Raw genomic sequence first — 112067 nt, 5'->3', positions numbered from 1 at the left:
TCACTTCGGCGTCACTGTGGATGCCACCAGGCTGTCTGCCCAGGTACTTTTCCGCATCCGCCCCGAACCGCTTCACCAGGCCATCCGCCAGCGCCTTGTCGGCCGATACTCTGCTGACCTCGCTCTCTACCGCTTGGCGCAACAGTGCGACCTCGCTCATTACTTGATGCAACTGGTCGGTGATTTCGCGCCGCAGTTCCGGGCTTGCGTCGAGCACCAGTTGACTCGCGGCACCGCCGGTGGTGCCCCACTGCTGCAGCGCGATCCCGCCGATGCTCCGTTCGAGCAGGCGGCCAGCCTGGATACGGGACTCCTCGACCTGGCTGCCGGCACGAATGCCGGCCAAGGCGGTGCTCAGCGAACGCAGCGCCCCATCTCCGCTGGCCAGGCGGGAGTGCTCCCGGGCCAGTCCTTCCGGTGTCAGGGTCGCCAGCTCGCTCGCCTTGTCGAGTCCCTTCAAGGTCATGGGCAATGCCTGCTGCAGCACCATCTGCTTGAACACGACGGCCGAGGACATGACCGCAGGCTGCGCGTCCTGACTGGGCTGCGGCCCGGTGCGGGCGTGGGAGCCCAACAGTTTGCCCAGCCAGTCCATGATCGCCACGAAGGGACGCACGAGCGCCGCGCCCAGGCGAGCGAGCAGCCCCTCACCCTTCGGCGCCTCCTGGCGCTGGGCCAACTGCTGCGCTTCACTGGGGGTGGCGACCTGGCGGGCCTCAATCTGTCCCAAACGCCCACTGGCGGCCTGGTGCAATTCGACGGCGAAAGACGGACTCTGCTGAAGCGATTGAATATGCATGATGGTTGCCTTCTCCTGATGTTTCTCCGCCAGTCTAGGAACGGGAAACCCCATCGCCTATCAGGATTGGCCGCCGTTTTTTCACTGGAATCGGCAGCGGCAAAACCTAAAAAAAGAGAACCACGATTAACAGTCTCTCCGGGCTGGCACTGCTCTAATAGCCGCCTCCAGTGACTCGGAACACGCCATGAATCCACTCTACCGCGCCGCCATCCACCAGCTTTTTCTCGCTCTCGATCTCCCGACGCCCAATGACGAGGAGAGCGTACTCAGCCTGCAGGTGGGCCCGCATCTCTGCCATCTGGCAGAACATCCGACCGATCACCTGTTGATGTTCACCCGCCTGGAAGGACAAGGAGACGCTACGGCCAGCGAGCAGAACCTGTTCAGCCAGGACCCTTGCAAGCCGATCCTAGGCCGCGACCCCGAAAGCGGCGAACGGCTGCTCTGGAACCGCCAGCCCTTGCAGTTGCTGGATAGGGCCCAGATCCACCATCAACTCGAACAACTGGTCGCCGCCGCCGAAGAGCTGCGCTGAGCCCAGTCGGGCGAAAGGAGCCGATGCAGCAGGTTCTGCTTTTCTCGAAGAACCCGGGGCTGAACTCCAGTGACCATGCCGAGCCAGCCGGAGCACCTGCCCTCGAGGCAGCCGGCTGCCACTGCCCGGGGGCAGTTCCAACTGCGTCAGCCCATGCAGCGCGTGCGAACAGAGGGGAGCCGAGGGATCGGGTGGCAGGAGCGAGATGCGACTTCGCGCTATCGACGGGCGTCCGGCTCGCTCCACTGTCGCCGTCCTCGCGTCCTGCTCCTCGTACCGGCAGTCCCCATCAGTTCCAGCGGACGTTGAGCACGAAGAAGTTTGCCAGCACCCAGACCACCAGCAGCAGGTGGGTCAGTTGCAATCCCTCCTGGCGGATCCAGTAGCCGAACCAGAGCCCGCCCAGCAGCATGCCGAAGAGCAAGCCGAGGGCCGCGCTCAGGACCAGGCTGAGCCAGGGCCGGGCCGCCTCCAGGCCGGCGCCGAACAGCAGTTCGCAACAACCGGTCCGGGCCGTGACGACGGCAGCGACCTACAGCGAACCGAGGCCGGGCGCAGGCGGAATCGAGCCGTTCGAGGGGCGCCAGCCTGGCGCCTCGCGGGCTCAGACCGGCGGCGTATCGAGGAACACCGGCAACCCCTCCGCATAATCCGAATAGCTTGCCAGTTCCGGGTATTCGCTGGCGGCGACCCGCTCCGCGACCACCAGTTGGCTGAAGCGCCAGGCCACCGCGACGGTCACCCCGACCAGCTCGATGCCACCGTCGCGTGCCAGCGGCTCCTGGCGCAGCGCTGCCTCCAGCCAGTCGTAGGCCGCCAGCAACTGCCCCTCCACCCGCTCCAGCCAGGGGCCGTGGCGGCGTTCCTCGGGACGCAGGTTCAGTTCGTAGTAGATCTGCACGGATTTCTCGCAGGCCACCAGCGCCGCGCCGATCAGACTCAACGCCCGTGCACGGGCCTGCGGCCGTTGCGGCAGCAGACTGCGTTCGCGGCCGGCCAGGCACTCCAGGTAATCGAGGATCAGGCTGGAGTCCATCAGCACGGTGCCATCGTCCAGCACCAGCGTGGGCGCCTTGACCATCGGGTTGAACAGGCTGAACGCCTGGAAATTGCGGAACACCGACAGCGGCCGGTGCTCGTAGGGCAGGTCCAGCAGGCGCAGGGCGATGGCGACCCGGCGCACAAAAGGCGAATCCAGCATACCGATCAGTTGCATCGCGGCATCCTTTGTCGATGATTAAGCGCCGCTAAGAGGGCGACGCCTGGGAAAATCACTCTAGTCGTTGCACAACGCGAAAAATATCGAGATAAATTCAGCGAATCCTTTAGAAAAACTTACATGAGCGACCTCCCTCCCCTCACCGCCCTGCGCAGCTTCGAAGCGGTCGCCCGGCTCGGCAGCATCAGCCAGGCCGCCAGCGAGCTGCACGTCACCCACTCAGCGATCAGCCAGCAGATCAAGCTGCTGGAAAACCTCCTCGGCCTGGCCCTGTTCGTCCGCGAGGGGCGCGGCCTGCGCCTGAGCGAGAACGGCCGGTTCTACGCCCTGCAGGTACGCGCCTCTCTGGGCGAGATCGCCGACGCCACGCGGGTGGTGCGGGCGCGTCCACGGGAGGGTGAGCTGGTGGTCACGGTGATGCCGTCCTTCGGCCTGAACTGGCTGCTGCCGCGCCTGCCGCGCTTTCGCGAGCGCCATCCGCACTGTCGCGTGCGGCTGGTCGCCAGTCTTGACGTGCAGAACCTGCGCCAGGGCCTGGCCGACCTCGGCGTACGCATCGGCAAGGGCGACTGGGAAGGGGTCGGTCGGGAACGCCTGTTCGACGACGAGTTGCTGATGGTCGCCGCGCCCGACTTCAACGGCGGCCGCCTGCCGCGCACGCCGAGCGAGATCGTCGCCTGCCCTACACTGCGCTCCACCGAATCCTGGGCGCTCTGGTGCCAGCGCGCCGGCGTGGCGGAACCGCAGCACGGACTGCTGATCAATGACTCGAACCTGCTGCTGGAAGCCGTGCGCCTGGGCCAGGGCATCGCCCTGGAGCGTCGCAGCCTGGTCGCCGGCGCCCTCGCCGAGGGCCGCCTGGTGCAACTGGGCGACATCCGCGTGCCCTACCCCTATCCCTACTGGCTGGTCTGGCCGCAGCGCGAGCCGCCGAGCGACCGCCACCAGGCCTTCGCCGACTGGCTGCGCGAGGAGGCCCGGCGCTACCAGGCCGAGCAACCGCCGCTCAGCGAATGAAGTTGCGGCTGATCTCGCGGAAGCGGTCGCTGCCGGCGCGTCCCATCCATTCGAAGGCGACCATCTCCCGCGACACGATCATCGCCCCGGCCTGGCGCATCCGCTCCACGGCCAGCGCCTTGTCGCTCGGCCGCCGCGAGCCGATCGCCTCCTCCACGACGAACACTTCGCGACCACGGCCAAGCAGGTCGAGCACGGTCTGCAGCACGCAGACGTGCGCCTCGCTGCCGCAAACCACGAACTGCCGGCGGTCGCCGCCGGGCGCGCGCAGCAGGGCGCCGTCGGCGGCGGCCGAGAAGTCCAGCTTCTCGAGGATCTGCGTGGGCTCCAGCTCATCGCGCAGGGCCGCCACCGTCGGCCCCAGGCCCTTGCTGTACTGCTCGCTGGCCAGCACCGGCACGTCCAGTGCGCGGGCCACGCGCAACAACCACTGGCTGTACTCGACCAGCGCCGGACCGTCGTCGATGGCCGGCAGCAGGCGTTCCTGGATATCGACCACCAGCAGGGTCGAGGTTGCGGCGCGGATCAGCATGGCGTCCTCCTTCGGTTCGACGTCTCGGTTCGTCTGGCTTAGGCTTGCACGGCACGGGCGCCATGGACAGCGCGTCCTCCCACAACCCTAGCAGGAGCCTGCGATGAATATCAGCCTGCATTTCGAATCGCGCCTGCAGGCCAGCCCCGAACAGCTCTGGCGGTGGATCACCTCGGTGGACGGGATACTCCGCGAGATACGCCCGTTGCTGAGCATGAGCGTACCGCCCGGTATCCGCAGCCTCGAAGACCTGGAGGTAGTGCCCCGGCGCCCGCTGTTCCGCAGCCACATGCGCCTGTTCGGCTTGCTGCCGCTGGGCACTTCGCAACTGACCCTGCTGGAGCTGACGCCCGGCCACGGCTTCATCGAACAGTCGCCGATGACCGGCATGCGCCTCTGGCGCCACGAGCGACGCATCCTGCCGACACCGGGCGAGGCCGGGGAATGCCTGCTGGTCGACCAGTTGACCGTGCGCCCGCTATTCGCCGCCGGACTGGTACGCTGGTTCCTCACCCGCATCTTCCGCCATCGCCACCGGGTGCTCTGCCGGCAGTTCCGCACGGACCGCCGGTGACCCTCGGCTACGCTGAGGAGTGCGCCCGCCCGCATCCGTCATACCCTTCTGGAGAGCAGCACAAGGACCGCTCATGAATCGCATCAAGCACCTGCTCAAGGACCTCGCCATCCTGATCCGCGCCAACCTCTGGCTGATCCCGGTGATCGCCGCCCTGGTCGCCGCGGTGTTCTATTTCGTCGCCCCGCCGCCGCCGATGAGCGCGACCATGGCCACCGGCGCCGAGGGCGGCGGCTACGCCGTGTTCGCCGGCAAGCTCCGGGAAAAGCTCAAGGAGCAGGGCTTCGAACTGAAGCTGGTGCCCAGCGCCGGCTCGCGCGACAACCTGGAGCGCCTGCTCGGCACCGGCGAGGTCGACATCGCCCTGGTCCAGAGCGGCCAGGAGCGCCAGCTCGAAGCCGGGCAGGCGCGCCAGTTGCAGACCCTCGGCGCGGTCTACCAGGAGCCGCTCTGGCTGTTCCACCGCAGCAACGTGCACATCGACCAGCTCAGCGACCTGCTGCACCTGCGCCTGGCCATCGGCAGCGACGGCAGCGGCACCCGCGCCGCCACCGAGGCGATCCTGCAGGCCAACGACATCGCCCCGGGACACTATCCGATCACCTGGGAAGCCCGCGGCGGCAACGCGGTGGTCGACGACCTGCTGGCCGGCAAGCTGGACGCGGCGTTCATCGTCGGCCCGGCGGAGAACCCGGCGATCCAGAAATTGGCCGACAACGACCAGCTTCGCCTGGTCAACTTCCGCCGCAGCGCCGCCTACGAGGCGCGCCTGCCGTTCCTCAAGCGGGTCGAGGTCGGCGAGGGCCTGCTCAACCTGCCGCGCAACGTGCCGGAACGAAACATCAGCACCCTGTCGCCGGTGGCCACCCTGGTGATCAACGAACGCTTCCACCCGGCGCTGATCCCGCTGGTGCTGGAAGCCGCGCGCGAGGTGATGAAGGACGGCAGCCTGCTCGACAAGCCCGGCGCCTTCCCCAGCGCCGAGCCGCGCACCCTGCGCCTGCACGAGGACGCCGAGCGCTACTACAAGAGCGGCCTGCCGCTGCTGCAGCGCTACCTGCCGTTCCGCATCGCCTCCCTGGCGGACCGCTACATCATCCTGCTGATCCCGTTCATCGCCATCCTCATCCCGCTGATGAAGTCCATCGGCCCGCTGTATCGCTGGCGCATCCGCGCGCGCATCTACCGCTGGTACCGCTACATCCGCGACATCGACCGCAAGCTCGACAGCGGTACCGACGCCGAGCAACTGAGAAGCGAGATCGAGCGGCTGGAGAAACTGGAGAGCGAGCTGAACACCGTGGAGGTGCCGCTCTCCTACTACCACGAGCTGTACGAGCTGCACCTGCACCTGAACTTCGTGATCAAGCGCCTGCACGGTCTGCAGGAACGCCAGGCGACGCAGGCAGAAGCCGGCAACCTCGGGTAAACTGGCCGATCCGCGGGCGCGCCAGCGGCGTGTCCCGCAGCGTCGCGGAAACCTGCGCGGCGCCGCCGATTACCTGAAAGGTCGAACCTGACATGCCGATCCATCACGCCATCGTCCACCTGATCGAGAAGAAGCCCGACGGCACCCCGGCCGTGCTCCACGCGCGCGACGCCGAGCTGGGCGACTCCCAGGCCATCGAGAACCTGCTGGCCGACCTCAACGAAAGCTACAACGCCAAGAACAAGGCCTGGGGCTTCTTCCAGGGCGAGTCCGGGGCCTACCCGTTCAGCGGCTGGCTCGGTGAGTACCTGGAGGGCGATCGCGACTTCGTCGGCTTCAGCCGCGAAGCGGTCGAGCACCTGCAGAAGCTGATGGAGGAGTCCAATCTCTCCACCGGCGGCCACATCCTGTTCGCCCACTACCAGCAAGGCATGACCGACTACCTGGCGATCGCCCTGCTGCACCACAGCGAAGGCGTGGCGGTGAACGAGTCGCTGGAGGTCACCCCGTCGCGCCACCTGGACCTCGGCCAGTTGCACCTGGCCGCGCGGATCAATATCTCCGAATGGCGCAACAACAAGCAGTCGAAGCAGTACATCTCGTTCATCAAGGGCAAGGGCGGGAAGAAGGTCTCCGACTATTTCCGCGACTTCATCGGCTGCCAGGAAGGGGTGGATTCGCCGAGCGAGACGCGCACCCTGCTGAAAGCCTTCAGCGATTTCGTGGAAAGCGAGGACATGGCCGAGGAACAGGCCCGCGAGAAGACCGAGACGCTGGTCGACTACGCCACCTCCCAGGCGCGCATCGGCGAGCCGATGACCCTCGACGCGCTTTCGGAACTGATGGACGACCAGCAACCGCGGGCGTTCTACGACTACATCCGTAACAAGGACTACGGCCTGTCGCCGGAAATCCCGGCGGACAAGCGCACCCTCAACCAGTTCCGCCGCTTCACCGGCCGCGCCGAAGGCCTGTCGATCAGCTTCGAGGCGCACCTGCTGGGCTCCAAGGTGGAATACGACGAAGAGCGCGACATGCTTATCATCCGCCAGTTGCCGACCCAGTTGAAGGACCAGCTCAAGCGGCGCAAGGACTGACCCGCGCCGCCCCGGAGCGCCGCCGGCGCTCCCTTTCCCTCCTCAGCCGCAGGCCCAGTCGAAGCGCATGTCGCGGAAATCGAGCTGGGCGTTGCCGCCGCCGAAGTTGTAGCCGCCCAGGTATTCCTCGAACTCTACGTAGAAGGGACTCATCTCCGGTACGCCCTGCACCGGACGCATGGTGCCGCCGATATGGTTCGGCAGGTGCCCTTCCACCCAGGGATGCTCGCGGTAGTTGTCGCGCTCGATCTTGCCGTCCAGCCAGTAGTGCGGCAGCTGGTAGCCGCCGTCGCCGTATTCGCTGGGCACCACCCCGGCGTTGGGGTCTTGCGCCCGCGCCGTCCAGCGCAGGGGGTAGCGCTGCTGGTGGCCGGCCGCCGGGCGGCCACCGAGGGCGCGCAGCAGGTAGTAGTCGTCCTCCGCCCAGTCCGGCACGAAGCTGGCCGCCGAACCAGCCTCCAGCCACTGCGGCGGCTCGGTCTGCGCCAACAGCGGGTTGCCCGCCGGCAGCGCCGGCGGCTGGCAGGGCGCGCCGCTGAATTCAGCGGCGTCGAGCAGGATCAACGCATAGGCGCCGCCGAGGATGTCCTCCATCCGATGCAGACGCGGATGGCTATTGCGCCCGGCCTCCCAGAACGGCCGCAGTTCCGCTTCGGCCGGCGGTTGCGCGGGCGGATCGATGAGCATCTCGCGAATGCCGTCGACGCTGGTCGGTCCACCGTCGTTCTGGTCCGGGGCGAGGGAGAAGAAGCTCAGCGCGACGATCTCCGGGCCATGCACCCGGTAGTCCTCCGGCAGCAGCAGGGTGAAGCCGTGCATCAGCGGATAGCCGGTGTCCGGATCCAGCGGCCACTGCTCCGGACGGATGCCCGGCGGCAGGCCGAAGCACCAGCCGTGGTTGGCTTCGCCGGCGTGCGCGGCGTCGTTGACGATTTCGATGTCGTAGGCGTTCATGGCCACTCCCTGGTCGGTTTTTCCTGTTCCCGGCCACGCCGGCCGGGTGTCGCAGTGTAAAACGGAGTCCCCCGCAGGCGAAGGACTTTCAGCCCAGGCCCACGCCGAGCGCGGTGCCCAACCCATAGGTGAAGGCCGCGGCAAGGGTACCGACCAGCACCTGGCGCAACGCCGAGAACGCCAGCGGCCGCCCGGTGAAACGGGCGGTGACCGCGCCGCTGAACAGCAGCGCAAGCAGGCTGGACAGCAGGCTTGCGACCAGCGCCGCGGCACCGTCGAGGAACAGGAACGGCGCCACCGGCACCAGAGCGCCAAGGGAAAACAGCAGGAACGACGTGCCCGCCGCGTTCCACGGGTTGCCGCCCAACTCCGTCGGATCGATGCCGAGGGCCTCGCGGGACAAGGTGTCCAGCGCGCCACGACCGTCGTTCATCAGTTGCAGGGCCACGCGCCGGGCGGACACCTCGCTCAGCCCCTTGGCGGTGAAGATATCGATCAGTTCCTGGGTCTCGGTGTTCGGGCAGAGCCTGAGCAGGCGTTCTTCCTCGGCGATGCGCTTGCTCGCCATCTCGCGGGCGTTGGTCACCGACAGCCACTCGCCGAGGGCCATCGAACAGGCCCCGGACACCAGTCCGGCCATCCCGGTGAGGACGATGGACGAATGCGCCATGCTCGCACCCGCCACGCCCATCACCAGGCACAGGTTCGACACCAGGCCATCGTTGGCACCGAGCACCGCGGCGCGCAGCTTGGTGCCGGCGTCGCGGTCCGGCCTCGCCTCGGGCAACGCGCACTGCGGCGGATCGGCGTCCGGCCGCAGCGGCGGGGTCTCCGCCGGCATGCCTCAACGCGCCTCGATGCGAAAGCCCAGGCGCGGGAAATGCACATGCACGGTACCCGCCCGCGGGTCTTCGCGGCGCAGGATGAGTTCCTCGCTGCCGGCGAAGAGCAGTTCGCCCTGTACCGCGTCGACACCGTAGTCGGTGGCGGCGATGGCGACCGCCTGGCCGGGCAGGAAACCGTTGGGGTCGCTGAAGGATTCGTCCGGCAATGCCGCGGGCTGGCTGCCGCGAGCCACCTCCAGGGCTTCCTCCACACTCATCTCGGCTGGCGCGCCATGGCCGAAGCCGAGCACCCGTCCCAACCAGGCCTGCACCTGCGGGTAATCGTCGACCAGCGGCGCGGTGACCGGCGTGCCCTTGAGGAACCACAGGCAGTGCGCCACGGCGAAGTCGGCGACGGACGCTTCGCCGAACAGGAAATCGCCGTCCTCGCGCGACAACTGGCGCTCCAGTCGCGCCATGAATGCCGGCCACTGGTGGCGCGCCTGTTCCAGCGGCAGGCGGCCGGCGCTGCCGCCGCTGAATAGCTGGCTGCGATCGGCCATGAAGGCCTTGAGGAATTCCGGCGGCAGCTTGCCGAAACGCACGGCGATGGACTCCGGGGCGAACGCCAGGCTTACCGAGTGCTGGAACAGCACCGCGTCGGCCCACTGGGCGAAGCTCGCGGCGACCATCTCCTGGCCTTCGGGAAACAGCGCCGGAACCGCCTTTTCCTGCTCCAGGCGACGGGCGATCAACGCGGTATCGCAATACACATCGGCGCCGACCTGCAACACCGGGGTCTTCCGATAGCCGCCGGTCAGCGCCACCAGGTCCGGCTTGGGCATCACCGGCGGAATCATCACCGAACGCCAGGACAGTTGCTTGAAACCGAGCAGCAGGCGCGCCTTCTCGGCGAAGGGCGAAGTGGGATAGTGATGCAGGATCAGCTCTGACATGGGCGCCTCCGGGCGGATGTGAGGCACCAGCTTAGCGCGGCTGGGAAAACACGCCTATGACAATCCGGGACATGAAGGGCGCCCCATCGCCTGGCCCGATGGGCCTGGCGATGGGCGCGCTCAATCCAGCCGGCACCCCTGGCGGGTGATGGTCATCCGCCGGTACGCCGCACGCGGCGCCTCGCGCGCCTCCAGGGCGGCGAGGAACTCCCGGGGTCGGTCCAGCGGCAGGCCGGTGAGGAAGGCGCTATCCAGCTCCCACCAGCGTGAGGCGAGCAGGCCCTCGATGATCTCCGGCGGATGCCGGTAGCGGATCACCTGCGCCGGAGTCCCGGCGACGATGGCATAGGGCGGCACGTCGCGAGTGACCACGGCGCGCGTGGCGATGATCGCCCCAGTCCCGACCTTGACACCTTCCATCACCATCGCGCTGTGCCCGATCCAGACGTCGTGGCCGATTTCCGCGTAGCTCAGCGCCGGCTCGTAGCGCAGCGCGGTGCCGGTGTGCTGGAAGGGGTGGCTGCTCACCCAGTCGCTGGGATGGGTGTGCTTTTCCTGGCCGATGAAGCAGTCCGAGCCGATCGAGCAGAAACGCCCGATGGACGCCACCAGGGACAGGTCGGTGCCGCTGCGCACATAGCTGTAGGCGCCGATCTCCAGCCTCGGCGGGACGATGCGCAGGTGGCCGAGTTCGACCCGCTCCTCGAGCACCAGCGTGGTGCGCTTGCCGACACTGGCCGGGCCGCCGGCCAGCTTGCAGCCGCGGCGGCGGATCCAGCGTTTCCACCAATGATTCTTCAGGTAACCCACGAATACCCCATGACCGCAGATGAACGTCCTAGATTGCCGGCTCGCCGACCTCGCGCAACACCGGTACGCCGACCAACAGGCGCTCCTTGGCGCGCTTGCTCAGGGCCTTGATCGCCCGCTCGCGGCGCAGGGCGTCGCCCTTGCTGGCGCAGGCCTCGACGTAGACCAGCGCGCGGGCGGGGCTGGAATGGAAGAACCGCGCGCCCTTGCCGCTGCAATGAGTGTCGAAGCGGCGCAGCGGATCGTCGCTGATGCCGCAGTACAACGCGCCGTTTTCCGCCCTCACCAGGTAGACCGACCAACACTTCCCGATCGCCGCCGTGGCGGCCGTCGCCTCACTCACTCCAGACCCGCTCCCGCATCCGCTCGCAATACGCCACCAGGCGCGGATAGCCTCGCGCCACATGGCTGAGTGGGGTATCCAGGGTCGCCTCGATGAGGTTGGCGAGGATACCGTAAGCGGCGGCATCGGCGCTGCACGGATGTTCGCCGCCGTAGTACGGGACCTGGCCAAGCAGGCCGTCGAGGGCATCGAGGTCGTCGCGGGCGAAGGCCAGCAGTTCGTCCCTGCCGTGGACCCCGAGTCCCTGCGCCCTGAGGGTAGCGCGGACCTTGCGGCGCATGGCCCAGGCCACCGCGTCGCGCACGCCGAATGGCAGCGAGCCGAAGAACACCGGCTTGAGCACGCGCCAGCTGTCCTCGTCGAACCAGCGGAAATACAGCATCAGGTAGTACAGGTGTTCGTCGCACAGGCGCGTGATCGCCCGTGCCCAGCCCTTGCCCCGGGCATCCAGGCCGGCGTCGAGAGTGACCCCGTAGCGCTCGCCGAGGGTACGGATGACGATCTCGCTGTCACCGATCGCCTCGCCCTCGATACGCACGTAGGGCAGCTTGCCCTTGGGCGCCTTGCGCGGGTCGCTGACGACCTTCACCTGATACTCCAGGCCGGCCAGGCGCAACCAGGTTTCCAGTTTCAGGCAGTAGGGACTGGCATTGGGTACGTTGAATGCGGCGGGAAACTGGAAGAGCGTGATCATCGCGGCGTCCTGCGGGTTGTCCGCGGCGAGCTTAGGAGATTATCCGCGCTTCGGCCACCGACAGCCTCAGCCGGCCGCCGGATGGGCAGCCTGGTAGGCGGCCAGGCCCTTGCGCGCCTGCCCGCGGATCGCCCGCTGCACCGGCGGCGCCCAGCCCAGCAGCAGGCCCTTGGCGCCAAGCGCCTGGCGGCTCCAGCGCCACAGGTCGAACTGGTCGCGATGCTCGACGATCAAACCGCCGGCGAAGCGGAAACGGGCCTCGATGCGATTCTCCACCCTGCGCCCGGTCTGGGTGAACAGGTAGTGGGCCACCCATTGCGCACGCCCCTCGTTCTCGTCGGCGCGGACGTTCGCGTAGTCCAGGCGGAAGTCCCGCGCCCGGCTGGTCAGCAGGCGCCACATGTCGCCCACCTCGCGCCCGCGCAGTTCGCCGAAGGCCGGGTCGTGGAAGGTCGCCTGGGGAGCGTAGCAGGCCGCCATGGCCTCGCCGTCGAGGCGCTGGAAGGCCTGGTAGAAGCGCTCGATCAGTTCGGCGTTGGGGTGGGCCATGCGGGGTTCCTTGCGATGATAGGGACTTGCCAGGCGTCCCCAGGCGGGAACGCCGTCGTGCCGGGTCGTTTCAGCCGAACCACTCGCGGGCGCTGCGCCAGAGGCAGATACCGACGAAATAGGCCGAGGCGGCGAACCACAGGCCGAGCAGGATCGGCAGGTCGGCCGGCTGCTGAACGATCAGCAGACCGCTGCTGATCAGCCAGACGAAAGTCACGGCGATGTTCAGCGGCATGAACTGGCGCACGCGGAACGGGTGGAGGAACTTCATCCGGGTCAGGGTCAGGGCAGCCAGCACCAGCACCGTGGCGAGGTTGACCCAGGGGTGCAGGTCGAGCACGTAGAAGTACACCGCCACCACGTTCCAGGCGGCCGGGAAGCCGACGAAGTAGTTATCGGTGCTCTTCATGTTGACGTTGCAGAAGCAGAACAGCGATGAAACCAGGATCACGCCCACCGCCAGCAGCTCGAAATGCTCCGGCAGGGGGATGTAGCGGTAGATGAAGATGGCCGGGATGAACACGTAGGTCAGGTAGTCGATCACCAGGTCGAGCACCGAGCCGTCGAAATGCGGCAGCATTTCCTTGACTTCGTACTTGCGCGCCAGGGTGCCGTCGAGGCCGTCCACCAGCAGGGCCAGGCCGAGCCAGAGCAGGCAGGCCTGGGGTTTGTTGTCGACCAGCGCGAGCAGGGCCAGCAAGGCCAGGATCACGCCACTGGCGGTGACGGCGTGGACGCCCCAGGCCTTGGCTTTGTTGATGGGAGTCATCGATAGGTTCACGGGCATTTCTCTTGTTCGGTGTTCGGCATGACGCGTCGCTCTATAGTGCACCGGCACCGGTGCGTCTGTCTGTTATCGGATTGTCGGTGCTGGCGAGAGTTCAGCCAGCCCCGCCGGTCAGCGAATCGGCGGCGCATAGTGCAGGCCGCCGAGATTCCATTGCGCGTTGAGGCCGCGCGGCATCTTCAGCGGGCTGCCGTCGCCGACGTTGCGGGCGAAGATCTCGCCATAGTTGCCGACCTGGCGCACCATCTGCACCACCCAGTCGCGCGGCAGTTGCAAGTCCTTGCCGGCGTCGCCCTCGCTGCCGAGCAGGCGGGCGACGTCCGGGTTGCGGCTGTCCCTGGCCTGGCGCTCGACGTTGCTCGAGGTGACCCCCAGCTCCTCCGCGTTGAGCAGGCCGTACAGGGTCCAGCGAACGATGTTGAACCAGGCTTCGTCGCCCTGCCGCACGGCCGGGCCGAGCGGCTCCTTGGAGATCACTTCCGGCAGCACCACGTACTGCTCCGGCTTGGCCAGCTTCAGGCGCTGGGCGTAGAGCTGCGACTGGTCGGAGCTGAGCACGTCGCACTGCCCCGCCTCCAGGGCACGGGCGCTCTTCTCGTAGCTGTCGTCGAGCACCGCCTTGTAACGGATGCCGTGGGCCCGGAAGTAGTCCGCCACGTTCAGCTCGTTGGTGGTGCCGGACTGGATGCACACCGTCGCGTCCTTCAGTTCGCGGGCGCTGGACACGCCGAGCTTGCGATTGACCAGGAAGCCCTGGCCGTCGAAATAGGTGACGCCGGTGAAGTGGATGCCCAGCGCGGTATCCCGCGAGCTGGTCCATGAGGTGTTGCGCGACAGCAGGTCGACCGTGCCGGACTGCAACGCCGAAAACCGCTCGGTGGCGGACAGCGGGGTGAAGCGCACCTTCTCGGCATCGCCGAACAGCGCGGCGGCCAGCGCCCGGCAGATGTCGACGTCGAGCCCCTTGAAACGGCCCTTGGCGTCGGCGTAGGAGAACCCCGGCAGGCCGTCGCTGACGCCGCACTGCACGTAGCCCTTGCGCTTCACCGCATCCAGCGTCGCACCGGCCTCGGCCGTGGCGCTGGCGCCGAGGCAGACAGCGGCCAGCAGCAGCCAGGTACCTTTCATTATTGTCATCTGTTCGCCACTCCCTTCGCCGCCCCTGGGTGAACCGCCGGCCCCGCGCCGGTCGCTTCCCGGGCCGGTCGCCGCACTGTAACCGCAAGCGCCGCGGCACCGGCAGAGGTAGCCGGCGGCGCGACGGCGGCGGGCGACGAACGGCGTACCCGGCGCACTTCCCTTAGCAAAGCGCATCCGCGGGAAATTGGCGAATGCATGATCTGCGACAATCTGGCCGACTTGCGAGCGGGAAAGCGCCTGTTGTCGAATGGTCCTCCCATTCCGAACGCATATGCCCCCTGCCTGGAGCCGTCATGAGCGAACCCCTGATCCTCGATGCCCCGAATGCCGACGCCTGTATCATCTGGCTGCACGGCCTGGGCGCCGACCGTACCGACTTCAAACCGGTGGCCGAAGCCCTGCAGATGGTCCTGCCGAGCACCCGCTTCATCCTCCCCCAGGCGCCGAGCCAGGCGGTGACGGTCAATGGCGGCTGGGTCATGCCGAGCTGGTACGACATCCTTGCCTTCAGTCCGGCGCGGGCCATCGACGAAGACCAGTTGAACGCCTCCGCCGACCAGGTCATCGCTCTCATCGATGAACAGCGCGCCAAGGGCATCGCCGCCGAGCGGATCATCCTCGCCGGTTTCTCGCAGGGCGGCGCGGTGGTCCTGCATACCGCCTTCCGCCGCTACGCCCAGCCGCTCGGCGGGGTGCTGGCGCTATCCACCTACGCGCCGACCTTCGACGACCTGGCGCTGGACGAGCGCCACAAGCGGATTCCGGTCCTGCACCTGCACGGCAGCCAGGACGACGTGGTCGACCCGGCGCTTGGCCGCGCGGCCCATGACGCCTTGCAGGCGCAGGGCGTGGAGGTGGGCTGGCACGACTACCCGATGGGCCACGAGGTGTCCCTGGAGGAAATCCACGACATCGGCGCCTGGCTGCGCAAGCGCCTCTGACGCCCGGAGCTTCTCTCAGACGGCGTGCAGCCGGTAGTTCAGCGCGTAGCCGCCGAGCAGCTCTTCCAGCGCCGCCTGGCGTCTTTCGTCAAGCGCGGGAACGTGCAGGTGGGCGAGCTGGCCGTGGCGCTCGTCGGCGACCACCTCCACGCGGATATCCTCGGCGATCCTCCGGCTTTCCTCCTCCAGCACCCGGCGGATCGCGTCCAGGCGCAGCGCCGGCTTGAAGGTCTTGCCCACCGCGGTGACCGGCATGCTCTCGATCAGCCAGATATCCTTGGGCACCGCCGCGCGCTCCGGTACGTGGCGGCTGGCGTGCTCCAGCAGCTCTTCCTCGCTGGCGCTGGCGCCGGGCTTGAGCTGGATATACGCCACCGGCAGCTCGCCGGCCTTGGCGTCCGGCTTGCCCACCGCCGCCGCCAGGGCCACGGCCGGATGCCGGTGCAGCGCTTCTTCGATCATCTGTGGGTCGATGTTGTGGCCACCGCGAATGATCAGGTCCTTGCTGCGCCCGGTGAGCCAGATGTAGCCGTCCTCGTCGATACGACCGAGGTCGCCGGTATTGAACCAGCCATCGCCGATCCAGATATCGCGGTTCCGGTCCTGTTGCAGGTAGCCCTTGAACACCGTCGGGCCCTTCAGGCAGAGGTTGCCCACCTCGTTCGGCGCGGCATCGCGCAGGTAATTGCCCTCGCCGTCGAGCACCGCGACCTTCACCTGGCAGTACGGCAGGCGCAGGCCGATCGAACCCGGCCGGCGCTCGCCGCCACGCGGGTTGCAACTGGTGCCGCAGGTACCTTCGGTGAGGCCGTAGCCCTCGATCACCTTGAGCCCGGTACGCGCCTCGAACTGGCGGATCAGCTCCACCGGCATCGGCGCCGCGCCGCACAGGGCGAAACGCAGGCTGGACAGGTCGCGGCCATCGCTGGGGACCTGCAGCAACGCCGCGTAGATGGTCGGCACTCCACTGAAGCTGGTGACCCGGTAGCGTTCCACCAGCTTCCAGAAGTCCTGGATCAGGGTCGGATTGCGGTAGCCCTGGGGCCCGGCCAGGAGCACCTGGGCGCCGCGATGGAAGGGCGCCAGGCCGGTAACCATCACGCCGTTGACGTGGAACAGCGGCAGGCCGCAGAGCAGCACGTCGTCCACCCCGTAGTCGGCGTTCAGGCCCATGATCTCGGCCATCGCCACCTCGTTGAAGTGGCTGTGCGGCGCCAGCTTCGGCGTGCCGGTGGTGCCGCCGGTGTGGAAATAGGAAGCGACGTCGTCCGGATGGATCGCCCGTCCGCTCTCCAGGCGGTCTGCCGGGCAGTCGGCGATCAGCGTATCGAAGTCCAGCACGCCCTCCGGCAGCGGCCCGCGCTGGGCCTTGAGCGCCTCGCGCTGCGGCGCCGGTAACAGGTTGGCCGGATCGACCACGACGATCGCGTACAGATCCGGCAACTGCGCGCGCAGGCCGGCGACCTTCTGCCACAGGTCGGTGCCGGGGAACGGCGCCAGGGTCACCAGCACCCGGGTGTTGGAGGCGCGGATCAGCTCGGCGATGTGCTCCGGCTCCAGCAGCGGGTTGATCGCATTGACGATCCCGGCAGCCTCGCCGCCCCAGATCACGTAGTGGGTCTGCGGCAGGTTGGGCAGCAGGAAGGACACCGCCTGGTGGCTTTCCAGGCCCAGCCGGTGCAAGGCGTTCGCGGTCTGGGTGACGCGGGCGAACAGCTCGGCATAGCTGATCCGCAACGGTTCTTCGGCGGCGCTGCCATGCAGCAGGCAGCTCAGGGCGATACGCTGGCCGTGGCGCTGGGCCGAGCGTTGCAACAGTTCGTAGGTGCTGGACGGCAGGTCGCGCTGTTCCAGCGGCACGCGTTCCAGGGCTTCGATATCGCTCAGCCCGACGATCGATGGGGACGGATTCATGGTTTTCTTGTTCTTCCGTTGGTGAGTGGGCGGACACTCGCCGGATCGCTCCGGCACCGTCCCGAAGATGCCACCCCCGTCGTCGCCCTACCGTTGTCTTTTTGTAGCGCGCCGCCGGTCGCGCGCACGAGTCCTCCCGAAGGCTGCCCCGGGCGCTTCGCGCAGCCCCCTCCAGGCCCCGTCCGGCCAGGGCTGGAGGGCGCCGGCCAAGCATGGATTTCTCCCCGCTGGCAACATGCTTTACACTGGCGCCCGTTCATTCCTTAACCACTACGAGATCGCCGTGCTCAAAGCACTCAAGAAAATCTTCGGCAAGGCCGACGGAACCCAGCCGCAGAGCGGTTCCTCCCCGGTCCCGCAAGGCCCTGCCGGCGCTACCGCGAAAGGTACCGCCCCCACCGGCGAAAAGCCGACCGAGAAACGCCCACGCAAACCGCGCCCCCCGCGCGCCGACAACGAGTCCGGCGCCCCGCGCGCCGCTGAAAAGGCCGAGAAAGGCGAAAAGCCCGCCAAACCCGCCGCCAAAGAAGGCCGGGACGCCAAGCCGCGCAGCGACAAGCCGCGCCGCGAACGCAAACCGAAGCCGGTGGACAACTGGAAGCTGGAAGACTTCGTGGTCGAACCGCAGGAAGGCAAGACCCGCTTCCACGACTTCAACCTCGCCCCGAGCCTGATGCACGCCATCCATGACCTCGGCTTCCCCTACTGCACCCCGATCCAGGCGCAGGTACTGGGCTTCACCCTGCGCGGCCAGGACGCTATCGGCCGCGCCCAGACCGGCACCGGCAAGACCGCCGCGTTCCTCATCTCGATCATCACCCAGTTGCTGCAGACCCCGCCGCCGAAAGAGCGCTACATGGGCGAGCCGCGCGCGCTGATCATCGCCCCGACCCGCGAACTGGTGGTACAGATCGCCAAGGACGCCGCGGCGCTGACCAAGTACACCGGGCTGAACGTGATGACCTTCGTCGGCGGCATGGACTTCGACAAGCAACTCAAGCAGCTGGAAGCGCGCTTCTGCGACATCCTGGTAGCCACCCCAGGCCGTCTGCTGGACTTCAACCAGCGCGGCGAGGTGCACCTGGACATGGTCGAGGTGATGGTCCTCGACGAAGCCGACCGCATGCTCGACATGGGCTTCATCCCGCAGGTCCGGCAGATCATCCGGCAGACCCCGCACAAGGGCGAACGCCAGACCCTGCTGTTCTCGGCGACCTTCACCGACGACGTGATGAACCTCGCCAAGCAGTGGACCGTCGATCCGGCGATCGTCGAGATCGAGCCGGAGAACGTCGCCAGCGACACCGTCGAGCAGCATGTCTACGCCGTGGCCGGCAGCGACAAGTACAAGCTGCTGTACAACCTGGTGGCACAGAACAACTGGGAACGGGTGATGGTCTTCGCCAACCGCAAGGACGAAGTCCGCCGCATCGAGGAACGCCTGACCAAGGACGGCATCAGCGCCGCCCAGATGTCCGGCGACGTGCCGCAGCACAAGCGCATCCGCACCCTGGAAGGCTTCCGCGAAGGCAAGATCCGCGTCCTGGTGGCAACCGACGTGGCCGGCCGCGGCATCCACATCGACGGCATCAGCCATGTGATCAACTTCACCCTGCCGGAAGACCCGGACGACTACGTGCACCGTATCGGTCGTACCGGCCGCGCCGGCGCCTCGGGCACCTCGATCAGCTTCGCCGGCGAGGACGATGCCTTCGCCCTGCCGCCGATCGAAGAACTGCTGGGCCGCAAGATCACCTGCGAGATGCCGCCGGCCGAACTGCTCAAGCCGGTACCGCGCAAGCACTGAACGCAGGCGTGGAGAAAAAAAGGCGAAGCCATCCGGCTTCGCCTTTTTCGTTTCTGCGACACGCAGGTGCCGCCGTCGGTCATCGAGGCGGGTCGGCGCTTGCCCGACAATACCTTAAAGTCCAGAATGGACAAATTGTTTACATCCATTCCGGAGATCGCATGAGCGCCGCCACTCCCCTGATCGTCCAGCAGGCCGAAGCCGAGCAACTACTCGCCCGTATCGACGTCCTCCAGGCCATGCGCCAGCTGTTCCTCGACCTGGCCGCCGGCCAGGCGCTCCAGCCGGCCCAGCAACTGGTGGAGTTCCCCGCCGGTCGCGGCGACTTCATCAACTACCTCGGCGTGCTCGCCCAGGAACAGGTCTACGGGGTCAAGACTTCGCCCTACATCGTCCGCGAACAGGGCCCGTTGGTCACCGCCTGGACCCTGCTGATGTCGATGCAGACCGGCCAGCCCTTGCTGCTCTGCGATGCCGCCCGGCTGACCACCGCGCGCACCGCCGCCACCACCGCGGTGGCGGTGGATGCCCTGGCTCCGACCGAGGCCGGCCGCCTGGCGCTGATCGGCAGCGGACCGGTGGCCCATGCCCACCTGCAATACGTGAAGGGCCTGCGTGACTGGCAGGGCGTGCGAGTCCATTCGCCGAGCCTGGACGAGCGCCGCCTGCAAAGCCTGCGCGCCATCGACGCGCGCGCCGAAGCCGCCGGCAGCCTGGAGGAAGCGCTGGACGAAGCCGATGTGATCCTGCTCTGCACCTCCTCGGCCCGAGCAGTGATCGACCCGCGCCAACTCAAGCGCCCGGCGTTGGTCACCTCGATCAGCACCAACGCGCCCCGCGCCCATGAGGTACCGGCGGAAAGCCTGGCGGCCATGGACGTCTATTGCGACTACCGGCACACCACCCCAGGCTCCGCCGGCGAGATGCTGATCGCCGCCGAACAGCATGGCTGGAGCCCCGAGGCGATCCGCGGCGACCTCGCCGAACTGCTCAGCGGCCAGGCGCCACGTCCGGAATACCGGCGCCCGGCGTTCTTCCGCTCGATCGGCCTGGGCCTGGAAGACGTAGCCCTGGCCAACGCCCTCTACCGCCTGCGCCAGGCAGGCTGATCGCGCGATGCAGGAGAGCAGCATGATCGAAGCGGATTACCTCGTCATCGGTGCCGGCATCGCCGGCGCATCCACCGGCTACTGGCTGTCGGCCCACGGCCGGGTCGTGGTGCTGGAGCGCGAGGCGCAGCCCGGCTACCACTCCACCGGCCGCTCCGCCGCGCACTACACGGTGGCCTACGGCACACCCCAGGTGCGCGCGCTCACCGCCGCCAGCCGGGCCTTCTTCGACAACCCGCCGGCCGGCTTCTGCGAGCATCCGCTGCTCAGCCCGCGTCCGGAAATGGTGGTCGACTTCAGCGACGATCCGGAAGAACTCCGCCGTCAATACGAAAGCGGCAAGGCGCTGGTGCCGCAGATGCGCCTGCTGGACGCGGAACAGGCCTGCTCGATCGTGCCGGTGCTGCGTCGCGACAAGGTCTTCGGCGCCACCTACGACCCCACCGGCGCCGACATCGATACCGACGCCCTGCACCAGGGCTACCTGCGCGGCATCCGCCGCAACCAGGGGCAGGTCCTGTGCAACCACGAAGCGCTGGAGATCCGCCGGGTCGACGGCGCCTGGGAAGTCCGCTGCGACGCCGGCAGCTACCGCGCGGCGGTGCTGGTCAACGCCGCAGGCGCCTGGTGCGACGCCATCGCCGGGCTGGCCGGCGTCCGCCCACTGGGCCTGCAGCCCAAGCGCCGCTCGGCCTTCATCTTCGCCCCGCCGCCGGGCATCGACTGCCACGACTGGCCGATGCTGGTCAGCCTCGACGAATCCTTCTACCTGAAGCCGGACGCCGGCATGCTGCTCGGCTCGCCGGCCAACGCCGATCCGGTCGAGGCCCACGACGTGCAGCCCGAGCAACTGGACATCGCCACCGGCATGTACCTGATCGAAGAAGCCACCACCCTCACCATTCGCCGCCCGGAACACACCTGGGCAGGGCTGCGCTCGTTCGTCGCCGACGGCGACCTGGTGGCCGGCTACGCCGCCGATGCGGAAGGCTTCTTCTGGGTCGCCGCCCAGGGCGGCTACGGTATCCAGACCTCGGCGGCGATGGGCGAGGCCAGCGCCGCGCTGATCCGCCACCAGCCGCTGCCGGCGCACCTGCGCGAGCACGGCCTGGACGAGGCGATGCTGTCGCCGCGCCGCCTGTCCCCCTGATGACCCGGCGGCGGGTTTGCGGCACACTCGCCTCGCCCGTCGTCCCACGAGAGTTCCTGCGCATGAGCCCGAGCCAAGACCCCAGCCTGGAGAACTACCGGGCGATCGCCGACGGCATCGCCACCCTGTTCTTTCCCCACGCCGAAGTGGTCCTGCACGACCTGCGCAGCCAGCGGGTCGACTACATCGCCAACAACCTGTCCAAGCGCGAGGTCGGCGACGACTCGGCGCTGGAAGACATGCTCGAAGGCGATAGCGACGAGCGCAACATCGGTCCCTACGAGAAGCTCAACTGGGACGGGCAGAAGATCCGCTCGGTCAGCACCGTGCTGCGCGACTCCGCCGGCCAGCCGCTGGCGGTGCTGTGCATCAACCTGAACATCAGCCTGTTCGAGAGCGCCAAGGCGGCACTCGACCTGTTCCTCTCGCCGAGCAAGCTGATCCCGCAACCGGACGCGCTGTTCCGCGACGACTGGCAGGAGCGCATCAACACCTTCCTGCACGGCTGGCTGCGGCAGCGCCAGCTCGGCTTGAACCTGCTGACCCGCGAGCACAAGCGCGAACTGGTCCTGGCCCTGCACGCCGAGGGCGCGTTCAAGGGCAAGAGCGCGGCCAACTATGTGGCCAACGTGCTGAACATGGGCCGGGCGACGGTCTACAAGCACCTCAAGGAGCTGAAGGAAGGCGGCGACTGACGGCAGCCGCCGCCGGCGAGCGGTCAGTCGCCGTAGATGTCGCTCTTGAAGTACTTGCCCTCGATGCGCTTGTAGGTCCCGTCGGCACGAATCGCGTCGATCGCCGCGTTGAGCTTGCCGACCAGCTCGGCGTCCCCCTTGCGCACCGCGATCCCGGCGCCCTCGCCGAAGTATTTCGGGTCCTTGAACTCCGGCCCGACGAAGGCGTAGCCCTTGCCGCGCGGGGTATCGAGGAAGCCGGTCTGCAGCGGGATGGAGTCGGCGAAGGTGGCGTCGAGGCGGCCGGCCACCAGGTCCAGGTAGATCTCGTCCTGGCTGGTGTAGCGCACCACTTCGGCACCGGCCTTGGCCAGCACCGCACTGGCGAAGCGGTCGGCGGTAGCGCCGCGCTGCACGCCGATGCGCTTGCCGGCCAACTGGCTGAAGCTGTCGTCGAGCTGGGCGCCTTCCTTCATCACCAGGCGGCCCGGCGTGAAGTAGTACTTGTGGGTGAAGTCCACCGAGCGCCGGCGTTCCTCGGTGATGGTGATGGAGGACAGCGCGGCGTCTATCTTGCGAACTTTCAGCGAGGGAATCAGGCCATCGTACTCCTGCTCGATCCACTGGCACTTCACCTGCATCTGCGCGCACAGCGCGTTGCCGATGTCGTAGTCGAAGCCGGCCAGTTCGCCTTCGGCGGTCTTGAAGGAAAACGGCGGGTAGGCGGCCTCGATGCCGATCCGCAGGTTGCCATCGGCGGCGACGGCGGATCCGCTGGCGAGCACGCCGAGCAGCAGGCCTCCCAGCAGGTTCTTGGTGTTCAGCGACTTGATCATGGACGACTCCAGGGGTGACGAAGGTGCGCCCGCGGCCCGGGCAGGAAACAGACGGTGATCCGCCTTTATACTTTTCGTCCAATCTGGACCAAAAAGTATACATCGTCAATCGCCATCCCTCCTCCGCTACCCCTCCTTACCTCCTTCGAGGAATAGGCCCGCCGGCCCGCGGGACTTAGTCTTGAGCCATACACAGCCACCCCGCGAGGTGTTCCGCTACGCAGACATCACCCCTTGCTCCATTTCAGCTATCACGGTTAAGGCTCTATTTACGCCTGGATCCCCGCGTCACGCTCATGCCGCGGGGATTTTTTCGTTTCGTCAACGCCCTTGAGAGGCTTCGCTACCCGTCGCAAGCCGCGCTCCGCCAGCTAGCGCGCCCAGGTCGGCGCCGAGCGCGAGTACCGAAGGGTGCCTGAGCGACGTACGGGACCCGGTCGGGCTGGACATGCCCGGCCACCCGGACGCGCGGCGCAGCTAGGTGATCGCACGCAGTTCCTGCGACGGTTATGCCGTGATGTTTTCCGGGGGCGAGCTGTACAGCAGCGAGACCGGCGACGAGACCCTGCTGGCCTACCAGAAGAGCGGCCTCGCCCTGGCCGCTGGCGAAGGCCCGCTGGAGGCGCCCCGAGTCGCCTCAGCCGCCGCTCATGTTCATGAAGCGCAGCACCTGCACCTCGCCGGCGGCGCTGAATTCATGGCGCGCCGGCTTGCGCTGGAGCGCCTCGCCGATCGCTTCCAGCAACGGTCCGTCGTGCAGTGGGTGGCGGCGCAGCAGCGCGCGCAGGTCGAGCGAATGCTCGTGGCCGAGGCACAGCAGCAGGCGGCCCTCGACGGTCAGGCGCAGGCGGTTGCAGGTGGCGCAGAAGTTGTGCGAGTGCGGCGAGATGAAGCCGATACGTGTCTGCGGATGCTCGACCAGGCGCACGTAGCGCGCCGGCCCGCCGCTCTGCTCGGCGCTGTCGAGCAAGGCGTGGCGCTGGGCGATCAGCGCGCGTACTTCGTCGCTGGAGCAGAAGCTCTCGCCACGTTCGCGGCCGACCTGGCCAAGCGGCATCTCCTCGATGAAGCTGATATCCAGGCCGCGGGCGATGGCGAAGTCCACCAGCGCCGGCACCTCATCGGCGTTGCGCCCCTTCATCACCACCGCGTTCAGCTTGATCCGGCGGAAACCGGCGGCCTGGGCGGCGTCGATGCCGGCCAGCACCTTGTCCAGCTCGCCGTTGCGGGTGATCGCCCGGAAGCGCAGCGGATCGAGGGTATCGAGGCTGATGTTGAGACGCGACAGGCCGGCGTCGTACAACGGCCGGGCGTAGCGCACCAGTTGCGAGCCGTTGCTGGTCATGCACAGTTCGCGCAACCCCGGCAGTGCCGCCAGGCGCTCGCACAGGCCGACGATGCCGGGCCGCACCAGCGGCTCGCCGCCGGTCAGGCGCAGCTTGCGCACACCGCCGGCGACGAACAGCCGGGCGACCCGCTCGATCTCCTCCAGGGTCAGCACCTGCTGGCGCGGCAGGAAGCGCATGTCCTCGGCCATGCAGTAGACACAGCGGAAGTCGCAACGGTCGGTGACCGACAGGCGCAGGTAGTCGATCTGTCGGCCTTGGCCATCGATCCAGTCGGTCATGTCCTGGGTACTCCGTTTGATCTTCGGGAGGGAGAGGGAAACATCGGCGCCGAAGGCTATTGCACCAGCGCCCCATCCGCACCCTCGAAGGCGAAGCCCTCGATACAGGCGTCTCCCGCCAGCACGCCGATGTACTGTCCCACCGCTCGCTGCAACACCTGCGCTTGCAGGTGCGCGGCGATCTGTGCGCGGGCCGCGTCGAAGTCGAGCGGCTCGCCGCCTTCGCGCGCCAGCAGTTCCACCACATGCAGGCCATAGCGGCTTTCCAGCGGATGCTCGAGCAGCCCGGGCGCGCGGCGCAGCAGGCGCTTCTCGAATTCGGGGACGGTCTGCCCCGGCTCGATCCAGCCGAGGTCGCCGCCCGCCTCCTTCGACGGACAGGCGGAGAAACGCCGGGCCAGGTCGACGAAGCGCTCGGGATGCCCGCGCAACTCGTCGAGCAGCTCCGCGGCCTGCTTGCGCGCCGTCTCGCGGCCTTCCAGGTCGTCCGGCGCGCAGGCCAGCAGCACATGGCGCAATTGCAGGCGCCAGGGGCCGAGCAGGCGCCCCGGATTGGCCGCGTACCAGGTCCGGCAGGCGTCTTCGTCGGCTTCCGGGACCTGCACCTCTTCCTCCAGCAATTGGCGGATGCGCGCTTCCTCCGGCGTCTCGCCGTCTTCGCAGCGGGCCTCGATGCCCAGCGCGTCGGCCCGTTGCAGGAGCAACTGGCGGACGATCAGCGCACGGCAGGCGGCCTCCAGCGCCAGCGCGTAGCTGTCCGCCGGGTGGTATTGCAGCTCGCGAGCCAGCAGGTCTTCACCGATGGCCACGCCGTTGACCTTCAGTTGCGGCAGTTCGACCTTCTCGACGCGTTCTTCGTAGTGGGAGCAACTCATGATCGATCACCTCGGTTCGGCGGGCCGGCGCCGGATGCGCCGGCCGCCCAGGGTTCAGGCAGGACGTTTCTGACGCACGATCTGGTAGCGCCGGCCCAGGTACCACACCGGCGCGCTGACGATGTGCACCAGGCGGGTGAAGGGGAACAGCACGAACAGGGTAAGGCCCAGGCCGACGTGCAGCTTGTAGACCAGGCCCACCGGCGCGATGGCCTCGGCCGCCGCCAGCGGACGCAGGGTGACGATGGCCTGGGCCCAGTCGGCGAGCATCACCATCACCGAGCCATCCATGTGATGGGTCGAGGCGACGATGGTGGAGAGGCCGAGGATCAGCTGGGCGTAGAGCACCAGCAGGATCATCAGGTCGGAGGCGTTGCCGGTGGCGCGCACCCGTGCGTCGGTCAGGCGGCGCAGGATCAGTCCGCTCAGGCCGATGAAGCAGAGCACGCCGAAGAAGCCGCCGGAGACCATCGCCAGCAGTTGCTTGCTCTCGGTGCTGATCAGGTGGTGGTAGACCGAGGCCGGGGTCAGCAGGCCGACGAAGTGGCCGGCGAGGATGAACAGCACGCCGACGTGGAACAGGTTGCTGTATACCCGCATGCCCTTCTTGCTGAGCATCTGGCTGGAACCGGCCTTCCAGGTGTACTGCGAGAGGTCGAAGCGCGCCCAGCTGCCGACCAGGCAGATCAGCAGCGCGACATAGGGATAGATCCCGAAGAACAGAAGATTGGTCGACATGCTCAGACTCCTTCGCGGGCCGCGCGGTACTGCATCTGCGGTACCGGCTGGGCGACCCATTGCAATGGTTGTTCGGTGGAAGCCGTTGGACGGCGGCCGCTGCTCGACGGGCAACCGCCGGCGGGGTCGGTGAAGCTCACCGGGGTTTCCTCCCAGGCCCGGTCGATGGCCTCCAGGCTGTCGTCGCGCTGTTCCTGGGCCTGGTCGCGACGCAACGCGCCGAGGTCCGGGCGCTCGCCGCCGAGTTCCAGCAACGCCTCGAAAATCGCCGCATAGGCGCTGCCGCGTTCCTCCAGGCGCAGCGCCAGCAGGCCGAGGATGTGCGCCACTTCGGCGAGCCCTTCGCTGGCCGCCGCGAACGGCAGCAGCGACAGGTATTCGAGGTACAGCGGCAGGTAGTCCGGCAGCTCCGGTACGTCGATCTGCAGGCCGGCCCCGGTATAGCGGTCGAGCAGGTCGACCATCGCCTGGCCACGGTCGCGGCTCTCGCCGTGGACGTGCTCGAAGAGCAGCAGCGAGACCGAGCGGCCGCGCTCGAAGAGACCGTCGTAGCGCGCCTGGACGTCCAGCAGGTCGCCCTGGCAGAGCTCGTTGAGCAGCGCCGCGAGGCCGTCGCGCAGCGCTTCCGGCAGTTCGCAGGTGCGGATCAGCGCATGCAGGCCGAGGCTCTCCTCGCGCAGCTCGGCGCGTGGATAGTCGAGTAGCAGGGCGAGCAGGCGGAACAGTTGGCTGTGATCGTTCATGGCGCTCACTCCTGGATCTGCACGACCTGGATCACGTCGCGGCGGTTGGTCGGCTTGCCGCCGAACAGGTTGACGGCGGAGTTGCTGCCGCCGGAACAGCCGTTGCCGAAGCTGAAGCCGCAGCCGGAACGCTCGGCGAAGGCATCGGAAAGCGCTTCCTCGCGGTGCGCGCTGGGGATCACGAAGCGATCCTCGTAGTTGGCGATGGCCAGGTAGCGGTACATCTCCTCCACCTGCTCCACGCTCAACCCGACCTTGGCCAGCACCTCCAGGTCCTGGCGGCCTTCGACGTGCTCGGCGCGCTTGTAGGCGCGCATCGCCAGCAGGCGCTTGAGCGCCAGCAGCACCGGCGCGGTGTCGCCGGCGGTGAGCAGGTTGGCCAGGTACTGCACGGGGATGCGCAGCGACTCGACGTCCGGGATCACCCCGTCGCTGCCGATGTGCCCCTCGGTGGCGGCGTTCTGGATCGGCGACAGCGGCGGCACGTACCAGACCATCGGCAGCGTGCGGTATTCCGGGTGCAGCGGCAGGGCCAGCTTCCAGTCCATCGCCAGCTTGTACACCGGCGACTTCTGCGCCGCCTCGATGACGCTGTCGGCCACCCCGTCCTTGCGCGCCTGGGCGATCACCGCCGGGTCGAACGGATCGAGGAAGATCTCCAGTTGCTTCTCGTACAGCTCGCGCTCGTTCTCGCAACTGGCCACTTCGTGGATGCGGTCGGCGTCGTAGAGCAGCACGCCGAGGTAGCGGATGCGCCCGACGCAGGTCTCCGAGCAGACGGTGGGCTGGCCGGCCTCGATGCGCGGGTAGCAGAAGATGCACTTCTCGGACTTGCCGCTCTTCCAGTTGAAGTAGATCTTCTTGTACGGGCAGCCGGAGATGCACATCCGCCAGCCGCGGCACTTGTCCTGGTCGATCAGGACGATGCCGTCCTCCTCGCGCTTGTAGATCGCCCCGCTCGGGCAGGACGCCACGCACGCCGGGTTCAGGCAGTGCTCGCAGAGGCGCGGCAGGTACATCATGAAGGTGTTCTCGTACTCACCGTAGATGTCCGCCTGGACCTGGTCGAAGTTCTTGTCCTTGCGCCGCTTGGCGAACTCGGTGCCGAGGATCTCCTCCCAGTTCGGGCCCCACTCGATCTTCTCCATGCGCTGCCCGGAGACCAGCGAGCGCGGGCGCGCCACCGGCTGGTGCTCGGCCTTGGGCGCGGTATGCAGGTGCTGGTAGTCGAAGTCGAACGGTTCGTAGTAGTCGTCGATCTCGGGCAGGTCCGGGTTGGCGAAGATGTTCGCCAGCACGCGGAACTTGCCGCCGATGCGCGGGCGGATCGAACCGTCTGCCGCGCGCACCCAGCCGCCCTTCCACTTCTCCTGGTTTTCCCATTCCTTCGGGTAGCCGATCCCGGGCTTGGTCTCGACGTTGTTGAACCAGGCGTACTCCATGCCTTCGCGGCTGGTCCAGACGTTCTTGCAGGTGATCGAGCAGGTGTGGCAACCGATGCATTTGTCGAGGTTCAGCACCATGCCGACTTGCGAACGAATTTTCATGGCGTCTCTCCTCAAATGTCCTGGGGCAGCGGTCGCGGCAGGGCGTCGCCGCCGAGTCCGCCGTGGCGGGGTTCGTCCAGCCAGTCGACCTTGCTCATCTTGCGCACCACGACGAACTCGTCGCGGTTGCAGCCGACCGTGCCGTAGTAGTTGAAGCCCCAGGCCTGCTGGGCGTAGCCGCCGATCATGTGGGTCGGCTTGAGCACCACGCGGGTCACCGAGTTGTGGTGGCCGCCACGGGTGCCGGTGGTCTCGCTGCCGGGTACGTTCACGATGCGTTCCTGGGCGTGGTACATCATCACCATGCCGTCCTTGACCCGCTGGCTGACCACCGCGCGGCAGGTCGCCGCGCCGTTGGCGTTGAACACCTCGACCCAGTCGTTATCGACGATCCCGGCCTTGGCCGCGTCGTGCTCGCTGAGCCAGATGATCGGACCGCCGCGCGACAGGGTGAGCATCAGCAGGTTGTCGCTGTAGGTGGAGTGGATGCCCCATTTCTGGTGCGGGGTGATCCAGTTCAGGGTGATCTCCGGGTTGCCGTTGGGCTTCCTGTTCAACAGTTTCTCGGTGGTCCGGGTGTTGACCGGCGGCCGGTAGCTGACGAAGCCTTCGCCGAACGCCTGCATCCACGGGTGGTCCTGGTAGAACTGCTGGCGACCGGTGATGGTGCGCCACGGGATCAGCTCGTGGACATTGGTGTAGCCGGCGTTGTAGCTGACGTGCTCGTCCTCGAGGCCGGACCAGGTCGGGCTGGAGATGATCTTGCGCGGCTGCACCTGGATGTCGCGGAAGCGGATCTTCTCGTCTTCCTTGGGCAGCGCTAGGTGGGCGTGCTCGCGGCCGGTGATCTTCGACAGCGCTTCCCAGGCCTTGACCGCGACCTGGCCGTTGGTTTCCGGAGCCAGGGCGAGGACCACCTCGGCGGCGTCGATGGCGCTGTCGATACGCGGCCGGCCCTGGCTGACGCCGCTCTCGACCACGCGATGGTTGAGGTCGCCGACCAGCTTCACTTCCTTCTCGGTGTTCCAGCCGATGCCCTTGCCGCCGTTGCCCAGCTTGTCCAGCAGCGGACCGAGCGAGGTGAACTTGCGGTAGACGTTCGGGTAGTCGCGCTCGACCAGGTGCAGCGTCGGCAGGTTGCGTCCCGGCACCGGCTCGCACTCGCCCTTCTTCCAGTCATGGCCGTCGCCGCCGAACGGCTGCGCCAGCTCGGTGGGGGTGTCATGCAGCAGCGGCACCGTGACCAGGTCCTGCTCCACGCCGAGGTGGCCTTCGGCGACGGCGGAGAACTTCTTGGCGATGGCCTTGTAGATCTCCCAGTCGCTCTTGGCTTCCCAGGCCGGATCGGTGGCCGCCGACAGCGGATGGATGAAGGGGTGCATGTCGGAGGTGTTGAGGTCGTCCTTCTCGTACCAGGTAGCGGTCGGCAGGACGATGTCCGAGTACATGCAGGTGGAGGACATGCGGAAGTCCAGGGTGGTGACCAGGTCGAGCTTGCCCTCGGCACCGTCGTCGACCCAGTCGACCTCGGTGGGACGCGGACCGCCGGCCTTGCCGAGGTCATCGTTCATCACCCCGTTCTTCGCCCCGAGCAGGTACTTGAGCATGTACTCGTGCCCCTTGCCGGAGGAGCCCAGCAGGTTGGAGCGCCAGATGAACATGTTGCGCGGGAAGTTCTGCGGATCGTCCGGCGATTCGCTGGCGAAGCGCAGGCCGCCGCTCTTCAGTTCGCGCACCACATAGTCGGCGACCGGCAGGCCGGCGGCCTCGGCCTCGGCGGCGATGCGCAGCGGGTTGCGGTTCAGTTGCGGCGCCGACGGCAGCCAGCCGAGGCGTTCGGCCTGGATGTTGTAGTCCAGGGCGTGTTCGGCGAAGCGGCTGGCGTCGGCCAGCGGCGACAGCACCTCGTGCATCGACAGCTTCTCGTGGCGCCATTGCGAGCTGTGCAGGTAGAAGAAGCTGGTGCCGTTCATCTGCCGCGGCGGCCGGCTCCAGTCCAGGCCGAAGGCCAGCGGCGCCCAGCCGGTCTGCGGGCGCAGCTTCTCCTGGCCGACATAGTGCGCCCAGCCGCCGCCGCTCTGGCCGATGCAGCCGCACATCATCAGCATGTTGATGACCGCGCGGTAGTTCATGTCCATGTGGTACCAGTGGTTCATCGCCGCGCCGATGATCACCATCGCCTTGCCGCGGGTCTTGTCGGCGCTGTCGGCGAACTCGCGGGCGACCTGCGTCGCGCGCGCCGCCGGGACGCCGGTGATGCGCTCCTGCCAGGCCGGGGTATAGGGCGTGTCGGCGTCCTCGTAGGAGGTCGCCACGTTGTCGCCGCCCAGGCCGCGGTCGATGCTGTAGTTGGCCATCTGCAAGTCATAGACGGTGGCCACCCGCAGGCGCTTGCCGTCCGCCGCGACGATCTCGCGGAACGGCACCCGGCGCAGCAGTACCTCGTCGTTGGCGACGCCCTTGAAGTGCGGGTGCTCCTGCCCGGCGAAGTACGGGAAGGCCACCTCGCAGGCATGTTCCGGGCCATCGAGCAGCGACAGTTGCAGGCGCGTCTGGTCACCGCTCCTGCCGTCCAGCTCGGCGATGTTCCACTTGCCAGACTCGCCCCAGCGGTAGCCGATGGCGCCGGTGGGCGAGACCAGCCCGCCGCTGCGCTCGTCGTAGGCGATGGTCTTCCACTCGGGGTTGTTGTCCTGGCCGAGGTTGTCCGCCAGGTCGGCGGCGCGCAGGTAGCGGGTCGGCTTGAACGCGCCGCCGGCGTGTTCTTCCAGCAACACCAGCATCGGCATGTCGGTGTACTGGCGGCAGTAGTCGACGAAGTAGGCGCTCGGCCGGTCGAGGTGGAACTCCTTCAGGATCACGTGACCGAAGGCCATGCCCAGCGCGGCGTCGGTGCCCTGCTTGGGGTTGAGCCAGAGGTCGGTGAGCTTGGCCACCTCGGAATAGTCCGGGGTGATGGAGACGGTCTTGGTGCCCTTGTAGCGCACCTCGGTGAAGAAGTGCGCGTCCGGGGTCCGCGTCTGCGGCACGTTGGAGCCCCAGGCGATGATGTAGCTGGAGTTGTACCAGTCGGCCGACTCCGGCACGTCGGTCTGCTCGCCCCAGATCTGCGGGCTGGCCGGCGGCAGGTCGCAGTACCAGTCGTAGAAGCTCAGGCAGACCCCGCCGATCAGCGACAGGTAGCGGGCGCCGGCGGCGTAGCTGACCATCGACATGGCCGGGATCGGCGAGAAGCCGATCACCCGGTCCGGACCGTAGGTCTTGGCGGTGTAGACGTTGGCCGCGGCGATGATCTCGGTGACCTCGTCCCAGCTGGAACGGACGAAGCCGCCCAGGCCGCGCTGGCTCTTGTAGCTCTTCGCCTTGGCGGCGTCCTCGACGATGCTGGCCCAGGCGTTCACCGGGTCGCCGTGCTGCGCCCGCGCCTCGCGCCAGAGCTTGAGCAACGGCTTGCGCACCTTCGGGTACTTCAGGCGGTTGGCGCTGTAGATGTACCAGGAATAGCTGGCCCCGCGCGGGCAGCCGCGCGGCTCGTGGTTGGGCAGGTCCGGACGGGTGCGCGGGTAGTCGGTCTGCTGGGTTTCCCAGGTGATCAGGCCGTTCTTCACGTAGATCTTCCAGGAGCAGGAGCCGGTGCAGTTCACCCCGTGGGTGGAGCGCACGATCTTGTCGTGCTGCCAGCGCTGCCGGTAGGCACCTTCCCAGGCGCGGCTCTCGTTGCTGGTCTCGCCGTGGCCATCGGCGAATTCGCCCTGCTTCTTCTTGAAGAACTGCAGGCGGTCGAGCAGGTGACTCATCTTGATCTCCTCACCCGGTCTGTGCCGGGCGTTACAACGCTAATCAGGGGTTGCCGCGGGCTGCTGCCGACGGACTCAACAGGGACTCTCCGCACCCTTGCGCGCGTACCACCACCAGGTGGCGACGATGCAGCTCAGGTAGTAGGCGATGAACACGTAGAGGGCGCCCTCGGCGCTGCCGGTCATGTGCAGCGAGGTGCCGAACGCCTTCGGGATGAAGAACCCGCCGAAGGCGCCGATGGCGGCGGAGAAGCCGATCACCGCGGCCGACTCCATGCTCGCGTTGCGCGCCGCGCCGGCTTCGTCGGCCTGGCCGTCGCGCACCCGCCGGGCCCACTCGTTGCGGAAGATCACCGGGATCATGCGGAAGGTGGAGCCGTTGCCGATGCCGGCGAAGAAGAACAGCAGGATGAAGGCGCCAAGGAAGCCGAAGAAGTTGCCCTGGCCGCCGTCGCCCGGCAGGAAGGCGATCACCGCGAACACCCCGCCGATCATCAGCGCGTAGTTCCACAGGGTGATCCGCGCGCCGCCGAACTTGTCCGCCAGCCAGCCGCCCAGGGGCCGGCTGAGGGCGCCCACCAGCGGACCGAGGAAGGCGTATTGCAGCGGGTTGACGTCGGGGAACTGGGTCTTGCTGAGCATCGCGAAGCCGGCCGAGAAGCCGATGAACGAGCCGAAGGTGGCCACGTACAGCCAGCACATCAGCCAGTTGTGCTTGCGCTTGAAGATCACCGCCTGGTCGCGGAACGAGGCCTTGGCGTCGGCGATGTCGTTCATCCCGAACCAGGCCGCGACCGATACCACGGCGATGAACGGCACCCAGATCCAGCCGGCGTTCTGCAGCCACAGGCGACCGCCGTCGCCGAGCTGCTGCGGCTCGCCGCCGAAGGCGCCGAACAGGCCGCCGGCCACCGCCAGCGGCACGGCGAACTGCATCACCGAGACGCCGAGGTTGCCGAGCCCGGCATTCAGGCCGAGGGCGGTGCCCTGCTGGCTCTTCGGATAGAAGAAGCTGATATTGGACATGCTCGAGGCGAAGTTGCCGCCGCCGAAGCCGCAGAGCAGCGCGATCAGGGCGAACACCCAGTACGGGGTGCTCGGGTCCTGCACGGCGAAGCCCAGCCAGATGCACGGGATCAGCATCGAGGCGGTGCTCAGGGCGGTCCAGCGACGACCGCCGAAGATCGGCACCATGAACGAATAGAACACCCGCAGGGTGGCGCCGGAGATCGACGGCAGCGCCGCGAGCAGGAACAGCTGGTCGTTGCTGAAGGCGAAGCCGGCGCTGTTCAGGCGCACAGTCACCGTGCTCCAGATCATCCACACGGCGAAGGCGAGCAGCAGCGCGGGGATCGAGATCCACAGGTTGCGGCTGGCGATGCGCTTGCCGTTGCGCGCCCAGAACTCGGGGTCCTCGGGGCGCCAGTCGAGCAGCAGCGGTCCCCGTGCGGCTTTCAGTTGGCTATTGGCGATCATGCCCATGACGGCATTCCTCAGGAGTGGGTGGGAAGGGTGGGAGGAAGGTCGACGTCGGCCGAGGCGGCCTGGCCGTCGATGCGGCGTTGCTGCTTGATCGCGTAGTGCATCCAGACCATGCAGACCACGGTCAGGCCGAACAGCAACATGAAGCAGGAGGAGCGCACGCCGATGTGGTCGGCGGCGTAGCCGAACAGGATCGGCAGGCAGAAGCCGCCGAGGCCGCCGATCACCCCGACCATGCCGCCGACGGTGCCCATGTTGCTCGGGTAGTAGTCGTGGATGATCCGGTACACGCTGGCCTTGCCGAAGCCCTGGGCAATGCCGACGACGAACACCAGGAAGGTGAACAGCCAGACGTTCAGGCCGATGCCCAGGCTGAGGTCGCCCTGGATGCCGTGGATGGTCATGGTGGTCTGCGGGTAGGAGAGGAAGAACAGGCACACCAGGCAGACCCAGAACACGCCCCAGTTCACCGAGCGCGCGCCGTAGTGGTCGCTGAACCAGCCACCGAGGGCGCGGATCAGGCCGGACGGCAGGGTGAACAGCATGGTGATGAAGGACGCGGTCTTCAGGTCCAGGCCGTATTCGGCGATGTAGTACTTCGGCAGCCACAGGGCCAGGGCGACGAAGCCGCCGAAGACGAAGAAGTAGTACAGGCCGAAGCGCCAGACGCGCAGCTCGGCGAGCGGCGCCAGTTGCTTGGCCAGGGTCGGCCGCTGGCTGGCCTCGGCGGCACCCTTGAGGTGCGCCGGATCGGTCCAGGTGAACAGCCAGAACAGCACGGCGGTGACCAGCATGGCTACCGAGTAGACCTGCGGCACCATGCGCCAGCCGAAGGCGACCACGATCATCGGCGCCACCAGGTTGGTGATCGCCGCGCCGGCATTGCCAGCACCGAAGATGCCCATCGCGGTGCCCTGGCGCTCCTTCTCGAACCAGGCCGAGGTGTAGGCGATGCCGACCGCGAAGGAGCCGCCGGCCAGGCCGACGAACAGGCCGAGCACCAGGTAGTGCCAGTACTGGCTGGCGAAGGCCAGGCCGTAGATCGGGATGGCCACCAGCAGCATGTGGATGAAGAACACGATGCGGCCGCCGAAGCGGTCGGTGATCAGGCCCAGCGGCAGGCGCACCAGGGAGCCGGTGAGGATCGGCAGGGCGACCATCAGGCCGAACTGGGATTCGCTCAGGCCGAGCTCGTCCTTGATGCGGATGCCGATGATCGAAAACATCGTCCACACGGCGAAATTCACCGCGAAGGACAAGGTACTCATGCCGAGGACGGAGTACTGTTTCTGACGTAGGGAAGCCATGGCTAAACTCTCTGCACGGACAGCGTTCAGCGAGAGCCTAGGGAAGGTGTTCCTATGCAAATTTGATAGGAATCAATGAAATACCGGCCGTTCCGTGCCTAGATGCGCGCCCCTACCTCGAAAGAGGTACGGCTGAAATTATTGCGCAACTCACTGTTTTAAAAGGCTTTTCTCATGAACAAGGCGACCGCGCCGGACGCTGACCAGCGGGACAGATTCTTTGGAGGTAGTGACAGGGCCGGAAAGCCGATCCTGCGCCGCTCCCTGGTAGTCCGCTTCGGCTGCTACCTCACCCTGCTGGTATCGCTGGCGCTGATCGGGATGTTCAGCGCCCTGCTCTTCGCCGACTACACGCACCAGGACGCCGCGGTGATCAACCACGCCGGCTCGTTGCGCATGCTCACCTACCGGGTCGCCCTGGAGCCCAGCCTGGAAGGCCGCCAGGCGCTGCTCGGGACCCTCGGCGAACGCCTCGACAGCGGCGACATCCGCCGCCTGCTGCAACGCCAGGACGCCGACGACCCGATCCGCCAGTTGCACCAGGAGCTGCGCGAGGGCCTCGCGCGCCTGGACCCGCGCGCGCTGCCCGGACGCGCCGTGCTGGACGCCTACGTCGGCGACATCGACCGTTTCGTCGGCATCCTCCAGGCCAAGGCCGAGCGCCGCTCGCAACTGCTCAGCACGGTGCAGGGCCTGTGCCTGTTCCTCAGCCTGCTGGTGGTGTTCGTCACCCTCTACGACCTCAGCTACCACGTCATCGGCCCGCTGCGCGAACTCACCAGCACCGCCCGCCGCCTGGGCCGCGGCGAGCTGGACGCGCGGGTCACCTACAGCGGCGAGGACGAACTGGCGCAACTGGGCGAGCGCTTCAACCAGATGGCCGGCGAGCTGAAGAGCATCTACGGCGACCTGGAAGAGCGCGTGGAGGACAAGACCCGCGCCCTCTCGCAGAGCCACCAGCGCCTCGAACTGCTCTACGCCAGCGCCCGCCGGCTGGGCGAGAACCCCTACGACAGCCGCACCCTGCAACCGCTGCTGAACCAGTTGGAGAAAGTGCTCGACGCCGGCCGCGTGACCCTCTGCCTGAACAAGGACGGGGTCGAGCGCGCCTACAGTTCGCTGACCACCACCGAGCGCCCGGCGGACTTCTGCCTGCAGGGCGACTGCGGTAGCTGCCGCGAGCAGGCCAGCGCCTGCGACCAACCCTCGTCCCTGGCCCAGCCATTGCTGATGCAGCCCCTGTCCATCGCCGGCCACCGTTTCGGCGAACTGTTCATCGAAAGCCGCAGCGGCCGCCTGGAGAACTGGCAGCAGCAACTGATCGAGACCTTCTGCGACAACATCGCCCGCACCTTCGCCCTGTCCCTGCAACAGGAACAGGAAAGCCGCCTGGCCCTGTTCGCCGAGCGCGGCACCATCGCCCGCGAACTGCACGATTCGCTGGCACAGTCGCTGTCCTACCTGAAGATCCAGGTCAGCCGCCTGGGCACCCTGCTCAAGCGCGAGGCGCCGGCGGAGAAGATCGAGGACACCCTCGACGAACTGCGCGAAGGCCTCAACGGCGCCTACCGGCAACTGCGCGAACTGCTCACCACCTTCCGCCTCAGCCTCGACGAGCCGAGCCTGGAAGCCGCGCTGGGGAACGCCGTGGCCGAGTTCGGCGAGCGCGGCGAGGTGACGATCGAACTGGACAACCGCCTGCAACACGTGCCGCTGAGCCCCAACGAGGAAATCCACGTCCTGCAGATCGTCCGCGAGGCGCTCTCCAACGTGGTTCGCCATTCGCAGGCGCAACGGGCCTGGGTGCGCCTGAGCAGCCAGGCCGACGGCCAGGTGAGCATCGCCGTCGAGGACGATGGCGTCGGCTTTGATCCGCAGCAGAACCGCAGCGGCCATTATGGGCTTACCATCATGCAGGAGCGCGGCCAGACCCTCGGCAGCCAGTTGCGCTTCGAAGCGCGCGCGCCCCACGGCACGCGAGTGCTCTTCAGCTTCGTGCCGACCGCCCTGCAACCCTCCGCCGCCAAGGAGCCGACCCCATGACGGACATGCCAGCCACCGCCGACGAACCGGTTCGCCTGCTGCTGGTGGACGACCATCCGATGATGCGCAAGGGCGTCGCCCAGTTGCTCGAACTGGAAGACGACCTCAGCGTGGTCGGCGAGGCCGGCAGCGGCGAGGAAGCCCTGCGCCTGGCCGCCGAACTGGACCCGGACATGATCCTGCTGGACCTGAACATGAAGGGCATGAACGGCCTGGACACCCTGCGCGCGTTGCGCGAGGCCGGAGTCGACGCGCGCATCGTGGTGTTCACCGTGTCCGACGACAAGGGCGACGTGGTCAACGTCCTGCGCGCCGGCGCCGACGGCTACCTGCTCAAGGACATGGAGCCGGAGCGCCTGCTCGAGCACATCCGCCAGGCCGCCACCGGACAGATGACCCTCAGCCCGCAGTTGACCCAGATCCTCGCCCAGGCCCTGCGGGGCGACGACCGCTCGAAGAGCCTCGACGAGCTGACCGAGCGCGAACGGCAGATCCTCCGCCAGATCGCCCACGGCTACAGCAACAAGATGATCGCGCGAAAGCTGGACATCACCGAAGGCACGGTGAAGGTCCATGTCAAGCGGGTGCTGCACAAGCTCGGCATGCGTTCGCGGGTCGAGGCCGCGGTGTGGGCGGTGGAGAACGACCTGGTGTAAGCCGCGCGCGGGCTTGATTCCGGTCAAGAAATCCACCGCGGCGCTGCGTCGATACTGGCGGCTTCCTTCCACGAGGCGCCCGTCATGATGTTCGAACGCAGCCCCGACGATCCCCTTCCCCTGGTCTACGCCTGCTCCGGCTGCTCCAACGTGGCGCAACTGGCCAACGATCTCGCGCTGCGCCTGGATCGCGCCCGGCTGGCGGAGATGTCCTGCATCGCCGGAGTCGGCGGCGACGTCCCGCTGCTGGTCCGCCGGGCCCGCTCCGGGCGACCGATCCTGGCCCTCGACGGTTGCCCGCTGCATTGCGTGAAAGGCTGCCTGGCGCGCCACGAGGTAGTCCCGACCCTGCACCTGACCCTCAGCGAACACGGCCTGAAGAAGCGCTACGGCGAGGACTGCGAGGCGCAGGACGCCGAGCGCCTGTTCGTCGAACTGGAGCGTCTGCTGACGCCGGGCGGCAAGCGCCGCTGCGAATGACGGCGAGGCCGGGGGCGGCGGCTATCCCCAGCCTGCCGAAACCCGCATCCCCGCCTTTCGGCCTCCCTCGCGCATATCGCGGCGCCTCCGCCGCGTAAGCGTGCCCGTACCGCCTGCGATACGCAGCAGTGCGCTAGGATGTCCCCTCGGCTTCGAAGAAAGGACATTTCAATGCTGATCGGTGCGCTGCTGGTTCTCACCTGGGTCATCCTCCTCGTCCGATACCCGGCCAAGGCCCTGCCGGTCTCCCTGGCGGCTCTCGCCGGGCTGGGCCTGGTGGCGGCCTGGGTGATCTGGCAGGACAACGACGAAAGCCGCCACCTGCAACGCCAGGAACTGCGCCTGAGCTATGCGCCGGAACGCTGTCCGGTGGACCGGCCGCTGGCGGTCGAACTGAAGAACGGCAGCGACCGACCGTTGCTGGAGCTACGCTGGAGGATCGCCGCCTACCGCCCCGGCGACAGCGTCAACCTGGCCGACACCAGCTTCGACAGCCCGCGCTACCGGGCGCCGAACGCCCTGCTCGGCGGCGACAGCTGGCACGATTGCCTGCCGCTGCCGCCGCTGCGTCCGGGCTATCGCGCCAGCACCCTGGAATTCCGCGCCGAACGCCTGGACGGGCGTTTCGGCAACTGACCGAGGGAGGACCCGATGGAAACCCGCCGTCTGTTCGACCAGGGCTCCGCTGCCTACGCCAGCGCCCGCCCGCGTTATCCCGATGCGCTCTACCGCCATCTCGCCGGGCTCTGCGGCCAGCGCCGGCGCGCCTGGGACTGCGCCACCGGTACCGGCCAGGCCGCGCTCGGCCTGGCGCAGTACTTCGGCGAAGTCCTCGCCAGCGACACCAGCGCGCAGCAGATCGAACACGCCGTTGTCCATCCGGGTATCCGCTACAGCGTGCAGGACGCCGAAGCCACCGACTATCCCGACGCCGCCTTCGACCTGGTCTGCGTAGCCCAGGCCTGGCACTGGTTCGACCATTCGCGCTTCAACCGCGAGCTGCTGCGCGTGCTGCGCCCCGGCGGCGTGTTCGCCGCCTGGGGCTACGGCTGGTTCAGCATCGACGCGCAGATCGATGCCGCCATCGACGAGGAATACCTGCGCCCGATCGGCCCGTACTGGGCGCAACAGAACCGCCTGCTGTGGAACGCCTACCGGGATGTCGAGCTGCCGCTGGGCGAACTCCCCGCGCCGGCCTTCGTCATCGAGCAACAATGGAGCCTGGCCCGGTTGTTCGACTACATGGCCACCTGGTCGGCCAGCCGCCTGTGCCGCGAGGCGCAGGGCAACGCTTTCGTGCGCCAGGCCCTGCAACGGGTCGCCGCGCTCTGGGGCGAGCCGACCTCGACACGCAGGGTTCGCATGCCGCTGGCGCTACGGATCGCGCGCAAGGACGCCTGACCGAGCCTTCGAGCGGTTTTCCGCGGCCGGCGAATCCAGTACGGTAGGCCGCCCTCCTTCCAACTCCCAGCCAAGGAACGCCGCCCCATGAGCCAACCCGTCGCCTTCGTCACCGGCTGCTCCAGCGGCATCGGCCGCGCCCTCGCCGACGCCTTCCAGCGCGCCGGCTACCGGGTCTGGGCCAGCGCGCGCAAGGAGGACGACGTGCGTGCCCTGGCCGAGGCCGGCTTCCAGGCGGTGCAACTGGACGTCAACGACGCCGCCGCGCTGGCCCGTCTGGCCGAGGAACTGGAAGTCGAAGCCGCCGGCCTCGACGTGCTGGTCAACAACGCCGGCTACGGCGCCATGGGTCCGCTGCTGGACGGCGGCGTCGACGCCATGCGCCGGCAGTTCGAGACCAACGTGTTCGCCGTGGTCGGCGTGACCCGCGCGCTGTTCCCGCTACTGAGGCGCAAGTCCGGCCTGGTGGTGAACGTCGGCAGCGTCTCCGGCGTGCTGGTCACGCCCTTCGCCGGCGCCTACTGCGCCTCCAAGGCCGCGGTGCATGCGCTGAGCGATGCCCTGCGCCTGGAGCTGGCTCCGTTCGGCGTCGAGGTGCTGGAAGTGCAGCCGGGCGCCATCGCCTCGAACTTCGGCGCCAGCGCCAGCCGCGAGATGGACAGCGTGGTCGACGAACGCTCGCCCTGGTGGCCGTTGCGCCGGCAGATCCAGGCGCGCGCCGCGGCATCCCAGGACAATCCCACGTCCGCCGAAGACTTCGCCCGCCAGTTGCTAGCCGCCGTGCAGCGCCGTCCGCGCCCGCCGCTGGTGCGCATCGGCAATGGCAGCCGGGCCCTGCCGGCGCTGGCCCGCTGGCTACCGCGCGGCCTGCTGGAGCGGCTGCTGAAGAAGCGCTTCGGCCTCGACACGCGCCTCTGAAACCGCCAGGAGATACCGCCATGGGCGACCGCCTTGCCGTACCCATCCGCTACTACGCCCTGGCCGGGATCGCCGCGGCGATCCTGCTCAACGTGCTGCTGCGCGGGGTGGTCCGCTTCGGCGGCCTGCCGGCCAGCCTGCTGATCGCCGCGCTGGTCGCCGGCGGCCTGGCCTGGTGGTTCGCCCGCGCGCAGCGGCGCTGGCCGACCTGGGGCGAGCGCTTGCGCCTGGTCGCCCTGTATGGCGGAGTGCTCGGGGTCCTTTACCTGCTGCTGGTCGGCCTCGCCTCGCTGAAAGGCGATCCCAGCCCGGCGGCACTGCTCATCGTGGTGCTGCACTACCTGTGCTATCCGGCGCTGTTGCTGGTGTTCTTCTCCGGCAGGGTCTATGGATTCTTCCTGCGCTGACAGGTGAGGCTGCCTCAACGAATTCTTCACATTCTCTTCAGCTCGGCTTGACCCGCCCTCGCCTAGTGTTGGCCACCCACCGCACGAGGCCGACATGCACCGTTCACCGCTCGCCTGGCTCCGCCTGCTCCTCGCCGCCGTGCTCGGCGCCTTCCTGCTCGGCGGCCCGCTGCATGCCGCCGAGACTGCCGCCACGCGTTCGCCAGCCTGGGCGCAAGCGGTCGACCCGTCGATCAACCTCTACCGCATGAGCCCCACCCTCTATCGCAGCGCGCTGCCCAACGCACAGAGCGTCGCGCTGCTGCAACGCCTGCAGGTGAAGACGGTGGTCAGCTTCATCAAGGACGACGACCGCGCCTGGCTGGGCCAGGCTCCGGTGCGGGTGCTCAGCCTGCCGACCCACGCCGACCGGGTCGACGACGCCGAGGTGCTCAGGGTCCTCCGCCAGTTGCAGGCCGCCGAGCGCGAAGGCCCGGTACTGATGCACTGCAAGCACGGCAACAACCGCACCGGACTGTTCGCCGCCATGTACCGCATCGTCGTGCAGGGCTGGGACAAGCAGGCCGCGCTGGAGGAAATGCAGCACGGCGGTTTCGGCGACGAGGACGACATGCGCGACGCCAGCGCCTATGTGCGCGGCGCCGACGTCGACGGCCTGCGCCTGGCGATGGCCAACGGCGAATGCAGCCCGTCGCGCTTCGCCGTCTGCCATGTGCGCGAGTGGATGGCCCAGGCGCTCGACCGGCCGTAAACACGCGCAGGGCCGAAAGGCTTGGTCCCGTCACGCAAGTTTGGCACCCTTGGGACTCGCCGCCGCACGCGGCGGCCCACTTCGACAGCCGCGACGAGACTCCCATGAGCGATGCCCCGACCTCCCCGCGCTTCAGCGCCGCCACCAGCACCCGCCTGCTCGACCATGCGCAACTGGAGGCGCTCTGCGCCGACTATGACGGCTTCCTTCTCGATCTCTGGGGCGTAGTGATGGACGGCACCGAGGCGTTCCCCGGCGCCCTTGCCTGGCTCGCCCGGCGGCACGCCGAAGGCCGCCCGGTCTGGTTCCTCAGCAACTCGTCCAGCAGCGTGGCGGAAATGAGCGCCGGGCTCGAGCGCCTGGGCATCCGGCGCGACTGGTTCGCCGGCATCACCACGTCCGGCCAGTTGACCATCGACGCCCTGCTGCAAACCGCCGAATACCGGCGTGGCGGTATCTACCTGGCCGGCGTCGGCCTGGCCCAGCAGAGCTGGCCGGCGGAAATCCGCGAGCGCTTCGTCGAGGACATCGCCCAGGCGGCGCTGATCGTCGGCGTCGGCAGCTTTCCCCAGGATGAACTGGAACAGCGCTTCGCGCCCCTGCGCGGCGCCACCGACCTACCGTTCCTCTGCGCCAACCCGGACCGCGTGGTGGTTTCCGGCGGCCGCACGGTATACGGCGCGGGCATGCTCGCCGAGCTGTTCAGCGAGGAAGGCGGCCAGGTCAGCTGGTACGGCAAGCCCGACCCGGCGGCCTTCCGCATCGCCCAGCGGCAACTGGAAGCGCGCGGCGCGCGGCACATCCTGTTCGTCGGCGACTCGCTGGTGACCGACGTCCCCGGCGCCCTCGCCGCGCGCATCGATACGCTCTGGCTGGGCGCCACCGGCATCCACCGCGAAGCCCTGGGCGCCGAGTTCAACGGAGCACTCGACGAGGAGCGGGTCAGGTCGCTGCTGCACGGCTATCCGATCCGACCGCACTTTGCCGCGCCAGGGCTGGTCTGACCCTCAAAGGTCGGAAAAAGGATGCACGCATGCACTGGCTGGACTACCTGCAATGGCCCGCCATGCTGGTCACGGTGGTGGCCGCCTGGCTGGTGGCGTCGGCGCATCGGCGAAGACGCAAGGTCGGCTTCTGGGTGTTCCTCGCCAGCAACCTGCTGTGGATCGCCTGGGGCCTGTACGCCCAGGCCTATGCGCTGATCCTGCTGCAGGTCTGCCTGGCGGCGATGAACCTGCGCGGCACCCATCGCAACGAAGCGCCACAGGACAGCGCCTGATGGCCGCCAACGAAAACGCCCGCCATGACGGCGGGCACTCGCTTTGCGAAGGCTGCGCTCAGTGCGCCCCCTCGCTTTTCTCCAGCGGCTGGCCGGCGTAGATACGACGCACCAGCGGGCCGATGGAAAGCCCCTGGAGCAGGATCGATACCAGCACCACGATGTAGGTCAGGCTGAGGATCAGGTCGCGCTCCGGCCCCAACGGCAGGGACAGCGCCAGCGCCACCGAGACGCCGCCGCGCAGCCCACCCCAGACCAGGATGCGGATGGTGCCCGCCGGTACCTGCCGGTTGGCGCCACGGAAACGGCGCAGGACCAGGATCGCCGGGCCCACCGTGAGCAGGCGCGAGACCAGCACCGCGCCGCCTAGGGCGAAGGCCGCCGCCACGTGCAGCCAGGAGAACGGCAACAGCAGCAGCTCCAGGCCGATCAGGGCGAACAGCAGGGCGTTGAGGATCTCGTCGATCAGTTCCCAGAACTTGTCCACGTAGCGCCGGGTCTCGTCCGACATCGCGTAGTGGCGTCCGTGGTTGCCGATGATCAGCCCGGCCACCACCATCGCGATCGGCGCCGATACGTGCAGGCGCGCGGCCAGCGCGGCACCGCCGATGACCAGGGCGAGGGTCAGCATGACCTCCACCTGGTACTGGTCGATGCCGCGCATCATCACGAACACGCCGTAGCCGAGCACCGCACCGAAGACCACGCCGCCGATGGCTTCCTGGACGAAGAGGATCGCCGTGGCGCTGACCGTGGGCGCCTCGCCGAGCTGGAGGATGCCGAGGATGATGGCGAACACCACCACCGCGGTGCCGTCGTTGAACAGCGACTCGCCGACGATGGTGGTCGCCAGCGGTTTCGGCGCGCCGGCGGACTTGAGGATGCCGAGCACGGCAATGGGGTCGGTCGGCGAGATCAGCGCGCCGAACAGCAGGCAGTAGATGAAATCCACCTGCCAGCCGAACAGCGGGAAGGTGTAGTAGGCCAGGCCACCGATGACGAAGGTGGCGATCAGCACCCCGGCGGTGGCCAGCAGGCCGATCGGCCACTTGTAGCTGCGCAGGTCGGAGAGGTCGACGTGCAGTGCGCCGGCGAACAGCAGCGCGGGCAGGAACCAGGTCATCAGCACTTCGGAGAAGTCGATGCGGCGGATGATTTCCTGCATCTCCACCTCGAGGATCGGATAGCCCAGTTCCGACAGCCCCTGGACGATCAGCGAGAACACCAGCGCCGTGGCCATCACGCCGATGGTCGGCGGCAGGCGGATGAAGCGGTAGTTCACGTAGGTGAGCAAGGTGGTCAAGGCAATGAATGCCGCGACGAGATCGAGCATGACGCGGGGTACTCCCTTAGCAGAAGGTAAAACACCTACCCCAAAAGGCCGATCCGTGAACCGTGGGGTGCGAATGTCTGGAAAAGCCCGAGAAAATTTCGGAACCCGCATCATAACCGCAGAAAAGCCCTGGACGTCCAGCGCACCGATACGGTGCATGGCGCGCCGCCGACGCGGCAGCACCATTATCGACCGCTTCCCCGGGAAAATTTCTTCGTTCACCGCCAGCCCAGGCGAGACGGCGGCTGCGGCCGCTTGCCCAGGCCCGGTCATGGCACAAGCATGGCCGTTTCGTTGAACCTCCGCGAACGACGAACGGTCAACCCTTTCAGGGTCGGGAATTCGGTGCCCATCCGAAGCCTTTGATTTCCGGCCTGTTTCCGCGCTTCGACGAAGCGCCCGACAGCGTAGCCAACGCTCATTCCGAAGGGAGTCCCGACCATGGTGAAAACCTGTGGCAAGGCCCTGCTCGGCCTCTGCGCCGCAGCCGCCGTACTGGCCTTGCTGATCCACTGGATCACCCCCGCGACCATCCTCCACTACCGCGAGGACCTGCTGTTCTACTTGCAGGCCCACCTGGTGCTGGTCTTCAGTTCGATGGCGGCCGCCCTGCTGGTCGGCGTGCCGGCCGGCATCCTGCTCAGCCGTCCCGGCATGCAGGCCCAGGCCGAACGCCTGATGCAGGTGTTCAACGTCGGCAACACCATCCCGCCGCTGGCGGTGCTGGCCATCGCCCTGGCGATCATCGGCATCGGCAACGGCCCGGCAATCCTCGCCCTGTTCCTCGCCTCGCTGCTGCCGATCGTGCGCAACACCTACGAGGGCCTGCGCAATGTCTCGCCGGCGCTGAAGGAAGCCGCCACCGGCATCGGCATGACGCCCAACCAGGTGCTGCTGCGGGTGGAACTGCCGAACGCGGTGCCGATCATCGTCGGCGGCGTGCGCGTGGCCCTGGCGCTGAACGTCGGCTCCGCGCCGCTGGCGTTCCTGATCGGCGCCAACAGCCTGGGCAGCCTGATCTTCCCCGGCATCTACCTGAACAACCACCAGCAACTGCTGCTCGGCGCCGCCTGCACGGCGCTCCTCGCCCTGCTGCTGGACGCCCTGGTGGTGCTGTTCAGCCGCATGTTCCTGGAACGCGGCCTGACCGCCAAGGAGGCCTGATGAACCGACTGATCCGCTCACTCTGCCTGGCCTGCGCCGGCCTGTTCGCCGCCGGCCTGGCGCAGGCGGAAACCCTGCGCATCGGCGGCAAGACCTTCACCGAGCAGCGCATCCTCACCGCCATCACCGCGCAGTTCCTGCAGAAGCGCGGCTACGACGTGACGGTCACCACCGGCCTGGGCAGCACCCTGGCCCGCGCCGCCCAGGAAAGCGGCCAACTGGATATCGTCTGGGAGTACACCGGCTCGTCGCTGATCGTCTACAACCACATCGACGAGAAGCTCGACGCCGCGGCTTCCTACCGCCGGGTCAAGCAACTCGACGAAGCCCAGGGCCTGGTCTGGCTGAAGCCGACCCGCTTCAACAACACCTATGCCCTGGCCATGCCCGAGGAACAGGCCGAGCGCCTGGGCATCCAGAGCGTCAGCGATCTCGCGCGGGTGCTCGCCGAACAGCAGGAGGCCGAGCCCGGGAGCACCCACCTGTTCGCCATGGACCCGGAGTTCGCCGGCCGCCCCGACGGCCTCGGCCCCATGAGCGAGCTGTACGCCCTGCACTTCACCCGCAACGACATCCGCCAGATGGACGCCGGGCTGGTCTACACCGCGCTGAAGAACCGCCAGGTGTTCCTCGGCCTCGTCTACACCACCGACGGCCGCCTGAAGGATTTCAAGCTGCGCGTGCTGAAGGACGACAAGCAGTACTTCCCCTTCTACAACGCCGCCCCGGTGGTGCGTAAGGAGGTCATGCAGCGCCATCCGGAGTTCGCCACGCTGTTCGATCCGATCATCGAGCGGCTCGACGACGCCACCATGCAGGCGCTCAACGCGCGGGTCGATATCGAGCAGCAGACGCCACAGAAGGTCGCCGCCGACTTCCTCCGCGAACACCACCTGCTCGACGACGGCCAGGCCGGCCAGGGAGGTAGCCAGTAATGGACTTCTTCAGCGTGCTTTCCCATCTCGACTGGTCCCAGGTCGGCCAGCTCACCCTCCAGCACCTGCTGCTGGTACTGGTCGCCGTAGGCCTGGCGATCCTCGTCGGCGTGCCGCTGGGCGTGCTGATGACCCGCTTCACGTGGCTGGCCGGCCCGTTGCAGGGCGCCGCCACGGTGATGCTGACCATCCCCTCGATCGCCCTGTTCGGCCTGCTGATGCCGGTCTACTCGGTATTCGGCCAGGGCCTCGGGCCGCTGCCGGCGATCACCGCGGTGTTCCTCTATTCGCTGCTGCCGATCCTGCGCAACACCTACCTCGCCCTGACCGGCGTCGAAGCGGGCATCCGCGAGGCCGGCAAGGGCATCGGCATGACCTTCTGGCAACGCCTGCGGATGGTCGACATTCCCCTCGCGGTGCCGGTGATCCTCGCCGGCGTACGCACCGCCGTGGTGATGAACATCGGCGTGATGACCATCGCCGCGGTGATCGGCGCCGGCGGCCTGGGCGTGCTGATCCTCACTTCCATCAGCCAGAGCAACATGCCGATGCTGGTGGTCGGCGCGGTACTGGTCAGCCTCCTGGCCATCGCCGCCGACCTGCTGCTGCAATGGCTGCAACGCATCCTCACCCCCAAGGGACTGCGCGCCAGCGCGCACTGACAGGAGCCGAACATGATCGAACTGGACAAGCTCAGCAAGACCTTCACCCAGAAGAACGGCAAGGAGTTCCGCGCCGTCGATTCCGTCAGCCTGACCGTGGAGAAAGGCGAGATCTGCGTCTTCCTCGGCCCCTCCGGCTGCGGCAAGACCACCACCCTGAAGATGATCAACCGGATCATCCCGCCGACCTCCGGCCGCGTGCTGATCGACGGCCAGGACACCGCGGACCTCGACGAAGTCACCCTGCGCCGCCACATCGGCTACGTGATCCAGCAGATCGGCCTGTTCCCGAACATGACCATCGAGGAAAACATCATGGTCGTGCCGCGCCTGCTCGGCTGGGACAAGGCGCGCTGCAAGGAGAAGGCCCGCGAGCTGATGAGCATGGTCAAGCTGGAGCCCAAGCAGTACCTGCAACGCTACCCGCGCGAACTCTCCGGCGGCCAGCAGCAGCGCGTCGGGGTAATCCGCGCGCTGGCGGCGGACGCGCCGCTGCTGCTGATGGACGAGCCGTTCGGCGCGGTCGATCCGATCAACCGCGAGTCGATCCAGAACGAGTTCTTCGAAATGCAGCGCAAGCTCGGCATGACCGTGATCATGGTCAGCCACGACATCGACGAAGCCATCAAGCTGGGTGACAAGGTGGCGGTGTTCAAGAGCGGCCGGCTGCTCCAGTACGACCACCCGGACACCCTGCTGGCGCACCCGGCGGACGAGTTCGTCAGCGCCTTCACCGGCCAGGACAGCACGCTCAAGCGCCTGCTCCTGGTGCGCGCCGAAGACGCCGCCGACAGCAGCCTGGTCACCGCCCGGCCGCAGACCCCGGTGGCCGAGGCGCTGGAACTGATGGACGAGAACGACCGGCGCTACCTGATCGTGGTGGATGACCAGGGCAAGGGCCTGGGCTACGTGCGACGCAAGGACCTGCGCCGCCAGGAGGGCACCTGCGCGCCGTTCGTCACCCCGTTCCGGGTCACCGCCAGCCACGACGAGCACCTGCGCATCCTGTTGTCGCGGATGTACGAGTTCAACAGCTCCTGGCTGCCGGTGCTCGACCCCGACCAGCAGTTCCTCGGCGAGGTCACCCAGGAATCCATCGCCGACTACCTCAGCTCCGGCCGCTCGCGCGGCGGCAAGGGCCTGATCGTGTCGCCGGCCGAACAGGTCGGGGCCTAGGCCGCCGGGTGGATATTCACCGCCGGCAGCCGCCAACCGCAGCGTATTCCTGGCGAGTGGCGCCCTCTTCCGCCCCGCCGAAACGAAAAAGCCCGGCATCCGCCGGGCTTCTCCCTGCCCCTTCCACTCAACCGGCCCGCCCCGGCGCCTGCGCCGCCGAGGCCTGGTCGTCGCGCCCTTGCGGCTTGACGATCACCGTGCAGGTGATCCCCGCCGAGAGCAGCACGCCGTCCGGCACTTCGTCGATGTGTACCCGCACCGGCACGCGCTGGGCCAGGCGCACCCAGTTGAAAGTGGGGTTGACGTCGGCGGTCAGCTCGCGGCTTTCCGGGTTGTCGCGGTCGTAGATGCCGCGGGCGATGCTTTCCACGTGGCCCTTGAGGTGTTCGCCGCTCATCAGCTGCATGTCCACCGGGTCGCCTTCGCGGATGTACGGCAGCTTGGTTTCCTCGAAGTAGCCGTAGACCCAGTAGGAGTTCTTGTCGATCACCGCCATCTTCGCCTCGCCGACCCGCGCGTAGTCGCCACGGTGCACGTTGAGGTTGGTGACGTAGCCGTCGACCTGCGCCACCACCCGGGTGCGCTCCAGGTTCAGGCGCGCGGCGTCGAGCTGGGCCTTGGCCTGCTCGTAGTCGGCCATCGCCGCGGCGGCGGTGTTGTGGGCGTCGTCGCGGCTTTCGCGGGAGACCACCATCTCATCCATTTCCGCGCGCCGCCGGGCGTTCAACTGGCGCATCTCCAGGGTCGCCTTGCGCGAGGCAACCAGCGACTCGGCCTGCTTCACCGCAATACGGTAGTGGTCGGGGTCGATCTGCATCAGCAGGTCGCCTTTCTTCACCAACTGGTTGTCGCGCACCGGGACGTCGACGACGATCCCGGAAACGTCGGCGGCGACATTGATCACGTCGGCGCGCACGCGACCGTCACGGGTCCAGGGGGTGTCCATGTAGTTGACCCACAGGGTCCGCCCGATGAATACGGCGACCAGCAGGATCAGCAGGGTCGCCAGCAGGCTGATTACGGATTTCAAGGTCATGGTCGGCTCACGATAACGAAGAGGTGCGCTACCGCCTCAGCGGTAGATGGTCAGGGACAGGCCGCCGTACAGGCAGGCGAACAGGCTGACCCGGAACAGCGCCGGGTGCCAGGTGAAGCGATACAGGCCAACCGAGGCGAAGATCCGGTCGAGCCCCCAGGTGAGCGCCGCGGCGATCACGAACAACAGCGTCAGGGTCGGCATGTAGACCCCATGGATGGCGATTTCACGAGGCATGGACGGTACCTTGGCCGCTCGTCCGGCCGGCCAGTTCGGTCAGTGGCGAGGTCGGCGCGAGCAGGGAAGAACGGATGAAGTGCAGGTAGCTGCGCACCCGCCGTAGCGGCGAGCTGTCGAAGTGCGGCGCGCAGGGTTCGTCGGTGTGCCTGGCCGCGTGGATGGCCTGGTCGACAGCCGCCAGGGCGCGCTCCAGGTTCTCCGCACCGGGGCGCACGAACAGCCGGATCAGGGCCCGCCCCATGGCGCGGATCGCCTGGCGCCAGGGCATGGCCTCGGCGTAGCAGGGTTCGTCCGGCAGGCGCTCCTGCTCGCGACGCAGCTCGATGATCGCGTGGCCGACCTCGAGCACCAGGAACATCCAGCGCAGCAGCCCGCGCTGCACGTCCGGGCGCCCGGCGGCGACGCCATAGGCCTGGTTCAGCAGGTCGCGGGTACCGCTTTCGAAGGCCGAGCCAAGCCCCCTGCTCCTGCCGCTGATGGCGAACACCACGCGCATCCGCAGGTCGCGCTCGAGGCGCTTCCACAGCCAGGCGCTGTTGGGCGGCAGAATGACCGCGGCGGCCGCGGCCGAGAGCAGCATCGAGAGGATCAGGGCGATGTACTCGTTGATCACGTGGGCCGGGTCGTAGACGGTCAGGTTCGCCGGCACCGAACCGAAGCAGAAGAACACCAGCAGGCCGAGACCGTAGCCGGCCCACTGCGGCCGCGAGGAGATGAACGCGCCGAGGGCGAACACCGGCGCCAGTACCAGGCATAGCAGCGGGAAACCGTCGATATGCGGGTAGACGAAGAACATCTCGCTGAAGCCGAGCAGCGCCGCCGCCATGGTGCCGATGGCCATCTGCATGGCGACCTTCTTCGGGTTCGGCGCCGCCGAGGCCAGCGCCGAGACCGCCACCGCGTTGAGGGCGAAGGTGCCGCCGCTGGGCCAGGTGCTGTAGATCCAGAAACAGCCGAACAGCAGGATCATCAACCCGGTGCGCATCCCCGCCACTGCCGCCGCCACCGCGTTGGCCTTGGCGGTGAAGGCGTCCTTCCACTGCTCGCGCTCGTGGCGGTGGGCGGCCAGCGAGGCATGGGTCAGGGCGTAGTCGTGCATTTCCTCGGCGAAACGGTAGAGCAGCTCGGCGGCGGTATTGAAGTCCAGCCGCGCCTCTTCGCCCGGCTCCCGCGCCAGCAGTTCTCCGCGCGCCTGGCGGATGCGCGCCATCAGGCGTTCGCGGCAGTCGGCGAGGCGCTGGGCGAAGCGCTCGGCGTCATGGTCGGTGACGGCGCGGCCACGGATCTCCTCGAGCAGCCCGGTGATTTCCTCCAGGCACGGTTCGAACGCTTCCAGCACCTGGGTGGAGCCCTGCGCGCGCAGGCGTTCGAGCAGTTGGTGGAGGGCGTGGAAACGGGTATTCATGGCCATGAACTCGCTGCTCAGGCGAATCAGCCGGCCATTGCGCAGGCGCATGTGCGGATCCTCGAAGGCGCTCGCCGCGCGCATCGTCTCCAGGCCCACGGCCTGGGCGGCGAAGGCCACGTTGCTGCTTTCGAAGCGCTCGCGCCCGCCGACCCCGCGCAGGCTGTCGAGGACGAACGCGGCGAACAGGCCGAAGCGCACGTACAGCGCATTGCGCATCGCCGCGCTGGTGGTCTGCGGCATGATCACCGCGCTGACCACCCCCGAGCAGAGGATCGCCAGGCTGATTTCCAGGACCCGCCAGATCGCCTGCATGAAGGCGCCTTCCGGATGGCTGGTGGCGGGGATGCCGATCAGCGTCGCGGTGTAGCCGGCGAGCACGCAGGCGTAGGAGCGGAAGTCACGGTAGCGGGCGGCCCCGGCGGTGCAGAGGCCGATCCAGATCGCCGAGCTGAGCAGGAACAGCACTCGCTCCTGGGCGAACAGGGCGATCAGGGTGACCATCACGCTGAGGCCGACCAGGGTGCCGAGGATGCGGTAGAAGCTCTTGGCGAACACCTGGCCGCTCTGCGGCTGCATGACGATGAACACGGTGATGGTCGCCGTGCTCGGCTGCGGCAATTCCAGGCGCATCGCCAGCCAGAGGGTCAGGAAGGCCGCGCAGAGCACCTTGAACACGTAGATCCAGGTCGCCCCGTCGCTGCGCGCCCACTCGGCCAGCGCGCGCCGCCACTCGTCGCGGCTGGGCAGGGCGAAACCAGCGGAGCGGCCGCTCATCGCGAAGACACCGCTCTGACCGGGACGTTCTCCGGCGCCAGCTTCCGCTGCACCGGCGTATCGGCGCCGGCCCCGACGCCGCCGCCGAGGGCGGTGAGCAGGCTGGCATGGGCGGCCAGCCGGGCGGCCTGCACCTGCTCCTGGACCAGTTGCTGCTGGAACAGCCGGGTCTGCGCGTTGAGCACGTTGAGGTAATCGGTGAGGCCGCGCTGGTAGGCCAGGGTGGCGATATCGTAGGTCTTCTGCGCGGAAGCCACCGATTGCGCGGCGAAGTCCTTCTGGATGTCCACCGAATGCAGGCGGATCAACTGGTCGGAAATGTTCTTCAGCGCATCCACCAGGGTCTGGTTGTATTGCTCCACCGCCGCGTCGTAGCCGGCCGCCGCCTCGCCCAACTGCGAACGCAGGCGGCCGCCGTCGAAGATCGGCAGGGTCACCGCCGGGCCGGCGCTGTAGGTGTACTTGGCGCTGCGGAAGAACTCCAGCATGCCGCCGCCGACGGCACTGAAGCCGACCGAGGCCATCAGGTCGACGTTGGGGTAGAAGTCGGCGCGCGCCACGTCCACGCCCTTGGCCAGGGCGGCGACCTGCCAGCGGCGGGCGACCACATCCGGGCGGCGACCGAGCAGTTCGGCTGGCAAGGCGCTGGGCAGGCTCGGCTGCGCCGCCAGGTTCAGGCTTGGCCGGCGGATCGTGCGGCCCTCGCCCGGGCCCTTGCCGGCCAGTGCGGCGAGCAGGTTGCGGGTGAGCTGGATTTCTTCGTCGATCACCTCGATGCGGCGCTCGGTCTCGGGCAGCGGCACTTCCGCCTGGCTGACCTCGAAATGCGTGCCGATGCCGCCGCGCAGGCGACGCTGGGCCAGGGCGAGGATGTCGCGCTGCTGTTGCAGCATGGCCTTGGCGATGTCCATCTCGGCGTACTGCAACGAGAGCTGGACGTAGGCGCGGACGATGTTGCCCTCCAGCTCGAGCTGCGCCTGGCGCGCCTCGGCGGCGGCCATGTGGGCCAGGTCGACGGCGCGCTCGCTGTCGCTGCGGTCGCGCCCCCAGAGATCGAGCTTGTAGTTCAGGCCGATCTCGGTGGAGTTGTTCCAGGAAGTGGTCCGCGCCAGGTCGCCGGGGCCGTAGAAATAGTCGTCCGGCCAGCGGTGGCGGACCAGCGAGCCCTTGCCCTCGATCTGCGGCGACTCGATGGACTCCACCAGCCCGGCCATGGACTTCGCCTGGCGTACCCGCGCATGGGCTACCGCCAGGCCTGGATTGCCGTCCAGCGCCTTCTCGATCCAGGCGTCCAGCTGCGGATCGGCATACACCTTCCACCACTGCGCCTGCGGCCAGCCGGCCTCGCGGGCGGCAGCCTGGATCGCATGGTCGGTGGCCAGGGCGTTGGCGTCGAGCGTGGCGGCCTCGGGGGCGATATCGCCTGTACTGACACAACCGGATATTGCGGAGAAAACGACGAGAAAACCGACGAAGGAGCCGACCAAGGTCAGTTCCTTCCTGAGAGCACGCGGCACGTTGTCTGATCCTGGAGGGGCGAAGCACGGAATTTGAACGGTACGGGCGCCGTTCAACCCGCTCGAGCGTTCGTGCGCTCGGGGGCCGATGAATTTTAAGAGGCTGGCGGCTGCTGATAAGCTGGCTCAAGTGCGATTGTTTATTGCGTAATGTGAAATAATCCGCCCTCGCAACAATCTGACACACTTCTGCGCGTGCCTAGGAGGCCCCGTCGATGGACACCCTGCAAAACATGCGAGCCTTCGTCTGCGTGGCGGAAACCGGAAGCTTCACCGCGGCGTCCCAGCAGCTCAACACCACCACCGCCTATGTTTCGCGGGCGGTGGCCAACCTCGAGACGCACCTGCGCACCCGCCTGCTCAACCGTACCACTCGTCGCATCGCCCTCACCGAGGCCGGCCAGCGCTACCTGCTGCGCTGCGAGCAGATCCTCGCCTACGTCGAGGAAGCCGAGGCCGAAGCCAGCGACGCCCATGCCCGACCCGCCGGCAAGCTGAAGCTGCATTCGATGACCGGCATCGGCCAGCACTACGTGATCCGCGCCATCGCCGGCTACCGCCAGCAGTACCGCGACGTGACCTTCGACCTGACCATGGCCAACCGCGTGCCGGACCTGCTCGACGAGGGCTTCGACGTGGCCATCGTGGTGGCCTCCGAGCTGCCCGATTCCGGCTTCATTTCCCAGCGCATCGGCGAGACCTACAGCATTCTTTGCGCCTCGCCGGAGTACCTGCGCCTGAACGGCACGCCGAGCGAGCCTTCGGAGCTGGCCAGCCACGACTGCCTGCGCCTGGTCAGCCCGGTGGTGCCGCTGGATCGCTGGCTGTTCGACGGTCCCAACGGCCAGGAAATGGTCTCCATCGGCGCCTCGCCGTTCCAGGTCAATGTCGGCGACGCCATGACCGAGGCAATCCGCTCCGGGCTGGGCATCGGCATCCTGCCGGTGTATTCGGCCATCGAGGACCTGGGCAAGGGCACCCTGGTGCGGGTCCTGCCGCAACACCGCCTGCAACAGCTCAACGTCTATGCGCTGTACCCTTCGCGGCAGTATCTCGACGCGAAGATCAAGACCTGGGTGGAATACCTCAAGGAAAGCCTGCCCGGCCTGCTCCAGCGCGACGAAGCGGCGCTGGTGGAGCTGGGCCTGGAACTCGGAAGACCCTCCTGAGCCGATAATCGCCCGCCCAGTGGCGGGCCCCTGCCCGCCGCTTCGATGGCGGTGGTATGGTCGGCGCTTTCGCTCCCGCTTGCAGAGTCCCGTCATGAAAAAGAACGTCTTCGTCTTCAGTCGCCTCGCCCCCGAGCATCTCGAACGCCTGCAATGCCAGTTCAACGTCCGCGTGCTCGAACCGAAACAGGGCGACATCGACGCCCAGTACGCCGCCGCCCTGCCCGATACCCACGGCATGATCGGCGTCGGCCGGCCGCTCGGCGCCAGGCAACTGGAACAGGCGAAGCAGCTGGAAGTCATCTCCAGCGTCTCGGTCGGCTACGACAACTATGACCTGGACTACCTGAACCGCCGCGGCATCGCTCTCACCAACACGCCCGACGTCCTCACCGAGACCACCGCCGACCTCGGCTTCGCCCTGCTGATCAGCGCCGCGCGACGGGTCGCCGAGCTGGACGCCTGGGTCAAGGCCGGAAACTGGAAGCGCACCGTCGACGCCCCGCAGTTCGGCACCGACGTGCATGGCAAGAAACTCGGCATCCTCGGCCTCGGCCGGATCGGCGCGGCCATCGCCCGGCGCGGCCGTTTCGGCTTCGGCATGCAGGTGCTCTACCACGGCAACAACCGCAAGCCGGAACTGGAACAGGAACTCGGCGCGCGCTTCCTCGGCTTCGACGAACTGCTCGGCGAGGCCGACTTCGTCTGCGTGGTGGTGCCGCTGGGAGCGCAGACCCGGCAGTTGATCGGTGCACGCGAACTGGGCCTGATGAAACCCTCGGCGATCCTGGTCAACGTCGCCCGCGGCCAGGTGGTCGATGAGGCCGCGCTGGTCGCCGCCCTGCGGGAGAAGCGCATCCTCGGCGCCGGCCTGGATGTCTACGAGAAGGAACCGCTGGCCGAATCGCCGCTGTTCGCCCTGGACAACGTGGTGACCCTGCCGCACATCGGCTCGGCCACCCACGAGACCCGCCGGGCCATGGCCGAGCGGGCGCTGCAGAACTTCGAGGCGGCCCTGCGCGGCGAGCGGCCGCTGGACCTGGTCAATCCACAGGTGTGGCGACGCGGCTGAGCGCGCCTCCCTCTCCGCTAGGTCGAGCGCGCCGGCCCGGCCAGCGCCGGCGCCTTCGGCTTGCGGAACACCAAGACGTTGCCGAGCATCACCAGGACCAGCCCGGCCAGCGCCGGTGCGGTCCAGCGGTAGCCCTCGGCGAAGGCCGAGATGTTCAGCGCCACCACCGGGAACAGCACGGTGCAGTAGGCGGCGCGATCCGGGCCCATGCGCCCGACCAGGGTCAGGTAGGCGGTGAAGCCGATCACCGAGCCGGGGATCGCCAGATACAGCAGCGAGCCGACGTAGCGCGCGCTCCAGTCGAAACTCAGCGGCACGCCCTGGAACAGGCACAGCGCCAGGAGGATCAGGGTGCCATAGAGCATGCTCCAGGCATTGCCGGTGAGCGGGCGGATGCCGGCCTTCTGTTGCAGGCTGGAAAGCATGTTGCCGGTGGAGAAGCACAGCGTGCCTAGCAGGGCCAGGCCGAGGCCGTAGAAGGTTTCCGGGGTGGCCTGGTGACCCACCAATTCCGGCCAGAACAGCAGCCCCAGGCCGAGCAGGCCGAGACCGCCACCGGCCATCACGTTCGACGCGATGCGCTGGCCGAACCACAGGCGGGCGTTCAGCGCATTCCACAGGGTGGCGGTGGAGAACACCACGGCCACCAGGCCGCTGGGAATCCACTGGCTGGCGGTATAGAAGCAGATGAAATTCAGGCAGAACAGGCATACGCCCTGGGCCATGCACAGGCGTTGGCCCCGTGCGTCCAGCCTTTGCAGGCGGCGGCCGAGCAGCAGCACGGCGAACAGCACCAGCGCCGCCAGGGCGAAGCGGTAGGCGATCGACAGGGTGATCGCCACCGGGCCCATCTGCAGCTTGATGGCGATCCAGGTGGTGCCCCAGATGAGCACGGTGAGCAGGTACAGCGAAAGATTCATGGCGACTCCGCAACGACAGGATGCCGTCAGTCTGCGGGCGAGGCCGGGCGCGACCATTGTCCATTCTTGCGCTTTTCATCCGCCGCCTCTCGCGGCAGCGTCCGGGCGCGGGTAGCATGGCCGGCATGCACCAACCCAGTGATTTCCAGGTATTCCGCACCCTCGACCGGACCTCCAATGCGCGCCTGCTGCGCAGCAGCACGCTCAGCGACGGCCTGGCGCTCGCCCATTGGTACCGCGACGAAGCGGAGATCCTCGGCTACAGCGACCCCGGCCATCACACCCTGTCGCTCTACCTGCAGGGCGGCTGGCAGACCTTCCGCCGCGATCGTCCCGGGCTCTATGGCGGCCCCGACCGCTTTTGCGTGATGCCGGCCGAACACCACTCCGACTGGGCGGTAACACGCGGCCTGGGCTTCATGCACCTGTACATAAGCCCGGAACGCCTGGCCGGCGCGGCGGTACGCACCCTCGATTGCGAACCACGCAGCCTGCAACTGGAGGAGCGCACCTACATCCAGGACGAGCCGCTGGCCGCCCTGTGCCGGACCCTGGAACGACAGGACTGGAACGAACCCGGCGAGCGCCTGCTATGCACCAGCCTCGCCCACCAGGCGGTGGACCACCTGCTGCTCACCGGGTGCGGCAGGCGTACCGACGTACGCTGGCAGGGCGGGCTGGCCGCGCACGTGCGGCGGCGCCTGGCCGACTACATCGAAAGCCACCTGGAGCAGCCGCTGGAACTGGGGTCGCTGGCGGAGCTGGCGGCGCTCTCCGAGTACCACTTCGCGCGCATGTTCCGCGTCTCCTTCGGCCTGCCGCCGCACCGCTACGTGCTGGAACGACGCCTGGCGCGGGCCCGCGACCTGCTGGCGTACTCCGCGCAGTCGCTCCAGGAGGTCTCGCTGGCCTGCGGCTTCGCCAGTCCGAGCCATTTCAACCGGCGCTTCCGCGAAGCCCATGGCGCCACCCCGGGGCAGTACCGCGCCGCCCTGAAAGCCTCCTGAAAGCCAGGCGCCGACAGCCTGCGGTTGTAGGCAGGCATTCCCGCAGCATAAAATGATAACTATTATCATTCGTTAATCCTTCTGCTCCGGGAATGTCCAGGTGTCGAGCGCCGACCTCGCCCACGCGGCCGCGTTGCATACCCTCTACAGCGACCACCACCACTGGCTCACGGGTTGGCTGCGGCGCCGCCTCGGCTGCCCGCAGAACGCCGCCGACCTGGCCCAGGACACCTTCGTCAAGGTCCTGGTTTCGCGCCAGGCCGCGCGCATCGACGAACCGCGCGCCTTCCTCACCACCATCGCCCGCCGCGTGCTGTGCAACCACTACCGCCGCCAGGACGTCGAGCGCGCCTACCTGGAAGCCCTGGCCAGCCTGCCCGAGCGGGAAGTCCCCAGCGAAGAGACCCGCGCCATCGTCCTGGAGACCCTGGTCGAGCTGGACCGTCTGCTCGACGGTCTGCCGCCGCTGGCCAAGGAGACCTTCCTGCTGGCCCAGCTCGACGGCCTGGGCTACGCCGAGATCGCCACGCAGCTGGGCATCTCCCTGAGCAGCGTCAAGCGCTACATGCTCAAGGCTGCGCAACGCTGCTACTTCGCCGAGCTGCCATGAGCCTGCCCGCCGCACCCAAGGTGCCGCCGCAGGTGGCTGAACAGGCCGTGCGCTGGCTGGTCGAGCTGCAGGGCGGCGCCGACGACGAACGCCTGCGCCAGGCCTTGGAGTGCTGGCGCCAGGCGGCCCCGGAACACGAGCAGGCCTGGCGCCACATCGAGGCGGTCAACCAGCGCCTGGCCGGGATAGGCACGCCACTGGCCCTGGCCGCCATCAACGCACCGCATTCGCCGCAACGCCGGCGCGCGCTGAAGACCCTGCTGCTGGTCCTGGCCGCCGGCGGCAGCGCCTGGGGCCTGCGCGAGAGCGGCAGCCTGCAGCGCTGGAGCGCCGACTATGCCACCGGCGTCGGCGAACGCCGGCGCCTGGCCCTGGCCGACGGCAGTCGCCTCGAGCTGAACAGCGACACGGCGGTGGATGTCCGCTTCGATGCCGGCGAACGGCGCCTGCTCCTGCTGCGCGGGGAAATCCAGCTCAGCACCGGCCAGGACCCGCGCCCGCTGCACGTGTACAGCGCGGAAGGCCGGCTGCGACCGGTGGGCACCCGGTTCGACGTGCGCCAGTTCGCCGGACGCACCCGCGTCGCCGTCCACGAAGGCGCGGTGCAGGTGGAGAACCACGCCGGCCAGGGCCTGCTGCTGCCCAGCGGCCGGCAGCTGGACTTCGACCGCGAGCGACTCGGCGCTCCGCAGCCGCTGCCGGTCGGCAGCGGCGCCTGGACCGACGGCATGCTGGTGGCCGCCGGCATGCGCCTGGACGAATTCCTCGCCGAAGTCGCGCGCTACCGCCCCGGCCGGCTGGGCTGCGACCCGCGCATCGGCGGCCTGCGGATTTCCGGCAGCTATCCGCTGGACGATAGCGAGCGGATCCTCGCCACCCTGCCGGCGGTGCTGCCCGTGGAGGTACGGCGCGTCACCCGCTACTGGGTCGGCGTGCACCCGCGCGAATGAGCGGAAAGATATTTCCGCGCACCTGAGCCTTTTTCCCCACCTCGCGTGACAGAGGAGGAAAGCCAACCTCGAAAGATCCACTGGAGTGTCCCTCATGTCCCCGTCACGCGCCCTGTCGCCGCTCAGCCGCGCCCTGCTCCTCGCCTGCCTCGGCGGTCCCGTCCTGGTTTCCGCCGGCAGCGCCTGCGCCGCCGAGATCCGCACCGATGCCCGCCAGTACTACCGGCTGCCCGCCGAGCCGCTGGAGCAGGCGCTGAACCACCTAGGCCGCCAGGCCGGCGTGCTGATCGCCTTCAGCCCGGAACAGACCGCCGCGCGGCGCAGCCAGGCGCTGGACGGCGAGTACACCCTGGAGGAAGCCCTGGCCGCCCTGCTCGCCGGCTCCGGCCTGGAGGCGCGCGCCCGCGGCGACGGCGCCTATACCCTGGAGGCGCTGCCGGTGGAAGACCCGGCCAACCTGCAGGCGCTCACCGTGGTCGGCGACTGGCTGGCCGACGCCAGCGCCGCCGACGTCTTCGAGCATCCCGGTGCGCGCGACGTGGTCCGCCGCGAGCAGTTCCAGGCCCAAGGCGCGGCCAGCACCCGCGAAGTGCTGGAGCGCATTCCCGGGGTCAGCGCGCCGCTCAACAACGGCACCGGCAGCCACGACCTGGCATTGAACTTCGGCATTCGCGGCCTCAACCCGCGCCTGGCGTCGCGCTCGACGGTGCTGATGGACGGTATCCCGGTGCCCTTCGCCCCCTACGGCCAGCCACAGTTGTCGCTGGCGCCGGTGTCCATCGGCAACATGGACGCGGTGGACGTGGTCCGCGGCGGCGGCGCGGTGCGCTACGGGCCGCAGAACGTCGGCGGCATCGTCAACTTCGTGACCCGGGCGATCCCCGAGGACTTCGCCACCAAGCTCGACGTGCACAGCGAACTCAGCCCCAGCTCCAGCCAGGACGGCCTGAAGACCACCCACAACGTGCTGATCGGCGGCACCGGCGCCAACGGCCTCGGCGGCGCCCTGCTCTACTCCGGCACCCGCGGCGGCGATTGGCGCGAGCACAGCGATACGCGGATCGACGACCTGATCCTCAAGGGCCGCTTCCAGCCCAGCGACGAACACACGTTTTCGGCGATGACCCAGTACTACGACGGCGAGGCCGACATGCCCGGCGGCCTCGGCACCGCGGCCTACCGCGACGACCCGTACCAGTCGACCCGTCCCTACGACAAGTTCTGGGGCCGCCGTACCCTGGCCAGCGCCAGCTACGAATACACCCCCAACGCCAGCCAGAAGCTCAACGTCACCGGCTTCTTCACCAAGACCCTGCGCAGCGGCTACCTCGACCAGGGCCGCAACCTCACCCTGTCGCCGCGCGAGTACTGGGTACGCGGCCTGGAAACCCGTTTCAGCCAGGGCTTCGAGCTGGGCGAAAGTCGCCACGAAGTGGGCATCGGCCACCGCTACGTCAACGAAGCCAGCCACGAGCTGCGCTACTGGACCCGCGCCGACAGCGGCCAGCTACCCAGCACCGGCAGCCGCAACGACCGCGACACCCGCGGCAGCACCGAAGCCAACGCGTTCTACATCGACGATCGCATCGACATCGGCAATTGGACCATCACCCCCGGCATCCGCTACGAGAAGATCGATTCCGAACAGAAGAACCTGCTGAAGAACAGCAAGGACAGCGGCCGCTACAATGCCTCGCTGCCGGCGCTCAACGTGATCTACCACCTCACGCCGAGCTGGAACCTCTACGCCAACACCGAGGGCTCGTTCGGCACCGTGCAGTACAGCCAGATGGGCAAGGCGGTGCGCAGCGGCGACATCGAGCCGGAGAAGGCCCGCACCTGGGAACTCGGCAGCCGCTACGACGACGGCATCCTGCGCGCCGAACTGGGCGCCTTCCTGATCAACTTCGACAACCAGTACGAGAGCAACCAGCAGACCGACAGCGTGACCGCCCGCGGCAAGACCCGGCACAAGGGCATCGAGGCGGCGATCGCCTACGACCTGGCCGATCTCGACCCGCTGCTCTCCGGCTTCGACGTCTATGCCAGCTACGCCTACGTCGACGCGAGCATTCGCGAAGACGGGCCGAACAAGGGCAACCAGGTGCCGTTCTCCTCGAAGCACAAGGGCACCCTTGGCGCCAACTACCGCACCGGCGCCTGGAGCTACAACCTCGACGGCAGCTTCCAGACCAGCCAGTACGCCGACAACGCCAACACCGAGAGCGAAAGCGCCGACGGCAGCACCGGGCGGATCGCCGGCTGGATGGTCTGGAGCGCGCGCGGCACCTACGACTTCGGCCCGCAACTGAACGACCTCAAGCTCGGCCTGGGGGTGAAGAACCTGTTCGATCGCCGCTACTACACCCGCTCGTTCGACGACAACAACAAGGGCCTCTACGTCGGCCAGCCGCGCACCCTGTACGTACAGGCCTCGGTCGGTTTCTGAAGAAAGACCGCGGGAGCGCATGGCGCAACGGCGGACGATCGCCAGCGATCATCCGCCCTCCCCGCCGCCGGGCCTGGTTACCCTCAGGCCCGGCGTCACTTCCAGTTCGGATCGCTCTCCAACTGTTTCATCAGCAGCTCGCGGACCTGCCTGGAGGGTTCGCCGTACCAGCGATAGGTGGCGTACTTGCTCGGCGTCTGCATGACTTCGGCGGGCTCGTCCGGCAGGCTCACCTGCAGCCCGTAGGCGGCACTCTTGTCGCCGCGGAACGCCACCAGCAGGCGGTTGTTGCCGCAATCGTGGGGTTTGCAACTGTTGGCCAGGACGTAGGGCTGGCCCTCCAGGCTCAGGCTGGTGGACGGGGAACTCGGGCCGCTGGCGTCGGAAACCCATTTCGGCACGTCGCTCTCGCCCTTGAACATGGCATGCCAGGTGGCCTTGTAGCCGGGCTGGCCGAGCAGTTCGAACAGCCGCGGCTGCTCCTCGGCCTGCGCCGGCGCCCAGTGCAGCGCCGCGCCCAGCAACGCCAGGGAGAGCAGTCTGGATACTCCGTTCATGGTGACTTCCTTCGATCGGGTGAAATGAAAGCAGTCTATCCGGCGGTGGCCGCCGCTGGCTGCTTGGAACGGCACGACTGCGACAAGTTCGCTGTCCACCGGCAATTCCATCGATCGCCGGATGACAGGCATCCCGACGCGCCGCGTTTTACCGCTATAATCCCGCGTTTTTCCGGGCCGTCCCGCGCCCACGCCAACGGATTCCAGCAGGCACGCATCCATGACCACTCAGGCCGCCGAAGTCGCGAAGCGCCGTACCTTCGCGATCATTTCCCACCCCGACGCCGGTAAGACCACCATCACCGAGAAGCTCCTGCTGATGGGCAAGGCGATCGCCGTCGCCGGTACCGTGAAGTCGCGCAAGTCCGACCGCCACGCCACGTCCGACTGGATGGAGATGGAAAAGCAGCGCGGCATCTCCATCACCACCTCGGTGATGCAGTTCCCCTACCGCGAGCACATGATCAACCTGCTCGACACCCCCGGCCACGAAGACTTCTCCGAAGACACCTACCGCACCCTGACCGCGGTGGACTCGGCGCTGATGGTGCTCGACGGCGGCAAGGGCGTCGAACCGCGGACCATCGCCCTGATGGAAGTCTGCCGGCTGCGCGACACGCCCATCGTCAGCTTCATCAACAAGCTCGACCGCGACATCCGCGACCCCATCGAGCTGCTCGACGAGATCGAGGCGGTGCTGAAGATCAAGGCCGCGCCGATCACCTGGCCGATCGGCTGCTACAAGGACTTCAAGGGCGTCTACCACCTGGCCGACGACAGGATCATCGTCTACGTCCCGGGCCACGGCCACGAGCGCATCGAGACCAAGGTCATCGAAAAGCTCGACTCCGACGAAGCCCGCGCCCACCTCGGCGATCTCTACGACAATTTCGTCGAGGAGCTGGAGCTGGTGCAGGGCGCCTGCCACGAATTCGACAAGGACGCCTTCCTCAAGGGCGAGATGACCCCGGTGTTCTTCGGCACCGCGCTGGGCAACTTCGGCGTCGACCAGGTCCTCGACTGCATCGTCGACTGGGCGCCGCAGCCGCTGTCGCGCGCCACCCACGAACGCAGCGTGGAGCCGACCGAGGAGAAGTTCTCCGGCTTCGTGTTCAAGATCCAGGCGAACATGGATCCCAAGCACCGCGACCGCATCGCCTTCATGCGCATCTGCTCGGGCAAGTACGAGAAAGGCATGAAGATGCGCCACGTGCGCCTGGGCAAGGACGTGAAGATCGCCGACGCGCTGACCTTCTTCTCCTCCGAGCGCGAGCAACTGGAAGAGGCCTATGCCGGCGACATCATCGGCCTGCACAACCACGGCACCATCCAGATCGGCGACACCTTCAGCGAAGGCGAGAACTTCGGTTTCACCGGCATCCCGCACTTCGCCCCGGAACTGTTCCGCCGCGTGCGCCTGAAAGACCCGCTGAAATCCAAGCAGTTGCGCCAGGGCCTGCAGGAACTGGCCGAGGAAGGTGCGACCCAGGTGTTCTTCCCCGAGCGCAACAACGACATCATCCTCGGTGCGGTGGGCGTGCTGCAGTTCGACGTGGTCGCCAGCCGCCTGAAGGAGGAATACAAGGTCGAGTGCGCCTACGAGGCGATCAACGTCTGGTCGGCACGCTGGATCGAGTGCGACGACGAGAAGAAGCTCAAGGAGTTCAAGGACAAGGCCTTCGAGAACCTCTCCGTGGACGGCGGCGGGCACCTCACCTACCTGGCGCCGACCCGCGTCAACCTCAGCCTGATGGAAGAACGCTGGCCGGACATCCGCTTCCGCGCGACGCGCGAGCATCACTGATCGCACGGGAGGAGCCAGGGACAGCCTCCCTGGCTCCTCCCCCGGCGGTCTCGGCGCAGGGCGGATAACCCTATCGCGGCTATCCGTCGCTCCAGCGCGATATCGGCGGACAGTCCCTGCGCAGGCAAAGCGAACGCGACGCTGTGCGAAACGCCTCCTTCCCTCCTCCCAGGCTCCCCTCCCCATCGCGCCATCGCTCCGTACGCCTGCGCCTTTCGCAGGCGGGTGACGAGACTTCCAGGTAGGAAATCCCTTCAAGCGCAACCAGGCAAGGACGCGGTTGCCCAAGCCGTTTCCGAAGGTGCCTCCTGAGCAGTTCAGATAGGTTGTCCGCCCCCGAGTGGCACGGCAGAGTGCCAGGGTTTATCTCATAGGGACTTGAGCATGAGCGGCAAACCCGCTGCGCGCCTGGGCGATCCGACCGCGTGTCCGCTACCGGGCCACGGCAGCAACCCGATCGTCGGCGGCTCGCCCGACGTCTTCTTCGACCATCGGTCCGCTGCCCGCCAGGGCGACGCCACCGCCTGCGGCGCCACCCTCAGCGCCAACGTCATCGCCAACGTACTGATCAACGGCAAGCCCGCCACCGTGGTAGGTAGCGTCGGCACCCACGGCAACCTGGTGGTCGGCGGGGCGGGCACGGTGCTGATCGGCAACAGCGGCGGCGGCGCACCCGCTCTCGCCCTCGCCCCACCGAAGCTGTGCCTGCAATGCCTGCTGCTGGCGGCACGCCGCAACCAGGCCCTGGTGCCCCTGGAAAGCCTCGGCGGCGCACCGTGAGCCGGCTCCAGCCGGCGCTCGCGGCGCCTACGCCGGACAGCCGCCTGTTCGCCCTGGCGGACGGCGCCCGCTACCTGACCCTGGACACCCGCCTGGAAAAGGCCGCGGGGGAAATCCGCTCGCGCTGGCTGCTGGCCGGGAGCGAGCTGGACGAAATCGCCCATGCCGGGCCGGTCCTGATCGAATTCATGGACAGCGCCCCGCTTTCGTCATCGGGCGAGTTCCTCGGCTGGCTGCGCGACTGGGACCGCCGCTCGCCCATGGCCTCCTGGCTGTGGAGCCGGGCGTCCTTCGAAAACCTCGCGAAACACTTCGCCGGGCTGCTCTTCACCCGCATGCCCGACGGCCGCCGGGCGCTGTTGCGCTACTACAGCCCGGAAGTGCGCCGGGCGCTGGAACAGGTCATGACCGCGCGGCAATGGACGCAAGTGATGGCGCCGCTGGAGCGTTGGCAGGTCTGGCAGCCCCTGCAGGGCGGCTACCTCGTCTATGACCGGGAAACGGAGCGGACCGCCGATGCTTGAACTGGATGCCGGCCAACTGGATCGCCTGCAGCGGGTCCGCGACGACGAAGTCATCGAGCGGGTCCTGCTGGAGGTACGCCGGGAGGCTCCCGCCTGGCTCGAACGACGCGGCCTGCTGCCCGCCATCCGGCAACTCGGCGAGCTGCGCGCGACGGCGCTGGAACTGGGTATCGAAGAGCCCGGGACGATCGAACGCTTTCTTCTGCACGGCCTGGCCTTCCCCGCTTTCCAGGACACGCCGGCGTTTCTCGCACACATGCGCCGGCCGCTGGCGGACAGCCCGGAACAACGCTTCCAGGACTACGAACGGATCGTCGAGTTTCGCCTGGCCAGCCAGAAATGGCGCGCGTACGAAACCTCGGGGAGACCGGCATGAGCGGCATAGGCGCGCTTTTCCGACCGCTGCCCCGCATGGGTCCGCGGCTGCCCTTCGAACTACCCGCGCCGCCCCGGCCGCACTTGCCGATGCCGGCGCCGCGCCCGCTGCCGCGACCGGCCCCCGGCGCGCTGCCCAGGCCGGTACCGCGTCCGATGCCGGTTCCGCAGACCCTGCCCAGGACCGAGACCGGCACGCTGAGCCGCGACCGGACCCGGGAAGCCGAGCGCGATTGCAGCAAGAGCCCGGGCCGCGACAAGGACTGCGTGGAGTGCCCGCCGTCCCGGGGCGAAATGGCCATCGCCAATAACGGCAAGGGCCACAGCATGTCGGACCTGTCCGCGCGCTACCAGCAGTGGGTGACCAATTTCCCGTTTCCCCACGAATGGTTCTGGAGCGGCACCTGGTGGGACGGCTTCGACGAGCCGCGCTGCACCCTGCTGGAGGCGAAGGCCAACTACGCCTTCCTGTTCGTCCCGCTGCTCGGCGTGCCCAGGCCCTGGGCGCGGGCCAAGGTGAAGTCGGACCTGCTGCAGAAGGCCGAGGTCCACAGCGACAAGGCCCGACCGACCCCGCCGGTGTTCGTCGAATGGCACTTCCTGCAGCGGATCGTCTACGAGTACTGCGCCGCGGAGTACCTGCGCATGGGACTGGCCAACCTGAAGGCATTCTGGAATCCGATGCCGGGAACGGACGAGCACGACGACTACCAGGAAACCCGCGCGAAGGAACAGGAAGAGATGAAAAGGTTTTGCGAAGAGAACCCGGGGTATTGCGCATGACGGACGCCAAAGCTTTCAGGCGCTACATATTCGAGCTGTACTTCGATCCGGCACGGCTCCTCGCACTGGACGACGACCAGCACCTGCAACGGATAGAGCGCTTCCTCGATGCCCTCGCGCCCCTCCATCCGGTGCTGGAGAACTGGTACCTGTGCGGCGACTCCCTGCGCGATGCCCTCAGCCACAACGTCACCGAGCACCGCCAGGATCTCGCCAAGGCCCTGTCGCGTGACCGACGCACCCGGGCGGTGGAACTGGTGCTATGGAACGGCGAGGAGGATCCGCTCAAGGGCGGGTTGTCGCTGGACTACGAGGCCAGCGGCAGGGCCGTCTCGTCCAGGCTCCAGTTGGAAGATGCCGGCAGCCTGCTGCAAGTGTTCGACGCACCGGCTTCCTCCTTCGTCGCGATCTTCCTCGCGGCGCTGGAAATCTGGCCCGAAACGACCTGGGGCATGCTCGCTCCGCATGCGTACTTCGTACACCAGCGGACCTTCCCGGACCGCCGCAGCATCGGCTGGATCGGCTTCTGCCCGCATCCGCTAAGGGCCACGGACTTCCCGGCGGCTACGGAGCTGGTCGACATTCCCGGCCGTGGCACCCTGCTGCTGAACGGCCGCGAACCGATGGACGAAACTCGTCGCGAACATTTCGAGCGCGTCGGCGAAGCGGACATCAAGCTGATGGAACTGGGCTACCTGCCGCCGCTGCGCGGCTGACGACGTACGAACCTGGTGGGGCCTCCGTTCTGTGGGGCGAATACGCCACCGGCGTTATCCCCGACCTCCCGCCGCAACGGCGGATAACCGCAGGCGGTTATTCGCCCTACCAGGCCCACGTGCCACGCAGCAAGGCCACCCTGGAGTGACCTCCGTTCCGTGGGGCGAATACGCCACCGGCGTTATCCGCCGAGATCCCGCCACAACGGCGGATAACCGCAAGCGGTTATTCGCCCTACAGGCCCACGTGCCATGCAGAAAGGCCACCCTCGGGTGGCCTTTCTGCATGGCGACCAACGCCACGGGCGCTATCCGCTGCCTACCTGCGGTGCTTCTTCATCGCCACCCGGCGCAGGTCGATACCGATCACCACCGGGTCGTGGTCGGAGGCCCGGTACGGCTCGGCGTTGTACAGGCTGTCCTGCTGCCGAGGGGTCTTGAACTCGACGTTGTAGTCCAGCACCCGGGGCTCGTCGGCGTTGATGTGCCACTCCACCGCGCCGCGTACCTGGCGCGCCAGGCTGGCGTTGGCGAGGGCGTGGTCAAGGTAGCCGGACTGCCCGGAGAACACGTAGGAATAGCCCTTTCCTGCGCCCGCCTGACGCGCCACCAGGTCGGTGTAGCCGGCGCTGCGGATGACGTTCACCGGGTCTTCCTTGGCATAGGAATTGAGGTCGCCGATGATCAGGCGATCAGGCTCCTTGGCGCCCGTCGGATCGCCCGCCAGCCAGTCCACCAGGGCCTGGGCGGCGCGCGCCCGGGTCAGGTTGCAGTTGCCCTGGCCGTCGCCGGTGTCCGGGTCGCCGTCGCAGGCCGAGCCCTTCGACTTCAGGTGGTTCACCGCGATGGTCAGGCGTTCGCCGCCATTGATCTCCTGGAAGGTCTGGGCCAGGGTCGGACGGTTGCGGGTGTCGTCGAACTCCGGGTTCACCGAACTGTCGAGCACCGCCGCGGATCGATAGGTGCGGACCTTGTCGCCGCGATAGATCAGCCCCACGGCAATTTCGTCGCTGCCCAGCTTCGCCCGGTTCGGGTTGACGAAGGCATAGCGCTGGCCCTGGGGCAGGCTGGCGTTGAGGCCGTTGACCAGGTCGGCGATGGCGCTGAACTCGCCGTAGCCGTCGTTCTCGATCTCCATCAGGCCGACGATGTCCGCCTTCGAGGCGAGGATCGCCGCGACGATCTTCGCTTTCTGCCGTTGGAACTCCTCGGCCGTGTTGGCTCCGCGCGAGGTGGGGAAACCGCCGCCCTTGCCATCGCCGTTGAAGTAGTTGAGCACGTTGAAGCTGGCCACCCGCAGGCGCCCTTCCACCGCCGGCTGGGCCGGACGCGGATTGGCCGCCTCGAAGGTCGGCGTCTGCAACGGCTGGATACGGTAGCTGCCGGCCGAGTAGTCGAGCACGCCGTCGATGGCGCTGGTACGGTCGCCGACGCGCAGGCTGTTGTAGGCGCTCAGTTCCGGTGCCGGGTAGCGGATCGGGTCGGGGTTCTGCCCGCTGCGGCCGTCGTCGAGGAGAATCCGGTCGAGGTCGTTGCGCGCCTGCATGGCCTTGGCCTGTTCGCCGGGAGCCACCACGTTGGTCGGAGTCATCTGGCGGCCGCCGGAGGACAGCAGGACCTCGCCGTAGCGGCCGAGGTTGTAGACCTCGTTGACGGTCAGCGTCTGGCGGAGCTGCACGCGCATGCCTTCGTAGCGCTCCAGCGCATCGGCGCTGGCCAGCGGCAGGCTGATGCCGGCCGGCGTCGGCAAGGCCACGCCGCTCGCCAGGACGCTGACCTGCAGCGGCCCGACCAGTTCGGTGAGGCCGTTGAACTCGCGGACCTGGCCTGTCACCCGGACGCGGTCGCCGAGCTTGACGTCGCTGCCGTTGCCGCCGTCGTAGACGAAGATGCCTTCGGAGGTCGCCGGGTCGCCGTCCACCGTGGCATCTTCCTGCTGCACGTAGAAGCCCTTCAGCTCGCTGGCGTTCTGGAAGTCGCCGACCACCACGCCCTCGATGGCGACCCGCTGGTTCACCAGCGGACTTTCGGCGCCGGCGCCCTGCACCTCGTGGATCGGTCGCAGGCCGGCCTCCTCGCCGCCGCCGGGCTCGCCAGCGCCATGCTGGCCGAGGTTGGCGAAGGTGTCGCGCGGGTAGCCCAGCCATTGCGCCGCCGGGTCGAAGGCGTCGCTGGGATCGCTGTCGCCGTCGCGGATGTCGGCCTTGCGCACCAGGCTCCGGTCGAGGGTCTGCACATCGCCGCTGCCCCAGGTCGTGCCGGGGTTGAAGCCGACCTGGCCGAGGCTGTCGAGGATCTCGCCGCTGCGCCGGCGCAGCAGCACCGCATCGTTGCCATTGAACCAGCTGCCTTCCACCCGCTGGCTGGCCAGCGCCAGCAACGCCGGGTCGGCCACGCCGTTGGCGAGGACGAAGGTCTTGCCCGGCGCCAGGCTGCCGCTCAGGTCGATGCTGCGGCCCGCCGCGCTGGCGCCGTTGAAATAGAACTCGACGCGGTAGGCGGAGAGGTCGAGGACCTGGCTGCCGCTGTTGTAGAACTCCAGCGCCTTGTTGTTGCCGCTGCCTTCGACATACTCGGAGATGATCAGCTCGGCGGCGTTGGCCACCGGCAGGCCCAGCAGGGCCAGGCCGCCCAGCAGGGCGGCGTTACGCAAGGGGTGCATCGGGATACTCCTTTATCGGAATGGGGTCGCCGCGGCTCAGGCGCCGTCGGGCTGCAGTTCCTGGGAAAACACCGGCTCGCCGTCGAGGTCGCGCAGGGTGACGGTGAGCGCGCGGCTTTGCGCATCGATCTCCACCTCGCCGAAGAACTGGTAGCCGGCGAAGGGGGAACTGTTCTGGACCAGCGGGGCCTTCTGGAACATCACCTGCGGGCCGAACGTGCCATCCAGCGCGTTGGGTCCGAAACTACCGGCATTGAGAGGCCCGGCGACGAACTCCCAGAACGGCGCGAAGTCCTTGAACGCGGCGCGCTCCGGGCTGTAGTGGTGGGCAGCGCAGTAATGCACGTCGGCGGTCAGCCAGACGGTGTTGCGCACCCCGGCGCGCTGGACGAAGCGCAGCAGATCGGCGATCTCCAGCTCGCGGCCGAGGGCGGCGCCGTCGTTGCCGTTGGCGATGGCCTCCCAGCGGTCGCGACCCTGGGCGTCCTTGCCATCGAGCACGCAGAGGCCGATCGGCATGTCGGCGGCGATCACCTTCCACTGCGCACGCGAACCGCGCAACTCGCGCTTGAGCCATTGCAACTGCTCACGGCCGAGGAAATCGGTGGCGGCGCTGCGCCGCGCCTGCAGGTTGGCGCTGTTGCCGCCGCGGTAGCTGCGCATGTCGAGGACGAACACGTCGAGCAAAGGGCCGTAGGCGACCTTGCGGTAGATCCGCCCGTCGCGCCCCTGGCGCTGGAAGCGCAGCGGCGCGTATTCGAGGAACGCCTGGCGTGCACGGGCCGCCAGCACGTCGATGTCCTTCACCTGGTAGCGCTCGTCGAGCTGCTTGCTGGAGGACCAGTTGTTGGTGGTCTCGTGGTCGTCCCATTGCCAGATCTGCGGCACCTCGGCGTTGAAGCGGCGCAGGTTGTCGTCGAGCAGGTTGTAGCGGTAGTTGCCGCGGAACTCGTCGAGGGTCTCGGCGACCTTGCTCTTGGCCTCGGTCACCCGGTTGCGCCAGATGCGCCCGCTCTCGGTCTCGATGCGTTCGGGGATCGGCCCATCGGCATAGATGGTGTCGCCGCTGTGCAGGAAGAAATCCGGCTGGCGCCGGCGCATGGCTTCGTAGATACGCATGCCGCCGATATCCGGATTGATCCCGAAACCTTGCCCGCAGGTGTCGCCGCTCCAGACGAAACGGATATTGCGCGCCTCGCTCGGCGCACTGCGCAGGTGGCCGAACCAGGGCTTGCTCAGGCTGCCGTCGCGGGCATCCTCGAAGCGCACCCGGTAGAAGATCGACTGGTCGGCCGGCAGGCCACGCAGGTCGATGCGCGCGGTGTAGTCGAGGCGCTCGTCGGTGACCGGCGAGACCAGCCGACGCGGCTCGCTGAAGACGCTACGGGTGTCCCATTCGACGATCATCCGCGCCGGGCGGTCGGTGCGGCTCCAGACCAGCGCGCGGTCGCCCTGCACATCGCCGGATTGCACGCCATCGGTCAGCTTCGGCCGCGCCCTGGGCGAGGCGATCACCGCCGGCGCGCCCAGCGCCGGCAACAGCAGTCCAGCGCCCAGGCCTTGCACGACGCGGCGGCGCTTGAGGTCCATCCCACTCATACCGGAGTTCTCCGCAGGCTTCACGAAGGTCCGGTTTACCGGGGCAAGTTGACAGGGGCGTTACGGGGACAGACAGGCTATCCGTTTGGTCAGGGGAAACGCCCATTCGCTCCGCGCCGCCCATGCGGCAACGAACCGGGCGTTGCCTCGCTGAAAAGAGCTTCAGTGAGTTTCAGGCTTCAGGGAATACACCCAATCGGAGGGGCGCGCCCAGCGACATTGGCGTCGCTATACGCCCCTTTCCACCGACCTCAGCCGCCCCGCGCGCCCTGGACCGGCCCCTGGGGCGCCTCGCCGCGCTCCTCCTGCACTGCCCGCCCGGCCCGTTCCACGGCGTTCCACAACCAGGGCGGCAGGTGCTCCGGGTCGAGGCTGTCGAGGAGGTTCTTGACCGCCAGGCCCAGCTCGGTGTCGCCCTCGATCACCAGGCGGCGGCGGAAGAACAGGGTATCCGGGTCCTCATGCCGGCTGGCCAGCAGCAGGAAGTCGCGCCAGTCGCCACGGATGGTCACGCTGGCCCGTGGCCGTTCGACCAGGCGCAGGCCGCCGGGCACCCGGGTGACGCACCAGCCGACGCCGAGGTCCCTGACTTCCAGGCGCAGCCAGCGACCTTCCAGCAGGTCGAAGGCGCCCTCCTCCAGCGGCTGGGCGAACAGCCGGTTGGCGACCCGTTGCAGGACCAGGTGCTGGAGCCCGCGCGGAACCTTCGCCGCCAGCGGCAACAGGCGTCCGGCGACGCCGAGGAGCAGGCGTTGGCGGTTCAGCATAGCCCTGCCTCCTCTGCCCGCAGCATCCCCGGCCGGCCGTGCCAGTAGCCGTTGCAGCCTTCCACGGCGAGCGGCGGAGCGGCACCCTTGCGTACCCGGTCGAAGGCCGCGATCACCTCGGCCATGCCCTGCGCCCGAGGACTCAGGCGTAGCAGGTCGGCGCCGCTATGTTCCAGCGAGCGGTAGTCGGCCAGCAGGTTGCTGACCTTGCCGGACATGGTCTGGATGCCGTTGAGGGTGAACAGCGCCTCGCCCTCCTGGCTGAGCAGCGGGATACCTTCGGGATACTGCTGGCAGCAGAACTGGCAGTCGTCCTTGGGCCGGTTCTCCGCCCGCGCGGTGAAGCAGCGCGCCGAGTAGGCCAGCGGCAGGTGACCGTAGGCGAAGACCTCGGTCTGCAATTGCTCCAGGCCCAGCTGCGCAGCCTGGTCGAGCACCCCGCGCAGCAGCTTGCCGGAGACTTCCACCGGCGGAATCCAGCGGCGCATGCCCCAGGAATACAGTTCGGCCAGGGCATGACCGTTGTAGAGGTTCAGCGCCGGACCGCCGACAAAGGGCACGCCGCGCTGGCTGAGGTAATAGACGGCGGCCATGTCGTTGGCCTCGACCCGGAGTACGCCGTTCTCGCATAGCCGGCGCAGGCTGGACAGCTCCGAAGCGGCCTCGATCAGCGCCAGCCCGGAGAGCACCAGCTCGGCACGGGTCGCCTGCGCCAGCTCGCGGGCCAGCGCCTGCCAGTCATTCAGGGACAGCGCCCGGCGCTTGGCGCAGACGGTCTCGCCGAGGTAGATGACGTCGAGCGGCTGGCTGGCCATCTCGGCGTAGAAATCGAATATCTGCCGCTTGTCCCAGTAGAACAGCAGCGGTCCCAGGCTCAGTTTCATCGCGGCGGTCCTCACTGCCAGGAACGGTGATAGGCGCCCAGGGTGGTCTGGTGCCCTTCGGAAAGTCCGGCCAGCGCGCGCTGCCATTGCGGCTGCACGCTATAGGCGCCCGGCGCGCTGGCGTAGCTGTCCAGCGCCTGGCGCCAGACCCGGGTGACCTGCTCGACGTAGGCCGGGCTGCGCTGGCGGCCTTCGATCTTCACCGCCGCCACGCCGATTTCCGCCAGTTGCGGGACCAGGTCCAGGGTGTTCAGGCTGGTCGGTTCCTCCAGCGCATGGAAGCGCTGGCCATTGACCAGGAAACGGCCCTTGCAGAGGGTCGGGTAGCCGGCCGCCTCGCCGGCGGCGTAGCGGTCGATGAGCACTTCGTTGAGGCGCGAGGTCAACCCCTCCGGTTCCTCGCTCCAGCGCACCGCCCTGGCCGGCGAACAGACGCCGCAGAGGTTCGGCGACTCGCCGGTGACGTAGGAGGACAGGTGGCAGCGGCCCTCGGCCATGATGCACAGGCTGCCGAAGGCGAACACCTCCACCGGCACCGGGCTACCGGCCGCCACCTGGCGTACCTGCGCCAGCGATAGCACGCGGGGCAGGACCGCGCGACGGATGCCGTAGCGTTCGTGATAGAGGGCCAGGGCCGCGGCATTGGTTGCCGAGCCCTGCACCGACAGATGCAGGTTGAGCCGCGGATGACGCTTCGCGGCATAGCCGAGCACCGCCACGTCGGCGGCGATCAACGCATCGACGCCGAGGTCGGCGGCCTGGTCCACCGCGCGCTGCCAGCGCTCCCAGCCCTGCGCGCTGGAATAGGTGTTGACCGCTACGTAGAGCTGCCGCCCGGCCTCGTGGACTCGCCGCAGGCCTTCCTGCAACTGGCGTTCGTCAAGGTTGAGGCCGGCGAAATGGCGGGCGTTGGTGTCGTCGCGGAAACCGACGTAGATGGCATCGGCGCCCTGTCGCAGGGCCGACTTCAAGGCGGGCAGGCTGCCCGCCGGACAGACCAGTTGCATGGGGTTGCTCCTCTGGCGAAAAACGCGCTCCGCGGCAGTGGGCAACCCCGGGGCACAGGCGCCACACTCTAGAAAGACGCTCCCGGTCGGCGCTTGACCGGGATCAAGAAGGCCTCAGGCCATCAGTGCGGAGAACGGCAGAAAGTCGATCGCATCACCCACGCCCAGGGTGGCGCCGCGCTCGATCACCGCCAGCCCGTCCGCCCAACTGGCGGCAAGCAGCATCGCCGAGCCCTGCTGCGGGTGGATTTCCACCCGCCCCCGTTCATCGAGCCGCGCCCGCAGGTACTGGCGACGCGCCCGCGGTTGCGGCCAGTCGAAGGCCGCCGGCAGCGCCAGCGGCCGCGGCACTACGTCGAACAGTCCCTGCTGGCGAAGCAGGAACGGACGCGCCACCAGCAATGCGGTGACCAGCGCCGCCGCAGGGTTGCCGGGCAGCCCCAGCCAGGGCTTGCCGGCCACGGAGCCGAAGGCGAACGGCTTGCCCGGCTGGATCGCCAGGCGCCACAGGTTGACCTCGCCAAGCTCGGCGATGGCGCGCTTGAGGTGGTCTTCCTCGCCTACCGAGACACCGCCGCTGGTGACCAGCGCGTCCCATTCGGAGGCCGCCAGGCTGAGCGCATCGCGGCTGGCCACCAGTTCGTCGGCGAGCACTTCCTCGTCGTGCACCTCGAAGCCCAGACCGCGCAGCAAGGCGCCGATGCAGTAACGGTTGGCGTTGTAGATCTGCCCGGCCAACAGTGTCTGGCCGGGCTCGCGCAATTCGTCGCCGCTGCTCAGCAGGCCGATGCGCAAGCGCCGACGCACCGAGACCGTGGCGACGCCGAGACTCGCCAGCAGGCCGAGTTCCTGCGGGCGCAAGCGCTGTCCGGCACGCAGCACCGGCGCGCCACGACGCAACTCCTCGCCGCGCCGGCGCACATGCTGGCCGGCGCTCACCGGCGGCAACTGCACGCGCTCGCCGTCGACCACGCAGAGTTCCTGCGGCACCACGCAGTCGGCGCCGGTCGGCAGCGGCGCGCCGGTGAAGATCCGCGCCGCCTGGCCCAGCGGCAGGCTCATGCCGCGGGTGTCGCCGGCGGCGATCCGCGCGCCGACCGTCAGGCTGCCGCCGCTGCGCGGCAGGTCGGCGGAGCACAAGGCGTAGCCGTCCATCGCGCTGTTGTCCCAATGCGGCAGGTCCATCGGCGCCAGCAGGTCCTCGCCGAGCACTCGTCCCAGCGCCCGCTCCAGGGCCAGGCTCTCGCAGGCTGGCGGGCGCGGCGCGCGCGCCAGCAGTTCGGCCAGCGCCTCGTCGAGCGGGCGCAGTTGGCCGCCATCGCAGGCGCAAGCGCTCACGAGCGGCACCCGCAGCCGGCCACCGGCGCCACGGCTGGCGGGGTCTTCAGGTGCGGGACGAAATTGCACGGGCGGGTGCGGCTGTCCAGTTGCGCCAGGAGAATCTCGTTCCAGGCGGTGCGACAGGCGCCCGGCGAGCCGGGCAGGCAGCACACCAGGGTACCGTTGCTGAGCCCGGCCAGCGCCCGCGACTGGATGGTGGAAGTGCCGATCTCGCGCTGCGAGACCTGGCGGAACAGTTCGCCGAAGCCCTCGACATCGCGCTCGAACAGCGGCCCGACCGCCTGCGGGGTGTTGTCCCGCGCGGTGAAGCCGGTGCCGCCGGTGATCAGGCCGACCTGTACCTCGGGGTCGGCGATCCAGGCCGAGACCACCGCGCGGATCTGGTAGATGTCATCGGTCTTCAGGCTCCGCTGGTGCAGGCGATGACCGGCGGCCAGCAGCGCGTCGGCGAGGGTCTGGCCGGAAGTATCGGTTTCCAGGGTACGGGTGTCGCTGACGGTGAGGATGGCGATGTTCAGCGGCTGGAAGGTGGAGGTGGCCAGGTGGCTCATGGAAGGGGTCCTAGGAACGGGCGATGCCTCAGCCTGAACCGCGGGCCCCCGGCTGGCTATTCCTCCGAAGAGGTAAGCCGGCGGCGCGAGGAGGTAGACGTCACTCCTCCCAGCGCTGCGCGGCGGCCTGGTCGCTGCAGCGGCCTTCGACCCAGCGCGGGCCTTCGGCGGTGTCTTCCTTCTTCCAGAACGGCGCGCGGGTCTTCAGGTAGTCCATGACGAAGTTGCAGGCGTCGAACGCCGCCTGCCGGTGGGCGCTGGCGCAACCGACGAAGACGATCGGCTCGCCCGGCTCCAGGCGGCCGATGCGGTGGAGGATCTCCAGGCGCAGCAGCGGCCAGCGCTGCCCGGCCTCGGCGGCGATCTTGCCGAGGGCCTTCTCGGTCATGCCCGGATAATGTTCGAGGAACATCCCGCCGACCTCGCGACCGTCGTTGAAGTCGCGCACGTAGCCGACGAAGCCGACCACCGCGCCGATGCCGACGTTCTGCGCATGCAGGGCGTTAAGCTCCTGCCCCGGATCGAAAGCTGCCTGCTGGACGCGGATGGCCATGGGTTCAACCTCCGGTGACGGTGGGGAAGAAGGCGACTTCGTCGCCGTCCTGCAACGGCTCGTCGAGGCCGCACAGTTCCTGATTGCGCGCACACATCAGGTTCTGCTCGCCGAGGGTACGCTCCCAGGCCCCGCCGCGCTCCACCAGGAGCTGGCGCAAGGCGCCGAGGGTCGCCAGCCCGGCGTCCCAGTTCAACTGCTCGCCGTCGATGCCGAGGGCTTCGCGGTAACGGGCGAAATACTGCACGCGGATCATGCCTGCCCTTCCTCCTCTTTGCGGTAGTGGCCGCTCTTGCCGCCGAGCTTCTCCAGCAACTGGACCTGCTCGATGACCATCCCGCGGTCCACCGCCTTGCACATGTCGTAGATGGTCAGGGCCGCGACGCTGGCGGCGGTGAGCGCCTCCATCTCCACGCCGGTCTGCCCGGCCAGCCGGCAACGCGCGCGGATGCGCACGGCGTCCGGCGCCTCGGCCTGCAGTTCGAGCTTGACGCTGGTAAGCAGCAGCGGATGGCACAGCGGGATCAGTTCGTGGGTGCGCTTGGCCGCCTGGATGCCGGCGATCCGCGCCACGGCGAAGACGTCGCCCTTGGGATGGCCGCCGTCCTGGATCAGTTGCAGGGTTTCCGGGCGCATGCGCACCACGGCCTCGGCCGTGGCTTCACGGGAGGTCACGGCCTTTTCCGTGACGTCGACCATGTTGGCGCGGCCCTGGGAATCGAGATGGGTCAGCACGTGGGTGCTCCTGGAAGAGGATACTGGCCAGTCATTGTAAGCCCTGGAGGGCATGACGCGATGCCTGGGGGAGGTTCGGAAGGGGGATGATTGTATACATAAAGAGGTAGGGCAGGCCGGCGCAAGGCGCCTCATCCCGATCGGGTAACGATGCGGGCCCGGTCCCCGGACCGGACCGGGCCTGGCCTGGCCTGGCCTGGCCTGGCAGGATGTATATCCCGCCCGGCTTTTTCAACCGGGCGGGATATCGGCCGGCGATTGCCGCCGGCTACCTCACATGTGCGCCTCGGCGTACTCCGCCAGCACCGAGCGCGGCACCCCTTGCAGGGTCACGTGCACGCCGTGGGGGAAGTCCTTGAAGCGTTCGGTGAGGTAGGTCAGGCCGGAGCTGGTGGCGGACAGGTAGGGCGTGTCGATCTGCGCCAGGTTGCCCAGGCAGATCACCTTCGAACCGCTGCCGGCGCGGGTGATGATGGTCTTCATCTGGTGCGGCGTGAGGTTCTGGCATTCGTCGATGAGGATCAGGCTCTGCTGGAAGCTGCGCCCGCGGATGTAGTTCAGCGACTTGAACTGCAACGGCACCTTGCTGAGGATGTAGTCGACGCTGCCATGGGTGCATTCGTCGTCCATGTGCAGCGCTTCGAGGTTGTCGGTGATGGCGCCGAGCCAGGGCTCCATCTTTTCCGCCTCGGTGCCGGGCAGGAAGCCGATGTCCTCGTCCAGGCCCTGCACGCTGCGGGTGGCGATGATGCGCCGGTAGCGCTTGCTGACCATGGTCTGCTCGATGGCCGCGGCGAGCGCCAGGATGGTCTTGCCGGAACCGGCGGCACCGGACAGGTTGACCAGGTGGATGTCCGGGTCGAGCAGCGCGTACAGCGCCAGCGACTGGTACACGTCGCGTGGCCGCAGGCCCCAGGCTTCCTGGTGCAGGAGCGGCTCCTGGTGCAGGTCGAGGATGGTCAGCTCGTCCTGCTGGATGCCCTTGATCCAGCCGACGAAGCCCTGTTCGTCGACGATGAACTCGTTGATGTGCACCGCCGGCAGGTTGTCGGTGAGCTGCACGCGATGCCAGGTACGGCCGTGGTCCTGGCGGGTCTCGACCTTGCTCACGCGGTCCCAGAAAGAGCCGGCGAGGGAATGGTAGCCGCGCGACAGCAGGGCCACGTCGTCGATCAACTGGTCGGTGTGGTAGTCCTCCGCGTCCACCCCGCAGGCGCGCGCCTTCAGGCGCATGTTGATGTCCTTGGTCACCAGCACCACGCGCACGCCGCTGTGGCGGCTCTTCAGCTCGACCAACTGGTTGATGATCTTGTTGTCGTTGAGGTGCTCCGGCAGCCAGGTGATGGGCTCGGCACGCTTGCTCATGAGGATCGACAGGCTGCCGCTGGGGCCGTTCTTGCCACGCTGGATCGGTACCCCTCCCTCTACCTGCTCGGGCGTGGCCTCGCCGAGTACCTGGTCGATCAGGCGGATGGCCTGGCGGCACTCGGCGGCGATGGTGTGCTTTCCGGTCTTCAGCTTGTCCAGCTCTTCGAGCACCGTCATCGGGATCGCGACGCGGTGTTCCTGGAAGTTCAACAGGGCATTCGGATCGTGGATCAGGACATTGGTATCGAGGACGTACAGGGTGGGCTGGGTGGGGCGGGAACGTCCGTGGTCATCCATACGCGATCACCTTCTGCTAAGGGCCTGGCGACGGAATGCCGGGTCGGCGCTCCGCCGGGGGGCGAGCCGCCTTCTCTCTTCCGGTGGGGAGAGCCTGACAGCAGAGGTGAGGGCCGGGGCCGCCACCTGTGCTGCAGGGTTCGGCGGTCTACGGTTCCACAAATACCGCAAAAAATATGACGGTAAAAAGTACTTTTCGTCATCAGCAGGTTTTTTTTCCGCAAGCGACGAAATACCTTGGCGCAGCCCTTCGCGAGGTCTAGTGTTATCGGTCCCACCCCTGTGAAAACCCTCCGCTTTTCCGTGCCGCAACGGTTTTCCAGCGCCATTCCCCCTCCCCCCTGCTCCTGCGACATAAAGCCGCCACTGCGCCCTGCGCCGCCTTCCTGTATGAATCCGGGGCTTGACCTTGACACGATGTCAAGGCTGAACCTGGCGACAGATCTCACCGGCGCCTCCCAGGGCGCCTGCGGTGCCACTTCTGTCCATTCCAAGGAGGACTCATGAACAGCGCCACGCTAACCGAGCTCGATCTGCCGGTCAGCGGCATGACTTGCGCGTCCTGCGCCGGCCGTGTCGAACGAGCCCTGAAGAAAGTGCCCGGGGTCGCGGCCGCCTCGGTCAACCTGGCCAGCGAGCAGGCCCGCGTACAGGCCCCGGCGGACAGCCTGCCGGCCCTGGTGGCGGCGGTCGAGCAGGCCGGCTACCAGGTTCCGGCGCGCAGCCTGGAACTGTCCATCGAGGGCATGACCTGCGCCAGTTGCGTCGGCCGGGTCGAGCGGGCGCTGAAGAAGGTGCCCGGCGTACGCGAGGTCAGCGTCAACCTGGCCAGCGAGCGCGCCCACCTCGAGCTGCTCGGCGCCGTGGACAGCCAGGCCTTGCTACAGGCGGTGGAACAGGCCGGCTACAAGGCCCGCCTGCTCGACGCGGGGCAACCACGCCAGGACGATGCCGAGCGCCGCCTGCGCCGCGAACGCTGGTGGGTGATCGCCGCGCTGTTGCTGGCGTTGCCGCTGGTGCTGCCGATGCTGGTGGAATGGGCCGGCCTGCACTGGATGCTGCCGCCGTGGGCGCAGTTCCTCCTGGCGACCCCGGTGCAGTTCGTCATCGGCGCGCGCTTCTATGTCTCCGCCTGGCGCGCGGTGAAGGCCGGTGCCGGCAACATGGACCTGCTGGTCGCCCTCGGCACCAGCGCCGGCTACGGCCTCAGCGTCTACCTCTGGCTGACCGCCCCGCCCGGCCACATGCCGCACCTCTACTTCGAAGCCTCCACCGTGGTGATCGCCCTGATCCTCCTCGGCAAGTACCTGGAAAGCCGCGCCAAGCGCCAGACCGCCAGCGCCATCCGCGCCCTCGAGGCGTTGCGCCCGGAGCGCGCGGTGCGCCTGCGCGACGGTCGCGAGGAAGAGGTGGCGATCGCCGAGTTGCGCCTCGGCGACGAGGTGGTGGTGCGTCCCGGCGAACGCTTCCCGGTGGACGGCGAGGTGCTCGACGGCAGCAGCCACGCCGACGAGGCGCTGATCACCGGCGAGAGCCTGCCGGTGCCCAAGGCTCCCGGCGACAAGGTCACCGGCGGCGCGATCAACGGCGAAGGCCGCCTGCTCCTGCGCACCACTGCGCTCGGCGGGGAAACGGTGCTGGCGAAGATCATCCGCCTGGTGGAAGACGCCCAGGCCGCCAAGGCGCCGATCCAGAAGCTGGTGGACAAGGTCAGCCAGGTCTTCGTCCCGGTGGTGATCCTCATCGCGCTGGTCACCCTCGGCGCCTGGCTGGTCGCCGGGGTCGGCCTGGAGCAGGCCCTGGTTAACGCCGTGGCGGTGCTGGTGATCGCCTGCCCCTGCGCCCTCGGCCTGGCCACCCCGACCGCGATCATGGCCGGCACCGGCGTGGCCGCGCGCCACGGCATCCTGATCAAGGACGCCGAGTCCCTGGAAGTCGCCCATGCGGTCACCAGCGTGGCCTTCGACAAGACCGGCACCCTGACCTCCGGGCGACCGCAGATCATCCACCTCGGCGGCGACGACCAGGAGCAACTGCTCAGGCTCGCCGGCGCCCTGCAACGCGGCAGCGAGCACCCGCTGGCCAAGGCCGTGCTCGAGCGCTGCGCCGAGCGCGACCTGGAGGTTCCGCCGGTGAACGCCAGCCAGGCCCTCAGCGGTCGCGGCATCCAGGGCGAGGTCGAGGGTCGCCGGCTGGCCCTGGGCAACCGCCGCCTGCTCGACGAGCAGGAACTCAAGCCCGGCGCGCTGGCGAGTGCCGCCGCGGACTGGGAGGCCGAGGGCCGCACCCTGTCCTGGCTGCTGGAACTGGCTCCGGAGAAACGCGTGCTCGGCCTGTTCGCCTTCGGCGACAGCCTCAAGGACGGCGCCGCCGAAGCGGTGGAGGCCCTGCGCGGACGGGATATCCACAGCCACCTGATCACCGGCGACAACCGCGGCAGCGCGGCGGTGGTGGCCAAGGCCCTGGGCATCGACGACGTACACGCGGAAGTGCTGCCGGCGGACAAGGCCGCCACGGTCGCCGAGCTGAAAGGCCGGGGCCGGGTGGTGGCGATGGTCGGCGACGGCATCAACGACGCCCCGGCGCTGGCCGCCGCCGACGTCGGCATCGCCATGGGTGGCGGCACCGACGTGGCCATGCACGCCGCCGGCATCACCCTGATGCGCGGCGACCCGCGCCTGGTGCCGGCGGCGCTGGACATCTCGCGGCGGACCTACGCGAAGATCCGCCAGAACCTGTTCTGGGCCTTCATCTACAACGTGATCGGCATCCCGCTGGCGGCCTTCGGCCTGCTCAACCCGATGGTGGCGGGCGCAGCGATGGCCTTCTCCAGCGTCAGCGTGGTCGGCAACGCCCTGCTCCTGCGACGCTGGAAGCCCTGAGCCAGCACGCCAGGCACATGGGGTGGCGCGCCTAGCGCAACAACCCCATGTGCTTGGCCCGCGCCACCGCCTGGGTGCGACGCTCGACGCCGAGCTTGTCGTTGATATGGCGGGCGTGGCTCTTCACCGTATGCAGCGAGATGAACAGCCGCTCGCTGATCTCCTGGTTGGACAACCCCTGGGCGATCAGCTCCAGCACCGCCAGTTCGCGCCCGCTGAGCACCTCGCCCGCACCGCCCGCGGGCTCGGCGGGCGGCTCCGGCAACAGCGCGCGCATGCGCTGGGCGCCGGGACAGGCAGGGAAGCGCTGCAACTGTTCGCGCAACCATTCCGGCTGCTGCACGAGCAATTCGTGGAGCGGCAGCAAGGCTCCCCCGACTGCGCCCTCCATGGCCTGTTGCAGGGTCGCCAGCGCCTCGCGCTCGCGGCCCTGCTCCAGGTGCAGCGCGGCCAGTTGGCCGAGGGCCAGGCGAGCCGGCAGCAACGCGCCGTTCTCCCGCGTCGAGCGGGCCAGCCGGTCCAGGCGCCGGGCGGCTTCCTCCGGGCGTCCTTCGCGGCGCTCCAGGCCAGCCTGGAGCAACTCCACATGCAGCGGCAGCAGCGGACTGCATTCCGGCGGCGTGGCCGCCTGCCCGCCGTAGGTGCCGCCCAGGCGCTGTAGCCAGACGCCGGCCAGTTCGGTCTGGCCCTGGGCCAGCCAGAGTTCGCACTTGATCAGGGTGATCGCCGCCAGGTAGTAGATCGGCGGGATATCCCAGGCATGCATCAACCGCTCGACGTCGCCAAGCCGGGCGAACGCCGCCGCGTAGTTGCCCAGGCGCCCTTCCAGGCTGGCCAGGACGCAATAGCCGATCACCAGGCTGACATCCCGGCAGCTGCGGGTTTCCTCGATTCCCTGCTTGATCCACTTGCGCGCTTCGTCCGGCTGCAGCGCCAGGCTGCGCAGGTAGCCGCGGTACAGCAGGAGCCGCCCGCGCACCGCGTAGCGGCGTTGCGCCGGCAGGTGCTGGAGGCGTTCCAGGCCCTGGCGCACCTCCTCCTCGGCGCGCGCCACCTCGCCGCGCGCCTGGAGGACGCGGGCGCGGTCGTAATGGACCAGTGCCTCGAACAGCGGGTTGCCGTAGCGCTGGGCGAACTCCAGGGCGTCGCGGTTGTAGTTGCGCGCCTGCCAGAAGTCGCCACGGGTCACCGCCAGGTTGCTCAGCGTCGACAGGCATTGCAGGCGGGTGCCATAGCGCTCCCCGGCGAGGTCCTGCAAGGCCTCGCGGCAGTGCGCCTCGGCCTTGTCGATATCGCCGCGGCCGCGCGCGATCACCCCGCTCAGGGCCTGCCACTGGGCCAGCAGGTCGCGCTGCGCGGACTCGTCCGGCGCCGGCAGGAAACGCGCCAGTTGGCCGGCCAGTTCTTCCGCGGCATCCAGCTGGCAGGCCAGCGCCAGCGCCCAGCCGTATAGCAGGATCAGGCGCGGCGTGCTCGCCAGGAGGCTGTCCGGCAGGTCCATCTTCCAGCGCAGCAGGGTGGCGATGTTCTGCTCCGCCAGCAGTTGCTCTTCCGACAGGTTCTGCACCAGGCTCGCCGCCACGTCCGGCTGGCCGGCGCGCAGCGCCTGCTCCACCGCCTGGTCGAGCAGGCCATGGCGGCTGAACCAGCCGCAGGCGCGCAGGTGCAGGGAGCCGGCGGACGGACCGAAGTCGGGCAAGGGACGCGCCAGCAGCAGGTCGGAGAACAGGTGGTGGTAGCGGAACCACTGGCCGTTTTCGTCCAGCGGCACGAGGAAGACCTGGTGCTGCTGCAGGTGGTCGAGGATCGCCGCGCTGTCGCCGGCCTCGCGCACGGTATCGCAGAGCTCGGCGCAGAAGCGCTCGAAGCGCGCGGTCTGGGCGAGGAACGCCTGGACCTCGGGCGGCTGCCGCTCGATCACCTCCTCCAGCAGGTAGTCGCGGATCAGTTCGTCGGCGCCGTGTACCCCGGGGCTGACCTGCTCCTCTGGATCGCCGCGCGCCAGCAGCCAGAGGCGCAGCCCGGCGACCCAGCCTTCGCTGCGCTCGAGCAGCGCGTCCAGCGCGTCCTCGTCGAGTTCGAGGCCGCTGGCGGCCATCAGCGCCCCGCTCTCCTCGGCGGTCAGGCGCAGGTCCTGTTCGCTGAGTTCGAGCAATTGCCGCGACAGGCGCAGGCGCGCCAGGTGCCAGTCCGGCCGCTGCCGGCTGGTGACCAGCAGCACCAGGCCCTCGGGCAGGTGATTGAGGAGGAATTGCAGGCAACGGTCGAGCACCGCGCCCTGGGCCAGGTGGTAATCGTCCAGCACCAGTAGCAGGGGACGCTGCGGGTCCAGGCAGGGGCAGAGTTCGTCGAGCAGGTCGTCGAGCCAGGTCTCGAAGGCGAACGGCTGGTGACGCTGGCGCATCTTCAGCAGGCCGAGGGCCTCTTCGCCCAGGGTCGGGTGGTACTGTCGCAAGCCATCGAGCAGGCGTTCGAGGAAACGTCCGGGATCGCTCTCGCGGCTGCTCAGTCCCAGCCAGAGGCTCTGCCAGCGCGGATCGAGGCTTTCGCAGAACTCGATGGCCAGGGAACTCTTGCCGAATCCGGCGGGCGCGGCGATCAGCAGCAGGCGACCGTCCAGTCCGTCGCGCAGTCGACGGCAAAGACGCGGGCGCGCCACATGGGCCGACGGCAGCGGGGGGCGGAAAAAGCGGTTGGCCGTCGGCAGAACGGCGGATGGAGTGCCCGAGAAGGTGCGCGAGAAGTCAGTCATCACCCGGTTTCTTGGTTTATGTATGGGGCGTGAACGCTCCGGAGACTAACCACAAGTGATGGCTATTTGAAGCACTATCCATCGGCTCGGACGAAATAGCGCACCGGCGCTTCAGCTCGATAACCAAGGAAAGACCGGTTTCCCGGCGCGGTCCAGGCGCGGCAAACGTTTCCCGGCCACACAGGTGCCCGCCGGGAGGATGGCGACGACGGAATCCGCGGGCGAGGCGGGAAAACACTTTGTAATGAATTGACGGCCGGAGCGGCACGCCGCCCGCGAAAACGAAGAAACCGGCACAAGGCCGGTTTCTTCGTGGCTAGGAACGCCGTTTCTCAGCGTACCCCTTCCTGGCGCAGCGCCGCCGGGGTGTAGTCGCTTTCCGAAGCGCTGTAGTTGAAGTCGTAGGCCTGTTTCTCCTCGTTCTTCATGCCAAGCGCCAGGTAGCGGCCGGAGAGCAGGTCGTAGAGGGTTTCCACCGCGTACCAGGGCACCTGCTTGTCGTAGTACTGCTCGGCATGCGCCTCGGCCACGCGCCACAGGGTGCCGCGACCGTCGTAATGGTCGATCTCGGCGGCCTGCCAGGTGTCCTCGTCGATGTAGAAGTCACGCTTGGCGTAGATGTGCCGCTCGCCCGGCTTCAGGGTCGCGACCACATGCCAGACGCGGTGCAGCTCGTAGCGGGTCAGGTCCTGGTTGATGTGGCCGGCCTTGACGATTTCGCTGTACTTGATCTTCGGATCGTCGAGCTTGTAGCTGTTGTAGGGAATGTAGATTTCCTTCTTGCCTTCCAGCTTCCAGTCGTAGCGGTCCGGCGCACCGTTGTACATGTCGAAGTTGTCCGAGGTGCGCAGGCCGTCGGCGGCGGTGCCGGGACCGTCGTAGGACACCTGCGGAGCCCGCCGCACGCGGCGCTGGCCGGCGTTGTAGAGCCACGCCAGGCGCGGCTCCTTGACCTGGTTGAGGGTCTCGTGGACCAGCAGCACGTTACCGGCCAGGCGCGAGGGCGCGGTGACCCGCTGCTTGAAGTAGAACAGCACGTTGCTCGGCTTGTTCGGGTTGTAGTCCTTCAGGTTGGTACGGAAGGTGAAGGCATCCTGGAAGTAGACCAGCTGGTAGGAGCCGTTGACCTGCGGAGTGGCCTGGGTCACCAGGCGCCGGACGCTGCCGCCGCGATAGCGGGTGATGTGGTTCCAGATCACCTCCAGGCCGTTCTGCGGGATCGGGAACGGGTTGGCGGTATCGAAGTTCTCCAGGCCGTTGCCGCCTTCCACCAGCTTGGTGGTGGTGGCGTTGCGCTTGGCCGCCTCCTGCACCGCCGCCGGGACGGTGGCGCTGCGGTGGGTCTTGTATACCGGGATCTTGTAGGTATCCGGGTAGCGCTTGAACATGGCCAGTTGGCCGGGAGTCAGCTTGTCCTTGTACTGGTCGACGTTCTGCGCGGTGATGGTGAACAGCGGTTGCTCGCTGGCATAGGGGTTGGCGAGGAAGCCACGGCTGTCGACGCTGCCGGCGTTGGTCGCCAGGCCGCCGTCCCAGGCGGGGATGCTGCCGTCGGCGTTGCCGGCCTTCTCCGCCCCCAACGGAGTCAGGCTGGTGCCGAGCTTGGCCGCTTCGTCGGCGGATACCGCCGCCATCACCTGGGTGGCCAGCAGGCTCAGGGCCAGTACACCGGTATGCAGAAGAATCTTCGTTGTTTTCATTCGCTCGTCGTCCTCGTTAAGTCCTGCTCGCCGGCCCGGTTCGCACCGGGCCGGCGTACATCAGAAGTTCATGCCGAAGCTGAGCGCGACGAAGTCGCGATCGTCCACGGTGGTGTACTTGCCGTCGAAGAAGTTGGTGTAGGAGAGGCTCGCGGTGTAGGTGTTCTGGTACTCCGCGTCCACCCCCAGGCTGACCGCCTTGCGGCCTTCCTCGAAGTTGGCGCCGGGGCCGGGCGAATAGCCATCGACGTCGTGCGACCAGGCCACGCTGGGCTTGAGGTTCACGCCCATGAACACGTCGTTGTAGTCCCAGATCGCACGGGCGCGATAACCCCAGGCGTCCGAGGTGGTATAGCCATCGTTCTCGCAGTAGCGGCTGACGTTGTTCGCTTCGGCGGTGCCCAGCGTGCTGACGTTCAGCGCCTGGCAGCTGGCCAGGCCGGAGATGGTCCCCGGCAGCGGCCCCGGTCCGAAGACCGGGTCACGCCCGTAGCGTGCCTTGGAGGTGCTTTCCAGGCCGCCGACGTGGGTCCAGCCGATCTCGCCCACCAGGGTCAGCCGCTCGGCGCCCATCACCTGGTCGAAGAAGTGCGTCAGGGTGGTCTGCAGTTGGGTGATCTCCTTGCGCCGATAGCCGTGCAGGTCCTGCCCGGCCTGGCCGTTCAGCACCGAGGCGTTGTCGTAGGGGCGGTTGCCCCCGATGCTCACCGGGTCGAGGCCGGCGAAGAGGATGTCGGTGGTGTTCAACTGCACCGGCGCGTTGGGCCGGTAGCTGACTTCGCCGCTCCACGCGGTGCCGTTGGGCAACGTGGTGGAGAAGCTCAGGCCGAACATGCGGATATCTTCCGGGTACTCGATGAAGTAGCTGGAGTTGCCGGCGGTGGCCGCCGCCGCAGCCTGGGCGGCCAGTGCCGGGTTGATCGCGGCGAGGCGGGTGGCGAGGTCGTTGATCGCCGCCATGGTGCTGGCCGAGGCGCCCTGGCCGCTGAAGATCGGCAGGCGGCTGTGGTAGTTCATGTAGTAGGCGCCGAACTCGGTGTTCAGTTCGTCGGCGAAGTAGCGCAGGGCGAAGCCGTACTGGCCGCTGTCGCGAGCGTCGCGGTCCGGCCCGCGGCGGACCAGGATGCCCTCGTCCCAGGGCGACGGGGTAACGCTCAGGCCAGCCCCGGCGAGCACGTTGTTGAGCAGGTTGATGGACGCCTTGTTGTTGGTCAGCACCGCCAGGTTCTGGTCGCAGCCATCGGCCACCACGTCCGGCTGGGAGAAGAAGGTGCCACAGTTGTCGACCACCGTCTGGTCCCACTCGATCTGGTAGAAGCCTTCGGCGGACAGGTTGTCGGTGAGGTTCTGCGACAGGTAGAACATGTTCACCGGGATCAGGCCTTCCTTGATCTCCGAGCCGGGCCGGCGGAAGGCGGTGACGTCGATCGGGTTGATGGCGCTGATGCCGTTCTGGATGAAGGTGCTCTCGCCCCAGTTCACCACCTGCTTGCCCAGGCGCACGCTGCCCGGCAGGTCGCCGATGGCATAGTTGTGGTAGATGAAGGCGTCGAGCAGTTCGGCGCCGGAGGACTTGGCCAGGGTCTTGCGGCCGCTGTCGTCGATGTCCTTGAACTCGCGGTGCTCGTCCTTCAGCTCGAAGTCGTACCAGTACTTGCCGCGCAGGAACACACCGGTATCGCCGTACTTCAGTTCGAGGTCATGGATGCCCTTGAAGACCTTCGAGAACGTTTCCCCACGCTTGAAGTTCAAGTGGCTGTCGTCGGAGGTCTGGGAAAGTCCCTTGCCGCCGTTGTTCACACCGATCAGGTTCTTGTTCGGCTTGGCGGTCGACCAGCTGGCCCCGACCGACAACGCCGAGTCGAAGGAACCTTCGATTTCCCCGATGTTGAAGGTCACCCCAAAGGCCGGAGCCGCCAGCGAGGAAGCCAGGCTGACGGCCAACGGCAACCGGGCCCGACGCGAGAACGGATTACGGGTTGTCATCGACGCTACTCCATGTGTGTTTTTTGTTATGAGTGCGTGGACTATAGCTAGCGCTGCCTGCCGCTTGATCCCTCGAAAGTGTGATTTGCGCGGCGCAACCACTCTGGCTCGCGCCTTTGCGGCGGATGGAGAATGACCGGGCGGTCGCGAAAACGCGGAGACCAAGCGTTTGCTTGGCCTCCGGGCGTTTCGGCGGTGTAGGAAAGCCCCGTCAGACGGTCGACAGGAAGGCGCTGCCGGCTTCCTGCCACTGGGCGATCTCGATACGGATGCGCTTCTTGTCCAGCTTGCCGACGCTGGTCTTGGGAATATCGGTAACAACCGCGATCTGCGAGGGGATCGCCCACTTGTTGATGTTGCCCTGCTCGACGAAAGGCTTGAGGTGCTCCTTCAGGCCACGGGCGTCCAGTTGCTGGCCCTCGCGCACCACCAGCAGGGCGAACGGGCGCTCGCCCCATTGCGGATCGGGCACCCCGACCACCGCCACTTCGCGTACCGCCGGATGGCGGCTGATCAGGTCTTCCAGCTCCAGGGAGGACAGCCACTCGCCGCCGGTCTTGATCACGTCCTTGATGCGGTCGCGGATCTCGATGAAGCCCATGCCGTCCAGGGTCGCCACGTCGCCGGTGTGCATCCAGCCGCCGCGCCACAACTCCTCGCCGCGCTCGGGTTCGCGGAAATACCCCTGGGTCAGCCATGGCGAGCGCAACACCAGCTCGCCCTGGGATTCGCCGTCGGCCGGGAGGAAGCGGCCCTGTTCGTCCATGATCGCCGCATCCACCAGCGGCACCGGCACGCCGGCCTTGATCCGGTAGGTGGTGCGCTCGTCCTCGCTTCCGGCCAGCAGTTCGTCGTTGAGGTAGGCGCAGGAAATCAGCGGACAGGTCTCCGACATGCCGTAGGCGGCGGTCAGTTGGATGCCGCGCGCCTTGGCCGCCTCGTAGAGCGAGCGGTTCAGCGCGCTCCCGCCGATGATCACCTTCCAGCCCTTGAAGTCCACGCCCTGGGCAGCCCTGGCGTTCATCACCATCTGCAGGATGGTCGGCACGCAGTGGGAGAAGGTGACCTTCTCGCGCTTCCACAGTTCGACCAGCAGTTCCGGATCGTAACGCCCGGGATAGACCTGCTTGACCCCGAGCATGGTCGCCACGTACGGAGTGCCCCAGGCGTGGACATGGAACATCGGGGTGATCGGCATGTACACGTCGCTGGTACCGAGCAGGCGGATGCTGTCCAGGCTGCCGATGGTCGAAGCCATCGCCAGAGTGTGCAGGACCAGTTGCCGGTGGCTGAAATACACACCTTTCGGATTGCCGGTGGTGCCGGTGGTGTAGAAGGTGGTGGCGATGGAGTTCTCGTCGAAATCGGGGAAGTCGTAGCGCGGGCTGGCCGCGGCCAGCAGCGACTCGTATTCGCCGACCAGGCCGGGCAGTTCGGCGCTCTTCTCCGCGCCGTCGGTGAGCAGGATGGTCCGCTCCACCGTGGCCAGCTGCCCCGCCATCGCCTGGTAGAGCGGGACGAACTCGCTGTTCACCAGCACGAAGCGATCCTCGGCGTGGTTCATGGTGTAGAGGATCTGTTCCGGGGAGAGGCGGATGTTGATGGTATGCAGCACCGCCCCGATCATCGGGATGGCGAACATGCATTCCAGGTAGCGATGGCTGTCCCAGTCCATCACCGCCACCGTGTCGCCGGCCTTCACCCCGGCCTCGCTGAGTACGTTGGCCAGGCGCGCGACGCGCTCGTTGAAGGTGGCGTAGCTGTAGCGCACCTGGTCGCGGTAGACGATTTCATGACTCTTTTCGTAACGACGGCCGGAAAGCATCAGGCTCTTGATCAGCAACGGATACTGATAAGCGCCGGCGGCGGCCGGGATGAGACGGGTCTTCAGCATGGGGCGTACACCTGGGAGCGGGTTCGTTGTCAGGATGAGGCCGACTCTAGAGCCGTCGGCGGGCTTTGTTCATCAGTCAAAAGAGTGATTTGCCCCGTGACCTTTCGGAGCCTCCCGGTCACAAGATAGAATCCGCCCACTGAATCGTTCAGACCCTATCCAGAACAAGAGGTAACGTTCCATGTCCGATATCGTCATCGTCGCCGGCGCCCGTACTCCCATGGGCGGCTTCCAGGGCAGCCTGGCCGGCGTTTCCGCGGTCGACCTGGGTGCCGTCGCGATCCGCGAAGCGGTGCAGCGCGCCGGCATCGCCGCCGAGGACGTACAGGAAGTGATCATGGGTTGCGTCCTGCCCGCCGGCCTGAAGCAGGGCCCGGCCCGCCAGGCCGCGCTGGCGGCCGGCCTGCCCGCCGCCACCGGCTGCACCACCATCAACAAGCTGTGCGGCTCGGGGATGAAGGCGGTGATGCTGGCCCACGACCTGCTCAAGGCTGGCACCAACCAGGTGATGGTCGCCGGTGGCATGGAAAGCATGTCCAACGCGCCCTATGTCCTGGAGAAAGCCCGCAGCGGCCTGCGCATGGGCCACGGCGAGATCAAGGACCACATGTTCCTCGACGGCCTGGAGGACGCCCGTACCGGCCGTTTGATGGGTTCGTTCGCCCAGGAGACCGCCGACAAGTACGGCGTGACCCGCGAGGAGATGGACGCCTATGCCATCGAATCGCTCAAGCGCGCCCAGGCCGCCATCGCCGATGGCTCGCTGGCGGCGGAAATCGTCCCGGTCACCGTCACCAGCCGCAAGGGCGAGAGCGTGGTGAAGGACGACGAGCAACCGCTGACCGCCAACCTGGAGAAGATCCCGAGCCTCAGGCCGGCGTTCCGCAAGGACGGTACCATCACCGCCGCCAATGCCAGCTCGATCTCCGACGGCGCCTCCGCGCTGGTCCTGATGACCGCCGAGGAAGCCCAGCGCCGTGGCCTGAAGCCGCTGGCGCGAATCGTCGGCCATGCCACCCAGAGCCAGGACCCGAGCGAGTTCACCCTGGCGCCGATCGGCGCGATGACCAACCTGTTCGCCAGGACCGGCTGGAGCAAGGACGACGTCGACCTGTTCGAGATCAACGAAGCCTTCGCCATGGTCACCATGCTCGCCATGCGCGAACACGGCCTCGATCATGCCAAGGTCAATGTCTATGGCGGCGCCTGCGCCCAGGGCCATCCGGTCGGTTCCACCGGCTCGCGGATCATCCTCACCCTGATCAACGCCCTGCGCCAGAAAGGCGGCAAGCGCGGCGTCGCCTCGCTGTGCATCGGCGGCGGCGAAGCCACCGCCGTGGCGCTCGAACTGCTCTGATACGGCGTTGAGCCATCGGCGCCCGGCCGGCTCGCGCTGTCCGGGCGCCCTCTTCCTCAGGTGCCCACCGCGGCGCTGCGCGCCGGACGCGGAAACACCAGCGCCGCGGCGAAGGTCAGCGCGGCGAAGCCCGCCAGTACCAGGTACAACCCCAGCAGCCCCTGCCGTGGTTCCAGGTAGGCAATCATCGGGATCGCCGCCGCGCTGGCGCCGAACGACAGGAAATAGCGCAGGGCGAAGACCCGCGCCTGCCACTGCGGCGCGACGAAGTGGGCGACCATCGCATCGTTCACCGTCACCTGGCCGAACACCGCGAACATGAACAGCGCGCCGAACAGCACCACTGCGCTGCCGTGGCCGTAGGCCAGGGCCAGCAGCAGCGGCACCTGGCAGAAGGTGAGGAAGACGAACGGCAACTTCAGGTTCAGGCGATCGATCAGGCGCCCCATGATCAGTTGCGCCACCGCGCCGAAGGCATAGGCCAGGCTGACCACCACGCCGAGGGTCTGCGGCGACGCCAGCAAGTCGCTCAGGCGCTCCTGGAACAGCTTCGGGTAGGTCACGGTGCTGGCGTTGAACACCACCCCGCCGGTGGCGGTGACCAGCGCCAGCACGCCGAACACCCGGCGCATCGACAGGCCCTCGCTGTCCTCGCCACGCGCCGCGGCCTTGGCCGACAGGTGCGGCGATGGCTCCTCGCGCACGCAGAAGAAAAAGCCGATGCCGAGCAGGATGGCCACCCCGCCGGGCAGGATGAACGCCGCACGCCAACCGAAGTGCGCGGTGAGAAAGCCGGTAAGCAGCGCGGCGAAGGCGACCCCGAGGTTACCCCACATGCCGTTGATGCCGATCTCGCGGCCGCGGTTCTCCGCGTGTGCCACCAGCATCGCGGTGCCGACCGGGTGGTAGATCGCGGCGAATACCCCGATCAGGGTCAGCCCGGTCACCAGCATCGGTACGCTGCCGGCCAGCCCGGTGAGCAGTGCGGCGGCGCCGATACCGAAGAAGAACAGCAGCATCATCCGCCGCCGGCTCCAGGTATCGCCCAGCCAGCCGGCCGGCAGCGAACAGGCGCCGAAAGCGATGAAACCGCCCAGCGACAGGCCGATCAGACCGGCGTAGTCGAGGTCGAAGCTGCCGGCCATGCCGAGCACGGCGGCGGGGAAGATCAGCATGAACATGTGGTCGATGACATGCGCGGCGTTGATGAAGCGGATAACGGTTCGAGGTCGGTTCATGGCGTGCGGCCTGAATGGTCGGTGAGGAATGGGCGTCATGACCCGGGCATGATAGGTTGACCGAAAAGCGCAGACAGGACAGCGAGGTCATCGAAACGGACATGCTGATCGAGCACCGCCCGGACGGCCTGCTGGCCGCCATCTCCCTCGACTTCCCCGACGGCCATCACCTGGGGCGGCATTTCCACCCGCAGGCGCAGTTCCTCTACGCCGCTCGCGGCCTGATGCGCCTGGCCACCCACCACGGCGCCTGGGTGATCCCGCCGACCCGCGCGGTATGGATTCCGCCCCGGGTGGAGCACGAGATATTCATGTCCGGCGAGGTGCACATGCGCACCCTGTTCATCGAGCAACCCGAAACGCCGACACCGCTAAGCGACTGTTGCGTACTGGCGGTGACGCCGCTGCTGCGGGAAATGATCCTGCGCGCCATCCACCTCGAGAGCCAGCCGCGCCTGGACGACTTCCGTCAGCGCCTGCAAGGGCTGATCCTCAGCGAGATCGCCAACCTCGAACGGATGCCGCTGTACCTGCCGATGCCCCGCGACCGCCGCTTGCAGGCGATCTGCCAGGCATTGCTGAAACAGCCGGAACTGGGGCTGACCCTCGATGACTGGGGCCTGCGGGTCGGCGCCAGCTCGCGCACCCTGGCGCGGCTGTTCGCCCAGGAATTGCAGATGAGCTTCCATGAGTGGCGCCAGCAATTGCGCCTGACCGAAGCCCTGCCGCGCCTGCTGGCCGGCGACAGCGTGCAGGTGGTCGCCCGCGACCTCGGCTACGGCAGTACGCGGGCCTTCAGCAGCATGTTCCGCCGCCTGCTCGGCGAAACCCCGCGCGACTACCTGGGGCGACTGGAGCAACTGGCACGGGTCAGGGGCCGCGAGGACTGATGCCCCACGGCGCAACGCCAAGCCATGGCAATTCGGCGGATAACGCCTGCGGCGTTATTCGCCCTACCAAGGCTTCAGTAGGGCGCATCCGCCGCTCCCGTAGGGCGGATAACCGCAGCGCGGTTATCCGCCGAACCGGCCTGGATGGTGCAAGGCGGGAACGCGAGGATTGACGCCCTAGGGCGCAACACCGAGCACTGGCGGATCGGCGGACAAAAAGAAGCCCTCCAGCGGAGGGCTCTCGGAAAAGGGCGCCGGAGCGCCCGGATGGGATCGTCGATCAGTGCGGGACGCCCAGCCCCGCCGCGCTCATGAACAGGCGCATCAGCCAGGCGGCGACGCCCAGGGCCAGCACGCTGGCGGTCCAGATACCCGCCAGCCAGGCCAGGCGTCGCCAGAGCGCTGGCTTGGCCGCGCTATCTCGTTCGGGATGACTCGGCGTACGGACCATATGCGGCGCCTCCTCAGTGATAGCCATCGCCGTGCTTCACCTTGCCGCGGAACACGTAGTAGCTCCAGGCGGTGTAGCCGAGGATGAAGGGAATGATGAACAGCGCGCCGACCAGCATGAAGCCCTGGCTCTGCGGCGGCGCCGAGGCCTCCCAGATGCTCACCGCCGGCGGGATGATGTTCGGCCACAGGCTGATCCCCAGGCCGCTGTAGCCGAGGAAGATCAACACCAGGGTGAGCACGAACGGCTTCACGTGGTCGTTGTTGGCCACCGAGCGCAGCAGCGCATAGAAGGTCACCAGGACCAGGATCGGCACCGGCAGGAACCAGAACAGGTTCGGCAGGCTGAACCAGCGTGCGGCGATCTCGGCATGGGCCAGCGGCGTCCACAGGCTGACCACCCCGATGATCGCCAGCAGCACCAACGCCAGCGGGCGCGCCAGGTCGTGCATGCGCTCCTGCAGGCGGCCTTCGGTCTTCATGATCAGCCAGGTGCAGCCGAGCAGGGTGTAGGCGACGATCAGGGCCAGGCCGCAGAACAGCGGGAACGGCGCGATCCAGTCCAGCGAACCGCCGGCGAAGCTGCGGTTCTCCACCGGGATGCCTTCGATGAAGGCGCCCAGCGCCACGCCCTGGAAGAAGGTCGCCACCAGCGAACCGCCGATGAACGCCTTGTCCCAGATGTGCTGCTTGGCCGGCTTGGCCTTGAAGCGGAACTCGAAGGCGACGCCGCGGAAGATCAGCCCGACGAGCATGAAGATCAACGGCAGGTAGAGCGCCGACAGGACCACCGCGTAGGCCAGCGGGAAGGCCCCGAACAACGCCGCGCCGCCCAGCACCAGCCAGGTCTCGTTGCCGTCCCAGACCGGCGCCACGGTGTTCATCATCACATCGCGGTCGCCGCTGTCCTTGAAGAACGGATAGAGCATGCCGATGCCCAGGTCGAAGCCGTCCATCACCACGTACATCATGATGCCGAAGATGATGATGACCGCCCAGATGAGGGGAAGATCGATACCCATGTCTCAGTTCCTCTTGTCCTGGTCGCGGTCGGCCGCTTGCGCGTGGCCGTCGTGCTCTTCGTCGAAACCTTCGCCGGCGGCCGACAACGGCCGTGCCGGCGTGCGCTTCTGCCCGGCGCCTCCCGGGTTGGTCTCGCGTCCCTCATGGGTGACCGGGCCCTTGCGCACCAGGCGCATCATGTAGCCGATACCGACGCCGAACAGCGAGAAGTACACCACCACGAAGGTCAGCAGGGTCAGGCTCATCTGCGTCACGCTCTGCGCCGAGGAGGCGTCGGCGGTGCGCATCAGTCCGTAGACCACCCAGGGCTGGCGGCCCATCTCGGTGGTGAACCAGCCGGCGAGGATCGCGATCAGGCCGGACGGTCCCATCAGCAGGGTCAGGCGCAGGAAGGCCTTCGAGTTGAACAGCTTGTCCTGGCCGCGCCAGCGCAGCCACAGGCTCCAGACGCCGACCAGGATCATCAGCATGCCGAGGCCGGCCATGATCCGGAACGACCAGAACACCACGGTGGAGTTCGGCCGGTCTTCCGGCGGGAAGTCCTTCAGCGCCGGGATCGGCTCGGTCAGGCTGTGCTTGAGGATCAGGCTGCCGAGCACCGGGATCTCCACCTTGAAGCGGGTTTCCTCGCGCTGCATGTCCGGCCAGCCGAACAGGATCAGCGGGGTCGGCTCGCCGCTGCTGTTGTCCCAGTGGCCTTCCATCGCGGCGATCTTCGCCGGCTGGTGCTCCAGGGTATTGAGGCCATGGGCGTCGCCGATCAGCGCCTGTACCGGGGCGACGATCAGCGCCATCCACATAGCCATCGAGAGCATCTTGCGGATCGCCGGGTTGTCGCGCCCGCGCAGCAGGTGCCAGGCGGCCGAGGCGCCGACGAAGAAGGCGGTGGCGAGGAACGCGGCGACCGACATGTGCAGCAGGCGGTAGGGGAACGACGGGTTGAAGATCACCGCCAGCCAGTCCACCGGGATCACCCGGCCGTCGACGATCTCGAAACCCTGCGGGGTCTGCATCCAGCTGTTGGAAGCGAGGATCCAGAACGTCGAGATCAGCGTGCCGATCGCCACCATCACCGTGGCGAAGAAATGCAGGCCCGGTCCCACGCGGTTCCAGCCGAACAGCATGACCCCGAGGAAACCGGCCTCGAGGAAGAACGCGGTGAGCACCTCGTAGGTCAGCAGCGGACCGGTGATGGACCCGGCGAAGTCGGAGAAATGGCTCCAGTTGGTGCCGAACTGGTACGCCATGACCAGCCCGGACACCACGCCCATGCCGAAGTTGACCGCGAAAATCTTCGACCAGAAATGATAGAGGTCGCGGTAGACCTCTTCGTTCGTTTTCAGCCAGAGGCCTTCCAGTACGGCCAGGTAGCTGGCCAACCCGATGGTGATCGCCGGGAAGATGATGTGGAAGGACACGGTGAACGCGAACTGGATGCGGGCAAGGTCGATAGCCTCCAATCCGAACATGGCAACTCCTCTTCAGGTTCTCGGCCCTTCCGGCTTACGTGCGGATTCGGCCGTGCTTCCTCACGCGCAACGCTACGCAAGGTTTTGGAACACATCCTTCAGCTATCGTTCTTGTCATTGGAAAGCGACCGCAGCCCTGGATGGCAGGAATGCGGGAAGGGTCGCAAGCAGATTCCCGGACCGCCCGCCTTGATGCAGAGCAATTCGGTACGAAAATCTTACCCGTTAGCCTAGACCGTCCTGCTGTGGTCGGTTGTCGCGAGACAAATTGCCTCAGCTCTCTCATATTCATTAATAGAATATAAAAATAAACAAATAATATTTTTATGGAATAAAAAGAGTCGCTACTCTCCCCTTCAAGCCGCCCCTCGCGTGTTGGCGCCCCTCCTTCACCGCCCTGAACGCAGCGGCGGACATCGCCCTACAAGGATCGAAGAATGAAAAAACTGCTCCTGCTGACTGCCCTGGCCTCCGTCATCAGCGTTTCCGCCAATGCAGCGGAAAAGCTCCTCGTCGCCGCCACGCCGATCCCCCACGCGGAAATCCTCGAGCTGATCAAGCCGACCCTGGCGAAGGAAGGCGTCGACCTGCAGATCAAGGTGTTCACCGACTACGTGCAGCCCAACGTGCAGGTCGCCGAGAAGCGCCTGGACGCCAACTACTTCCAGACCCTGCCGTACCTGGAGAACTTCAACAAAGGCAAGGGCACCAACCTGGTCACCGTGGTCGGCGTACACGTCGAGCCCTTCGGTGGTTATTCGAGGAAATACAAGTCGCTGGCCGAGTTGCCCGACGGCGCCACCGTCGCCATTCCCAACGAAGGCAGCAACAGCGGGCGCGCCCTGCTGCTGTTGCAGAAGGCCGGCCTGCTCAAGTTGAAGGATCCGAACAACGCCCTGGCCACGCCCAAGGACATCGCCGAGAACCCGAAGAACCTGAAATTCAAGGAACTCGAATCGGCCCTGCTGCCGCGCGTGCTGGACCAGGTCGACCTGGACCTGATCAACACCAACTACGCGCTGGAGGCCAAGCTCAACCCGGCCAAGGACGCGCTGGTCCTGGAAGACCGCGATTCGCCCTATGTGAACTACCTGGTGGCGCGTCCGGACAACAAGGACAGCGACGCCCTGAAGAAGCTTTCCGCCGCGCTGACCAGCCCGGAAGTGAAAGCCTTCATCGAGAAGAAATATGCCGGCGCGGTGGTCCCGGCCTTCTGACCCCAGCCCGTCCCGACTCCCACGCTGGGCGCCGTTGCAGCGCCCCTTGTTCACGCCGGTGTCGCATGGCTTGCACCGGCGTTTCTTTTTCCGCAACGGCCCCCGCCCGCAGCCGTTCCGGCCGTCGTCACGGCGCAGGCGCTGGAGGCGCCCCGTGCCGCCAAGGAGTTACCCATGAGCGAGAAACCACGCCCCGCGCCGCTGACCTTCCCCGACGCCGACCGCAGTCCGCTGAGCATCCGCGCCAAGGCCCTGGTGTTCTTCGACCCACGCTCGCACCGGGTCCGCGAAGAACTCGAGCGCCTCGCGCCACAGGGCCAGCCGGTGCTGATCGAAGGCGAGACCGGCACCGGCAAGGAGCTGCTCGCCAGGCAGATCCACCGCCACAGCGAACGCGCCGGTCTGTTCGTTGCGGTCAGTTGCAGCGCCCTCAGTCGCAACCATGCCGAAGCCGAGCTGTTCGGCTACGCTCCCGGCGCCCATAACGGCCCGGTCGGCAGCCGCGCCGGCTGGTTCGGTTCGGCCAATGGCGGCACCCTGTACCTGGACGAGATCGCCGACCTGCCGCTGACGCTGCAGGCCAGGCTGCTACAGACGCTGGAGGAACGCGAGGTGCTGCGGGTCGGCGCGCAGCAGCCGATTCCCCATGACGTGCGCCTGGTCACCGCCACCAGCGTCGACCTGGACCAGGCGGTGCGCGCCGGCAAGTTCCTGGCCGGCCTGCAACAATACCTGCACGACGGCCGCCTGAGCCTGCCGCCATTGCGCGAACGTCCGGGAGACATCCTGCCGCTGGCGGAATACTTCGTCGGCGTCTATGCCCAGCGCCTGGACCTGCCGGTGCCGGCCATCGGCGTGGAAACCCAGCGGATCCTCGAGAGCTATCCCTGGCCAGGCAACATCCGCGAGCTGGAAAACGTCGTCCACTTCGCCCTGCTGGTCAGCGACAAGGAAGAAATCCTGCCGCAGCATCTGAATTTTGGCGGGGCAACGCCAGACCCATCGCTGGCCGGTCTGCGGCGCCTGCTCGGCCAAGCCGGAGCGCCGTCGCTGGAGCAGATACAGGCCCTGCTCCTGCAACTGGCCACCGAGCAGGCAGGCGGCGACGAGGAGGCGGGAAGGCGGCGCTTGGGACTGGCGGCGAACTGAAGGAATCCTTCGGCGAACGTGCGGGAAAAGCGCGGCGCCGAAGGCTTCCATACGTCCGAAGGATTGGCTCCCGGGCCCTTGATCGTGTTTATATTGAACGCTTGATCAAATTAAGGACGAGGAGACCAGCCTGTTTTGACTGACGCACAATCGCCCTCCGCCACCCCCTCCACCCCCACGCCCATCCGCATGAATCCCCCGGTGTTCTACGGTGCGGCGATCCTGATCCTGCTGTTCGCCGCAGTGGTCATCGGCTTCCCCCAGCGCGCCGGCGAATGGCTGCTGGCCGCGCAGACCTGGGCCTCGCAGACCGTCGGCTGGTACTACCTGCTGGCGATGACGCTGTACCTGATCTTCGTGGTGGTCACCGCGCTTTCCGGCTACGGCAAGATCAAGCTCGGTGCCGACCACGACGAGCCGGAATTCAGCTACCTGTCCTGGGCCGGCATGCTGTTCGCCGCCGGCATCAGCATCACCCTGTTCTTCTTCTGCGTATCCGAACCGCTGACCCACTTCCTCCAGCCGCCGCAAGGCGAGGCCGGTACCCAGGAAGCCGCGCGGCAGGCCATGGAACTGCTGTTCCTGCACTGGGGCCTGCACGGCTGGGGCGTATTCGCCCTGGTGGCGATGGCGCTGGCCTACTTCGCCTACCGCCACAACCTGCCGCTGGCCCTGCGTTCGGCGCTCTACCCGTTGATCGGCAAGCGCATCAACGGGCCGATCGGCTACACGGTGGACTGCTTCGGCATCATCGCCACGGTGTTCGGCCTCGGCGCCGACATGGGCTTCGGCGTGCTCCAGCTCAACTCCGGGCTGGACTACCTGTACGCCATCCCGCATACCCACCCGGTGCAGATGGCGCTCATCGTGCTTATGATGGGCGCGGCGATCTCGGTGGCGGTCTCCGGGGTCGACAAGGGCATCCGCATCCTCTCCGACATCAACATGCTGCTGGCCTGCAGCCTGCTGCTGTTCGTGCTGTTCGCCGGTCCGACCCAGCACCTGCTCAACACCCTGGTGCAGAACGTCGGCGACTACCTCGGCCACCTGCCGGGCAAGAGCTTCGACCTCTACGCCTACGGCGGCCCCAGCGACTGGCTGGGCTCGTGGACGGTGTTCTACTGGGCCTGGTGGATCGCCTGGGCGCCCTTCGTCGGCCTGTTCATCGCGCGCATCTCGCGCGGCCGGACGATCCGCGAATTCGTCTTCGGCGTGCTGTTCATCCCGCTCGGCTTCACCCTGGCGTGGATGTCGATCTTCGGCAACAACGCCCTGGAGCAGGCCCTCGGCGGCGCCAGCGAACTCGGCCGGGTGGCCATCGAGCAGCCGTCGATGGCCCTCTACCAGATGCTCCAGAACTACCCCTGGAGCCGCGCGGTGATCACCGTCACGGTGCTGGTGAGCTTCGTCTTCTTCGTCACCTCGGCGGACTCCGGCACCGTGGTCCTCTCCACCCTCTCCGCCCACGGCGGCAGCGCCGACGACGACGGACCGAAGTGGCTGCGGGTGTTCTGGGGCTCGGTCACCGCGCTGGTCACCGGCGGGCTGCTGTTCGCCGGCAGCATCGACGCGCTGAAGTCGGCGGTGGTGCTGACCTCCCTGCCCTTCTCGCTGATCCTGCTATTGATGATGTGGGGCCTGCACAAGGCCTTCTACATGGAGTCGCAGCGCCAGCGGGCGCGGAGCCACTCCCTGGCGCCGCTGATGAGCGGCAACGGCAAGCGCTCCGGCGGCTGGAAGCGACGCCTGTCGCAGGCCGTGCACTTCCCCTCGCGGGACGAGGTGTACCGCTTCATGAACGACGTGGTGCGCCCGGCGATCAGCGAGGTTTCCGAGGTGTTCCGCGAGAAGGGCCTGGCGGTGGACGCCCAGCTCGACCCGGGCAACGCCTCGCTGAGCCTGGAGATCGGTCATGGCGAGCAGCATCGGTTCCTCTACCAGGTGCTGATGCGCGGCTACTTCACGCCGTCCTTCGCGCGTGCCGGCATGGGCGGCCTGCACCTGAAGAACCGCCGCTACTTCCGTGCCGAGGTGCATCTCGCCGAAGGTAGCCAGGACTACGATCTGATGGGCTACACCAAGGAGCAGATCATCAACGACATGCTCGACCAGTACGAGCGGCACCTGCAGTTCCTGCACCTGGTGCGTTGAGCGCAGGAAAAGGGGGCGCGCAGGGCGCCCCTTCCCTCATCCTCCGTCCCTGACCGCGGGGAATGACGCTAGCGGCAACATCCCATCCCCGTGCAGCTGCGAATCCCTCAGCGCGCCAGCACTCGCCGGTAGAACAGCACGCAGATCGCGACGAATACCACCAGTCCCAGCCACTGGGCGATGCCCGCGAAGCCGGCGCCGGCCAGCGCCAGCGGCGCGTCCTCGCCGGTGGCGCCGATCACCCCGGCGAGCAGGATGCCCATCAGGCTCTCGCCGACGATCAGCCCCGAAGCCAGCAGCACGCCGCGTCGCTTCGGCTCTTCGGCATAAGCCTCTTCGTCGACCCCGGCCGCCGCCGCACGCTTCTTCAGGGCATTTTCCAGCAGCCAGGAAATCAGCGCACCGACCACCAGGGTCATGCCGATGGTCGGCGGCAGGTAGATCCCCAGGCCCACCGCCAGCACCGGCAGGCAGGCCTTGCCGGTACGGCGCAGGAGCAGGTCGACGAGGATCAGGGCGATGCCCAGGGCGACGCCGATGAGGATCATGTTCCAGTTCAGCGCGTCGTGGAAAATCCCGCTGGCGATCGCCGTCATCAGGGTCGCCTGCGGCGCGGCCAGGGCCTGGCCGGGGTCCATTCCCTCGCGCGGCAGGGCCCCGGTGAAGCCGTAGGCGCTGTAGAGCAGTTCCAGCACCGGGGGGATCACCAGCGCGCCGACGATGCAGCCGACGATCAGCGCGACCTGCTGGCGCCAGGGCGTGGCGCCGACCAGGTAGCCGGTCTTGAGGTCCTGCAGGTTGTCGTTGGAGATCGCCGCGATGGCCAGCACCACCGAGGTGGTAAACAGCGCCAGGGCGATCGCCAGCTTGCCGTTCTGGCGGTCCAGCAGGCCGCCCTCGATGCTGCCGAAGCCGAGTATCAGCAACGACACCAGGATGACCGCGATGATTCCGATCCCCGAGATCGGACTGCTCGACGAACCGACCAGGCCGGCCATGTAGCCGCAGGCGGCGGCGATCAGGAAGCCGAAGAAGAAGGCGAACACCACGCATACCGCCACCAGACTCCAGAACTGCGGGCTGGCCATGTCCGGCGCGGCGGCACCGAGGAAGTGGCTGAAGACCACGAACAGCGAGACCAGCAGTATCCCGGCGATCAGCAGGATCCACTTGGCCGGCATGTCCAGCTCGGTGCGCAGGCTGTTCGCCTGGCTATTGCCGCGCACTGCCCCGAGGGAGGCCCAGACGCCCCGCACCATCGGCTTGAACAGGGTCGCCAGGGTCCACAGCGCGGCCACGCCGATGGTGCCGGCGCCGAGGAAGCGCACCTGCGAACTCCACAGTTGGGTGGCTAGGTCCGACAGGCTCTGGCCGTCGGCCGGCACGCTGTTGACGGTCAGCAGCGGCACCGCGACGCCCCAGGAGATCACCACGCCGATGAGGATCGCGATGCCGGCGGTGATGCCCATCAGGTAGCCGGCACCGACCAGCGCCAGGGAAAAACCGGTGGAAAGGCGGAACGCCGCCTGCCCGGCACTGAGCCAGACGCTGAAGCCTTCGGCGAGAACCTTGAAGCCGCTGCTCCAGAGGCTGAACAGCGCCGCCACCAGGCCGCCGCCGAGGATGTCGTAGAGCCCCGGCGCGTTACCGGCGGCACGCGGCGCGCGGGCGTCTTCCTCGTCCTCGGCGCCGTCGCTGCCGACCCGGAGGATTTCCGCCGCCGCCACCCCTTCCGGATACGGCAGTTCGCTCTGCACCACCATCACCCGGCGCAGCGGAATGGTATAGAGCACCCCGAGAATGCCGCCGATGGAGCAGATCGCCGCGGTCTGCCAGAACGGGAAGCCACTCCAGTAGCCGATCATCAGCAGGCCGGGAAGGATGAAGATGATCGAGGACAGAGTGCCGGCCGCCGAGGCCTGGGTCTGCACCATGTTGTTCTCGAGGATGTTGGCGCCGGAGAAGTAGCGCAGGACGGCCATCGAGATCACCGCCGCCGGGATCGACGAGGCGAAGGTCAGGCCGACCTTCAGACCGAGGTAGACGTTGGAGGCGGTGAAGACCACGGTGATCAGCGCACCGAGGATCAGGCCACGCAGGGTGAGCTCTGGCAGGGTCAGCTCATCCGGGATGCGTTCTTGCATGGATGAAAACTCTCGAAACAATTGGACCCGCCAAGCTTAGGCGAGAGCGGCACGCCGGGACACGACAGCGAATGTCGCAGAGGCGACCTTTTCGAGAGCAAAAGCTGGCGGAACGCACAGTTGCCGGCGCGGGCCGCCGGAGGAAGCCCGCGCGCGGCGTCGTCAGAAGGGCTTGTCGCCGAGGATGGTGGCGCGATGCATGACCCGCCGCTGTGGCCGGTAATCGTCCACCGCGTAGTGCTGCGTCACGCGGTTGTCCCAGAACGCCACGTCGTTTTCCTGCCAGCGCCAGCGCACGGTGAATTCAGGTCGCGTGGCATGGGCGAAGAGGAACTTCAGCAGCGCATCGCTCTCGGCCGGCTCCAGTTCGTTGATGCGGGTGGTGAAGCCATCGCTGACGAACAGGCCCTTGCGCCCGGTGACCGGATGGGTGCGCACCACCGGATGCGAGCGCGGCGGATTCTTCAGGCGGGCCTCCTCCAGGCGCGCCAGGTCGGCCTCGGTGACGCCGAAGCGCTCGCGAGGGAAGGACTTGCCGATGTCGTGGGTCGCCGTGAGGCCGTCCAGCAGACGCCGCAGCGGCGCCGACAGCGCCTCGTAGGCCGCCGTGCTGCTCGCCCAGAGGGTGTCGCCGCCGTACGGCGGCAATTGCTTGGCGGCGAGCACGGCTCCCAGCGCCGGGGTCTCGAGGAAGGTCACGTCGGTGTGCCAGATGGCATTGTCGCGCACGTCGGTGACCGCGGTGTCGAGGACGATGACCTCCGGCTGCTCCGGCACGCTGGGGTAGATCGGATGGATGTGCAGGTCGCCGAAGCGGGCGGCGAAGCGCGCCTGGCTCCTGGGTTCCAGCGACTGGTCGCGGAAGAACAGCACCTGGTGTTCGAGCAGGGCCTGCTCGATGGCCCGCTGGCCGGTGTCGTCCAGCGGCGCGCCGAGGTCGATGCCGGAAACGATGGCGCCCAGGGCCGGGCTGATGGGTTGGATGGTCAGGCTCATGTCGTGCTACTCGTCGGGCAGGTTGCGGGCGCGCCCTGCGCGCCCTCGCTCCGGCCTTCGCCGCGTGAGTGAAGGCCGGTTCGGAAATGACTCGGGACTCTCGCGCTCAACCCCAGGCGGCGAAGCGCCGCTGGACCCAGCGCAGCCCCAGTTCGAAGGCCAGGGCGATGGCGGCGATCAGCAGGATGCCGACCACCACCACGTCGGTGGCGAGGAATTGCGCGGCGGACTGGACCATGAAGCCGAGGCCTCGGTTGGCCGCGATCAGCTCGGCGGCGACCAGGGTCGACCAGCCGACGCCGAGGGCGATGCGCAGGCCGGTGAGGACCTCCGGCAAGGCACTCGGCAGGATCACGTAGCGCACCACCTGCCAGCGGCTGGCCCCCAGGCAGCGCACCGCCTGCACCCGCGATCGGTCGACGCGACGCACGCCGGCGGCGGTAGCGATCAGCAGCGGCGCGAACAGCGCCAGGTAGATCAGCAGCACCTTGCTCAGCTCGCCGATGCCGAACCAGATGACGATCAACGGCAGGTAGGCCAACGGCGGGATCGGCCGGTAGAACTCCACCAGCGGATCGAGGGCCGCTCCGGCCAAGGGATTGAGGCCCATCAGCACGCCCAGCGGGATCGCCGTCAGCACCGCCGCGCCGAGCGCCAGGAGCACCCGCAGCAGGCTGGTGCCGACGTGTTGCAGCAGGCTGGCATCGAGGTAGCCCTCCTGCCATAGCCGTTGCAGGGCTTCGAAGAGCTGTTCGGGCGCCGGCAGGAACAGCACGTCGACCCAGCCGAAACGGGTCGCCGCCCACCACAGCAGGGCCAGGGCCAGCACGCTGGCACCGGCGGCCCAGCGCCGACGGTCGCCGGGCAGACGGCGCTTGCACGGGACAGGATTGGCAACGGCGAGTCCGAGGGTATCAGTGGGCATGTTCGGCCTCCGCGACATCGAGGAATTCGTCCAGCAACGCCTGGCGCAAACGGCCGAACTCGGGATCAGCCTTGATCGAACGCACCGTTTCGCCGGCGGCGTAACGCCGCGCGAAGTCCACCGGCAGGCGCTTGACGATGCGCGCCGGCGGGCCGTCCATCACCACCAGGTCGGTAGCCAGGAACAGGGCTTCGTCGACGCTGTGGGTGATCAGGAAGAGGCCCTTGCCGGTCTGCTTCCACAGGTCCAGCAGGAGCACCTGCATGCGCTCGCGGGTCAGCGCGTCGAGCGCGCCGAACGGCTCGTCGAGCAGCAGGAAGTCCGGCTCGACCGCCAGCGCGCGTGCCAGCCCGAGGCGTTGCCGCTGGCCGCCGGAGAGCTGGGCGACGGACTGCTCGGCGTACTCCTGGAGGCCCACCAGTTGCAGGACCTGGCGCGCCCGCGCGGTGCGCTCGGCCTTGCCCAGGCCACGGATGCGCAGGCCCAGGGCGACGTTGTCGAGGGCGTTGAGCCAGGGCATCAGGGCGTCGTCCTGGAATACCACGCCGCGCTCGCCGCCGGGCCCTTCGAGTGTCCGGCCGTCGATCTGCACGCGTCCCTGGTCCGGCTTCTGGAAACCGGCAAGGATGTTCAGCAGTGTCGACTTGCCGCAGCCCGAAGGACCCAGCACCACCAGCGACTCGCCCTTGGCCAGGCCCAGGCTGAGATCGCGGAGGATGGCGCGGCGCTGGCCGCGCTGTTCGAATGAGAGGCTGATCGCCTCGGCCGTCAGACGGCTCATGTGTTCTGCCCTCCGTAGGGTAAGAAAGCCTCCGCTCCGACAGGCCGGAGCGGAGTCGCGGAATTCAGCGCTGGCCGACCTGGACCTGCTCCGCCTGGCGCACGAAGTCGGCGCTGACGTAGGGCGAGTAGTCGCCGAGGACGGCCGGCACGCGCTTCTGTTCCTTGAGGAATTCGGCAGTGCCGGCGATAGCCTTGGCGGTGCCGCCGCCGAGCAGGTCGGCGGACAGTTGCGCCTGGCTTTCCGGGAAGGTCGAGCCGGCCAGCAGTTCGGGGACGTCCCTGGGATCGGCGCCGGTCAGCCGGGCGATCTTCTTCACCGGTTCGGAGTCGGCGGTCCATTCGGCCTTGTGCGCGTTGTAGTCGGCGAAGGAATCGAGGCTGACGCGGGCGAAGCGGGCGACGATTTCAGGATGCTTCTCGGCGAAGTCCTTGCGCGCCACCCACACCTCGAAGGTCGGCGCACCCCACTGGCCGACTTCGGCGGCGTCGGTGAGGACCTTGCCGCTTTTCTTGATCTCGCCCAGCGCCGGCGACCAGACGAAGGCCCCGTCGATGTCGCCGCGACGCCAGGCGGCAGCGATCTCGGCCGGGTTGAGGTTGACGATCTTCACCTTGGACGGATCGATCTGCCAGTGCTTGAGGGCGCCGAGCAGGCTGTAGTGGGAGGTTGAAACGAACGGGGTAGCGATAGTCTTGCCGACCAGGTCCTCGGGTTTCCCGATCCCGCTTCCATTGCGCACCACCAGCGCCTCGGCGGCGTTGATCTGCGCGGAAACGATGAAGGCGACGATCGGCAGCTTCCGCGAGGTCGCCGCTGCCAGCGGGCTGGACCCGATGTTGCCGAGTTGCAGGTCTCCGGAGGCGAGCGCGGCGATCACTTCCGGACCGCTGTTGAAGCGGCGCCAGTCGATCTTCTCGCCGATGGCTTTCTCGTACAGGCCATCGGCCTGGGGCACCTTGGTCGGGTCGATGCCGGTCTGGTAGCCGACCGTGATGTCGGCGGCCTGGGCGGCGACGGAAAGGCTGGCAAAGGCCAGGGCTGCCACCAGGCGGTGCAGGGAATTCGGGCGTTTCATCGGGCGAACCTCGGAGGCAACGGTGCCGCGCTCCGGAGGAGAACGGACCAGGGACGGGCAATGGGTGGCGACAGCGAGTCCGGTGGTCCGGTGCGATGCAGATTACAGATATAAAAAACTCGATATAAATAATATTTTGGAATTAGTTTATGAGCGCGAATGCGCCCCCGGATGCCCTTCCGCCCTTGCTCCATGCCCCCGTCCCTACAGGGCCGCGCCCAGCAAACGGGCTTCCAGGGCCTGTCGGCGCAGGCAGGCGAGCAGCCCGGCGCGGGCCACCGCCTCCGCCTCGCTCGCCAGCAGCGACGCCGCCGCGCTTTCGCGGAATGTCAGCGCGCCGCCGCGGGCGAATGCCGCCTGGAAGGACTCCGCCGCCAGTTCGACAAGACGCAGCGCGAGGGCGAGGAGACGCGGCGCCTCTCCCTGCCCCGCCACGTCGCCCGGCACCCGCGCAGCCTGGCCCAGGTCGAGGTTGGCCTGGGCCAATCGGGTCAAGCCTTCGCGCAGTTGCCCGCACGGGGTCGGCGGCAGGCCGGGCGGCACCAGGATGTCCTCGGGATGCAGCCGCAGCCGCTGGTAATGCAGTCGCTGCCCGGCGGGCAAGAACAGCCCCGAGCCATCGGCGAGGCCGGAGATGTCGATGCCTGCCCGCCCCGTTTCGGCGACAGCGATCAGGTGAGCGCGGGAGGGCGCGTGCCAGGCTGAGATCAGCAAGCGATCCACGTCTTCCACGGCGAAGCAATCGCTACCCCGTCCACCCACCAGGAAACCGCCCCGCCAGTGCTCCTGCGCTTCGGGCTGGGCGCGCCGCAGATCGACCGCCTCGCTCCACAGCCAGCGGCGCTCGACGCTGGCCGGCAACAGGCGGCGCTGCTGTTCAGGACTACCCAGCAGGCGAATGGAAGCGATCTGCAGATGATGCAGGGCCAGGCGCCGTGCCAACTCGAGTTCCTGCTCGGCCAGGTGGCGGACGCCAGCGAAGATTTCCCCCCAGTCCCGCTCCATGCCGGCGAACACGCGCGGCACTGCCAGCGCCAGCAGGCCACTGTCGCGCAGGCTTGCCGCCCAACCGGCCATGGGTCGCGGTGTCCTGGGGTCGGGCGAGTGGAGCCGGGCTTCGCTCATGCGGCACCTCGAACGGGGAGCGAGGGCCAGGCGTTGGCGCGAGGTAAGCAGGCTCCGGTGATGGAAAGGGACGGGATGTCCTGCTTATAACCCTAGTGGATGAAACCCTAACCTATAAATAACCAATAATCCTTAACTAAGAACCGGAGGCATGCGCCCTGGCAGAACCATGAGGATGCGTCGGGCAACCGACGCCGGCATCATTCCGGACAGCCGCGAAAACCTCTGTAACGGCTCTGTCATGCGCGTCGTGCGAGGAAACAAATAAGCGGAGAAAAGGGAACCTTATTCGCGCCAAGCTGTTTAAAATCACGCCCGTTTCTGTGCGAGGCCCCTCGCGCAGTCTTTTACCAAGGAGCTACACCACCATGGCACTGACCAAAGACCAACTGATCCAGGACATCGCCGAAGCCATCGACGCGCAGAAGACCACCGTTCGCAGCGCGCTCGACCAGCTCGCCGAGATCGTCAAGGACGCCCTGGAGAACGATGGCGAAATCACCCTGCCGGGTATCGGCAAGCTGAAGGTCTCCGAGCGTCCCGCGCGCACCGGCCGCAACCCGCAGACCGGCAAGGCGATCGAGATCGCTGCCAAGCGTGTAGCCAAGTTCGTTCCGGCCAAGGCACTGACCGACGCGATCAACGGCTGATAACGGCCGCCGCATCCCGCACGGATGCGCAGGAAAAAAGCGCAGGAGCCTGGCTTCCTGCGCTTTTTTCGTTTTCGGGGAGCCGCTGGCGCTGCCGCCCTCGAGGTTTTCCGCCGGATATTCCTACGGCGTTTGCAGTTGCTCGAGCAACGCATGGCAATCGGCAGCGTGCCAGTCGGCCAGCTCCGGCCAGGGGTTTTCCGGCAGGTTGACCAGCACCGTGCGACTACCCGCGGCGCGTCCGCAGTCGAGGTCGAAACGGTAGTCGCCGACCATCACCAGCTCCGCCGGCGTCACGTTCCAGCGTCGGGCGATGCGCAGCAAGCCATCAGGGTCCGGCTTGGGCCGCGCCTCGCCGCGCCCGAGGATGTGCTCGGTGGGGAAGCAGCCGCCCAGGCCGATCGCTTCGAGGGTGATCAGCGCCAACTGGTGGTCGTTGCGGGTCAGGATGCCCAGGCGCACGCCGCGCCGCTGCAACTCGCGCACCAGTTCCAGTGCGCCCGGCGCCGGCCGCGCGGCCTCGGCCAGGGCGCGCTCGTGTTCGAGCAGCCAGGCGTGCTTGGCCGCCGCCTCGGCCTCGGGCAGGGCGGCGAGGTGCAGCAGGATGTCGTCCTGCTCGGGGATGTCCAGCGCTCGGCGGATCGCCGGGAAGTCGTGCACGGCCCGGGTCAGGGTGCCGTCCATGTCGAACACCCAGTGGCGGATGTCGGCCAGCCTCACGCCCAGTCCTCACGCTTGCGGATCAGGCCTTCCTGGCTCGACGAGGCGACCAGCTGGCCGCTCTGGTTGAAGATGCTGCCGCGCACGAAACCGCGTGCGTTGCCGGCCCAGGGGCTGTCGATGGCGTAGAGCAGCCACTCGTCCGCGCGCAGGTCGCGGTGGAACCACAGGGCGTGGTCGAGGCTGGCGACCTGCATGGTCTTCTGCCACACCGAAACGGCATGGGGCTGCATCGAGGTGGTAAGGAAACCGAAGTCCGAGGCGTAGGCCAGCAGGTACTTGTGCAGCGCCGGGACGTCCGGCAGCTTGCCGTCGGCACGGAACCAGAGGTACTTCACCGGTTCGTCGGGCTGCGGGTCGTAGGGGTCGTGCTGGGTGACCGGACGAATCTCGATGGGCTTCGGATACAGCAGCTTGTCGCGGATGCGCTCGGGAATCCGCTCGGCGCGCTGGCGGGTCAGCTCCAGTTCCGAAGGCAGATTATCCGGGCCAACCACCTCGGGCATCTCGATCTGGTGGTGGAAACCTTCCTCGTCGTACTGGAAGGAGCTGCTCAGGGTGAAGATCGGCTGGCCTTTCTGGATCGCGGTGACCCGGCGGGTGCTGAAGCTGCCGCCGTCGCGCACCCGGTCCACCTGGTACACCACCGGCATGCTGGCGTCGCCGGGACGCAGGAAGTAGCCGTGCATGGAGTGTACGTGGCGATCGTCCTCCACCGTCTGGCTGGCCGCCGACAGCGCCTGCCCCAGGACCTGGCCGCCATAGAGCTGGCGGAAGCCGAGATCCTGGCTCATGCCCCGGAACAGGTTCTCCTCGATGGGTTCCAGGCTCAGCAAAGCCACCAGGTTGTCCAGTATCTGGGTCATGGGGTGTTTCCTCGAATTCGGGCTGTCGACGGGCTAGTCGCGGCGCATGGCCGGGTACGCGGGCATGTTGCAAAGACGAGTGTCCCACACCGCGCGGCCGAGGGTGAAATGGTAGAGACTGGCCATGGACTCATCCGTTAGTCCAAGCAGCTCATGCACCAGGGGGTCGTAGTAGCAGCCGATACCCGTCCCAGACAGCCCGGCGGCCTCCGCCTCGAGGTAGAGCAACTGGCCGACCTGCCCGCATTCCCAGTACAGCCGCGGATAGCACCAGGGACCTTCTTCGAGCGCCGCACCGAGATGGGCGAGCATGGCGAGCGCGACGCAGCCGTCGCCGGCGATGTCCTGCTGGCAGGAGAGATACGCCGACAGCGCGCGTGCATCGCCTTCCTGCAACAGGTACAGCGGCAACTCCGGATCGACGTGCTGCCAGAGGAAGTCCTCGCGCATCGGCGGCCGCCGCAGGCCGCTGCGGTCCAGCCAGTACAACCCCGGCACCAGGCCCCGGACGCGATGGACGAACAGCAGCAGATCGACCCGCGCGGCCTCGCCGGTGACCGCGAAAGGCACCGGCGAGCGCTCCGGCAGCAGCCTGCGCAGCCAGGCCCGCAGCAGCCCGACATCGATGCCGGCGCGCCCGTCCATGCGCTGCGCGCTACGCCGCCGATGCAGCAGCGGTCGCAGCGGCAGGCCGGGGTTGTCGTTGCCGGGCTCGCCCGGTGCGACCCTCCACGGGCGTGCCGGCAGGCGCGGCGCCCGACATAGCCCATGTATCCGCTGCAACTCCGGCCAGTCCCGGTACTCCCGCGACAGCCGGTTCGGCGCGCCGGCCAACGGCAGGGCCGCCAGTCCTTCGCACAGGCGCGGCGAAAGGGAAGGCTCCTGCGTGAGCGCCGGCCCGATCCAGAACAGTGCGTCGACGCTCTCGCACTCGGCGAAGCCGTCCCGGTCAAGGCCGAACAGGCCGTCCAGTGCACTTTCGGCGACGCCGCGCAGCAGGCGCATCTCCCAGCCCTGGATCGCCGCGGCGATCGAGAGGCAGGCCAGCGCGTGGCCGAGGTCATGCTGGCAGTAGCGATAGGCTCGCTCACCGTATTTCCAGGCCTCGCGCCAGGGCACGCTGGTCAATGCCAGGAGGCAGCCGCCGGGCGGCAAGCAGTCATCCAGCAGCGAAGCCAGCGGCGCCGGCAGTTCGCCGCGCACCTCCAGGGCATGCTTGTCGGGACGGTAGTGGGCGAGCAGCGGCGCCGGCTCCAGGGTACCGCCGGGAAGCAGCAGGTAGGCTTCGGTGGGATGCAGGTTGCCGCTCGACGGATTGACCCGCAGCGCCCAGCGAGTGCCGCCGGCCTCCTTCCAGGCCGACAGCGCCAATCCGTCGTAGAGCATCTGCGAGAGGCTGCGGCGATCGAGCCGAGAGGGCGCGGCCGCCGGCCCGGAAAACACCCCGTCGTAGGGTGGCGACTCCTCCAGCGGCCGATGCAGCAGTTCGATTTGCCGGCAGCCCCGGTACTGGCGGAACGGCGCCGGCTGGGTCGCCCAGTCCAGTCCGCCGGGACCGGGTGCGTAGCGCTCCGGGCGATGCATGCTGAGGCGATGGTAGGAGAGCACCTCGCCGCCGCCGTCGCCCATGTTCACCGCTCCGCCCAGCGGGCCGCGTCGACGCGATAGAGGATATGCCAGCGCATCGGGTGATCCGCTGCCAGGAGTGGGTGGTCGAAATCCTCGGCCGGATCGCGACGCATGCCCAGGCGCTCCATCAATCCCCAGGAGCGGCGGTTGGGCGGCGTGGTGAAGGCCACCACCTCGGGCAGGCGCAGCCGCTCGAAGGCGAAGTCCAAGGCGGTTTCCGCCGCTTCGCGGGCGAGTCCACGCCCCCAGTAGGCGGGCGCCAGGCGCCAGCCGATCTCCACGGTCGGGGCGAAGTGCACGTCCATGGTCACGTCGAACAGGCCGGTGAATCCGATGAACGCCGCCTCGCCCGGTAGCTCCAGGGCCCAGGGCCCGTAGCCACGCTCGGCAAAATGCGCCTGGACGCGATCGACCAAGGCGTCGCTCTGCGCGCGGTCGAGCACACTGGGGAAGAATTCCATTACCTGCGGGTCGGCGCACATCTCGGCGAACGCCTCGCGGTCGCTGTCGCGCCAGGCGCGCAGCA

Annotated in this window: 101 protein-coding genes and 1 pseudogene (2 of these 102 running past the window's edge); 43 read left to right on the top strand and 59 right to left on the bottom strand. The window is 67.7% G+C overall.

Annotated elements, in window-relative coordinates:
• On the bottom strand, positions 1-799 hold the 5' portion of the coding sequence (gene exoS / locus ACI766_RS05535) for a T3SS effector bifunctional cytotoxin exoenzyme S (protein ID WP_033944829.1). The gene continues 563 nt to the left of window position 1, outside the view; 799 of the gene's 1362 nt are visible here — the first part of the coding sequence; its start codon is at positions 797-799; the stop codon falls past the left edge of the window.
• A gap of 187 nt (positions 800-986) precedes the next feature.
• On the opposite strand from exoS, the gene ACI766_RS05530 reads away from it, so the two are divergent.
• Complete coding sequence (locus tag ACI766_RS05530) at positions 987-1337, top strand: CesT family type III secretion system chaperone (protein WP_003111148.1); 351 nt, start codon at positions 987-989, stop codon at positions 1335-1337.
• Between the two features lie 289 nt (positions 1338-1626).
• Here the strand turns inward: ACI766_RS05530 and ACI766_RS05525 are convergent.
• Together ACI766_RS05525 and ACI766_RS05520 are read right to left on the bottom strand one after the other, a co-directional pair.
• Positions 1627-1866, bottom strand: a pseudogene (locus ACI766_RS05525) (DUF2165 family protein); the annotation flags it as partial.
• 75 nt (positions 1867-1941) lie between these two features.
• The gene (locus ACI766_RS05520; RefSeq protein WP_003100574.1) at positions 1942-2553 is read right to left on the bottom strand and encodes a glutathione S-transferase; all 612 of its coding nucleotides are present in this window, start codon (positions 2551-2553) and stop codon (positions 1942-1944) included.
• A 123-nt stretch (positions 2554-2676) separates the two neighbouring features.
• Between ACI766_RS05520 and ACI766_RS05515 the strand changes: the two genes are divergently transcribed.
• Positions 2677-3573 carry a LysR substrate-binding domain-containing protein gene (locus tag ACI766_RS05515; protein ID WP_003100573.1) on the top strand — a complete coding sequence of 299 codons (897 nt, stop codon included), beginning with the start codon at positions 2677-2679 and terminating at the stop codon, positions 3571-3573.
• On the opposite strand, the gene ACI766_RS05510 is transcribed toward ACI766_RS05515, so the two are convergent.
• Entirely contained in the window at positions 3563-4105 is a 543-nt protein-coding gene (locus tag ACI766_RS05510) for a hydrolase (protein ID WP_010793390.1), read from the bottom strand. The two genes, ACI766_RS05515 and ACI766_RS05510, sit on opposite strands and share 11 nt — an antisense overlap.
• A gap of 103 nt (positions 4106-4208) precedes the next feature.
• On the opposite strand from ACI766_RS05510, the gene ACI766_RS05505 reads away from it, so the two are divergent.
• From ACI766_RS05505 to yejK, 3 genes are all read left to right on the top strand, one after another.
• Positions 4209-4679 (top strand): hypothetical protein, encoded by a 471-nt coding sequence (locus tag ACI766_RS05505; protein WP_003100569.1) that lies wholly within the window; start codon positions 4209-4211, stop codon positions 4677-4679.
• A 73-nt stretch (positions 4680-4752) separates the two neighbouring features.
• Positions 4753-6108: a TAXI family TRAP transporter solute-binding subunit gene (locus tag ACI766_RS05500; RefSeq protein ID WP_003111143.1), complete on the top strand. Its 1356-nt coding sequence runs from the start codon at positions 4753-4755 to the stop codon at positions 6106-6108.
• A gap of 92 nt (positions 6109-6200) precedes the next feature.
• On the top strand, positions 6201-7205 hold the full coding sequence (gene yejK, locus ACI766_RS05495; RefSeq protein WP_003113787.1) for a nucleoid-associated protein YejK: 1005 nt from the start codon (positions 6201-6203) through the stop codon (positions 7203-7205).
• 42 nt (positions 7206-7247) lie between these two features.
• Here the strand turns inward: yejK and ACI766_RS05490 are convergent, their stop codons facing one another.
• The 9 genes from ACI766_RS05490 to ACI766_RS05450 all read right to left on the bottom strand — a co-directional run bounded on the left by ACI766_RS05490 (position 7248) and on the right by ACI766_RS05450 (position 14259).
• A complete protein-coding gene (locus ACI766_RS05490) occupies positions 7248-8159 on the bottom strand; it encodes a hypothetical protein (RefSeq protein WP_003119277.1) in 912 nt (303 codons plus the stop codon).
• A gap of 88 nt (positions 8160-8247) precedes the next feature.
• Positions 8248-9000: a VIT1/CCC1 transporter family protein gene (locus ACI766_RS05485; protein ID WP_003105033.1), complete on the bottom strand. Its 753-nt coding sequence runs from the start codon at positions 8998-9000 to the stop codon at positions 8248-8250.
• 3 nt (positions 9001-9003) lie between these two features.
• Positions 9004-9939 (bottom strand): glutathione S-transferase family protein, encoded by a 936-nt coding sequence (locus tag ACI766_RS05480; protein WP_023085955.1) that lies wholly within the window; start codon positions 9937-9939, stop codon positions 9004-9006.
• Between the two features lie 120 nt (positions 9940-10059).
• Positions 10060-10749: a CatB-related O-acetyltransferase gene (locus ACI766_RS05475; RefSeq protein ID WP_003105028.1), complete on the bottom strand. Its 690-nt coding sequence runs from the start codon at positions 10747-10749 to the stop codon at positions 10060-10062.
• Between the two features lie 28 nt (positions 10750-10777).
• Positions 10778-11092, bottom strand: coding sequence for a GIY-YIG nuclease family protein (locus ACI766_RS05470; RefSeq protein ID WP_003119275.1), 315 nt, complete (start codon positions 11090-11092; stop codon positions 10778-10780).
• A complete protein-coding gene (locus tag ACI766_RS05465; protein WP_003092922.1) occupies positions 11085-11786 on the bottom strand; it encodes a glutathione S-transferase C-terminal domain-containing protein in 702 nt (233 codons plus the stop codon). Before ACI766_RS05465 ends, ACI766_RS05470 begins: the two co-directional genes overlap by 8 nt.
• Before the next feature lie 66 nt (positions 11787-11852).
• Complete coding sequence (locus ACI766_RS05460) at positions 11853-12335, bottom strand: nuclear transport factor 2 family protein (RefSeq protein WP_003118297.1); 483 nt, start codon at positions 12333-12335, stop codon at positions 11853-11855.
• Positions 12336-12405: 70 nt separating this feature from the next.
• On the bottom strand, positions 12406-13122 hold the full coding sequence (gene pcsA, locus ACI766_RS05455) for a phosphatidylcholine synthase (protein ID WP_003105024.1): 717 nt from the start codon (positions 13120-13122) through the stop codon (positions 12406-12408).
• Positions 13123-13233: 111 nt separating this feature from the next.
• Positions 13234-14259, bottom strand: a complete 1026-nt coding sequence (locus ACI766_RS05450) for an amino acid ABC transporter substrate-binding protein (RefSeq protein ID WP_003119272.1) — start codon at positions 14257-14259, stop codon at positions 13234-13236.
• Between the two features lie 296 nt (positions 14260-14555).
• Here ACI766_RS05450 and ACI766_RS05445 point away from each other — a divergent pair, with 296 nt between their 5' ends.
• Positions 14556-15203: an alpha/beta hydrolase gene (locus ACI766_RS05445; RefSeq protein ID WP_003105021.1), complete on the top strand. Its 648-nt coding sequence runs from the start codon at positions 14556-14558 to the stop codon at positions 15201-15203.
• A gap of 15 nt (positions 15204-15218) precedes the next feature.
• Here ACI766_RS05445 and ACI766_RS05440 read toward each other — a convergent pair whose 3' ends face one another.
• Complete coding sequence (locus ACI766_RS05440; protein ID WP_023085954.1) at positions 15219-17117, bottom strand: acyl-CoA synthetase; 1899 nt, start codon at positions 17115-17117, stop codon at positions 15219-15221.
• A 283-nt stretch (positions 17118-17400) separates the two neighbouring features.
• Here ACI766_RS05440 and rhlB point away from each other — a divergent pair, with 283 nt between their 5' ends.
• The 4 genes from rhlB (at position 17401) to dauR (ending at position 21878) form a co-directional block, all read left to right on the top strand.
• Positions 17401-18924, top strand: coding sequence for an ATP-dependent RNA helicase RhlB (gene rhlB / locus ACI766_RS05435; RefSeq protein WP_003158777.1), 1524 nt, complete (start codon positions 17401-17403; stop codon positions 18922-18924).
• Positions 18925-19085: 161 nt separating this feature from the next.
• Positions 19086-20033 carry an NAD(P)H-dependent anabolic L-arginine dehydrogenase DauB gene (gene dauB / locus ACI766_RS05430; RefSeq protein ID WP_016562232.1) on the top strand — a complete coding sequence of 316 codons (948 nt, stop codon included), beginning with the start codon at positions 19086-19088 and terminating at the stop codon, positions 20031-20033.
• Positions 20034-20055: 22 nt separating this feature from the next.
• Positions 20056-21183 (top strand): FAD-dependent catabolic D-arginine dehydrogenase DauA, encoded by a 1128-nt coding sequence (gene dauA / locus ACI766_RS05425; protein ID WP_003122058.1) that lies wholly within the window; start codon positions 20056-20058, stop codon positions 21181-21183.
• 62 nt (positions 21184-21245) lie between these two features.
• Positions 21246-21878 (top strand): transcriptional regulator DauR, encoded by a 633-nt coding sequence (dauR, locus tag ACI766_RS05420; RefSeq protein ID WP_003113779.1) that lies wholly within the window; start codon positions 21246-21248, stop codon positions 21876-21878.
• A 23-nt stretch (positions 21879-21901) separates the two neighbouring features.
• Here the strand turns inward: dauR and ACI766_RS05415 are convergent, their stop codons facing one another.
• The 9 genes from ACI766_RS05415 to ACI766_RS05375 form a co-directional block, all read right to left on the bottom strand.
• Positions 21902-22693, bottom strand: coding sequence for an ABC transporter substrate-binding protein (locus ACI766_RS05415; RefSeq protein WP_003118292.1), 792 nt, complete (start codon positions 22691-22693; stop codon positions 21902-21904).
• A 637-nt stretch (positions 22694-23330) separates the two neighbouring features.
• Positions 23331-24320: a GTP 3',8-cyclase MoaA gene (gene moaA / locus ACI766_RS05410; RefSeq protein WP_003092949.1), complete on the bottom strand. Its 990-nt coding sequence runs from the start codon at positions 24318-24320 to the stop codon at positions 23331-23333.
• Between the two features lie 56 nt (positions 24321-24376).
• Positions 24377-25195, bottom strand: a complete 819-nt coding sequence (locus ACI766_RS05405; RefSeq protein WP_003092951.1) for a peptidylprolyl isomerase — start codon at positions 25193-25195, stop codon at positions 24377-24379.
• Positions 25196-25249: 54 nt separating this feature from the next.
• Positions 25250-25933, bottom strand: a complete 684-nt coding sequence (gene narI / locus ACI766_RS05400) for a respiratory nitrate reductase subunit gamma (RefSeq protein ID WP_012613641.1) — start codon at positions 25931-25933, stop codon at positions 25250-25252.
• A 2-nt stretch (positions 25934-25935) separates the two neighbouring features.
• Positions 25936-26676, bottom strand: a complete 741-nt coding sequence (gene narJ, locus ACI766_RS05395) for a nitrate reductase molybdenum cofactor assembly chaperone (protein WP_003092956.1) — start codon at positions 26674-26676, stop codon at positions 25936-25938.
• Between the two features lie 5 nt (positions 26677-26681).
• Positions 26682-28223: a nitrate reductase subunit beta gene (gene narH, locus ACI766_RS05390; protein WP_023087019.1), complete on the bottom strand. Its 1542-nt coding sequence runs from the start codon at positions 28221-28223 to the stop codon at positions 26682-26684.
• A gap of 11 nt (positions 28224-28234) precedes the next feature.
• A complete protein-coding gene (locus ACI766_RS05385) occupies positions 28235-32020 on the bottom strand; it encodes a nitrate reductase subunit alpha (protein WP_023087018.1) in 3786 nt (1261 codons plus the stop codon).
• Between the two features lie 75 nt (positions 32021-32095).
• Complete coding sequence (narK2, locus tag ACI766_RS05380) at positions 32096-33502, bottom strand: nitrate/nitrite transporter NarK2 (RefSeq protein ID WP_023087017.1); 1407 nt, start codon at positions 33500-33502, stop codon at positions 32096-32098.
• A gap of 11 nt (positions 33503-33513) precedes the next feature.
• Positions 33514-34809: a nitrate/nitrite transporter gene (locus ACI766_RS05375; protein ID WP_003105298.1), complete on the bottom strand. Its 1296-nt coding sequence runs from the start codon at positions 34807-34809 to the stop codon at positions 33514-33516.
• Between the two features lie 174 nt (positions 34810-34983).
• Here ACI766_RS05375 and narX point away from each other — a divergent pair, with 174 nt between their 5' ends.
• The 10 genes from narX to ACI766_RS05325 all read left to right on the top strand — a co-directional run bounded on the left by narX (position 34984) and on the right by ACI766_RS05325 (position 42744).
• Positions 34984-36852: a two-component system sensor histidine kinase NarX gene (narX, locus tag ACI766_RS05370; protein WP_003105296.1), complete on the top strand. Its 1869-nt coding sequence runs from the start codon at positions 34984-34986 to the stop codon at positions 36850-36852.
• On the top strand, positions 36849-37508 hold the full coding sequence (gene narL, locus ACI766_RS05365) for a two-component system response regulator NarL (RefSeq protein WP_003092968.1): 660 nt from the start codon (positions 36849-36851) through the stop codon (positions 37506-37508). The genes narX and narL overlap by 4 nt, the downstream gene beginning before the upstream one ends.
• An 84-nt stretch (positions 37509-37592) precedes the next feature.
• Positions 37593-37988 (top strand): anaerobic/virulence modulator AnvM, encoded by a 396-nt coding sequence (gene anvM, locus ACI766_RS05360; protein ID WP_003092971.1) that lies wholly within the window; start codon positions 37593-37595, stop codon positions 37986-37988.
• Positions 37989-38159: 171 nt separating this feature from the next.
• Positions 38160-38624, top strand: a complete 465-nt coding sequence (locus ACI766_RS05355; RefSeq protein ID WP_003092973.1) for a hypothetical protein — start codon at positions 38160-38162, stop codon at positions 38622-38624.
• Between the two features lie 15 nt (positions 38625-38639).
• A complete protein-coding gene (locus ACI766_RS05350) occupies positions 38640-39389 on the top strand; it encodes a class I SAM-dependent methyltransferase (protein ID WP_003111263.1) in 750 nt (249 codons plus the stop codon).
• 87 nt (positions 39390-39476) lie between these two features.
• A complete protein-coding gene (locus tag ACI766_RS05345) occupies positions 39477-40307 on the top strand; it encodes an SDR family oxidoreductase (protein WP_003119258.1) in 831 nt (276 codons plus the stop codon).
• A gap of 20 nt (positions 40308-40327) precedes the next feature.
• Positions 40328-40714 (top strand): hypothetical protein, encoded by a 387-nt coding sequence (locus ACI766_RS05340; protein ID WP_003113771.1) that lies wholly within the window; start codon positions 40328-40330, stop codon positions 40712-40714.
• A gap of 94 nt (positions 40715-40808) precedes the next feature.
• Positions 40809-41465, top strand: coding sequence for a tyrosine phosphatase TpbA (gene tpbA / locus ACI766_RS05335; RefSeq protein WP_023087016.1), 657 nt, complete (start codon positions 40809-40811; stop codon positions 41463-41465).
• Positions 41466-41569: 104 nt separating this feature from the next.
• A complete protein-coding gene (locus ACI766_RS05330) occupies positions 41570-42469 on the top strand; it encodes a TIGR01459 family HAD-type hydrolase (protein ID WP_003113770.1) in 900 nt (299 codons plus the stop codon).
• Positions 42470-42498: 29 nt separating this feature from the next.
• On the top strand, positions 42499-42744 hold the full coding sequence (locus ACI766_RS05325; protein ID WP_003092978.1) for a YgjV family protein: 246 nt from the start codon (positions 42499-42501) through the stop codon (positions 42742-42744).
• A 58-nt stretch (positions 42745-42802) separates the two neighbouring features.
• Here ACI766_RS05325 and ACI766_RS05320 read toward each other — a convergent pair whose 3' ends face one another.
• On the bottom strand, positions 42803-44077 hold the full coding sequence (locus ACI766_RS05320; RefSeq protein ID WP_003105667.1) for a cation:proton antiporter: 1275 nt from the start codon (positions 44075-44077) through the stop codon (positions 42803-42805).
• 441 nt (positions 44078-44518) lie between these two features.
• Here ACI766_RS05320 and ACI766_RS05315 point away from each other — a divergent pair, with 441 nt between their 5' ends.
• The 4 genes from ACI766_RS05315 to ACI766_RS05300 are packed head-to-tail and all read left to right on the top strand — an operon-like array spanning position 44519 to position 48014.
• Complete coding sequence (locus tag ACI766_RS05315; protein WP_003092982.1) at positions 44519-45241, top strand: ABC transporter permease; 723 nt, start codon at positions 44519-44521, stop codon at positions 45239-45241.
• Positions 45241-46176, top strand: a complete 936-nt coding sequence (locus ACI766_RS05310; RefSeq protein ID WP_003105663.1) for a glycine betaine ABC transporter substrate-binding protein — start codon at positions 45241-45243, stop codon at positions 46174-46176. Before ACI766_RS05315 ends, ACI766_RS05310 begins: the two co-directional genes overlap by 1 nt.
• A complete protein-coding gene (locus tag ACI766_RS05305; RefSeq protein WP_003119254.1) occupies positions 46176-46838 on the top strand; it encodes an ABC transporter permease in 663 nt (220 codons plus the stop codon). The genes ACI766_RS05310 and ACI766_RS05305 overlap by 1 nt, the downstream gene beginning before the upstream one ends.
• Positions 46839-46850: 12 nt before the next feature.
• Positions 46851-48014, top strand: coding sequence for a betaine/proline/choline family ABC transporter ATP-binding protein (locus tag ACI766_RS05300; RefSeq protein WP_003113768.1), 1164 nt, complete (start codon positions 46851-46853; stop codon positions 48012-48014).
• A gap of 127 nt (positions 48015-48141) precedes the next feature.
• On the opposite strand, the gene ACI766_RS05295 is transcribed toward ACI766_RS05300, so the two are convergent.
• The 4 genes from ACI766_RS05295 to ACI766_RS05280 are packed head-to-tail and all read right to left on the bottom strand — an operon-like array spanning position 48142 to position 52959.
• Positions 48142-49050, bottom strand: a complete 909-nt coding sequence (locus ACI766_RS05295; RefSeq protein WP_003113767.1) for an HlyD family secretion protein — start codon at positions 49048-49050, stop codon at positions 48142-48144.
• Positions 49051-49086: 36 nt separating this feature from the next.
• Entirely contained in the window at positions 49087-49287 is a 201-nt protein-coding gene (locus ACI766_RS05290; protein WP_003082823.1) for a DUF1656 domain-containing protein, read from the bottom strand.
• Positions 49277-51472: an FUSC family protein gene (locus tag ACI766_RS05285; RefSeq protein WP_003092992.1), complete on the bottom strand. Its 2196-nt coding sequence runs from the start codon at positions 51470-51472 to the stop codon at positions 49277-49279. The genes ACI766_RS05290 and ACI766_RS05285 overlap by 11 nt, the downstream gene beginning before the upstream one ends.
• Positions 51469-52959, bottom strand: coding sequence for an efflux transporter outer membrane subunit (locus tag ACI766_RS05280; RefSeq protein ID WP_003143071.1), 1491 nt, complete (start codon positions 52957-52959; stop codon positions 51469-51471). Before ACI766_RS05280 ends, ACI766_RS05285 begins: the two co-directional genes overlap by 4 nt.
• A gap of 245 nt (positions 52960-53204) precedes the next feature.
• Here ACI766_RS05280 and ACI766_RS05275 point away from each other — a divergent pair, with 245 nt between their 5' ends.
• Positions 53205-54158, top strand: coding sequence for a LysR family transcriptional regulator (locus ACI766_RS05275; protein ID WP_003092994.1), 954 nt, complete (start codon positions 53205-53207; stop codon positions 54156-54158).
• Positions 54159-54252: 94 nt separating this feature from the next.
• The gene (locus ACI766_RS05270; RefSeq protein ID WP_003104226.1) at positions 54253-55230 is read left to right on the top strand and encodes a 2-hydroxyacid dehydrogenase; all 978 of its coding nucleotides are present in this window, start codon (positions 54253-54255) and stop codon (positions 55228-55230) included.
• A 17-nt stretch (positions 55231-55247) separates the two neighbouring features.
• On the opposite strand, the gene ACI766_RS05265 is transcribed toward ACI766_RS05270, so the two are convergent.
• Entirely contained in the window at positions 55248-56150 is a 903-nt protein-coding gene (locus ACI766_RS05265) for a DMT family transporter (RefSeq protein WP_003104227.1), read from the bottom strand.
• Between the two features lie 125 nt (positions 56151-56275).
• Here ACI766_RS05265 and mdrR1 point away from each other — a divergent pair, with 125 nt between their 5' ends.
• From mdrR1 to fecA, 4 genes are all read left to right on the top strand, one after another.
• The gene (gene mdrR1 / locus ACI766_RS05260) at positions 56276-57157 is read left to right on the top strand and encodes a transcriptional regulator MdrR1 (protein WP_003132628.1); all 882 of its coding nucleotides are present in this window, start codon (positions 56276-56278) and stop codon (positions 57155-57157) included.
• Positions 57158-57257: 100 nt separating this feature from the next.
• Positions 57258-57767 (top strand): sigma-70 family RNA polymerase sigma factor, encoded by a 510-nt coding sequence (locus tag ACI766_RS05255; RefSeq protein ID WP_003092999.1) that lies wholly within the window; start codon positions 57258-57260, stop codon positions 57765-57767.
• The gene (locus ACI766_RS05250) at positions 57764-58717 is read left to right on the top strand and encodes a FecR domain-containing protein (protein WP_003143067.1); all 954 of its coding nucleotides are present in this window, start codon (positions 57764-57766) and stop codon (positions 58715-58717) included. Before ACI766_RS05255 ends, ACI766_RS05250 begins: the two co-directional genes overlap by 4 nt.
• Positions 58718-58811: 94 nt before the next feature.
• Entirely contained in the window at positions 58812-61166 is a 2355-nt protein-coding gene (fecA, locus tag ACI766_RS05245; protein ID WP_003143066.1) for a TonB-dependent Fe(3+) dicitrate receptor FecA, read from the top strand.
• A 95-nt stretch (positions 61167-61261) separates the two neighbouring features.
• Here the strand turns inward: fecA and ivy are convergent, their stop codons facing one another.
• The gene (gene ivy, locus ACI766_RS05240; protein ID WP_003093002.1) at positions 61262-61723 is read right to left on the bottom strand and encodes a lysozyme inhibitor Ivy; all 462 of its coding nucleotides are present in this window, start codon (positions 61721-61723) and stop codon (positions 61262-61264) included.
• A gap of 220 nt (positions 61724-61943) precedes the next feature.
• Between ivy and ACI766_RS05235 the strand changes: the two genes are divergently transcribed.
• The 6 genes from ACI766_RS05235 to tsiT all read left to right on the top strand — a co-directional run bounded on the left by ACI766_RS05235 (position 61944) and on the right by tsiT (position 66705).
• Positions 61944-63527, top strand: coding sequence for a peptide chain release factor 3 (locus ACI766_RS05235; protein WP_003093004.1), 1584 nt, complete (start codon positions 61944-61946; stop codon positions 63525-63527).
• Positions 63528-63911: 384 nt separating this feature from the next.
• A complete protein-coding gene (locus ACI766_RS05230) occupies positions 63912-64307 on the top strand; it encodes a PAAR domain-containing protein (RefSeq protein WP_003093006.1) in 396 nt (131 codons plus the stop codon).
• Positions 64304-64831, top strand: a complete 528-nt coding sequence (locus ACI766_RS05225; protein ID WP_003104236.1) for a DUF4123 domain-containing protein — start codon at positions 64304-64306, stop codon at positions 64829-64831. The genes ACI766_RS05230 and ACI766_RS05225 overlap by 4 nt, the downstream gene beginning before the upstream one ends.
• On the top strand, positions 64824-65207 hold the full coding sequence (locus ACI766_RS05220; protein ID WP_003104238.1) for a hypothetical protein: 384 nt from the start codon (positions 64824-64826) through the stop codon (positions 65205-65207). The genes ACI766_RS05225 and ACI766_RS05220 overlap by 8 nt, the downstream gene beginning before the upstream one ends.
• Positions 65204-65989: a type VI secretion system effector protein TseT gene (gene tseT, locus ACI766_RS05215; protein WP_003122045.1), complete on the top strand. Its 786-nt coding sequence runs from the start codon at positions 65204-65206 to the stop codon at positions 65987-65989. Before ACI766_RS05220 ends, tseT begins: the two co-directional genes overlap by 4 nt.
• Positions 65986-66705, top strand: coding sequence for a type VI secretion system immunity protein TsiT (tsiT, locus tag ACI766_RS05210; protein ID WP_003104242.1), 720 nt, complete (start codon positions 65986-65988; stop codon positions 66703-66705). The genes tseT and tsiT overlap by 4 nt, the downstream gene beginning before the upstream one ends.
• Positions 66706-67024: 319 nt before the next feature.
• Here the strand turns inward: tsiT and ACI766_RS05205 are convergent, their stop codons facing one another.
• The 11 genes from ACI766_RS05205 to ACI766_RS05155 form a co-directional block, all read right to left on the bottom strand.
• A complete protein-coding gene (locus ACI766_RS05205) occupies positions 67025-69367 on the bottom strand; it encodes an endonuclease/exonuclease/phosphatase family protein (protein ID WP_003104243.1) in 2343 nt (780 codons plus the stop codon).
• 36 nt (positions 69368-69403) lie between these two features.
• A complete protein-coding gene (locus ACI766_RS05200; RefSeq protein ID WP_003122044.1) occupies positions 69404-70966 on the bottom strand; it encodes an alkaline phosphatase D family protein in 1563 nt (520 codons plus the stop codon).
• Positions 70967-71217: 251 nt separating this feature from the next.
• Positions 71218-71733: a ubiquinone anaerobic biosynthesis accessory factor UbiT gene (ubiT, locus tag ACI766_RS05195; protein ID WP_003104247.1), complete on the bottom strand. Its 516-nt coding sequence runs from the start codon at positions 71731-71733 to the stop codon at positions 71218-71220.
• The gene (locus tag ACI766_RS05190) at positions 71727-72617 is read right to left on the bottom strand and encodes a U32 family peptidase (RefSeq protein ID WP_003104248.1); all 891 of its coding nucleotides are present in this window, start codon (positions 72615-72617) and stop codon (positions 71727-71729) included. Before ACI766_RS05190 ends, ubiT begins: the two co-directional genes overlap by 7 nt.
• Positions 72618-72628: 11 nt before the next feature.
• The gene (gene ubiU, locus ACI766_RS05185; protein WP_003093020.1) at positions 72629-73624 is read right to left on the bottom strand and encodes a ubiquinone anaerobic biosynthesis protein UbiU; all 996 of its coding nucleotides are present in this window, start codon (positions 73622-73624) and stop codon (positions 72629-72631) included.
• Between the two features lie 114 nt (positions 73625-73738).
• A complete protein-coding gene (glp, locus tag ACI766_RS05180) occupies positions 73739-74962 on the bottom strand; it encodes a gephyrin-like molybdotransferase Glp (RefSeq protein ID WP_003114306.1) in 1224 nt (407 codons plus the stop codon).
• Positions 74959-75516, bottom strand: coding sequence for a molybdenum cofactor biosynthesis protein B (gene moaB / locus ACI766_RS05175; protein ID WP_003093023.1), 558 nt, complete (start codon positions 75514-75516; stop codon positions 74959-74961). The genes glp and moaB overlap by 4 nt, the downstream gene beginning before the upstream one ends.
• Positions 75517-75616: 100 nt before the next feature.
• Entirely contained in the window at positions 75617-76069 is a 453-nt protein-coding gene (gene moaE, locus ACI766_RS05170; protein ID WP_003093025.1) for a molybdopterin synthase catalytic subunit MoaE, read from the bottom strand.
• Between the two features lie 4 nt (positions 76070-76073).
• Complete coding sequence (moaD, locus tag ACI766_RS05165) at positions 76074-76325, bottom strand: molybdopterin converting factor subunit 1 (RefSeq protein WP_003093027.1); 252 nt, start codon at positions 76323-76325, stop codon at positions 76074-76076.
• Complete coding sequence (gene moaC, locus ACI766_RS05160; protein ID WP_003093030.1) at positions 76322-76804, bottom strand: cyclic pyranopterin monophosphate synthase MoaC; 483 nt, start codon at positions 76802-76804, stop codon at positions 76322-76324. Before moaC ends, moaD begins: the two co-directional genes overlap by 4 nt.
• A gap of 273 nt (positions 76805-77077) precedes the next feature.
• Positions 77078-78469 carry a PhoH family protein gene (locus tag ACI766_RS05155; protein WP_003093038.1) on the bottom strand — a complete coding sequence of 464 codons (1392 nt, stop codon included), beginning with the start codon at positions 78467-78469 and terminating at the stop codon, positions 77078-77080.
• Positions 78470-78972: 503 nt separating this feature from the next.
• On the opposite strand from ACI766_RS05155, the gene copA1 reads away from it, so the two are divergent.
• On the top strand, positions 78973-81351 hold the full coding sequence (gene copA1 / locus ACI766_RS05150) for a copper-translocating P-type ATPase CopA1 (protein ID WP_003093042.1): 2379 nt from the start codon (positions 78973-78975) through the stop codon (positions 81349-81351).
• Positions 81352-81382: 31 nt separating this feature from the next.
• Here copA1 and ACI766_RS05145 read toward each other — a convergent pair whose 3' ends face one another.
• From ACI766_RS05145 to ACI766_RS05130, 4 genes are all read right to left on the bottom strand, one after another.
• On the bottom strand, positions 81383-84103 hold the full coding sequence (locus tag ACI766_RS05145; protein ID WP_012613628.1) for a helix-turn-helix transcriptional regulator: 2721 nt from the start codon (positions 84101-84103) through the stop codon (positions 81383-81385).
• Positions 84104-84435: 332 nt separating this feature from the next.
• Positions 84436-85803: a DUF1329 domain-containing protein gene (locus ACI766_RS05140; protein WP_003103009.1), complete on the bottom strand. Its 1368-nt coding sequence runs from the start codon at positions 85801-85803 to the stop codon at positions 84436-84438.
• Between the two features lie 60 nt (positions 85804-85863).
• Positions 85864-87789 carry a DUF1302 domain-containing protein gene (locus ACI766_RS05135; protein ID WP_003093045.1) on the bottom strand — a complete coding sequence of 642 codons (1926 nt, stop codon included), beginning with the start codon at positions 87787-87789 and terminating at the stop codon, positions 85864-85866.
• A gap of 211 nt (positions 87790-88000) precedes the next feature.
• On the bottom strand, positions 88001-89683 hold the full coding sequence (locus ACI766_RS05130; protein ID WP_016852487.1) for a fatty acid--CoA ligase: 1683 nt from the start codon (positions 89681-89683) through the stop codon (positions 88001-88003).
• Between the two features lie 181 nt (positions 89684-89864).
• On the opposite strand from ACI766_RS05130, the gene ACI766_RS05125 reads away from it, so the two are divergent.
• Entirely contained in the window at positions 89865-91040 is a 1176-nt protein-coding gene (locus ACI766_RS05125; protein WP_003103022.1) for an acetyl-CoA C-acyltransferase, read from the top strand.
• A gap of 56 nt (positions 91041-91096) precedes the next feature.
• Here ACI766_RS05125 and ACI766_RS05120 read toward each other — a convergent pair whose 3' ends face one another.
• Entirely contained in the window at positions 91097-92278 is a 1182-nt protein-coding gene (locus ACI766_RS05120; RefSeq protein WP_003093049.1) for an MFS transporter, read from the bottom strand.
• 101 nt (positions 92279-92379) lie between these two features.
• Between ACI766_RS05120 and ACI766_RS05115 the strand changes: the two genes are divergently transcribed.
• The gene (locus ACI766_RS05115; protein WP_004345774.1) at positions 92380-93168 is read left to right on the top strand and encodes an AraC family transcriptional regulator; all 789 of its coding nucleotides are present in this window, start codon (positions 92380-92382) and stop codon (positions 93166-93168) included.
• Positions 93169-93448: 280 nt separating this feature from the next.
• Here the strand turns inward: ACI766_RS05115 and ACI766_RS05110 are convergent, their stop codons facing one another.
• The 3 genes from ACI766_RS05110 to cioA are packed head-to-tail and all read right to left on the bottom strand — an operon-like array spanning position 93449 to position 96110.
• A complete protein-coding gene (locus tag ACI766_RS05110; RefSeq protein ID WP_003103026.1) occupies positions 93449-93619 on the bottom strand; it encodes a DUF2474 domain-containing protein in 171 nt (56 codons plus the stop codon).
• Positions 93620-93632: 13 nt separating this feature from the next.
• Positions 93633-94640 (bottom strand): cyanide-insensitive cytochrome bd quinol oxidase subunit II, encoded by a 1008-nt coding sequence (gene cioB / locus ACI766_RS05105; protein WP_003093053.1) that lies wholly within the window; start codon positions 94638-94640, stop codon positions 93633-93635.
• 3 nt (positions 94641-94643) lie between these two features.
• Entirely contained in the window at positions 94644-96110 is a 1467-nt protein-coding gene (gene cioA / locus ACI766_RS05100) for a cyanide-insensitive cytochrome bd quinol oxidase subunit I (protein ID WP_003103027.1), read from the bottom strand.
• Between the two features lie 437 nt (positions 96111-96547).
• Between cioA and ACI766_RS05095 the strand changes: the two genes are divergently transcribed.
• From ACI766_RS05095 to betT, 3 genes are all read left to right on the top strand, one after another.
• Positions 96548-97327, top strand: coding sequence for a MetQ/NlpA family ABC transporter substrate-binding protein (locus ACI766_RS05095; protein ID WP_003118275.1), 780 nt, complete (start codon positions 96548-96550; stop codon positions 97325-97327).
• Between the two features lie 174 nt (positions 97328-97501).
• Complete coding sequence (locus ACI766_RS05090; RefSeq protein WP_003118274.1) at positions 97502-98476, top strand: sigma 54-interacting transcriptional regulator; 975 nt, start codon at positions 97502-97504, stop codon at positions 98474-98476.
• 189 nt (positions 98477-98665) lie between these two features.
• Positions 98666-100627: a choline BCCT transporter BetT gene (betT, locus tag ACI766_RS05085; protein WP_412828512.1), complete on the top strand. Its 1962-nt coding sequence runs from the start codon at positions 98666-98668 to the stop codon at positions 100625-100627.
• A gap of 107 nt (positions 100628-100734) precedes the next feature.
• Here the strand turns inward: betT and ACI766_RS05080 are convergent, their stop codons facing one another.
• The 6 genes from ACI766_RS05080 to ACI766_RS05055 all read right to left on the bottom strand — a co-directional run bounded on the left by ACI766_RS05080 (position 100735) and on the right by ACI766_RS05055 (position 107676).
• Positions 100735-102771, bottom strand: a complete 2037-nt coding sequence (locus tag ACI766_RS05080) for an OPT family oligopeptide transporter (RefSeq protein ID WP_003114310.1) — start codon at positions 102769-102771, stop codon at positions 100735-100737.
• A 162-nt stretch (positions 102772-102933) separates the two neighbouring features.
• Positions 102934-103767, bottom strand: a complete 834-nt coding sequence (gene tauD / locus ACI766_RS05075; protein ID WP_003114311.1) for a taurine dioxygenase — start codon at positions 103765-103767, stop codon at positions 102934-102936.
• A gap of 106 nt (positions 103768-103873) precedes the next feature.
• Complete coding sequence (locus ACI766_RS05070; RefSeq protein ID WP_023121936.1) at positions 103874-104692, bottom strand: ABC transporter permease subunit; 819 nt, start codon at positions 104690-104692, stop codon at positions 103874-103876.
• Positions 104682-105473 (bottom strand): taurine ABC transporter ATP-binding protein, encoded by a 792-nt coding sequence (locus ACI766_RS05065; protein WP_003114313.1) that lies wholly within the window; start codon positions 105471-105473, stop codon positions 104682-104684. The genes ACI766_RS05070 and ACI766_RS05065 overlap by 11 nt, the downstream gene beginning before the upstream one ends.
• A 64-nt stretch (positions 105474-105537) precedes the next feature.
• On the bottom strand, positions 105538-106551 hold the full coding sequence (tauA, locus tag ACI766_RS05060) for a taurine ABC transporter substrate-binding protein (RefSeq protein WP_003114314.1): 1014 nt from the start codon (positions 106549-106551) through the stop codon (positions 105538-105540).
• Positions 106552-106755: 204 nt separating this feature from the next.
• A complete protein-coding gene (locus ACI766_RS05055) occupies positions 106756-107676 on the bottom strand; it encodes an acyl-CoA dehydrogenase family protein (protein WP_003143037.1) in 921 nt (306 codons plus the stop codon).
• 368 nt (positions 107677-108044) lie between these two features.
• On the opposite strand from ACI766_RS05055, the gene ACI766_RS05050 reads away from it, so the two are divergent.
• Entirely contained in the window at positions 108045-108326 is a 282-nt protein-coding gene (locus tag ACI766_RS05050; RefSeq protein WP_003093079.1) for an HU family DNA-binding protein, read from the top strand.
• Positions 108327-108449: 123 nt separating this feature from the next.
• Here the strand turns inward: ACI766_RS05050 and ACI766_RS05045 are convergent, their stop codons facing one another.
• The 4 genes in view from ACI766_RS05045 to ACI766_RS05030 are tightly spaced (at most 33 nt apart) and all read right to left on the bottom strand, a layout consistent with a single transcriptional unit that may run on beyond the window.
• Positions 108450-109046: an HAD family hydrolase gene (locus tag ACI766_RS05045; RefSeq protein ID WP_003107576.1), complete on the bottom strand. Its 597-nt coding sequence runs from the start codon at positions 109044-109046 to the stop codon at positions 108450-108452.
• Positions 109043-109912 carry an acyl-CoA thioesterase II gene (gene tesB / locus ACI766_RS05040; RefSeq protein WP_003093084.1) on the bottom strand — a complete coding sequence of 290 codons (870 nt, stop codon included), beginning with the start codon at positions 109910-109912 and terminating at the stop codon, positions 109043-109045. Before tesB ends, ACI766_RS05045 begins: the two co-directional genes overlap by 4 nt.
• A gap of 33 nt (positions 109913-109945) precedes the next feature.
• Entirely contained in the window at positions 109946-111541 is a 1596-nt protein-coding gene (locus ACI766_RS05035; RefSeq protein ID WP_003453913.1) for a SagB/ThcOx family dehydrogenase, read from the bottom strand.
• A gap of 2 nt (positions 111542-111543) precedes the next feature.
• Positions 111544-112067 carry the 3' portion of a GNAT family N-acetyltransferase gene (locus tag ACI766_RS05030; protein WP_076938850.1) on the bottom strand. Its footprint extends 55 nt past the window's final position, so 524 of the gene's 579 nt are visible here — the last part of the coding sequence; the start codon falls outside the window, past its right edge; its stop codon occupies positions 111544-111546.

This window comes from Pseudomonas sp. DL (assembly GCF_047199225.1).
GTDB classification, from domain to species: Bacteria; Pseudomonadota; Gammaproteobacteria; order Pseudomonadales; family Pseudomonadaceae; genus Pseudomonas; species Pseudomonas aeruginosa.
Note: the sequence above shows the minus strand (reverse complement) of the source record. Positions and strands in the feature narration are given on the sequence as shown.

What these genes read in the sequence shown, in the direction of transcription:
- ACI766_RS05530 (WP_003111148.1), top strand. Translation starts at nt 987, where the DNA reads ATGAATCCACTCTACCGCGCCGCCATCCACCAGCTTTTTCTCGCTCTC.
- ACI766_RS05520 (WP_003100574.1), bottom strand. Translation starts at nt 2,553, where the DNA reads ATGCAACTGATCGGTATGCTGGATTCGCCTTTTGTGCGCCGGGTCGCC.
- ACI766_RS05515 (WP_003100573.1), top strand. Translation starts at nt 2,677, where the DNA reads ATGAGCGACCTCCCTCCCCTCACCGCCCTGCGCAGCTTCGAAGCGGTC.
- ACI766_RS05510 (WP_010793390.1), bottom strand. Translation starts at nt 4,105, where the DNA reads ATGCTGATCCGCGCCGCAACCTCGACCCTGCTGGTGGTCGATATCCAG.
- ACI766_RS05505 (WP_003100569.1), top strand. Translation starts at nt 4,209, where the DNA reads ATGAATATCAGCCTGCATTTCGAATCGCGCCTGCAGGCCAGCCCCGAA.
- ACI766_RS05500 (WP_003111143.1), top strand. Translation starts at nt 4,753, where the DNA reads ATGAATCGCATCAAGCACCTGCTCAAGGACCTCGCCATCCTGATCCGC.
- yejK (WP_003113787.1), top strand. Translation starts at nt 6,201, where the DNA reads ATGCCGATCCATCACGCCATCGTCCACCTGATCGAGAAGAAGCCCGAC.
- ACI766_RS05490 (WP_003119277.1), bottom strand. Translation starts at nt 8,159, where the DNA reads ATGAACGCCTACGACATCGAAATCGTCAACGACGCCGCGCACGCCGGC.
- ACI766_RS05485 (WP_003105033.1), bottom strand. Translation starts at nt 9,000, where the DNA reads ATGCCGGCGGAGACCCCGCCGCTGCGGCCGGACGCCGATCCGCCGCAG.
- ACI766_RS05480 (WP_023085955.1), bottom strand. Translation starts at nt 9,939, where the DNA reads ATGTCAGAGCTGATCCTGCATCACTATCCCACTTCGCCCTTCGCCGAG.
- ACI766_RS05465 (WP_003092922.1), bottom strand. Translation starts at nt 11,786, where the DNA reads ATGATCACGCTCTTCCAGTTTCCCGCCGCATTCAACGTACCCAATGCC.
- ACI766_RS05460 (WP_003118297.1), bottom strand. Translation starts at nt 12,335, where the DNA reads ATGGCCCACCCCAACGCCGAACTGATCGAGCGCTTCTACCAGGCCTTC.
- pcsA (WP_003105024.1), bottom strand. Translation starts at nt 13,122, where the DNA reads ATGCCCGTGAACCTATCGATGACTCCCATCAACAAAGCCAAGGCCTGG.
- ACI766_RS05450 (WP_003119272.1), bottom strand. Translation starts at nt 14,259, where the DNA reads ATGACAATAATGAAAGGTACCTGGCTGCTGCTGGCCGCTGTCTGCCTC.
- ACI766_RS05445 (WP_003105021.1), top strand. Translation starts at nt 14,556, where the DNA reads ATGAGCGAACCCCTGATCCTCGATGCCCCGAATGCCGACGCCTGTATC.
- ACI766_RS05440 (WP_023085954.1), bottom strand. Translation starts at nt 17,117, where the DNA reads ATGAATCCGTCCCCATCGATCGTCGGGCTGAGCGATATCGAAGCCCTG.
- dauB (WP_016562232.1), top strand. Translation starts at nt 19,086, where the DNA reads ATGAGCGCCGCCACTCCCCTGATCGTCCAGCAGGCCGAAGCCGAGCAA.
- dauA (WP_003122058.1), top strand. Translation starts at nt 20,056, where the DNA reads ATGATCGAAGCGGATTACCTCGTCATCGGTGCCGGCATCGCCGGCGCA.
- dauR (WP_003113779.1), top strand. Translation starts at nt 21,246, where the DNA reads ATGAGCCCGAGCCAAGACCCCAGCCTGGAGAACTACCGGGCGATCGCC.
- ACI766_RS05415 (WP_003118292.1), bottom strand. Translation starts at nt 22,693, where the DNA reads ATGATCAAGTCGCTGAACACCAAGAACCTGCTGGGAGGCCTGCTGCTC.
- moaA (WP_003092949.1), bottom strand. Translation starts at nt 24,320, where the DNA reads ATGACCGACTGGATCGATGGCCAAGGCCGACAGATCGACTACCTGCGC.
- ACI766_RS05405 (WP_003092951.1), bottom strand. Translation starts at nt 25,195, where the DNA reads ATGAGTTGCTCCCACTACGAAGAACGCGTCGAGAAGGTCGAACTGCCG.
- narI (WP_012613641.1), bottom strand. Translation starts at nt 25,933, where the DNA reads ATGTCGACCAATCTTCTGTTCTTCGGGATCTATCCCTATGTCGCGCTG.
- narJ (WP_003092956.1), bottom strand. Translation starts at nt 26,676, where the DNA reads ATGAACGATCACAGCCAACTGTTCCGCCTGCTCGCCCTGCTACTCGAC.
- narH (WP_023087019.1), bottom strand. Translation starts at nt 28,223, where the DNA reads ATGAAAATTCGTTCGCAAGTCGGCATGGTGCTGAACCTCGACAAATGC.
- ACI766_RS05385 (WP_023087018.1), bottom strand. Translation starts at nt 32,020, where the DNA reads ATGAGTCACCTGCTCGACCGCCTGCAGTTCTTCAAGAAGAAGCAGGGC.
- narK2 (WP_023087017.1), bottom strand. Translation starts at nt 33,502, where the DNA reads ATGGGCATGATCGCCAATAGCCAACTGAAAGCCGCACGGGGACCGCTG.
- ACI766_RS05375 (WP_003105298.1), bottom strand. Translation starts at nt 34,809, where the DNA reads ATGGCTTCCCTACGTCAGAAACAGTACTCCGTCCTCGGCATGAGTACC.
- narX (WP_003105296.1), top strand. Translation starts at nt 34,984, where the DNA reads ATGAACAAGGCGACCGCGCCGGACGCTGACCAGCGGGACAGATTCTTT.
- narL (WP_003092968.1), top strand. Translation starts at nt 36,849, where the DNA reads ATGACGGACATGCCAGCCACCGCCGACGAACCGGTTCGCCTGCTGCTG.
- anvM (WP_003092971.1), top strand. Translation starts at nt 37,593, where the DNA reads ATGATGTTCGAACGCAGCCCCGACGATCCCCTTCCCCTGGTCTACGCC.
- ACI766_RS05355 (WP_003092973.1), top strand. Translation starts at nt 38,160, where the DNA reads ATGCTGATCGGTGCGCTGCTGGTTCTCACCTGGGTCATCCTCCTCGTC.
- ACI766_RS05350 (WP_003111263.1), top strand. Translation starts at nt 38,640, where the DNA reads ATGGAAACCCGCCGTCTGTTCGACCAGGGCTCCGCTGCCTACGCCAGC.
- ACI766_RS05345 (WP_003119258.1), top strand. Translation starts at nt 39,477, where the DNA reads ATGAGCCAACCCGTCGCCTTCGTCACCGGCTGCTCCAGCGGCATCGGC.
- ACI766_RS05340 (WP_003113771.1), top strand. Translation starts at nt 40,328, where the DNA reads ATGGGCGACCGCCTTGCCGTACCCATCCGCTACTACGCCCTGGCCGGG.
- tpbA (WP_023087016.1), top strand. Translation starts at nt 40,809, where the DNA reads ATGCACCGTTCACCGCTCGCCTGGCTCCGCCTGCTCCTCGCCGCCGTG.
- ACI766_RS05330 (WP_003113770.1), top strand. Translation starts at nt 41,570, where the DNA reads ATGAGCGATGCCCCGACCTCCCCGCGCTTCAGCGCCGCCACCAGCACC.
- ACI766_RS05325 (WP_003092978.1), top strand. Translation starts at nt 42,499, where the DNA reads ATGCACTGGCTGGACTACCTGCAATGGCCCGCCATGCTGGTCACGGTG.
- ACI766_RS05320 (WP_003105667.1), bottom strand. Translation starts at nt 44,077, where the DNA reads ATGCTCGATCTCGTCGCGGCATTCATTGCCTTGACCACCTTGCTCACC.
- ACI766_RS05315 (WP_003092982.1), top strand. Translation starts at nt 44,519, where the DNA reads ATGGTGAAAACCTGTGGCAAGGCCCTGCTCGGCCTCTGCGCCGCAGCC.
- ACI766_RS05310 (WP_003105663.1), top strand. Translation starts at nt 45,241, where the DNA reads ATGAACCGACTGATCCGCTCACTCTGCCTGGCCTGCGCCGGCCTGTTC.
- ACI766_RS05305 (WP_003119254.1), top strand. Translation starts at nt 46,176, where the DNA reads ATGGACTTCTTCAGCGTGCTTTCCCATCTCGACTGGTCCCAGGTCGGC.
- ACI766_RS05300 (WP_003113768.1), top strand. Translation starts at nt 46,851, where the DNA reads ATGATCGAACTGGACAAGCTCAGCAAGACCTTCACCCAGAAGAACGGC.
- ACI766_RS05295 (WP_003113767.1), bottom strand. Translation starts at nt 49,050, where the DNA reads ATGACCTTGAAATCCGTAATCAGCCTGCTGGCGACCCTGCTGATCCTG.
- ACI766_RS05290 (WP_003082823.1), bottom strand. Translation starts at nt 49,287, where the DNA reads ATGCCTCGTGAAATCGCCATCCATGGGGTCTACATGCCGACCCTGACG.
- ACI766_RS05285 (WP_003092992.1), bottom strand. Translation starts at nt 51,472, where the DNA reads ATGAGCGGCCGCTCCGCTGGTTTCGCCCTGCCCAGCCGCGACGAGTGG.
- ACI766_RS05275 (WP_003092994.1), top strand. Translation starts at nt 53,205, where the DNA reads ATGGACACCCTGCAAAACATGCGAGCCTTCGTCTGCGTGGCGGAAACC.
- ACI766_RS05270 (WP_003104226.1), top strand. Translation starts at nt 54,253, where the DNA reads ATGAAAAAGAACGTCTTCGTCTTCAGTCGCCTCGCCCCCGAGCATCTC.
- ACI766_RS05265 (WP_003104227.1), bottom strand. Translation starts at nt 56,150, where the DNA reads ATGAATCTTTCGCTGTACCTGCTCACCGTGCTCATCTGGGGCACCACC.
- mdrR1 (WP_003132628.1), top strand. Translation starts at nt 56,276, where the DNA reads ATGCACCAACCCAGTGATTTCCAGGTATTCCGCACCCTCGACCGGACC.
- ACI766_RS05250 (WP_003143067.1), top strand. Translation starts at nt 57,764, where the DNA reads ATGAGCCTGCCCGCCGCACCCAAGGTGCCGCCGCAGGTGGCTGAACAG.
- fecA (WP_003143066.1), top strand. Translation starts at nt 58,812, where the DNA reads ATGTCCCCGTCACGCGCCCTGTCGCCGCTCAGCCGCGCCCTGCTCCTC.
- ivy (WP_003093002.1), bottom strand. Translation starts at nt 61,723, where the DNA reads ATGAACGGAGTATCCAGACTGCTCTCCCTGGCGTTGCTGGGCGCGGCG.
- ACI766_RS05235 (WP_003093004.1), top strand. Translation starts at nt 61,944, where the DNA reads ATGACCACTCAGGCCGCCGAAGTCGCGAAGCGCCGTACCTTCGCGATC.
- ACI766_RS05230 (WP_003093006.1), top strand. Translation starts at nt 63,912, where the DNA reads ATGAGCGGCAAACCCGCTGCGCGCCTGGGCGATCCGACCGCGTGTCCG.
- ACI766_RS05220 (WP_003104238.1), top strand. Translation starts at nt 64,824, where the DNA reads ATGCTTGAACTGGATGCCGGCCAACTGGATCGCCTGCAGCGGGTCCGC.
- tseT (WP_003122045.1), top strand. Translation starts at nt 65,204, where the DNA reads ATGAGCGGCATAGGCGCGCTTTTCCGACCGCTGCCCCGCATGGGTCCG.
- tsiT (WP_003104242.1), top strand. Translation starts at nt 65,986, where the DNA reads ATGACGGACGCCAAAGCTTTCAGGCGCTACATATTCGAGCTGTACTTC.
- ACI766_RS05205 (WP_003104243.1), bottom strand. Translation starts at nt 69,367, where the DNA reads ATGCACCCCTTGCGTAACGCCGCCCTGCTGGGCGGCCTGGCCCTGCTG.
- ACI766_RS05200 (WP_003122044.1), bottom strand. Translation starts at nt 70,966, where the DNA reads ATGAGTGGGATGGACCTCAAGCGCCGCCGCGTCGTGCAAGGCCTGGGC.
- ubiT (WP_003104247.1), bottom strand. Translation starts at nt 71,733, where the DNA reads ATGCTGAACCGCCAACGCCTGCTCCTCGGCGTCGCCGGACGCCTGTTG.
- ACI766_RS05190 (WP_003104248.1), bottom strand. Translation starts at nt 72,617, where the DNA reads ATGAAACTGAGCCTGGGACCGCTGCTGTTCTACTGGGACAAGCGGCAG.
- ubiU (WP_003093020.1), bottom strand. Translation starts at nt 73,624, where the DNA reads ATGCAACTGGTCTGTCCGGCGGGCAGCCTGCCCGCCTTGAAGTCGGCC.
- moaB (WP_003093023.1), bottom strand. Translation starts at nt 75,516, where the DNA reads ATGAGCCACCTGGCCACCTCCACCTTCCAGCCGCTGAACATCGCCATC.
- moaE (WP_003093025.1), bottom strand. Translation starts at nt 76,069, where the DNA reads ATGGCCATCCGCGTCCAGCAGGCAGCTTTCGATCCGGGGCAGGAGCTT.
- moaD (WP_003093027.1), bottom strand. Translation starts at nt 76,325, where the DNA reads ATGATCCGCGTGCAGTATTTCGCCCGTTACCGCGAAGCCCTCGGCATC.
- ACI766_RS05155 (WP_003093038.1), bottom strand. Translation starts at nt 78,469, where the DNA reads ATGGATGACCACGGACGTTCCCGCCCCACCCAGCCCACCCTGTACGTC.
- copA1 (WP_003093042.1), top strand. Translation starts at nt 78,973, where the DNA reads ATGAACAGCGCCACGCTAACCGAGCTCGATCTGCCGGTCAGCGGCATG.
- ACI766_RS05145 (WP_012613628.1), bottom strand. Translation starts at nt 84,103, where the DNA reads ATGACTGACTTCTCGCGCACCTTCTCGGGCACTCCATCCGCCGTTCTG.
- ACI766_RS05140 (WP_003103009.1), bottom strand. Translation starts at nt 85,803, where the DNA reads ATGAAAACAACGAAGATTCTTCTGCATACCGGTGTACTGGCCCTGAGC.
- ACI766_RS05135 (WP_003093045.1), bottom strand. Translation starts at nt 87,789, where the DNA reads ATGACAACCCGTAATCCGTTCTCGCGTCGGGCCCGGTTGCCGTTGGCC.
- ACI766_RS05130 (WP_016852487.1), bottom strand. Translation starts at nt 89,683, where the DNA reads ATGCTGAAGACCCGTCTCATCCCGGCCGCCGCCGGCGCTTATCAGTAT.
- ACI766_RS05125 (WP_003103022.1), top strand. Translation starts at nt 89,865, where the DNA reads ATGTCCGATATCGTCATCGTCGCCGGCGCCCGTACTCCCATGGGCGGC.
- ACI766_RS05120 (WP_003093049.1), bottom strand. Translation starts at nt 92,278, where the DNA reads ATGAACCGACCTCGAACCGTTATCCGCTTCATCAACGCCGCGCATGTC.
- ACI766_RS05115 (WP_004345774.1), top strand. Translation starts at nt 92,380, where the DNA reads ATGCTGATCGAGCACCGCCCGGACGGCCTGCTGGCCGCCATCTCCCTC.
- ACI766_RS05110 (WP_003103026.1), bottom strand. Translation starts at nt 93,619, where the DNA reads ATGGTCCGTACGCCGAGTCATCCCGAACGAGATAGCGCGGCCAAGCCA.
- cioB (WP_003093053.1), bottom strand. Translation starts at nt 94,640, where the DNA reads ATGGGTATCGATCTTCCCCTCATCTGGGCGGTCATCATCATCTTCGGC.
- cioA (WP_003103027.1), bottom strand. Translation starts at nt 96,110, where the DNA reads ATGTTCGGATTGGAGGCTATCGACCTTGCCCGCATCCAGTTCGCGTTC.
- ACI766_RS05095 (WP_003118275.1), top strand. Translation starts at nt 96,548, where the DNA reads ATGAAAAAACTGCTCCTGCTGACTGCCCTGGCCTCCGTCATCAGCGTT.
- ACI766_RS05090 (WP_003118274.1), top strand. Translation starts at nt 97,502, where the DNA reads ATGAGCGAGAAACCACGCCCCGCGCCGCTGACCTTCCCCGACGCCGAC.
- betT (WP_412828512.1), top strand. Translation starts at nt 98,666, where the DNA reads ATGAATCCCCCGGTGTTCTACGGTGCGGCGATCCTGATCCTGCTGTTC.
- ACI766_RS05080 (WP_003114310.1), bottom strand. Translation starts at nt 102,771, where the DNA reads ATGCAAGAACGCATCCCGGATGAGCTGACCCTGCCAGAGCTCACCCTG.
- tauD (WP_003114311.1), bottom strand. Translation starts at nt 103,767, where the DNA reads ATGAGCCTGACCATCCAACCCATCAGCCCGGCCCTGGGCGCCATCGTT.
- ACI766_RS05070 (WP_023121936.1), bottom strand. Translation starts at nt 104,692, where the DNA reads ATGCCCACTGATACCCTCGGACTCGCCGTTGCCAATCCTGTCCCGTGC.
- ACI766_RS05065 (WP_003114313.1), bottom strand. Translation starts at nt 105,473, where the DNA reads ATGAGCCGTCTGACGGCCGAGGCGATCAGCCTCTCATTCGAACAGCGC.
- tauA (WP_003114314.1), bottom strand. Translation starts at nt 106,551, where the DNA reads ATGAAACGCCCGAATTCCCTGCACCGCCTGGTGGCAGCCCTGGCCTTT.
- ACI766_RS05055 (WP_003143037.1), bottom strand. Translation starts at nt 107,676, where the DNA reads ATGAGCGAAGCCCGGCTCCACTCGCCCGACCCCAGGACACCGCGACCC.
- ACI766_RS05050 (WP_003093079.1), top strand. Translation starts at nt 108,045, where the DNA reads ATGGCACTGACCAAAGACCAACTGATCCAGGACATCGCCGAAGCCATC.
- tesB (WP_003093084.1), bottom strand. Translation starts at nt 109,912, where the DNA reads ATGACCCAGATACTGGACAACCTGGTGGCTTTGCTGAGCCTGGAACCC.
- ACI766_RS05035 (WP_003453913.1), bottom strand. Translation starts at nt 111,541, where the DNA reads ATGGGCGACGGCGGCGGCGAGGTGCTCTCCTACCATCGCCTCAGCATG.